At 63.2% G+C, this 89235-nt stretch carries 82 protein-coding genes and 2 tRNA genes (1 of these 84 cut by a window edge); 43 read left to right on the top strand and 41 right to left on the bottom strand.

Translation table 11 applies throughout. The features are described from left to right. From NKG99_RS12160 to NKG99_RS12150, 3 genes are all read right to left on the bottom strand, one after another. Window positions 1–214: transposase family protein (locus tag NKG99_RS12160; protein WP_352867673.1), on the bottom strand; the 214-nt coding region annotated here is incomplete at its 3' end. A gap of 384 nt (window positions 215–598) precedes the next feature. After that, window positions 599–1534: a heme o synthase gene (locus tag NKG99_RS12155; protein ID WP_352867670.1), complete on the bottom strand. Its 936-nt coding sequence runs from the start codon at window positions 1532–1534 to the stop codon at window positions 599–601. 81 nt (window positions 1535–1615) lie between these two features. Then, complete coding sequence (locus tag NKG99_RS12150; protein ID WP_352867668.1) at window positions 1616–1996, bottom strand: c-type cytochrome; 381 nt, start codon at window positions 1994–1996, stop codon at window positions 1616–1618. A 517-nt stretch (window positions 1997–2513) separates the two neighbouring features. Between NKG99_RS12150 and NKG99_RS12145 the strand changes: the two genes are divergently transcribed. Together NKG99_RS12145 and NKG99_RS12140 are read left to right on the top strand one after the other, a co-directional pair. Beyond that, window positions 2514–2777, top strand: a complete 264-nt coding sequence (locus tag NKG99_RS12145; protein WP_352867665.1) for a hypothetical protein — start codon at window positions 2514–2516, stop codon at window positions 2775–2777. Between the two features lie 127 nt (window positions 2778–2904). Further along, window positions 2905–3336 carry a cupin domain-containing protein gene (locus tag NKG99_RS12140; RefSeq protein WP_352867663.1) on the top strand — a complete coding sequence of 144 codons (432 nt, stop codon included), beginning with the start codon at window positions 2905–2907 and terminating at the stop codon, window positions 3334–3336. An 83-nt stretch (window positions 3337–3419) separates the two neighbouring features. On the opposite strand, the gene NKG99_RS12135 is transcribed toward NKG99_RS12140, so the two are convergent. Next, on the bottom strand, window positions 3420–3875 hold the full coding sequence (locus NKG99_RS12135; RefSeq protein WP_352867661.1) for a carboxymuconolactone decarboxylase family protein: 456 nt from the start codon (window positions 3873–3875) through the stop codon (window positions 3420–3422). Between the two features lie 273 nt (window positions 3876–4148). On the opposite strand from NKG99_RS12135, the gene NKG99_RS12130 reads away from it, so the two are divergent. Then, the gene (locus NKG99_RS12130) at window positions 4149–4907 is read left to right on the top strand and encodes a copper homeostasis protein CutC (protein ID WP_352867658.1); all 759 of its coding nucleotides are present in this window, start codon (window positions 4149–4151) and stop codon (window positions 4905–4907) included. Beyond that, complete coding sequence (locus NKG99_RS12125) at window positions 4904–5401, top strand: GNAT family N-acetyltransferase (protein WP_352867655.1); 498 nt, start codon at window positions 4904–4906, stop codon at window positions 5399–5401. The genes NKG99_RS12130 and NKG99_RS12125 overlap by 4 nt, the downstream gene beginning before the upstream one ends. A gap of 42 nt (window positions 5402–5443) precedes the next feature. Here the strand turns inward: NKG99_RS12125 and NKG99_RS12120 are convergent, their stop codons facing one another. From NKG99_RS12120 to NKG99_RS12105, 4 genes are all read right to left on the bottom strand, one after another. Then, complete coding sequence (locus NKG99_RS12120; RefSeq protein WP_352867652.1) at window positions 5444–6466, bottom strand: acyltransferase family protein; 1023 nt, start codon at window positions 6464–6466, stop codon at window positions 5444–5446. A gap of 255 nt (window positions 6467–6721) precedes the next feature. After that, window positions 6722–7519 (bottom strand): FAD binding domain-containing protein, encoded by a 798-nt coding sequence (locus NKG99_RS12115; protein ID WP_352867649.1) that lies wholly within the window; start codon window positions 7517–7519, stop codon window positions 6722–6724. A gap of 116 nt (window positions 7520–7635) precedes the next feature. Continuing rightward, window positions 7636–9984, bottom strand: a complete 2349-nt coding sequence (locus NKG99_RS12110; protein WP_352867647.1) for a xanthine dehydrogenase family protein molybdopterin-binding subunit — start codon at window positions 9982–9984, stop codon at window positions 7636–7638. Between the two features lie 106 nt (window positions 9985–10090). After that, window positions 10091–10591 carry a (2Fe-2S)-binding protein gene (locus NKG99_RS12105; RefSeq protein ID WP_352867644.1) on the bottom strand — a complete coding sequence of 167 codons (501 nt, stop codon included), beginning with the start codon at window positions 10589–10591 and terminating at the stop codon, window positions 10091–10093. A 197-nt stretch (window positions 10592–10788) separates the two neighbouring features. Here NKG99_RS12105 and NKG99_RS12100 point away from each other — a divergent pair, with 197 nt between their 5' ends. Together NKG99_RS12100 and NKG99_RS12095 are read left to right on the top strand one after the other, a co-directional pair. Next, window positions 10789–12039: an FIST N-terminal domain-containing protein gene (locus tag NKG99_RS12100; protein WP_352867641.1), complete on the top strand. Its 1251-nt coding sequence runs from the start codon at window positions 10789–10791 to the stop codon at window positions 12037–12039. A 14-nt stretch (window positions 12040–12053) separates the two neighbouring features. Next, on the top strand, window positions 12054–13394 hold the full coding sequence (locus NKG99_RS12095) for a hybrid sensor histidine kinase/response regulator (protein WP_352867638.1): 1341 nt from the start codon (window positions 12054–12056) through the stop codon (window positions 13392–13394). A gap of 35 nt (window positions 13395–13429) precedes the next feature. On the opposite strand, the gene NKG99_RS12090 is transcribed toward NKG99_RS12095, so the two are convergent. Then, the gene (locus tag NKG99_RS12090) at window positions 13430–14113 is read right to left on the bottom strand and encodes a response regulator (RefSeq protein ID WP_352867636.1); all 684 of its coding nucleotides are present in this window, start codon (window positions 14111–14113) and stop codon (window positions 13430–13432) included. Between the two features lie 175 nt (window positions 14114–14288). Here NKG99_RS12090 and NKG99_RS12085 point away from each other — a divergent pair, with 175 nt between their 5' ends. The 3 genes from NKG99_RS12085 (at window position 14289) to NKG99_RS12075 (ending at window position 16800) form a co-directional block, all read left to right on the top strand. Next, complete coding sequence (locus NKG99_RS12085; RefSeq protein WP_352867634.1) at window positions 14289–14984, top strand: fumarylacetoacetate hydrolase family protein; 696 nt, start codon at window positions 14289–14291, stop codon at window positions 14982–14984. Between the two features lie 4 nt (window positions 14985–14988). Beyond that, window positions 14989–15639, top strand: a complete 651-nt coding sequence (maiA, locus tag NKG99_RS12080) for a maleylacetoacetate isomerase (protein WP_352867631.1) — start codon at window positions 14989–14991, stop codon at window positions 15637–15639. A gap of 120 nt (window positions 15640–15759) precedes the next feature. Then, on the top strand, window positions 15760–16800 hold the full coding sequence (locus NKG99_RS12075; RefSeq protein ID WP_352867629.1) for a zinc-dependent alcohol dehydrogenase family protein: 1041 nt from the start codon (window positions 15760–15762) through the stop codon (window positions 16798–16800). Between the two features lie 30 nt (window positions 16801–16830). Here the strand turns inward: NKG99_RS12075 and NKG99_RS12070 are convergent, their stop codons facing one another. Continuing rightward, window positions 16831–17694, bottom strand: a complete 864-nt coding sequence (locus NKG99_RS12070; RefSeq protein ID WP_352867627.1) for a DMT family transporter — start codon at window positions 17692–17694, stop codon at window positions 16831–16833. Between the two features lie 104 nt (window positions 17695–17798). On the opposite strand from NKG99_RS12070, the gene NKG99_RS12065 reads away from it, so the two are divergent. Beyond that, complete coding sequence (locus NKG99_RS12065; RefSeq protein ID WP_352867624.1) at window positions 17799–19202, top strand: aminotransferase-like domain-containing protein; 1404 nt, start codon at window positions 17799–17801, stop codon at window positions 19200–19202. A 7-nt stretch (window positions 19203–19209) separates the two neighbouring features. Here NKG99_RS12065 and NKG99_RS12060 read toward each other — a convergent pair whose 3' ends face one another. Next, window positions 19210–20100, bottom strand: coding sequence for a LysR family transcriptional regulator (locus tag NKG99_RS12060; RefSeq protein WP_352867622.1), 891 nt, complete (start codon window positions 20098–20100; stop codon window positions 19210–19212). A 129-nt stretch (window positions 20101–20229) separates the two neighbouring features. Here NKG99_RS12060 and NKG99_RS12055 point away from each other — a divergent pair, with 129 nt between their 5' ends. After that, window positions 20230–21684, top strand: a complete 1455-nt coding sequence (locus NKG99_RS12055) for an MFS transporter (protein WP_352867620.1) — start codon at window positions 20230–20232, stop codon at window positions 21682–21684. Window positions 21685–21903: 219 nt separating this feature from the next. Here NKG99_RS12055 and NKG99_RS12050 read toward each other — a convergent pair whose 3' ends face one another. From NKG99_RS12050 to NKG99_RS12040, 3 genes are all read right to left on the bottom strand, one after another. Beyond that, window positions 21904–22401, bottom strand: a complete 498-nt coding sequence (locus NKG99_RS12050; protein WP_352867617.1) for a MaoC family dehydratase — start codon at window positions 22399–22401, stop codon at window positions 21904–21906. Window positions 22402–22591: 190 nt separating this feature from the next. Beyond that, on the bottom strand, window positions 22592–23020 hold the full coding sequence (locus NKG99_RS12045; RefSeq protein WP_352867615.1) for a phasin family protein: 429 nt from the start codon (window positions 23018–23020) through the stop codon (window positions 22592–22594). 110 nt (window positions 23021–23130) lie between these two features. After that, a complete protein-coding gene (locus NKG99_RS12040) occupies window positions 23131–24426 on the bottom strand; it encodes a DUF445 domain-containing protein (RefSeq protein ID WP_352867613.1) in 1296 nt (431 codons plus the stop codon). Between the two features lie 199 nt (window positions 24427–24625). On the opposite strand from NKG99_RS12040, the gene rirA reads away from it, so the two are divergent. Continuing rightward, on the top strand, window positions 24626–25090 hold the full coding sequence (gene rirA / locus NKG99_RS12035) for an iron-responsive transcriptional regulator RirA (protein ID WP_352627958.1): 465 nt from the start codon (window positions 24626–24628) through the stop codon (window positions 25088–25090). Here rirA and NKG99_RS12030 read toward each other — a convergent pair. The 5 genes from NKG99_RS12030 to hemP all read right to left on the bottom strand — a co-directional run bounded on the left by NKG99_RS12030 (window position 25087) and on the right by hemP (window position 29240). After that, the gene (locus NKG99_RS12030; protein WP_352867610.1) at window positions 25087–25878 is read right to left on the bottom strand and encodes a heme ABC transporter ATP-binding protein; all 792 of its coding nucleotides are present in this window, start codon (window positions 25876–25878) and stop codon (window positions 25087–25089) included. The two genes, rirA and NKG99_RS12030, sit on opposite strands and share 4 nt — an antisense overlap. Window positions 25879–25901: 23 nt before the next feature. Continuing rightward, complete coding sequence (locus NKG99_RS12025) at window positions 25902–26999, bottom strand: FecCD family ABC transporter permease (protein ID WP_352867609.1); 1098 nt, start codon at window positions 26997–26999, stop codon at window positions 25902–25904. Between the two features lie 11 nt (window positions 27000–27010). Continuing rightward, on the bottom strand, window positions 27011–27877 hold the full coding sequence (locus NKG99_RS12020) for a heme/hemin ABC transporter substrate-binding protein (protein WP_352867607.1): 867 nt from the start codon (window positions 27875–27877) through the stop codon (window positions 27011–27013). Window positions 27878–27948: 71 nt separating this feature from the next. Further along, window positions 27949–29010 carry a hemin-degrading factor gene (locus NKG99_RS12015; RefSeq protein WP_352867605.1) on the bottom strand — a complete coding sequence of 354 codons (1062 nt, stop codon included), beginning with the start codon at window positions 29008–29010 and terminating at the stop codon, window positions 27949–27951. A gap of 23 nt (window positions 29011–29033) precedes the next feature. Beyond that, window positions 29034–29240 (bottom strand): hemin uptake protein HemP, encoded by a 207-nt coding sequence (gene hemP, locus NKG99_RS12010; protein ID WP_023757683.1) that lies wholly within the window; start codon window positions 29238–29240, stop codon window positions 29034–29036. Window positions 29241–29438: 198 nt separating this feature from the next. On the opposite strand from hemP, the gene NKG99_RS12005 reads away from it, so the two are divergent. The 4 genes from NKG99_RS12005 to hmuQ all read left to right on the top strand — a co-directional run bounded on the left by NKG99_RS12005 (window position 29439) and on the right by hmuQ (window position 33545). Continuing rightward, window positions 29439–31613 carry a TonB-dependent hemoglobin/transferrin/lactoferrin family receptor gene (locus tag NKG99_RS12005; RefSeq protein ID WP_352867601.1) on the top strand — a complete coding sequence of 725 codons (2175 nt, stop codon included), beginning with the start codon at window positions 29439–29441 and terminating at the stop codon, window positions 31611–31613. 5 nt (window positions 31614–31618) lie between these two features. Beyond that, entirely contained in the window at window positions 31619–32062 is a 444-nt protein-coding gene (locus NKG99_RS12000) for a hypothetical protein (protein ID WP_352867598.1), read from the top strand. Between the two features lie 106 nt (window positions 32063–32168). Beyond that, complete coding sequence (locus NKG99_RS11995) at window positions 32169–33176, top strand: energy transducer TonB family protein (protein WP_352867596.1); 1008 nt, start codon at window positions 32169–32171, stop codon at window positions 33174–33176. 54 nt (window positions 33177–33230) lie between these two features. Further along, entirely contained in the window at window positions 33231–33545 is a 315-nt protein-coding gene (hmuQ, locus tag NKG99_RS11990) for a heme-degrading protein HmuQ (RefSeq protein ID WP_352867692.1), read from the top strand. A 114-nt stretch (window positions 33546–33659) separates the two neighbouring features. Here hmuQ and putA read toward each other — a convergent pair whose 3' ends face one another. Further along, a complete protein-coding gene (putA, locus tag NKG99_RS11985) occupies window positions 33660–37271 on the bottom strand; it encodes a bifunctional proline dehydrogenase/L-glutamate gamma-semialdehyde dehydrogenase PutA (protein WP_352867594.1) in 3612 nt (1203 codons plus the stop codon). Between the two features lie 164 nt (window positions 37272–37435). On the opposite strand from putA, the gene NKG99_RS11980 reads away from it, so the two are divergent. Beyond that, on the top strand, window positions 37436–37888 hold the full coding sequence (locus tag NKG99_RS11980; protein ID WP_352867592.1) for an Lrp/AsnC family transcriptional regulator: 453 nt from the start codon (window positions 37436–37438) through the stop codon (window positions 37886–37888). Window positions 37889–37891: 3 nt separating this feature from the next. On the opposite strand, the gene NKG99_RS11975 is transcribed toward NKG99_RS11980, so the two are convergent. The 4 genes from NKG99_RS11975 to NKG99_RS11960 are packed head-to-tail and all read right to left on the bottom strand — an operon-like array spanning window position 37892 to window position 40239. Beyond that, on the bottom strand, window positions 37892–38206 hold the full coding sequence (locus NKG99_RS11975; RefSeq protein ID WP_352867590.1) for a helix-turn-helix domain-containing protein: 315 nt from the start codon (window positions 38204–38206) through the stop codon (window positions 37892–37894). Further along, window positions 38203–38526 carry a type II toxin-antitoxin system RelE/ParE family toxin gene (locus NKG99_RS11970; RefSeq protein ID WP_352867587.1) on the bottom strand — a complete coding sequence of 108 codons (324 nt, stop codon included), beginning with the start codon at window positions 38524–38526 and terminating at the stop codon, window positions 38203–38205. The genes NKG99_RS11975 and NKG99_RS11970 overlap by 4 nt, the downstream gene beginning before the upstream one ends. A 56-nt stretch (window positions 38527–38582) precedes the next feature. Then, entirely contained in the window at window positions 38583–39782 is a 1200-nt protein-coding gene (locus NKG99_RS11965) for a cytochrome-c peroxidase (RefSeq protein WP_352867584.1), read from the bottom strand. 7 nt (window positions 39783–39789) lie between these two features. Beyond that, on the bottom strand, window positions 39790–40239 hold the full coding sequence (locus tag NKG99_RS11960) for a FixH family protein (RefSeq protein ID WP_352867581.1): 450 nt from the start codon (window positions 40237–40239) through the stop codon (window positions 39790–39792). Window positions 40240–40389: 150 nt separating this feature from the next. Here NKG99_RS11960 and NKG99_RS11955 point away from each other — a divergent pair, with 150 nt between their 5' ends. Continuing rightward, window positions 40390–41310 carry a sugar kinase gene (locus tag NKG99_RS11955; RefSeq protein WP_352867690.1) on the top strand — a complete coding sequence of 307 codons (921 nt, stop codon included), beginning with the start codon at window positions 40390–40392 and terminating at the stop codon, window positions 41308–41310. Window positions 41311–41365: 55 nt separating this feature from the next. On the opposite strand, the gene NKG99_RS11950 is transcribed toward NKG99_RS11955, so the two are convergent. The 3 genes from NKG99_RS11950 to NKG99_RS11940 form a co-directional block, all read right to left on the bottom strand. After that, window positions 41366–42388, bottom strand: a complete 1023-nt coding sequence (locus NKG99_RS11950) for an aldose epimerase family protein (protein ID WP_352867578.1) — start codon at window positions 42386–42388, stop codon at window positions 41366–41368. An 84-nt stretch (window positions 42389–42472) separates the two neighbouring features. Then, window positions 42473–43930 (bottom strand): NAD-dependent succinate-semialdehyde dehydrogenase, encoded by a 1458-nt coding sequence (locus NKG99_RS11945; protein WP_352867576.1) that lies wholly within the window; start codon window positions 43928–43930, stop codon window positions 42473–42475. Window positions 43931–44119: 189 nt separating this feature from the next. Continuing rightward, window positions 44120–45067, bottom strand: coding sequence for an AEC family transporter (locus tag NKG99_RS11940; RefSeq protein ID WP_352867574.1), 948 nt, complete (start codon window positions 45065–45067; stop codon window positions 44120–44122). A gap of 145 nt (window positions 45068–45212) precedes the next feature. On the opposite strand from NKG99_RS11940, the gene NKG99_RS11935 reads away from it, so the two are divergent. The 10 genes from NKG99_RS11935 to NKG99_RS11890 all read left to right on the top strand — a co-directional run bounded on the left by NKG99_RS11935 (window position 45213) and on the right by NKG99_RS11890 (window position 55915). Further along, on the top strand, window positions 45213–48233 hold the full coding sequence (locus NKG99_RS11935; RefSeq protein WP_352867572.1) for a caspase family protein: 3021 nt from the start codon (window positions 45213–45215) through the stop codon (window positions 48231–48233). A 96-nt stretch (window positions 48234–48329) separates the two neighbouring features. Next, entirely contained in the window at window positions 48330–48878 is a 549-nt protein-coding gene (locus NKG99_RS11930) for a histidine phosphatase family protein (RefSeq protein WP_352867570.1), read from the top strand. Between the two features lie 227 nt (window positions 48879–49105). After that, window positions 49106–49179 (top strand) — tRNA-OTHER (locus NKG99_RS11925). Window positions 49180–49181: 2 nt separating this feature from the next. Then, window positions 49182–49250, top strand: a tRNA-Leu gene (locus NKG99_RS11920). A 371-nt stretch (window positions 49251–49621) separates the two neighbouring features. Further along, window positions 49622–50764: a slipin family protein gene (locus tag NKG99_RS11915; RefSeq protein ID WP_352867568.1), complete on the top strand. Its 1143-nt coding sequence runs from the start codon at window positions 49622–49624 to the stop codon at window positions 50762–50764. Window positions 50765–50995: 231 nt separating this feature from the next. Then, on the top strand, window positions 50996–51277 hold the full coding sequence (locus NKG99_RS11910; protein WP_006335407.1) for an acyl carrier protein: 282 nt from the start codon (window positions 50996–50998) through the stop codon (window positions 51275–51277). 56 nt (window positions 51278–51333) lie between these two features. After that, entirely contained in the window at window positions 51334–52524 is a 1191-nt protein-coding gene (locus NKG99_RS11905) for a beta-ketoacyl-ACP synthase (protein ID WP_352867567.1), read from the top strand. Between the two features lie 51 nt (window positions 52525–52575). Then, window positions 52576–53853: a beta-ketoacyl-ACP synthase gene (locus NKG99_RS11900; protein ID WP_352867566.1), complete on the top strand. Its 1278-nt coding sequence runs from the start codon at window positions 52576–52578 to the stop codon at window positions 53851–53853. A 36-nt stretch (window positions 53854–53889) separates the two neighbouring features. Next, window positions 53890–54918: a zinc-binding dehydrogenase gene (locus tag NKG99_RS11895; protein ID WP_352867564.1), complete on the top strand. Its 1029-nt coding sequence runs from the start codon at window positions 53890–53892 to the stop codon at window positions 54916–54918. 13 nt (window positions 54919–54931) lie between these two features. Further along, complete coding sequence (locus tag NKG99_RS11890; RefSeq protein WP_352867689.1) at window positions 54932–55915, top strand: lipid A biosynthesis lauroyl acyltransferase; 984 nt, start codon at window positions 54932–54934, stop codon at window positions 55913–55915. 69 nt (window positions 55916–55984) lie between these two features. On the opposite strand, the gene NKG99_RS11885 is transcribed toward NKG99_RS11890, so the two are convergent. Continuing rightward, a complete protein-coding gene (locus tag NKG99_RS11885; protein WP_352867562.1) occupies window positions 55985–56413 on the bottom strand; it encodes a L,D-transpeptidase in 429 nt (142 codons plus the stop codon). Between the two features lie 222 nt (window positions 56414–56635). Between NKG99_RS11885 and NKG99_RS11880 the strand changes: the two genes are divergently transcribed. The 5 genes from NKG99_RS11880 to NKG99_RS11860 all read left to right on the top strand — a co-directional run bounded on the left by NKG99_RS11880 (window position 56636) and on the right by NKG99_RS11860 (window position 63237). After that, the gene (locus NKG99_RS11880; protein ID WP_352867560.1) at window positions 56636–57916 is read left to right on the top strand and encodes an acetylornithine deacetylase/succinyl-diaminopimelate desuccinylase family protein; all 1281 of its coding nucleotides are present in this window, start codon (window positions 56636–56638) and stop codon (window positions 57914–57916) included. Window positions 57917–58078: 162 nt separating this feature from the next. Next, the gene (locus tag NKG99_RS11875) at window positions 58079–59557 is read left to right on the top strand and encodes an ABC transporter substrate-binding protein (protein ID WP_352867557.1); all 1479 of its coding nucleotides are present in this window, start codon (window positions 58079–58081) and stop codon (window positions 59555–59557) included. Window positions 59558–59804: 247 nt separating this feature from the next. Further along, a complete protein-coding gene (locus NKG99_RS11870; protein WP_352867556.1) occupies window positions 59805–60752 on the top strand; it encodes an ABC transporter permease in 948 nt (315 codons plus the stop codon). Next, window positions 60749–61618 carry an ABC transporter permease gene (locus tag NKG99_RS11865; RefSeq protein ID WP_352867554.1) on the top strand — a complete coding sequence of 290 codons (870 nt, stop codon included), beginning with the start codon at window positions 60749–60751 and terminating at the stop codon, window positions 61616–61618. The genes NKG99_RS11870 and NKG99_RS11865 overlap by 4 nt, the downstream gene beginning before the upstream one ends. After that, a complete protein-coding gene (locus NKG99_RS11860; RefSeq protein WP_352867553.1) occupies window positions 61615–63237 on the top strand; it encodes an ABC transporter ATP-binding protein in 1623 nt (540 codons plus the stop codon). Before NKG99_RS11865 ends, NKG99_RS11860 begins: the two co-directional genes overlap by 4 nt. Before the next feature lie 15 nt (window positions 63238–63252). On the opposite strand, the gene NKG99_RS11855 is transcribed toward NKG99_RS11860, so the two are convergent. Next, window positions 63253–63684: a TerB family tellurite resistance protein gene (locus NKG99_RS11855; RefSeq protein ID WP_352867686.1), complete on the bottom strand. Its 432-nt coding sequence runs from the start codon at window positions 63682–63684 to the stop codon at window positions 63253–63255. A gap of 116 nt (window positions 63685–63800) precedes the next feature. Here NKG99_RS11855 and NKG99_RS11850 point away from each other — a divergent pair, with 116 nt between their 5' ends. Beyond that, on the top strand, window positions 63801–64586 hold the full coding sequence (locus tag NKG99_RS11850; RefSeq protein ID WP_352867551.1) for a TSUP family transporter: 786 nt from the start codon (window positions 63801–63803) through the stop codon (window positions 64584–64586). Window positions 64587–64639: 53 nt separating this feature from the next. Continuing rightward, window positions 64640–64810 carry a hypothetical protein gene (locus tag NKG99_RS11845; protein WP_023757712.1) on the top strand — a complete coding sequence of 57 codons (171 nt, stop codon included), beginning with the start codon at window positions 64640–64642 and terminating at the stop codon, window positions 64808–64810. 239 nt (window positions 64811–65049) lie between these two features. On the opposite strand, the gene NKG99_RS11840 is transcribed toward NKG99_RS11845, so the two are convergent. Both NKG99_RS11840 and NKG99_RS11835 read right to left on the bottom strand, forming a co-directional pair. Beyond that, window positions 65050–66525 (bottom strand): cobyric acid synthase, encoded by a 1476-nt coding sequence (locus tag NKG99_RS11840; protein WP_352867549.1) that lies wholly within the window; start codon window positions 66523–66525, stop codon window positions 65050–65052. Next, complete coding sequence (locus tag NKG99_RS11835) at window positions 66525–67139, bottom strand: dimethylsulfonioproprionate lyase family protein (protein ID WP_352867547.1); 615 nt, start codon at window positions 67137–67139, stop codon at window positions 66525–66527. Before NKG99_RS11835 ends, NKG99_RS11840 begins: the two co-directional genes overlap by 1 nt. Window positions 67140–67300: 161 nt before the next feature. On the opposite strand from NKG99_RS11835, the gene NKG99_RS11830 reads away from it, so the two are divergent. The 3 genes from NKG99_RS11830 (at window position 67301) to mmsB (ending at window position 69854) form a co-directional block, all read left to right on the top strand. Beyond that, window positions 67301–68470 (top strand): isobutyryl-CoA dehydrogenase, encoded by a 1170-nt coding sequence (locus NKG99_RS11830; protein WP_352867546.1) that lies wholly within the window; start codon window positions 67301–67303, stop codon window positions 68468–68470. 50 nt (window positions 68471–68520) lie between these two features. Continuing rightward, complete coding sequence (locus NKG99_RS11825; protein ID WP_352867543.1) at window positions 68521–68889, top strand: four helix bundle protein; 369 nt, start codon at window positions 68521–68523, stop codon at window positions 68887–68889. Between the two features lie 80 nt (window positions 68890–68969). Continuing rightward, entirely contained in the window at window positions 68970–69854 is an 885-nt protein-coding gene (mmsB, locus tag NKG99_RS11820) for a 3-hydroxyisobutyrate dehydrogenase (RefSeq protein WP_352867540.1), read from the top strand. Window positions 69855–70157: 303 nt separating this feature from the next. Here mmsB and NKG99_RS11815 read toward each other — a convergent pair whose 3' ends face one another. The 6 genes from NKG99_RS11815 to NKG99_RS11790 all read right to left on the bottom strand — a co-directional run bounded on the left by NKG99_RS11815 (window position 70158) and on the right by NKG99_RS11790 (window position 76771). Further along, entirely contained in the window at window positions 70158–70802 is a 645-nt protein-coding gene (locus tag NKG99_RS11815) for a cytochrome c oxidase assembly factor Coa1 family protein (protein WP_352654976.1), read from the bottom strand. An 82-nt stretch (window positions 70803–70884) separates the two neighbouring features. Beyond that, window positions 70885–71250: a hypothetical protein gene (locus NKG99_RS11810; protein WP_352867538.1), complete on the bottom strand. Its 366-nt coding sequence runs from the start codon at window positions 71248–71250 to the stop codon at window positions 70885–70887. A 142-nt stretch (window positions 71251–71392) separates the two neighbouring features. After that, window positions 71393–72772 (bottom strand): aspartate aminotransferase family protein, encoded by a 1380-nt coding sequence (locus tag NKG99_RS11805; protein WP_352867536.1) that lies wholly within the window; start codon window positions 72770–72772, stop codon window positions 71393–71395. A 248-nt stretch (window positions 72773–73020) separates the two neighbouring features. Then, window positions 73021–75090 carry a prolyl oligopeptidase family serine peptidase gene (locus tag NKG99_RS11800; RefSeq protein ID WP_352867535.1) on the bottom strand — a complete coding sequence of 690 codons (2070 nt, stop codon included), beginning with the start codon at window positions 75088–75090 and terminating at the stop codon, window positions 73021–73023. 70 nt (window positions 75091–75160) lie between these two features. Further along, window positions 75161–76330, bottom strand: a complete 1170-nt coding sequence (locus NKG99_RS11795) for an MFS transporter (protein ID WP_352867534.1) — start codon at window positions 76328–76330, stop codon at window positions 75161–75163. A 96-nt stretch (window positions 76331–76426) separates the two neighbouring features. Further along, window positions 76427–76771 (bottom strand): hypothetical protein, encoded by a 345-nt coding sequence (locus NKG99_RS11790; RefSeq protein WP_352867533.1) that lies wholly within the window; start codon window positions 76769–76771, stop codon window positions 76427–76429. Between the two features lie 212 nt (window positions 76772–76983). Here NKG99_RS11790 and NKG99_RS11785 point away from each other — a divergent pair, with 212 nt between their 5' ends. The 3 genes from NKG99_RS11785 (at window position 76984) to NKG99_RS11775 (ending at window position 82642) form a co-directional block, all read left to right on the top strand. Then, window positions 76984–78561: a trimethylamine methyltransferase family protein gene (locus NKG99_RS11785; RefSeq protein ID WP_352867531.1), complete on the top strand. Its 1578-nt coding sequence runs from the start codon at window positions 76984–76986 to the stop codon at window positions 78559–78561. Between the two features lie 133 nt (window positions 78562–78694). Then, window positions 78695–81277, top strand: coding sequence for a GcvT family protein (locus tag NKG99_RS11780; RefSeq protein WP_352867530.1), 2583 nt, complete (start codon window positions 78695–78697; stop codon window positions 81275–81277). Between the two features lie 9 nt (window positions 81278–81286). Then, entirely contained in the window at window positions 81287–82642 is a 1356-nt protein-coding gene (locus NKG99_RS11775; RefSeq protein WP_352867528.1) for a M24 family metallopeptidase, read from the top strand. Here NKG99_RS11775 and NKG99_RS11770 read toward each other — a convergent pair. Further along, window positions 82607–83434 carry a phosphate/phosphite/phosphonate ABC transporter substrate-binding protein gene (locus NKG99_RS11770; RefSeq protein ID WP_352867527.1) on the bottom strand — a complete coding sequence of 276 codons (828 nt, stop codon included), beginning with the start codon at window positions 83432–83434 and terminating at the stop codon, window positions 82607–82609. The genes NKG99_RS11775 and NKG99_RS11770 overlap by 36 nt on opposite strands. Window positions 83435–83517: 83 nt before the next feature. Further along, entirely contained in the window at window positions 83518–84528 is a 1011-nt protein-coding gene (locus NKG99_RS11765) for a fatty acid desaturase (RefSeq protein ID WP_352867526.1), read from the bottom strand. A 229-nt stretch (window positions 84529–84757) separates the two neighbouring features. Here NKG99_RS11765 and NKG99_RS11760 point away from each other — a divergent pair, with 229 nt between their 5' ends. Beyond that, window positions 84758–85615 (top strand): helix-turn-helix domain-containing protein, encoded by an 858-nt coding sequence (locus NKG99_RS11760; RefSeq protein ID WP_352867524.1) that lies wholly within the window; start codon window positions 84758–84760, stop codon window positions 85613–85615. A gap of 118 nt (window positions 85616–85733) precedes the next feature. Beyond that, the gene (bmt, locus tag NKG99_RS11755; protein ID WP_352867684.1) at window positions 85734–86756 is read left to right on the top strand and encodes a betaine--homocysteine S-methyltransferase; all 1023 of its coding nucleotides are present in this window, start codon (window positions 85734–85736) and stop codon (window positions 86754–86756) included. 14 nt (window positions 86757–86770) lie between these two features. Here the strand turns inward: bmt and NKG99_RS11750 are convergent, their stop codons facing one another. Both NKG99_RS11750 and NKG99_RS11745 read right to left on the bottom strand, forming a co-directional pair. After that, window positions 86771–87040 (bottom strand): hypothetical protein, encoded by a 270-nt coding sequence (locus NKG99_RS11750; protein WP_352867523.1) that lies wholly within the window; start codon window positions 87038–87040, stop codon window positions 86771–86773. A gap of 210 nt (window positions 87041–87250) precedes the next feature. Then, window positions 87251–89235, bottom strand: the 3' portion of a protein-coding gene (locus tag NKG99_RS11745) for a vWA domain-containing protein (RefSeq protein WP_352867521.1). 202 nt of this gene lie beyond the right edge of the window; only the last 1985 of its 2187 coding nucleotides appear in the window; its start codon lies beyond the right edge, outside the window; it ends in the stop codon at window positions 87251–87253.

Genomic DNA, 89235 nt, shown 5'->3' with positions numbered 1-89235 from the left:
ACCGGCGCAAGAGATCAAGCTTCTTGTCACCAAAGCGGGCGATGTCGGTGATGGTTTCCGCCCCGGCGATCACCGCCACAAGACATAGCAGCAGCACCTCATCCAGCGGATATCTTACCTTCGCACTCTGCCGACCATCAGGCAGATCCTTGAAATGACCCAGAAAAACAACCGTTTCCGACAACGCACCGGCATCGCAAGCCACATCGTCCATCCAAAGCATCCTCCAAAGAATCAGATGCTCTCGACAGATTCAGCTCCTAAACCCCTTGTCACGCGTTAACTCACCCGATTGCCCTGTCGGAAGAGCTCCGACGGCTAGCTCTGGTGGTCCTTTTTCGATATTCTCACGCGGCGCCGCGCGTCCTTTTTGGGCGCGCAAAGGACGCTTTGCCCGCGCTGACGGGTCAAAGGTGAAGCCATGGACGGAAGGACGCTTCTCATACTCGGCCTTGGCATAGTCGCCCTGCTGATCCTGGGATTCTGTGCAATACCATCGTGATCGCGGAGCCGCTCCTGGCGTGCAATGTCTTCAATACACAATTATCGACCAGTCCCTCTCGGCTCGTCAGGTAATCCAAGAACAGCGGTCACGCCGTCAACCTCCGACTGGCATGAACGCCCGCATTGCGATGGTGTCGGCAAGCAGCATGGCAAAGATCGCGAAAAGATAGAAAATCGAGAAGGCGAACAGCGCCTTGGCAGTCTTCATCTCCGCGCCTGGAGCGATCAGGACCTTCCAGGCGTGCCAGATGAAACCTGCGCCCAATGCCGCGGAAACAAGTCCATAAAACACGCTCGTGAATCCGAACGCCCACGGCAGCACGCCGATTGGCGCCAAGAGCAGCGAATAGGCGAGTATCTGTTTTCTGGTCGACGCCTGGCCGGCCACGTTCGGCATCATCGGGATGCCGGCAGCCGCGTAGTCGCCGACCTTGAACAGCGCGAGCGCCCAGAAATGCGGCGGCGTCCACAGAAAGATGATCAGGAACAGGATGACGCTTTCGATGCCGATCCCGCCAGTGGCGGCCGCCCAGCCAATGACAGGAGGAAGGGCACCCGCCGCGCCGCCGATGACGATATTCTGCGGCGTCAAGCGCTTCAGCCACATCGTATAGATGACGACGTAGAAGAAGATGGTGAAGGCCAGCAGCGATGCGGCAAGCCAGTCCACCAGCACGCCGAGCGTGATGACCGAAAGCGCCGAAAGCACCAGGCCGAAGCCGAGAGCTTCACCCGGCGTGACGCGGCCCGACGGAACCGGCCGCTTTGATGTGCGCGACATCAGCGCGTCAATGTCCGCGTCGTACCACATGTTGAGGGCCCCGGCCGCTCCTGCTCCGATCGCGATCGCACCGATTGCAATCAAGGCAATGACCGGATTCATCACGCCAGGCGCCGCCATCAGGCCAACGAAAGCAGTAAATACGGCAAGCGCCATGACCCGCGGCTTCAAAAGCGCGAAGAAATCGCCCGCCGTCGCTTCCGAGAGGCGGATGCCGGTCTCCTTGAGGCGGCTTTCCCTAGTCGACATCTCAGACCGATGGAAGCAGGCAACCTAATGCAAGTCGCTCAAAAGTGGCCCGGTTTTTAGACGCATTGCGGAGGAGCCAGGTCACTGGGAGAACGTTTTCAGATAGGCAATGACGTTGGCCACGTCCGCATCGTTCTTGAGGCCGGGAAACGCCATCTTGGTCCCTTTGACCATGGCCTTGGGGTCGTGAAGATAGGTCGTCAGTGTTGGCTCGTCCCATTTGACGCCGGATTTGCCGGCCGCAATCATGGCATCGGAATATTTGAAATCCGGATGCGTACCGGCGGTCCGGCCGATGACGCCGTGCAGCGATGGACCGATCTTGTTCTTATCCTCGTCCGCGATGTGGCAGACCTTGCATTTGGTGAAGACCTTCTCGCCAGCCGCAGCGTCCTGAGCCTGCGAAGGATTGGCGACGAAGGTTGCAACAGACATGACGGCGAAAAACGCGACCAAGCGCATGACTTTTTCCTCCCTTATCGTCAAATGTGCCTGAGATGATCCGCGCATGCCGGTGCCGACAGAAATGCGCCTTTCACGGCAGGACGGATTGTCCGCTTCTCCCATATGGATTGCGACACCTATCTACCACAGAATCTGGCCGGCCGGTAGAAGAGGCCTCGGGCTGATCCAGCGCATCGTCAATGATGTCGCGACGCCGGGCGGCCGCGTTTTCGCCGGAGCAGGCATATGGCCTTGCCTCGGCTTCGGCGATCTCGTTAGGATTTCTTGTCTCCGTTTGGATTGGGTACCGGTGCCTCTCGCACGTCTCGCGGTGGCGGATCGACATGTTCAAGTTCTGACGGTGCTTCTTTGTCGCGACGATAGACAGGTACCTTCTTCGGTTCGTGCCTCGGTGGCGGTTCCTTGATCGTGTTGGACATGATCCAGTTAATCGGATCGCCGGTCTCTTGTTCCGTTAGGGAGCCAAAAAACTGGAAGCCAGAGGAACCGGGGGCGTTGAAGAGCGTTCTGTCGCATGCTGAAGAAAATCGCCCTCGCCGCCGTGCTGGTCCAGGTTGCCATCTTTTCGGCTCTCACAACCCAAACGGTCCTTTTCGCGTCCACGGCCAACCAAGCTGCCGACGCGCGGCCGGGCGACCCTGTCTCGGTCACCGGGGGAGAATGCGCCAAGGCGACGTGGCCAAATATTCCCGATCCCAATATTCCCGATCATTGCCTTGAGCGGATTGAGGCGAGGAAACTCATCACGACAACCTTAGTGATCGCCGGGCAACAATAGCCGGCCGTTGCAGGGTGGATCGATCTTGCAAAGCCCGCGGGACGCGAGCCGCCAGTTCTTCGCCCGAGGCCACGCCTTGCGTACGGCCGACCACCGCGCGATGCTGTCGCCGAGGCTGGAGCGAGTCATGCGAAAAATTCCGGTGCCGATGCTGCTGCTCTCAGCGGCCTTTTCCGTAAACCCGGCTTGGGCGCTGGACAGCAGCGGCACGCCCGTCGTCGTGACGCCCCTGGCGTCCCGCACGACGACCGCGTCCGGCCAGCCGATCACGCTGCCGCGGAAAAACGTGCAGGTGCTGGTGTCGACCTATGACATCGCGCCGGGCGCGAACTTGCCAGTCCACAGACACCCCTTCCCGCGCTACGCCTATGTCCAGGCCGGCACGCTGAAGGTGACCAATGTCGAGACCGGCAACAGCAACACATACAAGACGGGCGATTTCATCATCGAAATGATCGGCCAGTGGCATCAGGCCACCAATATCGGTGATATCGAGGTCAAGCTGCTGGTAGTCGATCAGGTCGAGGAAGGCGCCAAGAATACGGAATTGCGCCGGTAGCGGCTAGGTCCGCGCCCAGCGGCCGGGAGGCGGGGAGCCATGCGCCGCGCATAACCGCACCGTCGTGCGCCCCTCCCCGGCGCCTAACCCCAGGCACCGACCATCTGCCGTGTCGTGGCGTTGAGCCGGTTGAAGGCGTTGATGAGCGCGATCTGGATGACCAGCGCGGCAAGCGCCTTTTCATCATAGTGCCGGGTGGCCTCGTCCCAGACATCGTCCGGCACCGCGTCCGGCCGGTCGGCGAGCCGTGTGCCGGCCTCGGTCAGCGCCAGGGCAGCGCGTTCGGCGTCGGTGAAGTAAGGCGTCTCCCGCCATGCTGCGAGGGCAAAGATGCGCTCGTCCTTTTCGCCGGCCTTCTTCAATTCACGCGCGTGCATGTCGACGCAGACGGCGCAATTGTTGATCTGGCTGGCGCGCAGATGGATGAGCTTGCGCGTCACGTAGGGCAATTCGGCCACCTCCGTCGACTTGTCCAGCGCCAGCAGCGCCTGCACGGAGCCGGGAATGAGCACCACCGGGTTCTTGATCCTTGCTTGCATGGTCTTTCTCCTTTGAAGTGTTTCGTCAGGGCGTCTTTTGCCGGCCCGGATGCCATGCGTCCGGGTTTGCGAGTTTGAAACGATTGTCGGCCGCGCCGCGCTGCTCACGCCAATCAATAACCATTCGGCTATGGATTAACCAATAACTCAATGGTTATGAGACTATCAAGCGGGGAAATGCCGCCTGGCCCAAATGGCGGCGCGCTGTTCGCGCTTTCGCACCAACCGGCCCGATGCTAGGGCTGACAGCGACATCATGGATAGGATCGCCCCTTGACCAGAGAAAATCGCCTGCCGCTGATCGAAATCTGTGTTGAAGGCATTGACGGCCTGCTGGCAGCGCAGGCTGCCGGCGCCGACCGGGTCGAACTGTGCGCCAGCCTCATTGAAGGCGGCATCACGCCGAGCCTTGGCACGGTGCGCGCCGCCCTCGACCAGGCAAGCGTGCCGTTTCACGTCATGGTGCGGCCGCGCGGCGGCGATTTTCTCTACAGCGACACCGAATACGCCTCGATGCTGGCCGATGTCTCGGCACTGCGCGAACTCGGCGTGCCCGGCGTGGTGTTAGGCTGCCTGAACGCCGACGGCACCATTGACGAGGCGCGCATGAGCGAACTGACGCAGGCCGCCGGCTCCTTGAACGTCACCTGCCACCGCGCCTTCGATATGACGCCCGATCCGGCAGAAGCGCTGGAAGCGCTGATCCGCAGCAAGGTCGGCCGCGTGCTGACCAGCGGCCAGCGCGACACGGCAGTCGAAGGCGCTTCACTCCTGGCGGATCTGGTGCAGCAGGCAGGCGATCGCATCGTCATCCTCGGCTGCGGCGGGCTCGATCTCGGTAACATCGCCGACGTGCGCGGCAAAACCGGCCTGTCCGAAATGCATTTCGCCGCCCTCAAGGATGTGCCGAGCGCCATGGCCTATCGCAATCCCCATGTCGGCATGGGCGGCTCCGATCTTGACCGCGAATACCGCAACACGCTGACCGATATACCGCTGGCGGCGGCGACCATCGCGGCAGCCAAGGCATGAGCGCGACCCCCGCCCCGATCAGCCGCGTCTCGGCCGAAGACGAAGCGGCGATCCTGGCGCTCAACAACGAGCACGCCGCCGAATTGTCGTGGCTGGAGCCAGAACGGCTATCCTTCCTTCTCGGCGAAGCATTTTACGCGCGCCGCATTGGGGACCTCGAAGCCTTCATCATGACCTTCGACCAGGCCGCTCGTTACGACAGCCCGAATTTCTTGTGGTTTCGCGAGCGCTACGAGCGCTTCGTCTATGTCGACCGTGTGGTCGTGGCGGCGAAGGCGCGCGGCCGCGGCCATGCCCGCCGGCTCTATCAGGACCTGTTCGGCCATGTTGAGCGCGCCGGCCACGCGCTGGTCACCTGCGAGGTCAACACCGACCCGCCCAATCCCGCCTCGGATGCCTTCCACGCCGCGCTCGGCTTCGTCGAGGCCGGCGACGCCGTCATCCACGGCGGCAAGAAAGCGGTGCGCTATTACGTCAGATCGTTGCACGCATAGAGGGCGAGCGCGCCACAAGACGGCCTGAACGGCCCTATTGCCTCACCAGTTGCGGTTGAGCCATTCGCGCGCCGGGCGCTCGATGACGTAGTAGCTGCAGAGCGCGCAGGCGAAGACGCCGGCCAGCATCGGAATCGGCGCATTGCCTTGTTCATGGACGAATCTGTAGAACGGCTGCTGCCACAGATAGAGCGAGTACGACCACAGCCCCAGCGTTGCCATCGGCCAGGACGACAGCAATCCGGAAAAATATCGGGGGCTGAAATCGAGCACATTGACAGCCAGGGCCAGCAGCGGCACCGCGAAGAGATAATGGATCGGCGTCGGCACCGGATCGAGGAACAGCAGAACGGCGCAGATCGATGCCGCCAGCGCCACATGCTTGCCCCTCAAGACCGCCGGCAGCCTGCCATCGGCCTTGAGCAGGCAGATCGAAGCCGACAGCAGGATCGATGCGATGTGCACATCGGTGCGCCAGTACGTGGTTTCGTAATCCATCCCGAAGACCCAGTACGAAACCGCGCCGTTGGCCATGGCAAGCAAGGCCAGCGCCAGGAGCAGTACGACGACGCGAGAGCGACGCGAGACGATGACGCTGATCAGCGCCAGCATGATATAGGCGTGCTCTTCGATGCAAAGCGACCAGATATGGTCGAGCGCGCCAGCCCGCGTAACCAGAGTGCCGGCATAATTGTACGTGAATGTCAGCGCCGTCAGCGCCGCCTTCCATTTGAAGGCAACGAAGGTGCTGGAGAGCGCAATCATCGCGACGATCACGAAAACCAGAAGCGCCGGATAGATGCGGGAGAACCGGCGTTTGAAGAATTTCTTCAGTGGATAGCGTTCGATGAACAGGATCTCGCCCATCAACCGGCCGCTGAGCACGAAGAAGAATTCGACGCCCAGCACCCCGAGATTGATTCCGGGGACGGGGAAAAAATGGCCGATCAGGACCAGGGCGATCGACAGGCCGCGCCAGCCGTCGAGATAGGCCAGTCTTGTTCTGGCCGGTCTGTCGGCGGCGGACCGGTACGGAACGACATACGTCGCGGAGGTGTCGGTCATACCGATCCTTTCGCATTGGCATGCGAAAGGGCACGGCAGTAGACCCCGAACCCGGCTCGCATTCCCGCCCAGTCCATATTGCAGCGCAAGATAAATTTGTGCAAGTGCGAGATTGCCGCCGGATCAGTTCCGGGCGAAGTATCGGCCGGAATTGCTTCAAGGATTGGCGCGCGCCGGTCTTCCACCCGGCAGATGCGGGTCGCCACACAAAAAAGGGACCGCATTGGCCCCTTTCGTTACGCCTGAGTGCTGGCGTCAGGCGTTGGCGGCAGCCACCGCGCGCTTGGCCATCACCGCGATCAGATGGGCGCGATAGTCGGCCGAGGCGTGAATGTCGGTCATCAGATTCTTCGCCGGCACCTTCACGCCATCGAGCGCCGAGGCCGCGAAATTCTTGGCGAGCGCGGCCTCGATCTCCTTCGAGCGGAAGACGCCGTCGTCGCCGGCGCCGGTGACGGCAACGCTGACGCCATCCTTGCCCTTGGCAACGAACACGCCAACGATGGCGTAGCGCGATGCCGGATTGCGGAATTTTTCATAGGCCGCCTTGGCCGGCGCGGTGAAGGTGACGGCGGTGATGATTTCGCCATCCTTCAACGACGTCTCGAACAGACCCTTGAAGAACTTGTCCGCCGCGATCTGGCGCTTGTTGGTGACGATGGTGGCACCCAACGCCAGCAGCGCCGCCGGATAATCGGCCGCCGGATCGTTGTTGGCGATCGAGCCGCCGATCGTTCCCTTGTGGCGCACCGCCGGATCGCCGATCAGCGAAGCCAGATAGGCAAGCGCCGGACAGGCCTTCTTCAGCTTCTCGTCACCGGCAACGGCGTGATGCGTGGTGGCAGCGCCGATGGTCACTGTCTTGCCCGACACCTTGACACCCTGCAGCTCCTTGATCCGCGACAGGTCGACTAGGTCTGAAGGCGCGGCGAGCCGCGTCTTCATCGCCGGGATCAGCGTCATGCCGCCCGAAAGCAGCTTGGCGTCGCCCGTCTTGATCAGCTTGGCGGCATCGGTGACCGAGGCGGCACGGTGATAGTTGACTGAGTACATTTGTCTTTCTCCCTTGGGTGAAAGAGCGAATAGGGAGTAGCGAATAGCGAATAGGATCTGTCCCGTCGCACCGCCGTCTCTGCCCTATTCGCTACTCCCTATTCGCTATTCGCTTTTCAATGTTTCGTCGCGCGGATCGCTGCCCACACGGTGGACGGCGTTGCCGGCATGGCGAGTTCGTTGCTGCCGATGGCGTCGGTGATGGCATTGATCACCGCCGGCGGCGAGCCGATGGCGCCGGCCTCGCCGCAGCCTTTGATGCCGAGCGGATTGCCCGGGCACGGCGTGTTCGAGGTCGAGACCTTGAATGACGGCAGGTCGCCGGCGCGCGGCATGGTGTAGTCCATGTAACTCGCGGTCAGCAGCTGGCCGCTGTTGTCATAGTGGGCGCCTTCCAGCAGCGCCTGGCCGATGCCTTGCGCCAGTCCGCCATGCACCTGGCCCTCGACGATCATCGGATTGATGATATTGCCGAAATCGTCGGCGGCGACGAACTGGACGATCTCGGTCATGCCGGTTTCCGGGTCGACCTCGACCTCGCAGATGTAGCAGCCGGCCGGGAAGGTGAAATTCGACGGATCGTAAAAAGCCGTCTCCTTCAGCCCAGGCTCCATGCCGCCCGGCAGATTGTGGGCTGTGTAGGCGGCGAGCGCCATCTGGAACCACGGCACGTTCTTGTCGGTGCCGGCGACTTTCAGCGCGCCGTTCTCGATGACGATATCGCCCTCGTCGGCCTCGAGCAGATGCGCCGCGATCTTCTTGGCTTTGGCCTCGACCTTGTCGAGCGCCTTGACGATCGCCGACATGCCGACCGCGCCCGAGCGCGAGCCGTAGGTGCCCATGCCCATCTGCACCTTGTCGGTATCGCCATGCACGATCGAGACAGAATCGAGCGGCACGCCGAAGCGCTCGTTGACCAATTGCGCGAAGGTCGTCTCGTGGCCTTGGCCGTGGCTGTGCGAGCCGGTCAGCACCTCGATCGTGCCGACGGCATTGACGCGCACCTCGGCACTTTCCCAAAGGCCGACACCGGCGCCCAGCGAACCGACCGCCGCCGACGGCGCGATGCCGCAGGCCTCGATGTAGCAGCTCATGCCGATGCCGCGCAGCAGGCCCTTCTTGGCGGCGGCGGCCTTGCGCTTGGCAAAGCCGGCATAGTCCGACGCCTTCATCGCCGCGTCGAGCGAAGCCGCGTAGTCGCCGGCGTCATAGCACATGATGACCGGCGTCTGGTGCGGGAACGAGGTGACGAAGTTCTTGCGCCGCAACTCGGCGGGTGAAACGCCGAACTGGCGCGCGGCGGTCTCCATCATGCGTTCCATGACGAAGGTGGCTTCCGGCCGCCCTGCCCCGCGATAGGCATCGACAGGCGCGGTGTTGGTGTAGATCGCCTTCACATTGGCGTGGATGGCCGGGATGTTGTATTGGCCCGACAGCAGCGTCGCATAGAGATAGGTCGGCGTCGCCGACGAAAACAGCGACATGTAGGCGCCAAGATTGGCTTGGGTTTCAACCTTGAGGCCGAGGATCCTGTGGTCCTTGTCGAAAGCCATTTCGGCATGGGTGTGATGATCGCGGCCATGCGCGTCGGTCAGAAAACTCTCGGTCCGGTCGGCCACCCATTTGACCGGCACGCCGGTCTTCTTCGAGGCCCACAGGCAGACGATCTCTTCGGGATAGATGTAGATTTTCGAACCGAAACCGCCGCCGACATCGGGTGCAATCACGCGCAGCTTGTTTTCCGGCGCGACGTTGTAGAAGGCGCTCATTACCAGCCGCGCCACATGCGGGTTCTGCGAGGTCGTCCAGCAGGTGTAGTGGTCCTCGGCCTTGTCGTAATGGCCAAGGGCCGCGCGCGGCTCCATGGCGTTGGGCACCAGCCGGTTGTTGATGATGTCCATCTTCACCACGTGGGCTGCCTTCTCGAAGGCCGCCGCCGTGTCGTCGGCATTGCCGATGTCCCAGTCGAAGATCAGATTGTTGTCGGCCTCGGGATGGATCTGCGGCGCGCCCTTGTCCATCGCCCTGGAGGCATCGACGACGGCCTTCAGCTCCTTGTAGGTGATCTCGACCGCTTCGGCGGCGTCACGCGCCTGCCCCTTGGTCTCGGCGACGACGATAACGACGGCATCGCCGACATAACGGACCCTGTCGAAAGCCAGTGGCGACCACGCCCCCATCTTCATCGGCGAGCCATCCTTGGAGTGGATCATCCAGCCGCAGATGAGGTTGCCGATGCCGTCGGCCTTGAGTTCCTTGCCGGTCAGCACGCCGATAACGCCGGGCATGCCTTGAGCCTTCTTGACGTCGATCTTCTTGATCTGCGCATGCGCGTGAGGGCTGCGCACGAAGGCGGCGTGCTTCATGCCGGGAACCACCATATCGTCGACATAACGGCCGGCGCCGGTGATGAATCGTTTGTCTTCCTTGCGCGCGACCCGAGCGCCTACACCTTCAATGCCCATCAGAAATTCCTCCCGGTGAATAGTGAATGGTGAATTGGTGAATGGTCGAAATGGAGGAGGAGCCCGCGGCCACTCTACTCACTATTCACCATCCACTATTCACCCCTTAGGCAGCCTGTTTCGCCTTGCCTTTCGACGCCTTGGACATCGTCTTCGATGCGGCGAGGATCGCCTTGACGATGTTGTGGTAGCCTGTGCAGCGGCAGATGTTGCCTTCGAGCTCGGCGCGCACCGTCGCCTCGTCGAGGCCTTCGGGGTGGCGGCTGATCATGTCGGTCGCCGTCATGATCATGCCCGGCGTGCAGAAACCGCACTGCAGCCCGTGATGTTCCTTGAAGGCGGCTTGCACCGGATGCAGGTCGGCGCCATTGGCCAGGCCTTCGATCGTCACCACGGTCGAGCCGGAGGCCTGCACGGCGAGCATCGTACAGGATTTGACCGCCTTGCCGTCGACATGGACGACGCAGGCGCCGCATTGCGAGGTATCGCAACCGACATGCGTGCCGGTAAGGCCGAGATTTTCCCGCAGGAAGTGAACCAGAAGCGTTCGGTCCTCGGCAGCACCGCTGACCCGCTTTCCGTTCACCATCAACGAAATGTCCGACATGGTCCCTCCCTGGGTATCAACCTTGGTCATCACGTTGCCGACGCGGTGTTGGCACGTCGGCCACGCGTTATTCGTACACCGCACAACGCACAAAAAACAGCAGGTCGCAAACGCCGCACATTGTACTTTCGGTCATGGCCGCGCCCAGACGTGCAGTCCCGGCTGCCCCATTGCCAAAATACCGATTGAAGGCAACAATGTTGGTCGACGCCCGCGCGCCAGAAGCATGTAAAACAGCCGCGCACAAAAACGCGTCGGAGGAAACGCGGAGGACATCGCTGGCCAATTCACGGACGCGCTATGCATGCGGCCTGTCGGCGCTCACCACGGACGAGCCCGACATGGAGGCGTTCGCCAGGGCGATCGCGCTGGAAGCAGCCGCTATCGACGCGGGCTTTGCCCTGCTGTTCTTTTCCCAGAGCCTGGTCGAGGCCGGCGCTCTTTCCCAGGCGCTCATGACTCACGCGCCGGCGCTCCACCACGCCGGCTGCTCGACCGCCGGCGAGATCACGCCGCAAGGCCTCGAGGACGGTCATGTGCTCGCCATGCTGCTTCCATCCGCCGTGTTCACCGCCGTCAGCGTGATGGTCGACAATCTGTCGTCGTCTGGCATGGACAGGATCACCAGCGAGGTCGAGACCTTGCGGCGGTCGCTGCGCGCGCGCCTGGGTTGCGACCGCGCTCAAGGCACATTCGCGCTCTGCTTCATCGACGGGCTTTCCTATGCCGAGGAAGCGGTGAGTTCGGCCATCCATTGGGGCCTCGACGACATACCGCTGCTCGGCGGCTCGGCCGGCGATGATTTGAAGTTCGAGACGACGCGCCTGATCTCCAACGGCAAGGTCACCTCCGACAGCGCCATCATCGTGCTGATATCAACCGAAATTCCGTTCCATGTCTTCAAGACCGACAATTTCGTTCCCACCGACGAAAAGCTGGTGGTGACGGCGTCCGATCCAGATCACCGTATCGTGCGCGAGTTCAACGCCACCAATGCGGCGGAGGAATATGCCGCTTCCATCGGCATCGTCGCGAGGTCGCTGACGCCGCTGAGCTTTGCTTCGCATCCGGTGGTGGTGAAGGTCGGCGGCGAATATTACTGCCGGTCGATCCAGAAGATGCATCCTGACGGCTCGTTGTCGTTCTTCTGCGCCATAGACGATGGCGTCGTGCTGTCGATCGCCCAACCCAAGGATATGGTCGAAGCGACGCGCGCCGCACTGCGCGCTGTCGAGGAGAGGCTTGGCGGCATCGACATGATCCTCGGCTTCGACTGCGTGCTGCGCCGGCTGGATGCGCGCAACCGGCAGGTGTTTCGCGACATCTCGGAACTCTACCGGGCCAACAATGTCATCGGCTTCAGCACCTATGGCGAACAGTACCGGTCGATGCACCTGAACCAGACTTTTACCGGCATCGCCTTTGGCGAGCGCCAGGCAGCGGAATAAGGCGGCGAAATAGGATGCCGCTCAGGGACATAAACGATCTTGAAAAGCTGAAGAAGATCAACGCGGCCCTGGTCAGCCGCGTTGAGCGGTCGATGGACCAGCAAGGCAACGCCTTCTCGTTGTTCCAGACCGCGATTTCGCTGGAAAACCGAGTGCGCACGCGCACCGAGGAACTGCACTCAACCTTGCGCCGGTTGGAACAATCCAACATCGACCTCAGCGCCGCCAAGGAAAACGCCGAACTGGCGAACCTGTCCAAGACCCGCTTCCTCGCCGCCGCCAGCCACGACGTCCTGCAGCCGCTGAACGCGGCCCACCTCTCGGTTTCGGCGCTCGCCGAAGTACAGACCAGCGACGAGGGCAAAAAGCTGGTGCGGCAGGTCGAGCGCTCGCTGGAGACGATGGAAGACCTGCTGCGCACCCTGCTCGACATCTCCAAGCTCGACGCCGGCGTGGTTCAGCCCAACATAAGCGACGTCAGTCTGGAGGCGCTGTTTTCGTCACTGCGCTCGGATTTCCAGCCGGTGGCGGAGCTGAAGGGCCTGTCGCTGAAATTCCGGCCGGTCAACGCCGTGGTCCGTTCCGACCGCACGCTGCTGCGCCGCATCCTGCAGAACATCCTTTCCAACGCGCTGGGCTACACCCGCTCGGGCGGCGTGCTGGTCGGCACCAGGCATCGCGGCGACACGATCCGCATCGACGTCGCCGACACCGGCTGCGGCATTCCCGACGACCAGCGCGAGGCGGTGTTCGAGGAATTCCACCGCGGCACCTCGCCGGCCAATGCCGAACTGGACGGCGGCGGTCTCGGGCTCGGACTTGCCATCGTGCGCCGCATGGCCAGCGCGCTCGGTCATCCCGTGACATTCTCATCGAAGGTCGGCCGCGGCACGATCTTCCACATCGATGTTCCCGTCGGCATCGGCGCTCCGGCCGACGCCATCGCCAGCCTTGCCGACATGGAACGGCCGCGCGGCTATGGCCTGTTCGGCACCAAGGTGCTGCTGGTCGAGAACGATGTCGAGGTGCTGCAGGCCATGACCTTCCTGCTCGAACGCTGGCAATGCCTGGTGCGGGCCGCGACCTCGACCGACGATGCACTCGACATGCTCGGCGACACCGACTGGGTGCCAGACATCGTCATTGCCGACCAGCACCTCGACGGCGGCGATCTCGGCACCGCCACCATCGCCGAAGTCCGCCACTATCTCGGCCGCGCCGTGCCGGCGCTGATCGTCACCGCCGACAGTTCCGAGGCCGTCGCCAAGGCCGCCCGCGCCGGCGGCATCGAACTGATGCGCAAGCCGCTGAAACCGGCACAATTAAGGGCGCTGCTGGCGCATTTGCTGGCTTAAGGGCCATACCCTCCTCACAAGGAGGAGAGTAAGCTTCAAAACCCCGCCTGATCCCGAAACAGCTCCGCATTGTCCAGCTTCGACACCTCGATCACCGCCTGCGTGCGGCTATAGACATTGAGCTTGCGCAGGATCTCCGAGACATGCGCTTTCACGGTGGTCTCTCCCACCTGCAGCTCGTAGGCGATCTGCTTGTTGAGCAGGCCCTGGCGCAGCATCTGCAGTACGCGCAGCTGTTGCGGCGTCAGCGTCGACAGGCGCTGCACCATGTCGGCGCGGTCGACGCTTTCGGCGTCGGGCGTGCGGCCTTCATAGCTTTCGGGCACATAGACCGCGCCCTCCATCACCGAGCGGATGGCGGCGGCCAGGTCGCTCTTGCGCGCCGATTTCGGAATGAAACCCGCGGCACCATAGGACAGCGCCTCGGAAATGATCTTCGGCTCCTCATGGCCCGAGACGATCACCACCGGCAGGCGCGGATAGCGCGTCCTGAGCTGCAGCAGCCCGTCGAAGCCGTGCACGTCCGGCATGCTGAGGTCGAGCAGCGCAAGGTCGAACGGCTTGGCGTCGGCCAGAAGATCGAGCGCCTCGGTGATCGAACGCGCCTCCACCGTGTCGACCTCCGGATAGGCCATCTGCACCGCGCTGTGCAGCGCCTCGCGAAACAGCGGGTGGTCGTCGATGATCAAGAACCGGGCGCGATCGTGGGTTGCGGTCATAGGGGTTCGTTTCAGTTCGTGGGTGATTAGAATAACCCCGCCAGCATGGCCAGATTATTGCCAAATAGTATATCGCCATCTCCAGCGGAAAGTGCCGCCGGCACTTTCTCGACCAAATCGCCTTGCCCGGGCGCCCAAATCGGTCGAATGTTCCGGCAACCAGGCAGAGACCCACATGACAGAATTCGTCCTTCCATCGCCCGCGATCGCATCGGTGGCCGTTGCGGGCTCGCCCGGGCGTTTCGCGGTGCGCCGCATCTTCTGCGTCGGCCGCAACTACGCCGCGCATGCCCGCGAACTCGGCAATGACGAGCGCGATCCGCCCTTCTTCTTCACCAAACCGGCCGACGCGGTGGTCGATTCCGGCGCCACAATCCCCTACCCGCCGCTGACGGCCAATCTGCACCACGAGATCGAACTGGTCGCCGCGATCGGCAGACCGGGTTTTCGCATTGGTCGCGAACAGGCGCTGGATCATGTCTGGGGCTACGGTGTCGGCATCGATCTCACCCGCCGCGATCTGCAGGACGAGGCCAAGAAGGCCGCCCGTCCGTGGGACTGGTCGAAGGCCTTCGACCGCTCCGCCCCTTGCGGCCCGCTGGTCCCCGCACAAAAATCCGGTCACCCGCAAAAGGGCCGCATCTGGCTCGCCGTCAACGGCCAGGTCAGGCAGGACGCCGACCTCGCCGAGCTGATCTGGCCGATATCGGATATCGTGTCGATCTGCAGCGAGGCGGTGGAACTGGAGCCCGGCGACCTGATCTTCACCGGCACGCCGGCCGGCGTCGGCGCGGTTCGTGCCGGCGACACGATCACTGGCGGCGTCGACGGCATCGGCACGATCGAAGTAACCATCGGCCAACCGAAGTGAGCGCATGAGCGAACTCATCCTGCACAATTACTATCGCTCCTCCACCTCCTACCGGGTGCGGATCGCGCTGGAGATGAAGGGGCTGAGCTACGACTACGTCCCGCATCATCTGCGCCATGGCGAGCATCTGGAACCGGCCTATCTCGCGGTCAATCCGCAAGGTCTGGTGCCGGCGCTGATCCTCGGCGACGGCAGGCTGCTGACGCAATCGCTGGCGATCATCGAATTCCTCGACGAGACCAGGCCCGAACCACCGCTGCTGCCAAGGGATGCGGCTGGCCGGGCACGCGTGAGGATGCTGGCGCAGATGATCGCCTGCGACATCCACCCGGTGAACAATCTGCGCGTGCTGACCTCGCTGCGCACGCTGTTCGGCGCCGGCGACGAGGACATCACCAACTGGTTCCGCCACTGGGTGAACGAGGGCTTTCAGCCGCTTGAGAAGATCCTGGTGTCGTCACCCGAGACGGGTACATTCTGCCATGGCGATACGCCGGGCCTGGCCGACATCTGCCTGGCCGCGCAGGTCACCAGCAACGCCCGGTTCGGGGTCGATCTGACGAATTACCCGACGATCGCGCGCATCAACGCCGCCTGCATGGCGCTGCCGGCCTTCCAGAAAGCCGCACCGCAGAACCAGATCGATGCCGAGTAGACTTCGTCCGCCCACGCATAGCGTCGGCGCCGGAACAGCAGCTCTGGCGGAATCGATTTCCGCTTGACCGGACAGGGAATCGGCTATCGTTTCCTGCAACGCAGCAGGGTGGAGTGACCGATGAGAGCCGTCGTCTTCGAGAAATTCGGCGAAGCGCCGACCATCCAGACCGTTCCCGATCCGAAGCCGGCAGCCGATGGCGTCGTCATCAAGGTCGAGGCGACAGGCCTGTGCCGCAGTGACTGGCATGGCTGGATGGGTCATGATGACGGCATTACGCTGCCGCACGTGCCGGGCCACGAACTGGCCGGAATCGTGGTCGCCGCCGGCAAGCAGGTTACCCGCTGGAAAGCCGGCGAGCGCGTCACCGTGCCGTTCGCCGTCGGCTGCGGCCGCTGCTTCGAGTGCAATTCGGGCAACCATCAGGTCTGCGAACACCAGACGCAACCTGGCTTCACCGGCTGGGGCTCGTTCGCCGAATATGTCGCCATCGAGCACGCCGACACCAATCTCGTGCGCTTGCCCGACGAGATGGAATTCGCCACCGCCGCCAGCCTCGGCTGCCGGTTCGTCACCTCGTTTCGCGCCATTGTCGATCAGGGCCGGGTGACACCGGGCGAATGGGTGGCGGTGCATGGCTGCGGCGGTGTCGGCCTGTCGGCGATTATGATCGCCAGCGCCATGGGCGCCAATGTCATCGCCATCGATCTCACCGACGAGAAGCTCAATTTCGCCAAAAAGATCGGCGCCGTCGCCACCATCAATGCGTCGAAGACGCCGAATGTGGTCAAGGCGGTCAAGCAGATCACCAATGGCGGCGCGCACATGTCGATGGATGCGCTCGGCCACCCCACCACCTCCTTCAACTCGATCTCCAATCTGCGCCGGCGCGGCCGCCATGTGCAGGTTGGCCTGATGCTGGGCGAGCATGCCCGGCCGCAGGTACCGATGGATAAGGTGATCGCCTTCGAACTCGAGATCCTCGGCAGCCACGGCATGCAGGCCTACCGCTACCAGGCGATGATGGACATGATCCGCAACGGCAAGCTCAAGCCCGAGCTGCTGGTCGGCAAGAAGATGAGCCTCGACGAGGCGCCCGCGGCCTTGATGGCGATGGGCGGCTTCGAGGGCATCGGCATCGGGGTTGTGACGAAGTTTTAGTCGGCAACGGTACGGTCGCCGGAGTCCGCTCTACCTCGCGAATTTCTTCGCGCCGAACACGCATAGCACCACGCCGAACGTGACTACAATCATCAGCGGGCTGACCTGCTCGTGCAGCAGCGTCGCCGCCAGGGCGAGGCCGAAGAAGGGCTGCAGCAGCTGCAGTTGCCCCACGGCGGCGATGCCGCCTTGCGCCAGGCCGCGATACCAGAAGACGAAGCCGATCAGCATGCTGAACAGCGAGACATAGGCAAGACCGATCCAGGCGCTGGAGCCGACGCCGGCAAAGGACGGCGGCTGCGTCGCAAAAGTCAGCACCAGCATGATCGGCAGCGACAGCACGAGCGCCCAGCAGATCACTTGCCAGCCGCCGAGCCTGCGGGACAGCGCGGCACCCTCGGCGTAGCCCAGACCGCAGGCGACGATGGCGGCGAGCATCAGACCGTCGCCGACCGGCGAGGCGGTCACCCCCTGCGTCAGGGCAAAACCCGCGACCAGAGCGCTGCCCACGCATGAAAACAGCCAGAATGCCGGGCGCGGACGGTCGCCACCGCGCAGCACGCCGAAGATCGCGGTCGCCAGCGGCAGCAAGCCGACGAAGATGATGGAATGGGCCGTGGTGACGTGCTTCAGCGCCAGGGCGGTCAGCATGGGAAAACCAACGACGACGCCGAGCGCGACGATCACCAGCGACGGCAGGTCGCCGCGCTCCGGACGTTTCTGCCGGAACAGGAGCAGCAGCGCGAGGCCAAGCAGTCCGGCAATCGCCGCTCGGGCCGACGTCAGGAATGTCGGATCGAAATCCTTCACCGCCACGCGCGTCGCCGGCAGCGAACCGCTGAAGATCAACACGCCGATGAATCCGTTCATCCAGCCGCCCGCGGTCTTGTCCATCCTATGCTCCGTTTGTCGGCTCTGTATCGTGCGGAGCCCGTGGCATTGCCAGAGACAATGCGGTACAGTTATGCAAAACTGTCACGGTCGGACGAGCAGTACGGATGGACAAACAGACCACAGGAAGCGAGAGCAGCGGAACGCTCGTCGAAGGCGTGATGGCGACGATCCGCCAGCGGATCGCGGCGCGCAGCCTGACGCCGGGAGCACGACTGCCCTCGATCCGCGCCTTCGCCAAATCGATGCAGGTGTCCAAATCCACCGTGGTCGAAGCCTATGAGCGGCTCGCCGCCGAAGGCGCGATCCGCTCCCGGCCGGGCTCGGGCTTCTATGCCGCCGGCTCGCTAGCGCCGCTGTCGCTGGCCGAGATTGGGCCTCGCCTCGACCGCGCCGTCGATCCGCTCTGGATTTCGCGCCAGTCGCTGGAAGCAGGCGATCACATGCTGAAGCCCGGCTGCGGCTGGTTGCCGGCCTCGTGGATGCCCCAGGCGGGACTGCGCCGGGCACTGCGCACGGTAGCGCGTGCCGACGATGTCGCGCTGGCCGACTACGGCACGCCGCTCGGCCTGCCGCCGCTGCGGCAATTGCTGGCGCGGCGCATGGCCGGGCACGGCATCGAAGCCTCCCCCGAGCAGATCATGCTGACGGAGTCGGGCACGCAGGCCATCGACCTGCTGTGCCGCTTCCTGATCGAACCCGGCGACACGGTGCTGGTCGACGACCCCTGCTATTTCAACTTCCACGCTCTGCTGCGCGCCCACAGGGCCAAGGTCGTCAGCATCCCCTACACGCCGTCGGGGCCGGATATCGACCTGTTCGCGCAGGCGTTGGCCGAGCATCGGCCGCGCCTCTACATCACCAACTCCGCCATCCACAATCCGACCGGCGCGGTCCTGTCGCCGGTCACCGCGCACCGCCTGCTCAAGCTCGCCGACCAATCGGATCTGACCATCGTCGAGGATGATATCTTCGCCGATTTCGAACATGCCCCTGCCCCCAGGCTGGCGGCGTTCGATGGGCTGAGCCGCGTCGTCCATATCGGCAGCTTCTCCAAGACACTATCGGCCTCGGTTCGCTGCGGCTTCATCGCGGCACCCCGCGACTGGATCGAGCCCCTGACCGACCTCAAGATCGCCACCACCTTCGGCGGCGGCCGGCTGGCGGCCGAACTTGTGCTGACGCTGCTGAAGGACGGCAGCTATCGCAAGCACATGGATTTGCTGCGGGCACGGCTTTCGCGCGCGATGGACGAGACGAGCGCCCGCCTGAAGGCGATCGGCATCACGCCCTGGATCGACCAGCCTGCTGGCCTGTTCCTGTGGTGCCGCCTGCCGGATGGCGTTGATGCGGCCGAAGTGGCCCGCCGCGCTTTGGCCGACAACATCGTGCTGGCGCCGGGCAACGCGTTCAGCCTGTCCGGAACGGCCAGCCGCTTCCTGCGCTTCAACGTTGCCCAATGCGCGGACGAGCGGATTTTCAAGGCGCTCGAGGCGGCGATGGAGCGTTGATTGCCGGTCACCGCGCCGCACAGACCTCCCGCACGCAGTCGCGTAGCCAGCGCTGCGCCGGATCGGTATCGAGGCGCGGATGCCACAGCATGGAGATGGTGACCTCCTCAGTGGCAACCGGCAGGGGAAAACTATGCATGCCGGCGCGTGCGCCCTCGGTATGCCGCTCGGGCACACTGGCGATCAGGTCTGATGTGCGGGCCATGGCAAGGGCTGCCGAGAACCCCGAAACCATGCACACGACTGTGCGCCGCAGCCCGAGCAGGTTCAGGGCCTCGTCGATCGGCCCTTTCTCGCGGCCACGCCGTGAAACGCTGATGTGCCGGCCTGCCGCATAGCGCTCTGGCGTCACCGCGCCCTCACACAAGGGATGGCCCGCTCGCACGGCGCCGATGAAGCGGTCGCGAAGCAATGCCTGGATGCGCACCTCCGGTCCGGTCTCGCCAGCGACGCCTATGTCCAGATCGATCGCCGCGTCGCGCAGCGACGTCACGTCCTTGTCGGACTTCGGTGCAAAGCGCAGCCGCACGCCGGGCGCATCGGCCTGGATACGGGCGACGAGACGAGGCGCGAATTCCTCGACGAAACTCTCATTGGTGCGCAGCGTGAAGATCCTGTCCAGGCTCCAGAGATCAAGCAGGGTGGCAGGACGCAGCAAAGCTTCCGCGTCCTGAACGACACGACCAACCTGCCGTCGCAGTTCTTCCCCACGCGGCGTCGCCACAAGGCCGCGACCGGCGCGAACCAGCAGCGGATCGCTCGTTGCGTCGCGCAGCCGCGCCAGCGTGCGGCTCATCGCCGAGGGGCTGAGCCGCAGACGGCTGGCTGCACGCGCCACGCTGCCTTCCGCCAGCAGGACATCGAGTGCAAAGAGCAGATTGAGATCGGGTGATGTCATCGGCGGATCATGGCATGATATGGCGCCAAACGCACGAATAAGATGCAAACGCTGCGCCTTTCGCCACATCAACCAAGGGGCTAGATCTCCGCTAGCTCCGGTACTGGAGTTGATGGAAAGGAGTTCGCCGTGGCAATCGCTGAGCAAAATCGGGACGGGCGCGCATCGGCGCTGCCACAGATGCAATCCGCCCGCTGGGCGCTGGCAAGCCTGTCGCTCGCAACGCTGCTGTCGTCGCTGGGAACCAGCATTGCCAGCGTCGGCCTACCGTCGCTGATGCAAACGTTCGGCGCGTCATTCCAGTCCGTGCAATGGGTCGTTCTGGCCTATCTGCTCGCCATTACCACCCTGATCGTCAGCGCCGGACGGCTGGCCGACATGTTCGGGCGCCGGCCGTTGCTGCTTGGCGGCATCGCGCTGTTCACATCGGCATCGGTGCTCTGCGGCCTGGCGCCGACGCTCTGGCTGCTGATCGCCGCGCGGGCCGTACAGGGACTTGGCGCGGCGCTGATGATGGCGCTGACGCTGGCCTTTGTCGCCGAAACGGTGAGCAAGGAACGGACCGGCAGCGCCATGGGCCTGCTCGGCGCCATGTCCGCGATCGGGACGACACTCGGCCCTTCGCTAGGCGGCCTTTTGATCGCCGGCTTCGGCTGGCGAGCGATCTTCCTCGTCAATGTCCCGATGGGTGTGCTCACCTTCGCTCTCGCCTGGCGTGCCTTGCCGGCGCGTAGCAAGGCAGCGCGGGTCGACGGAGGCACGTTCGATGTCATTGGCACGGCCCTGCTGGCCCTGACATTGGCCGCCTATGCACTGGCCATGACGCTTGGCAGGGGCAATTTCGGCGCGCTCAACATCAGCCTGCTGGTCACGGCCGGCATCGGCTTTTTTCTTTTCGCCGCCGTGCAGGCGAAAGTGAAAAACCCCTTGATCCAGCTTGCCAGCTTCCGCGACCTCCAACTGAGCGCCAGTCTCGCCATGAGCCTCGTCGTCGCCACGGTGATGATGGCGACCCTGGTGGTGGCCCCGTTCTACCTGTCCAGCGGGCTCGGCCTGGATGCGGCGATGGTCGGTCTCGTGCTGTCGACCGGCCCGCTGGTCTCGGCGCTGTCGGCATTGGTAGCCGGACGCCTCACTGATCGCTTCGGCGCCCACAGGATGATGGTCGCCGGTCTGCTCAGCCTCGCCACGGGAACGCTCCTGCTGTCGCTGGCCATGACGAAACTCGGCATTGCCGGCTATGTCGTCCCGATCACCGTCACCTGTATTGGTTACGCGCTGTTCCAGACATCCAACAATGCAGCCGTCATGACCGGTATCAGTGCCGGCCAGCGCGGCGTCGTTTCCGGCCTGCTCAACCTTTCGCGCAATCTCGGTCTTATCACCGGCGCATCGTTGATGGGCGCCATATTCGCCATCGCATCGGCCGAAGGGCACGTAGGCATTGGTCTTCTGAGTTCCGAGGCCGCCGCCCGGGGAATGCAGGTCACATTTCAGACGGCAACGGTGCTGGCGCTGGTCGCGCTGTTCCTCGCACTGCTCTCGGCCCGCGCCGTAGGCCGAGCGAAACCCAATGTTTCGTAAGGCGCGACCTGTTCGATCGAGGCATGAGGCCCCGGTGGACGCCGCTTAGAGCCCTGTTTCGAAATTCGCTCTGGCGAGTCATATGGTGGTGGTTTCGAGAACCGTAGCGCAGCGGACATTTGGTCCGTGGGCTCAGTTCTACCGCGTCGACGCAGCAGAACTGGGAAGCGCAGAAAACGCCATCAGATGGCCGCCGGAGTAGAATTTCCAAATAGTCTCTCAGGCCCCTGCCCGCTTGCGGCGCTCATAGAGCATGACCAGGGTTTCAGCCATCAGAGCGGGCTTTTCCTCGCCTTCGATCTCGACCGTGTTGGCAGCCTTCATCAGATACTGGCCGGGACCCCTGTCCTCCATCGACAGCAGCGTGGTGCGCAGCCTGATGCGCGCGCCGACCTTGACCGGTGCTAGGAAGCGCACCTTGTCGAAGCCATAATTGAAGGCGGCCTGCGTATTCTCGGGCACGATGCCCATGCCGAGCGCCAGCGCGCCGATGATCGAAAGCGTCAGATAGCCATGTGCGATCGTCGTGCGGAACGGGCTTTGCCGCCGTGCCCGCTCAGGATCGACATGAATCCATTGATGGTCGCCCGTGCATTCGGCGAACTGGTTGATGCGGTTCTGATCGACCGTCGTCCATTCCGACACACCGAGCTCTTGCCCGGCCATCGTCCTCAACTGGTCGAAGGTCGGCGGCGTTTTAGGCCGTATTTCAGTCATTCCTGCTTTCCCGATCGCTTCCAAAGCCTCCGACCACGAACAGGCGGCCTCTGTCAATTCGCCCTGCGTGAATCCGTTCCGCCGAATCCGGCAGCAATCGTGCCATCCTCCCAGCGCAACGGCAGGTCAAATCGGGATTTCTCGGTTTTCAGGGCATCCGGCAGTAACGAGCCGGCCCCGGCCACATCTGCTACTTCTTCTCGTAGCCGGCGCGGATCTCCACCATCGCCTCCTTGATCCGCGTGCGCAGGATGTCGACCGATTCGGTGCCGGATTTCCTGACCAGTTCAGCTACTTCGCCGGCACTCTTCAACGCGGATTCAAAGGACTTTCTGGCAAACTCCGTCTGTTTGGCCATCAATTCCTGCGGATTGCCTGGCGTCCTGTAGCTTTGCGCCATCTCAGTGACCTCACGCAGCGTGTCCTGCAACATCTCGCGTTGCCTGGACAACAGCGAGGACGCGCCGGCGGCACCGGCTCGTGCCGATTTCTCCAGCGCGTCGAGGTTCTTGCGATGATGGTCGAGGATCGCCTCGACATCGACATTGGACACCTTCAGGTCGCGGCCGAACCTGCCGAACATGTCCATGAAGGAATCGGATTCCGGTTGTTTTGCCATGCTCTTTGCTCGCCCTTGCCGCGGATGCGGGCGCCCTCAAGGAGAGAATAGCACTCGCGTGCCGCGAGTCCATTCGGGCGCTGTGGAATGAGCGCCAGCCTCACCGCGCATCAATTCACCAGGAACAGCCGCTCGGCCACGTAGAGCACGACACCCGCGAGCCCACCGATGATCATGCCGTTGAAGCGGATGTATTGCAGATCCCTGCCGATGTTCATCTCGATCAGCCGCGTCAGCTGCGCAAGGTCCCAGCGCTTGACCTGGTCGGCGATGAATGTCGACACGCCGCTCTTCTGGCTCTCCACGAACGATGCGAGCGCCACCACGAATCCTTGGTTCATGTCGGCCCGGATCTGCGCATCGCTGGCCAGATGCCGCCCGACCTCGACGAACATGTTGGCAAGATGCGCGCGGATAACCGAATTCGGCGCCTTGGCGTCCTGCTCGATGAACCGGCTGAGGCTTGCCCACATGTCGCCGGCCAATCCCTTGACCTCCGGCCGTGCCAGGAAATCGCGCTTCAGCTTCTCGGCGCGTTTGGCGTATTGCTTCGATGTCCTCAGCTTTTCGATGAAGCCTTGAGCGAAACGGTCGAATTCGGCGCGCATCGGGTGGTCGGGATCGGCCCTCACCTCGTCGAGCAGCGAACCGGCCGAAGCGACGATCTTCTTCAGGAGGTAGGCGTCGGCGCGAAACAGGTTGAACAGCGACGGCAATTCCTCGCGGATTTTCTCGCGCATCGTCGCCAGCGCCTGTTCGTCGTTGAGAAAACGGCCGATCACCTTGGTGAATTCATCGAACAGTTTCTGGTGGCGGCGATCGTCGGTGAGCGCCGACAACAGCTCGGCCGCCAGCGGCGCCAGTGGCACCTTCTCGATCTGCTCCAGCATGCGGCTGGTGACGAAGCCGCGCAGGCCGGATTGCTCGACGGCGGCCAGTGTCTGCGGCACCAGCCGCACGACGAAGCGCGACAGGTCGGCGGCGCGCTCGGTATCGGCCAGCCAATCGGCGACGAGCGCCGAAAAATCGACCTCCGCAAGCTTTTCGCGCACCGGCTCGGGCGCCAGGAAGTTGACCTCGATGAAGCGGCCGAGATTGTCGGCGATGCGATTCTGGTTCTCGGGGATGATGGCGGTGTGCGGGATCGGCAGCCCCAACGGTCGCCTGAACAGCGCCACCACGGCATACCAGTCGGCCAGGCCGCCTATGGTCGCGGCCTCGGCAAAGGCGGCGACGAACCCGAGCCACGGATAGCCATGCTCGAACGACTTGGCTATGGCGAAGACGAGAACGCACAGCGCCAGTGCGGCTGTTGCCGCGAATTTGGTGCGCCGCAGGGCCGAAAGCTTGGCATTCGCGTCGCTACCGGTTCGCGAAGGGGTCATGGCCTGGGCCGATTGTGCCATGGTCGAGCTGCTCCTCGTCGGTTGCGGGCTAATCTAGTATCTCGTTTGCCCGAATGCCCGCCCTGTCCCGCGCGGTCACGGTTTTCTCCGGTCTTGCACATAAGTTGACGAGAATATTCACCTATTATGGCGCGCTAGTCTGGAATTATTCCAAGGTATGGGCCATATTCGATTCAACCTATTGCTTTGCGAGGACAAAATGCGGTTAACGCGCCAGACCAATTATGCCATGCGCATCCTGATGTATTGCGCGGCAAACGATGACCGGTTGAGCCGCATCCCCGAGATCGCCGCCGCTTATTCGGTGTCGGAACTGTTCCTGTTCAAGATCCTGCAGCCACTTGTCGAGCACGGTCTTGTCCAGACCGTGCGCGGCAGGAATGGAGGCGTCAAGCTTGGCCGGGCGGCCGAAGCCATCAGCCTGTTCGATGTCGTGCGCGTGACGGAAGAGAGCTTCGCCATGGCCGAATGCTTCGAGAACGACGCCGCAGAGTGCCCGCTGGTCGACAGCTGTGCGCTGAATTCGGCGTTGCGCGAGGCACTGAACGCGTTCTTCGCGGTGCTGGAGCGCTACACGATCGCCGATCTCGTGGCGGCGCGGCCGAATGTGCGCAACCTGCTCGGCATCGACATGCTGATGGAGCGCCGAGCCCCGGCTGCCTAACCGACTGACGATTGCGGCAGCACGAACGGCATGTTCCCGGCCGGCAGCACGCCGACCCGGAGCCGGCAGTCGAACACTTTTTCGATCAGGTCATCGCTCAGCACATCTTTAGGCGATCCGGTGGCGGCCAGCCGGCCGCGATGCATGACGAAGATCCGGTCTGCATACATGGCCGTCAGATTGAGGTCGTGCAGGATGGCGACCACGCCGCCGCCCCTTCTGGCGAAGTCGCGGGCAATGTTCATGATGATCAGCTGGTGCTTGATGTCGAGACTGGAAACCGGCTCGTCGAGGAACAGATAGCGCGGTTTGCCGTCGAGCACCGGCGCCCAGACCTGGCACAGCACGCGCGCAAGCTGGACGCGCTGCTGCTCGCCGCCGGAAAGCTCCTGGTAGAAACGTCCGGCAAAGCCGTCGAGATCGACGCGTGTAAGCGCCCGCTCCGGCAGCCGCGCATCCTCGCCCGGCAGGACGCCCGAGCGGCCGCTGACAAGGCCAAGCTTGACCACTTCTCGCACCGTGAACGGGAACGACAGCGTCGTCGCCTGCGGCAGCACCGCGCGCTGGACGGCGGTCTCGATCGGCTTCATCGCGCGGAGATCACGGCCATTGAGGGCGACGCGCCCGGTGTAGGCGAGTTCGCCGGAAAGCGCCTTGAGGAAGGTCGTCTTTCCCGAACCATTGGGGCCGACGATGGCGGCGATCTCACCGGCGCGCGCGTGGAAATCGACACCGCTGACGATGGGCTTGCCGGCGATATCAACCGAAACGTCCCTTGCCTCGATCATCCCAACTCTCGCAACTAAACGACTCACAGGTCGACTACGCCGCGCTTGCGCAGCAGGATCCAAAGGAAGAACGGCGCCCCGGCGATCGCGGTGACGATGCCGATCGGCAGTTCGGCCGGCGCCACGATGGTACGCGCGACCGCGTCTGCCAGAAGCAGCAATGAGGCGCCGAGCAGCGCCGACGCCGGCAGCAGATAGCGATTGTCCGGACCGATCAGCAGGCGCAGCAGATGCGGCACGACGATGCCGACGAAACCGATGCCTCCGCTGACGGCGACGGACGCGCCGACCGCCGCCGAGACACCGATGATGGCCGTGTATTTCAGCCGCTGCACCGGAATGCCGAGATGGCCGGCGGTCGCCTCGCCCAGCGCCAGCGCGTTGAGGCCGCGTGCCAGGAACGGCATCGCCGCCAGCGCCAGCACGATGATCGGCCCGACGGAGGCAATCTTCGCCCAGGTCGCACCGCCGAGCGATCCGAGTGACCAAAAGGTCAGGTCGCGCAACTGGCGATCGTCGGCCATGAAGATGAGGATGCCGGTCAGCGCCATGGCGAGCGCCGCCAGTGCGATGCCGGCGAGCAGCATGGTGGCGACCGAGGTTCGCCCCCGTCGAGTCGCGACCTGATAAAGCACCAGCGTCGTGGCGAGCCCGCCACAGAAGGCCGCCAGCGGCAGTGCAAGCGTGCCGAGCAAGGCTGTCACCGGAGCCAATATCGTGGCGCCGAGCACGATGACGACAACCGCGCCGAGGCTGGAGCCAGCCGAAACGCCAATGAGGCCGGGGTCGGCCAGCGGATTGCGGAACAACCCCTGCATGACCGCGCCGGAAACCGCGAGCGCCGCGCCGACCAGCATGCCGAGAATGATGCGCGGCAGGCGGATGTCGTAGACGATCAGGCTGTCGCGGGCACTCAAGGCGGCGTTATCAGGCACTGTGCCGAACAGCCAGCCGCCGATGACGCTGACGGCCGATGCGTCCGACGCCCCCGATGTCAGCGACAGAAAAACGGCAGCCGCGAGCCCCAGGCACAACAGAAGAATGACGATGCGGGCGCGGCCCGACCGGTCGCCTTCGGATTCGCTCGCCATCACCGGACCGGCGATCGATTGATCGACCATGATCTGCCTGCTCAATCCGTGACCTGCCCGCCATAAAGCGAGACAGCGAGGTCGTGGATGGCATCGGCCGTGCGTGGCCCGAAGCCGAGCAGATAGCCGCCATCGATGCGGATCAGCTTGCGCGCGGTTCCGGCCGGCGTCGAGGCGATCGACGGATTGCCGAACAATTCGTCGTCCGATACCGGAGGCCCGGCATTGCTCATCATCAGGATCACGTCCGGCCTGGCGGTGACAACAGCCTCGTCGGACATTTGCTTGTAGCCGGAAAAGCCCTCGACCGCGTTGACGCCGCCAGCCAGTTTGACCATGCCGTCGGCGGCGGTCTCGCTGCCGGCCGCCAGGATCTTGCCGCCCTGTATCGACAGCACGAAAAGGATGCGCTTGCGCTCCTTGATCGACGCCGTCTGCTGTTCGGCTGCCGTGAGCTTGGCGTCAAGCTCCTTGGCCAGCACCTCGGCCTTGGCGTCGACGCCGAGTGCCTCGCCGACGATGCGGACCTTCTCGAGGATGCCTTCGTGGCTATAGTGCTCGGGCACTTCGATGAACGGGATGCTCGTCTTCTTCAAGACATCGACGGCTTCCTTGGGACCGCTGCCGTGCAGCGCCAGGATGCCGGTCGGGTTTACCGACAGGACGCCTTCCGGCGAAAGGGCGCGCATATAGCCGACATCAGGCAGCGCGAGCGCCGCCTTCGGATACCGGCTGGTGGAATCGCGCGCCACCAGATGCTTCTCCTCGCCGAGCGCATAGACGATCTCGGTGATCGAGCCGCCAATGGCCGCTATCCTCGAAGGATCGGCAAACACGGCCGTGCCTTCGGCGGCGCTGACAGGTTGCAGCGCGACGAAAGCAAGGGACAGACCGATCGCCGGTGCCATTGCCGATCTTAAAACGGGCGCCAAGCCAAGGACAGGCGCCAGTCTGGAAAAGGAAACCATGGCTGTAGTCCTCAGGCTGCGGTCGGGCTTGGGATGCGCGGCAGGTTTTCCGCCAGGAATCGCCAGTCGTCACGCTCGCTTTCGCCTTCATGACGCTTGCCGAAGAACTGGATAATCATCTTGCCGTCGGCGTCATAGACCTCGAGCGAGGTGACATGACCGTCCTTGGTCGGCTTGCGCACGGCCCAGACCTCGTGGATGTGGTCGGTTCGCAGGTGCAGGTGGAAGGTTTCGTCCAGCACGTTGATCCACGGTCCCATCGGCTCGATCGATTTGACCGGGCCGGAATGGATCTGGATGCAGCCGCGGTTTCCCACAAAGCACATGATCGGCATCTCGCCCTCCGCGGCATGGTGGAACATGGCCCGGACAGCGTCATTGTCGAGCAGCCAGGCATAGTCCTGGCCGACCATTCGCACCGCCTGCCGGCGGCTGAGCTTCAGCGTCTTCAGCATGCCGAAGAATTGGTGCACGTCGGTCAGCCGGCTCCAGCGGTCGCGCAGGTCGTCGAGATTGGCGGTCGTTTCATCGCCATGGTTCTCGTCATCGGAGAATGGCCCTGAAATATCGACCGTCGGCTCCTGGTTGGACGATTCGAGCGCGGCGACCAGCGTCTGATAGGCGTAGAGGCTGGAGGCCGGCCGCAGATGCACCTTGTGCACGGCTTCGCCTGCCGCGTCGAAGAACTGCAGGCTGCGGCGGATCTCGTCGCCATCGCGCTTTTCCACGGCAAAGCCGTGTGCCCACACCTTCGGGAAGATGCGCAGATCGATGTTTTCGCCAAGCACCATGGCATTGTGGTTGCCGGTGACGACCTTGTCATAGACGCCGATCTTTTCGTGCACCGCGCTTTCATTGCGGGTCAGCGCCATGACCTCGCCGACGGCCTCGAGGCCGGTCAAAAGATCGTTGACGCGCGGCTCGATACGGATGACGCCATCGCCGCAATGCGCGGCGACCAGCTCGGCCTCCGAAATGCCGAGCTGGGCAGCCAGATCACGCTCGCGCGTCTTCGGATTGTCTGTCCGTGCCCGCCGGATTTCATGCGGGGCGGGTTTTACGCGCTGGTCCATGTCTCGGTCCCTATTGCCTTGCCTTACTTGTTGAGAATGAGCTTGCCCTGCCGGGTGATCTTCAGCCGGTAGAGCGCGCCATGATGCTCGATGCCGATCTCGTGCTCGCCTTGGAACAGGGTGTTGCTGGACAGGGTTCGTACCGCCAGCGGAACCCGGTCGAAACGGGCGGAGGCATCGTCGGAACGGCGGACGCGATAGCGAAAATCGTTGGGATTGTGGGTGTTCATCTGGATCGATCCCTTTCCTGTGCCGGGCGTCTGGCTAGGCGTTGCGTAATCCGATTCATATCTTGACTTGAATAGTCATGTTTACTAGTCAGTGCAATACCGGATTAAACGAGTCAAGATTTAAGACGCCGGACACGATCAAAAATGCCAGCCAGCCCCGGGCCAGCCAGCATGAAACCTGGATTTTGGAGTTGGGGCATGGGGTTGGTGAATTGGGAATGGCGCGGCCGGTCGGCGGCGAACGGCGCGGCGGCTTTGCTGGCAAGCGTGGCGGCGATTGCCTTGTCGGCGCAACTGGCCAACGCTCAGCAGGCGGCGGACCAGCAGACAGATCAAATGAAGAAGGCTGACGAGGCCGCACCAGCGGGCGCAACGCTGCTCGACAAGATCCTCGTCATCAGCCGCACCGGCGAGACGGCGATCGAATCGCTCGCCTCTGCCAGCCATGTCGATCAGGAACAGCTCGACCGCCGCATGGCGACGACGCCGAACGAGATGCTGCTCGGGGTGCCCGGTGTCGCGGCGCAGGCCGACGCAAGGCGCGTCGGCACCAGCATCAACATCCGCGGCCTGCAGGATTTCGGCCGCGTCGCGGTCATCGTCGACGGCGCCCGTCAGAACTTCCAGCGTTCCGACCACGGCACGCAGTCGACTTTCTACATCGACCCCGAGCTCGTCAAATCCGTCGACCTGATCCGCGGTCCGGTCGCCAACACCTATGGCTCGGGCGCCATTGGCGGCGTCGTCTTCTTCGACACCAAGGATGCCCAGGATTTCCTCAAGCCTGACGAGACATGGGCTGGTTCCGTCACGGGACGCTATGAGAGCAACGGCAAGGGCTGGACATCAAGTGCATCCGGCGCCTACCGCTTCAACGAGAACTGGGACGCGCTCGGCAACATCGTCTACCGCAACTATGACGACTACAAGGATGGCGGTGGCGACACCGTCAAGGGCACCGGCTTCGACGTGCTCAGCGGCCTGCTCAAGACCACCATCCGGCCGACAGACAACAGCGAGCTGAAGCTCGGCTGGGTCGGCTCAAGCGACGGCTGGAACGAGATCAGCGGCGGCGCGCCGGTGAATGACATCGACCTGAAGTCGAATACCTTCACGGCGCGCTACAACATCACGGACGAGGACAAGAGCTGGCTCGATCTCCACATCAACACCTCCTACAACAAGACCAACCTCGATCTGACCAGCCTTGTCCCGCAAAACCGGTTTGATCCGGTCACCGGTCTACCCGTTGTCTTGCCGGCAGGATCGAAGTCGACATTCGACGTCGGCACGACCGGTATCGACATCTGGAACACATCCCGCTTCGAAACGGGCGGCATCGCGCATGAGCTGACATATGGCGGCGACTGGGTCGGCGACAACGTCAAGACGGGCGGTGCGGCCGGCGGCGACAGCTTCTACACGCCGTCGGGCAAGCGCAACGTCTCCGGCGCCTATGTCCAGGACAAGCTCACCTGGGAGTGGCTCGAAGTCATCGCCGGGCTGCGCTACGACAGTTACAGCCTGAAGGACGATTCACACGAGACATCCGGTGACAGGGTGTCGCCTCGTATCACCGTCGGTGTTTCGCCGTTCGATTCGGCAGGCCTCGCGGGCCTTCAGTTCTATGGCACCTATGCGGAAGGCTATCGCTCGCCGTCGATCACCGAGACGCTGATCAGCGGCAATCACCCGGCAGGCGTCAGCTTCCCGTTCCTGCCCAATCCCAATCTGCGGCCCGAGACCGGCAAGACGACCGAATTCGGCATCAACTACAAGCAGAACGACATCATCGACGCTGGCGACGCGTTTCGTCTCAAGGCCGCGTATTTCAACAACGATGTCGATGACTATATCGATGGCGTGACGCTGTCGCCGTTCGATCCGACCAGCGGCTGCCCGTTTGGCCCAGGCATCCCGATCTGCTTCCAGTATCAGAATTTCGCCAAGGCCAAGATCAACGGCTTCGAGATGGAAGGCGTTTACGACGCGGCATGGGGCTATGCCGGACTTTCGGCCTCCATCATCAACGGTCACACGATCTCATATGAGGGCGACCGGGCAGATCTCGCCACCATCCCCTCCTCCCAGGTCACGGCACAGCTCGGCTTGCGCTTCCTGGAGGACAAACTGACCGTCGGTGGCGAAGTGCAGTACAATGGCAAGCCGAAGGGCAATGCGATGGCCAAGGACTACACGCTGGTCAATGCCTTCGCGAGCTATCAGGCGACCGACAATCTCAAGGTCGATTTCCGCGCCGACAATCTGTTCGATGTCAAATACGCCAACCCGCTCAACGGCGGCACGACGGTTGCGGTCTATGAGCCCGGCATCACGTTGAAGCTGGCGGCAACGATGCGGTTTGGAGGCTGACGACAATGACAAGCTTGACGACATCCCTTCGTCTGCTGACCTCGACGCTGGCGATGTCGCTTGCGATGGTTCCGGCGTGGGCACAAGAGTCCGCGCCGGTCCCCGCGCTGACCCTCGAACTCAACGGTGCGCAACCTTCCGACAAGGGTTGCCGCCTGACTTTCGTGGTCAACAACAATCTCGGCGCCGACCTGTCCAAGGCGGCGTTCGAGATCGACTTGTTCAACGAGGCCGGCGTCGTCGACCGGCTGACCGTGCTCGATTTCAAGGAAGTGCCGGCGGGCAAGACCAAGGTGACGCGTTTCGATCTGGCCGGCACCGAGTGCTCGAAAGTCAGCCGCGTGCTGATCAACAGCGCGACCGAATGCACCGGTACCGGCGTCGAACCGAATGCCTGCATGCGCAAGCTGAAGACGGGCACCAAGACCGGTATCGCTTTCGGCGTGTGAGGTGGGACTGCATCCCCCATTCACGCGAAACACAGTGGCGTGGCCTCTGGCCGGCTTCCGTGCGCTGTCCTTTGGACCAAGCGATCTTGATTTGACAATTTCGCTCTTGTCGCTGCAGGTCTCGCGGCGAGACATGCAGGATATCAGTCCCCTCCCCGAAGCCAGCGCCGAGCTGGCGGTAACGCTAACCGAGCCGCTTGCGCCACCGCGCCTGTCGGTTTGGAACCGCAAATGGACGGCGGCGGTTGTCATCTCCTGCGCTCTCCACGCCGCGGTGGCAGCGGCTTTTCTGATCTCGCCCTCAGGGACATCCAGTTTCCAGGACGCAATGCATGCGGAAGGCAGCGATCAGTCCGGCACCAATGTGGTCGGCAGCGCGCTGGATAAGGACCCCTTGGCAATAAATGTCGCGCTGGTGCCGAACCCGCAACCGACCAAACCAGAGCCGGCAAAGCCGGCCAAGCCGGCGCCGCCAACAGAACCTGCGCAGCCCGCCCGGGAAGCGGCGAAGCCGCCGCTCAAGCCTTTGCCGGAACCTGTCAAACAGCAGACGATCACCCCGGACATATTGGTGGCCGGCGCCCCACGCCCCGATGACCAGAGCGTGGCTCCCAAGACCGAAACGCCGGCACAGCCGACCGTTCAGCCCGAGAGCACCGAGGCGCCTGTGGCCGTTCCGGAGCAGCCGCCGATCCCCGGCGCCAGAGCAGCTCGGGCAGCTGCCCCAGCAGCTGCAAGCGAACCATACGAGAAGCGCGGCACAGCGGACGGCCGCGAAATAGAAGCGGCAATTGCCAGCAAAGGCAGAAAACAAACCGATGCCGGCAACGCGGCAACGTCTCGCTATAGTGGCGAGGTGGCCAACAAATTGGCTCGCGCCAATCGCCGCGTTTCGAAAGCCGCGCAATCGACAGCCCGCAACAACGCTATGGTGGCATTTGTGGTGCTGGCCAATGGAAACATCAGCGACTTGCAACTTGCCAAAAGCTCAGGCTCTCCGGAACTCGATCAATTCGCGTTGGAGCTGGTGCGAAAGCAGGCACCCTTCCCTCCCATTCCGCCGGAGACCGGAATGTTAAGCTGGCGGTTCAAAGCACCAATCGGCCCATTCTGAGTCTCCGTCGACCGTTATGCCATCCATTGATCGTCAAGCATGAAAGGAATCACGATGTACATCGCCATGAATCGCTTCAAGGTGCAGGCCGGCTCGGAGAGCGATTTCGAGGCCGTGTGGAAGAACCGCGACTCCAGCCTCGCGGAGATGAAGGGGTTTAGGGAATTCCATCTGCTGCGTGGCCCGGTCAACGAGACCGAAGGTTACACGCTGTTTGCGTCGCACACGGTGTGGGCGAGCCATGATGATTTTATCGCCTGGACCAAATCGGAGAATTTTCGGGCCGCCCACCGAAATGTCGGCACGACAAAGGTCCATTATCTCGGCCACCCTCAGTTCGAGGGGTTTTCGGTCGTCGAAGGCGCGTAATGCATGTCGCCCAAAAGTGGTCCCGGTTTTGGGACAACGACATGCATAAAAACAAAAGAGTTAGAGCCATTCATCGTTTCCACGAAACGGTGAATGGCTCTAACTCTGGCCGGGTCAGGCTCCGGCCAGCAGGCTCGCATTGCCCCCGGCAGCCGTCGTATCGACGCAGACGGCCCGCTCATGCGCATAGGCCGCAGGGTTCAGCACCTCGCTGACCAGCGGTACGATCGGGCCGGAGCGATCGGCGATGACCTTGCGAACGGTGCGCGCGGCCTCGGGCGTGCCGGAAAAGGCGACAACATCGACGCGCAGCGAACGCGCTTCGACCGGATCAGGGCGGCCGTCGATAGCTGCCAACGGCAGGCCCTTGCCGGTCAGCGGGGAGAGCGCCGCCGGGGCGCCGGGCGCCACGGCCAGCACCGCATTGCCGGCGGCGAGTGCCTGGATCGTCTGCGCGAGCAGCGTATCGCCATCGGGACCAAGGCATAGCACTCGTCCGCGTGGCGACAGCGAGAGCGTGTTGGCTTCGCCGGTCGGTCCCGGCAGGTCGACCTGGCCGAAGTCGATCCCGGAGGCAGCGCCAATGGCCGCGGCACCCTTGCCGCGCAGATGCTTCCTCAGAATGGCGATCCGGTCTGAGCGCGTCGACCAGCCGCCAAGTGTGGGATCAGGCAGATTATCGGCAAGTTCGGTCGCCGTCACCTTATGGCCATCCTGCACACGGGTTCCGGCCTCCGGCCCCTTGCGGAAGCGCCTGAGATAGTGCGGACCGCCGGCCTTGGGTCCGGTGCCGGACAGCCCCTCGCCGCCAAACGGCTGCGAACCGACCACGGCGCCGATCTGGTTGCGGTTGACATAGATGTTGCCGGCGTGGATGCCGTCGACGAAATGCTGCACGCGGCCCTCGATGCGAGTGTGCAGGCCGAAGGTCAGGCCATAGCCCTTGCGGTTGATGGCAGCGATGACCGCATCTATCTCGTCGGCGTCGAACGTGGCGACATGCAGTACCGGCCCGAACACCTCGCGCTCCATGTCCTCGATGCCCTTGACCCGGAAGACATGCGGCGCGACGAAGCGGCCGTCCTTGGGCGCTTCAAGCTTGGCGATCAGCCGGCCCTGCAGGCCCATCTTCGTGCAGTACTCGCGAATCGAGCTTTGCGCCTCGTCGTCGATGACAGGCCCGACATCGGTCGAAATCCGCCAGGGATCGCCGATATTGAGCGCTTCCATGGCGCCCTTCAGCATCTCCAGCATCTTCTTTTCGACGTCCTTCTGCACGTAGAGCACGCGCAGCGCCGAGCAGCGCTGGCCGGCACTCTGGAAGGCCGAGGCCAGGATGTCGCGCACCGCCTGTTCGGGCAGCGCGGTGGAATCGACGATCATGGCGTTGAGACCGCCGGTCTCGGCGATCAGCATGGCGTCGGGCGCGGCGGTCTCGGCCAGTTGTTTCTCGATCAGCTTCGCGACCTCGGTCGAGCCGGTGAAGCAGACGCCGGCAATGCGCGGATCGGCGGTGAGTGGCCCGCCGACCGACGGGCCGTCGCCGGGCAGAAGCTGAATGACGTCTTGCGGCACGCCGGCCTCGCGCAGCAGCTCGACGGCGCGGAAGGCGATCAGCGGCGTCTGCTCGGCCGGCTTGGCGATCACCGAATTGCCGGTGACAAGTGCTGCGGCGATCTGGCCGGTGAAGATGGCGAGCGGGAAGTTCCACGGTGAAATGCAGACTATGGCGCCCCGCGCTTGCGTGCCCGCCTCCGCATTGGCCGCCTCAGTGGCGTAGTAGCGCAGGAAGTCGACGGCCTCGCGCACCTCGGCGACGCCGTCGGCCAGCGATTTGCCGGCCTCGCGGGTGGCGAGTGCAAAGAACTCGACGGCATTCGTCTCGTAGAGATCGGCGGCGCGGTTGAGGATCGCGGCGCGCTCGGTCACGGGACGTTTCGCCCAGGCCGGCTGCGCTTCCACCGCAAAGCGTACGGCGGTCGCCACCTGCTTGGCGGCGGCTTCGCTGACGGTGCCGACCACTTCGGAAGGCTTTGCCGGGTTGACGATCGGGCGCTGCTTGCCATAGCCGGCAGCCCGCGTGATCGGCTTGGCATGCCAGCGGTCGGGACCAGCGAATGCAGCCCTGGCCTTGTCGATCGCCGCCAGCGTCACCGTGTCGGTGATGTCAAAGCCCTTCGAGTTGCGGCGGCCGGCGCCAAAAATCTGGGACGGCCGGGGAATCGCGGGGTTGGCGGCGGGGCCTTGGCTTTCGACGGTTTCGAGCGGATCGCGGGCAATGTCCTCCGGCTCGACGTCCTCGTCGGTGAGTTGGTGCACGAAGGAGGAGTTGGCACCGTTCTCCAGCAGTCGGCGGACCAGGTAGGCGAGCAGATCGGAATGCGCACCGACCGGTGCATAGATGCGGCAGCGCGTGCCTTCGGCCCGGCGCACCGTCTCGTGCAGAGCCTCGCCCATGCCGTGCAGGCGCTGGAACTCGAAGGTATCGCGATTGTCCGCCATCGACAGAATGGCGGCGACGGTGTGGGCATTATGGGTGGCGAATTGCGGATAGATGCGGTCGGTCATGCCAAGCAGTTTTTTCGCGCAAGCGATATAGGAGACATCGGTGTTGGCCTTGCGCGTGAAAACGGGGTAGCCGGTCAGCCCCAGCGCTTGTGCCCGCTTGATCTCGGTGTCCCAATAGGCGCCCTTGACCAGCCGCACCATGATGTTGCGGTCGTATTTCCTGGCCAATGCGTAGAGCCAGTCGATGGCGTAGGCCGCGCGTGGCCCATACGCTTGCACCACCACACCAAAACCGTTCCAGCCGGCGAGTTCCGGCTCGGCCAGCACCCGCTCGATGACGTCGAGCGACAGATCGAGGCGATCCGCCTCCTCGGCATCGATGTTGAGACCCATGCGCGAATGCCGCGCGGCAAGCGCCAGCGACAGCAGACGCTCGGCCATCACAGGCAGCATCTCGTCCTTCTGCGCCACCTCATAGCGCGGATGCAGCGCCGACAGCTTGACTGAGATGCCGTGGTTCTGGCGGATATCAGGGCCATTGGAACCGGCGTCGAGCGAGGAAATCGCGTCGGCATAGGCCTTGTGATAACGCAAGGCGTCGGCCTCGGTGCGAGCCGCCTCGCCCAGCATGTCGAAGGAATAGAGATAGCCCTTCTGCGTCATCGGCCGGCCGCGCTTGACGGCTTCAGCGATGGTGCGGCCGAGCACGAACTGCTCGCCCATCTCGCGCATGGCGGCGGCCACCGCCTTGCGGATGACCGGCTCGCCCAACCGCCGCACCATGGAGCGCAGCGTGCCTTCGATGCCGCCCTCGCCTTCGTCAAGCACACGGCCGGTCAGCATCAGCGCCCAGGTCGAGGCGTTGACGAAAATGGAGCTCGAGCCGCCCGAATGCGCCGACCAGTCGTGCGGCGCTATCTTGTCGGCGATGAGGTCGTCCATCGTCTCGGTGTCGGGCACGCGCAACAACGCCTCGGCCAGGCACATCAGCGCCACGCCTTCCTTGGTGGAAAGTCCATAGGCAGAGAGGAAGACTTCCATCAGCCTTGGATCCGACGATCCGCGCACCGCCCGCACCAGATCGGCGGCGCGGGCCGAGATCGCCTTGCGGTCTTTCGCGGAAAGCCCTGTCGCTTCGGCCAGCCGCTTCACGGCCTCGTCTTCGTCGGGCAGGTAGTTGGCGCGGATCTGCTGGCGGATGGCATCGAGCGATGGCATGGCGGTTCCGTGGATCGAACAAAGGGGATCGGGCCGGCGGTCACCGGACCGAATGGCGCAAGCTAGCACAAGTTCGAAATTTCAGCCGGTCCAAAGAAATCGACACTGCAGCTCATTTGCCCTATCTTGAGCGCCTGGAAATTGACATATGGACTGCATCCTCGGTGACAGAAGACCAATTGGACCGCATCGACAGGAATATCCTGGCGGCGCTGGCAAGCGATGGCCGGCTTTCCATGTCAGAACTGGCCGCAAAGGTCGGCCTGTCGAAGACGCCCGTCCAGGCACGGGTGAAGCGGCTGGAAAAGGAAGGCTACATCAGGGGCTACCAGGCGATCATCGACCGCGAGCGTATGGGCGAAGGCCATGTCGCCTTCGTCCAGGTGAAATTGTCCGACACCCGATCCGCCGCGCTCGACGCCTTCAACCGATCCGTGCAGGCCGTGCCGGAGATCGAACAATGCCACATGATGGCGTCGAGCTTCGATTATCTGCTGAAAGTCCGCACCCGGGATATCGCCGCCTACCGCCGCGTCTTGGGCGAGCGCATTTCTGCCCTGCCCCACGTCGCCCAGACCTCGACCTTCGTGGCAATGGAGACGGTCAAGGATCGGTAGAGTTCAATGACCGGTGCGCGACTTCGGCTTCCCAGGTTCGAAGCTGATGCGGAGTTTCGAGCCGGTCGCCTTGGCGAAACGTTGCAACGTTCGGGTCGAAGGCATGTTTCGACCACTCTCCAAACGAGCGATTACGGCCTGTGTCGTCCCCATCGCGGCGGCGACCTCTTCCTGCGTCATGTCAGCTTCACCCCGGGCCTTAATCAAAGCTGCGGCGATTGCGAACTCCTCCTCCAAGGCTTCGTATTCGGCAACGAATTCCGGGTCCTTGAACCATTCCTTGGCAACGTCCTCAACGGAGATTGTTTTCCGGCTCATAGAACCTCCTTCGCTCGCTTAAGAGCCAACTCGATCTCGTTTCGTGGAGTCTTCTGCGTCTTCTTGGCGAACACTCGCACCACCACCACACGGCGTTCTGCCGCGGTCACATAGACTGCACGAGCAATGCCATCCCGGCCCTTCATGCGCATTTCCCAAAGCCTGCCTTCCAAATGCTTGACATATGGCTCGTGGACTTTCTGCAACCCGTGCGCCTCGATTAAACGCGATATCCGCAGAAAGCTGGCCAAGATATCTTTCGGTTGAGCCTCAAGCTCCCGTCTTACCTCGGTATTGAGAAATACGACCGACCAGCTCATTGATCGAAATATATCTTTTTTGCAATATCTTTCAATTGCCGATATCGTTGGCAGCTTTAATCCGAAAGCGTCTTCAAAAACGCCACTAGCGCCGCGCGTTCGCGGTCCGACAGCTCCAGCGGATGAACTTCGGACGTTCCCTCCACGCTAGGGGCTGCCTTGGCGTAGTGCGCCACCACTTCATCGAGCGACGAAAACTGCCCGGCATGCATATAGGGCGGCCGCGTTGCTGCTCCGCGCAGCGACGGCGTCTTGTAGGCGCGGATGAGTTGCGGCGCATCCTTGACCATGAAGCGCAACTCACCGCAGGCGCCGGCGTCGCCATCGCGATAGGCGCCGAAGCAGTTGAACGGGTCGGCTTCGACTTGGCGCACGGCATCGATGCGGCCGCGGTCCGGCGGCAGGCCCGCAACGGGCGGCACGCCGGTGTTGTGAAAACTGTTGTCGGTGAAGCGCGGGCCGTTGTGGCAGGTCACGCAGTTGGCCTTGCCGATGAACAGTTTCAGCCCAAGGATTTCCTCCTTCGAGAAGACGGCATCGCCCTTCGGCCCGGCGCCGGTGACGAGGTCCAGCGCAAACCGATCGAAGCGCATCGGCGCCGGCTCGATCGACCGTTCGAAAGCGGCGATCGCCTTGCCGATATTGGCAAAGACGCCGTTGATGGCGTCACGCTGCGCACCGCTCATCGCGTCCCAGGCAGCCTTCTCAGCATCGTTTCCAAGCGGGCTGGCATTCGCCGGCATGCCGGAAAAATCGGGGAGCGGCCCGAAGATGCGCTCATAGCGTTCGCCGAAGCGCGCCTTGATGTAATGGGCGTAGGCGGTGCGGTTTCCTGCCTGCTCCAGCGGGTTTTCGAGCGGCGTCAACGCTTGCGCCCACAGGCTGTCGCGGCGGCCATCCCAGAAGAACCAGGGATCGCGCGCCACTCCGGCCAGCGGCATGGTGCGCCGGTTGGTGTGGCCGACGCCGACGGCTTGTGGCAGGTCGTCCTGGAATTGCCGGTCGATCTTGTGGCAGGTCGAACAGGATACCGTGCCGTCACGGCTCATGCCCTGATCGAAGAACAGCGTCGAACCGAGTGCTGCGGCGGCCGGCACGTCGGCAAAGCGATTGGTGGTGTCGGGTTTCAGCGGCGGCAGTGCCGACAGTGCCAGCGAGACGATGGTCTTCTTCTCGGCGTCGGAAAAGTCAGGCTTGCCGCAACCGGCAAGGATAACGGCAACCATCAGCGCCAGAAAACGTGAAAGCCGCCTCATTTCTTGCTCACAGCACCACGTTGAAGAGCACGGTGTCGGAACCGGCGGTGGCCGAAATGGCGAAATGCAGCTGCCACCAGCCGCTCATGGTGAATTTTATCCCTTCGATCCGATAACGGCCGTCGCCGAGATAGTCGGTCGCCTGCGGGCTGGTCGGCAGGCCGTGACTGTGCAGCGGCATGCCGCCGGAGATCGTGATAGCGGCCCCCTCGACCGGAGCTCCAGCCTTTGTCTTCAGCGTTAGTAGCCAGGATTGCAGTTGGCCTTGCCGCACAACGCCCCGCTCCGGCAAAAAACTCGCCACGAACAGACCGTTGTCGGTGTTCTTCGTCCGCGAAATATCGGGGCCGGCAGAATGCGACGACCGCGGCGCCGTCAGATAGACGACCGCGAGAATGCCGACCAGCAAGGCAGCCAGACCAAGACCTGCCAAGAGATAGCGCCATATCGATGCCAAACCGTTTCCTCTTCTGCGGACAACGCTCTGTCGGACGGATCGCATCCCGCCAGCTGTGGGAAAACGCCATGGCGGAAAAAACCCTGCTTGCCAAGCATGGCGCTGCCGATGGCAAAAAGCTACAGCACCGAGATCACTGGAGGATTGCAGATGGCGGGAAACGGCGTCGCCTCGATCGGCGAATGCATGCTCGAATTGTCGGGCCAGACGGGACCGAACTGGCGCATGGGCTTTGCCGGCGACACGTTCAACACGCTGTGGGCGCTGCACGCGTTGAGCACTGAGCGGCCGGCAACCTATGTCTCGGCCTTCGGCGACGATCCGTTCTCGCAAGGCCAGATCGTTTTCTTCGCCGAAAACGGCATCGGCATCGGTTCTAGCCCGGTCATAGCGGGCGCGCGGCCTGGCCTCTATGCCATCACGCTCACCGGGGCCGAGCGTTCCTTCACTTATTGGCGTGGCGATGCCGCCGCGCGGCAGCTCGCCTCGGACCCGGTTGCACTGTCGAAAAACCTGGAAAATCAGGCGCTTGTCTATTTCAGCGGAATCACTTTGGCAATTCTGGACGATACCGCCCGCGCCACGTTGCTGGCGGCCGTCGCCAAGGCGCGCTCAGCCGGCTCGACAATCGCCTTCGACCCCAACTATCGGCCGCGGCTCTGGCGCAATCGCGAGGAGGCGCAGGCAGCGATCCTCGAAGCTCTTGCCGTCACCGACATTGCACTGCCGACCTTCCCCGACGAGCAGATGCTGTTCGGCGATGCAACACCGCAAGCGACCGCGGGGCGGCTCGGGCAACTGGTCGGCGAGGTCGTCGTCAAGAATGGCGAAGCGCCGGCTCTGATTGCTCAGGGAGAAACGCTGCGCGAGGTCCCGGCGATCCATGTCGCCGACCCCGTCGATACGACCGGCGCCGGTGATTCTTTCAACGGCGGCTACCTTGCGGCTCGACTTGCCGGCCACGACCCGCTGGAAGCCGCGCGCCGTGCCCATCGCGTCGCCGCCGCCGTGGTGCAGGTGCGCGGCGCGCTAGCGCCGTTCGACATGCTGCGAGCGGCTTTCGAAGGCTAAGCTAAGGTCTGTCGCGATTCAGGTCAGGCCGGCCTCACCTGAATATCGGCGGACCTTAAGGCAGCCGGAAACGATATTCAGTCACATGATGGTAGATCGCGCCCGGCCACAGCGTTGCCTGCGGGAAATAGGGCCGGTTCGGCGCATCCGGCCATATCTGCGGCTCCAGGCAGAAACCGCAAAAGGCCTTGTAGCTGCGCCCTTCCAGTCCGGTGCGCGGCGTCACATACTGACCCGTATAAAGCTGAACGCCGGGCTCGGTGGTCCAGACCTCCATCTCGACACCGGAACTGGCGCCTTGAACCCATGCCGCCTGCTTGAGGGGTCCACGTGACGAGGCGAGGCAAAAATTCTGGTCATAGGGCAGTTGCTCGCCCTCGGTCTCCATGCGTAGCAGCCGCGCCTGGCGGAAATCGAACGGCGTGCCGTCAACCGGCTTGACTACCCCTGTCGGGATCATGTCGCCATCGACCGGCAGATAGGCACCGGCATTCAGCATCATCCTGTGGTCGAGAATGTCGGAAGCGCCACCATCATCCAGGTTGAAATAGGAATGCTGGGTGAGGTTGCACAGCGTCGGCTCCTCGCAGGTGGCGGTCAGCTCGACGCTGAGCGTGCCCGGAATCTTCAGCCGATAGGTGCAGGTGACGTCGAGCGCGCCGGGAAAGCCCATCGTGCCATCGGGGTCATGCAGCGTCAGCGTGACGAAATCCCTGCCATGCAGCGAAACCGCCCACGGCCTGTGAGAATAGCCCTGCGAGCCACCATGCAACGTATGCTTACCGAGGAAATTTTGCTCGGTCTGATAGCGACTGCCGGCGATGGTGAAACGGCCGTCGCGGATGCGGTTGGCATAGCGGCCGACGACCGCGCCGAAGAAGGCCGTATCGGTCTCATAGTATCCCAGATTGTCATAGCCGAGCACCAGCGGCGCATCGTGCCCAGTCAGGCGCAGATCCTGGATGATCGCCCCCAGGCCGATGATGTTGGCGGTGATACCGCCGCCCCTGATCGTGAAGCGACGCACCGCCTCGCCTGCCTGCGTCGTACCGAAAACCTCGCCGTCCTTCATCGCCATGCCCGCAAATGCCAGTTGATCCAGTCGGCTGGTTTTTCCACGCAAGATGGGCAGGCCATTGGCCTCCCCATCTCAGGTAGCTAATCAGAGGCCGAGGCCGCCGATGCAGACATATTTGGTGTCGAGGTAATCCTCGATGCCCTGATGCCCGCCTTCCTTGCCGAGACCCGATTCCTTGACGCCGCCGAACGGTGCCTCCGGCGTGGTGATAAGGCCTTCATTGACACCGACCATGCCGTATCTGAGCCCTTCCATGACGCGGAAGGCGCGGCCGAGATCGCCGGTGTAAAAATAGCAGGCGAGGCCGAATTCGGTGTCGTTGGCGAGCGAGATGGCTTCCTCTTCGGTCTCGAACTTGAACACCGGTGCTACGGGGCCAAAGATCTCTTCCTTCATGAAGCGCATCTTGGGTGTCGCGTTGGCGATGACCGTCGGCTGGAAGAACGAACCGCCAAGCGCATGGCGCTTGCCACCGGCGACGACCTTGCCGCCCTTGGAAGTCGCGTCGGCGATCAGTTCCTCGACCTTCTCGACCGCCTTCTCGTCGATCAGCGGTCCCTGCTGCACGCCGTCCTCGAGCCCGGAACCGACCTTAAGCCCGTCGCTGGCGGCGGCGAGCTTCTCGACGAACTTGTCATAGACACCAGCCTGGACCAGGAAGCGGTTGGTGCAAACGCAGGTCTGGCCGGAATTGCGATACTTGGCGGTGATCGCACCGGCGACCGCACGCTCGAGGTCGGCGTCGTCGAAGACGATGAACGGCGCGTTGCCGCCGAGCTCCATCGACACCTTCTTGACGGTGACGGACGACTTCTGAATGAGCAGCTTGCCGACCTCGGTCGAGCCGGTGAAGGTGATCTTCGACACCAGCGGATTTGCGCAGATCTCGTCGCCGATCTCGCTGGCCGAGCCGGTCAGGATGTTGATGACACCCTTGGGGAAGCCGACTTCCTCGGCGAGCGCGCCCCAGGCAAGGCCCGAGTAAGGCGTCTGCGAGGCGGGCTTTACGACTGCGGTGCAGCCGGCGGCGAGCGCCGGGCCGAGCTTGCGGGCCAGCATCGAGGACGGGAAATTCCACGGGGTGATGGCGGCGATGACGCCGACCGGTTCCTTGGTGACGAGGATGCGGCGATCCGCCCATGGCGACGGTACGACGTCGCCATAGGTGCGGCGGCCTTCCTCGGCGAACCAAAGGATGTAGGACGCGGCCGAGCCGATCTCGCCCTTCGATTCGAACAGCGACTTACCCTGCTCGATGGTCAGCAACTCGGCCAGCACATGCTGATTGTCCATCATCGCGTCGTGCAGCTTGCGCAGCAGCTTCGAGCGCTCGAGCGCGGTCGTCTTGCGCCACGACTTGAAGGCGGCATCGGCGGCTTCGATGGCGCGGCGGGTCTCGGCCTTACCCGACTTCGGTACGGTACCGATCTTGAGGCCGGTGGCCGGATTGTTGACGTCGACCGTCTGGCCACTGTCGGCCTGCACCCATTCGCCATTGATGAGATTGGCCTGCCGCATGAAATGGCTGGTTTTCTGAAGCATGGTCTATCCTCCGTTCGGCGCGCTGACGGCCGGTCTGTGAAGTCCTCGGTGAGCGTGCGCCATGGACTGGGGCCGGCACGCCGGAGCCACTGCTCTTTACCTAGGGCAAGGCCCGCAAGCAATCGCTACATGGCATATAGGGGTTGGACCAGCCCGAGGCGAGAGCAGGCCGGTGTGCATCCTGACCTATCAGAAAACGTGGAGCACCACCGTCAGCCAAAAAGCGGTGGTGACGGCGGCGCAGGCGGTGGCGATGGTCATCTGGTTCGACGCCAGCGCCTGGCCGGTGTTGAACTGCACCGCGATCAGATAGGAATTGACGCCGGATGGCATCGCGGCCACCATCACCGCCACCTTGGCGGTCAAGGGCGGCAGGCCGAGCAACCAGACGAAGGCGAGGACCAGCGCCGGCATCAGGAACAGCTTCAGCGCCGAAAGCACCAGCGCCGGCCTGACATTGCCCGAAATGCCGAAGCGGCGCAGGCTGAGCCCCATGGCGAACAACGCCACCGGCCCCGCCGTACCGGCCAGCGCATCGACCAGGCGCATGGCGACATCAGGCAGCGGGGCACCGGTGATGCGCCATGCAAGCCCTGCCAGAATGCCAATGATCAACGGATTCATGAAAAGCCGCTTGAGGAAGCTATGGATAACGCGCAAGGGATGCACCGGATCGCCGCTGGCGCGGCCGAAGGCTTCGAACAACACGATCGAGGCCATCAGCATGATCGGCAGATGCACCGAAACCAGCAAGGACAGCACTTCAAAACCATCCGCTCCGAATATGCCGAGGATAAAGGGAGCGCCGAGCAGCACGATATTGGAAAAGGCCGATGAAACTCCGCCGACGACGCCGGCGCGTGCATCTCGCCCAAATATCCGCGTGGTGACGAGATGGCCGGCGGCCCAGGTGATTGCCACGGCCGCGAAATAGGCGCCCCACAGCGACCAAGGTGCCACTCCGTGGAAATCCGCGTTCACCATGGTCTGGAACAACAGCAGCGGCATCGCTACGCTTACAGCGAAATCGGCTATGCCCTCGCCGCTCGCCGGCTTCAGATAGCCGGTGAACCCGGCGAGGTAGCCGAGCGCGACAAGGCTGAAGACGAAAAGGACGGTTTCGGTGAGCGGAGACATTTTTCCCGTGATAGGCGAGCCACGCTCGCGGCGCAATCGCGCCCGAATTTGATCATGCCCGAATTTGATCATGCCCGAATTTGATCATGGTAGACTGGCAGCATTGTAGAGGGTTTGGATCATCAGGGCGGACACCTAACGACAAATGGCCTTTGTCGAAACCTTGAAGCGCAATCTTTTGCGGCAGGCGTGGCTGACGGCTTTCGTCGCCGCACTGATTTGCCTTGCCGTGACGGCGCTTGCTATAGCCGAAACCAAAAGCCTCAAGGGCGTGGCGCTGATCATCGGCCAGTCGAAATACGAGCACATAGCCGCGCTGCCCAACCCGGCCAATGACGCCCGCGACATGGCCAAGATGCTGACCGATCTCGGCTTCGATGCCCGCAGCGTCACCGATCGCGACGCCGCGAAGCTGAAGCGCGACCTGGAGCGCTTCTCGGAAGATGCCGAAGGCGCCGATGTCGCCTTCATCTATTATTCCGGCCACGGCATCGAGGCCGGCGGCGAGAACTATCTGGTTCCAGTCGATGCCGACGTATCGTCCCTCGGAGATGCCAACCAGGCGCTTGTGCCGATTTCCGCCGTCATGGACGCGCTGAAAGCGACCGTGCCTGTGACGATCGTGCTGCTCGATGCCTGCCGCACCAATCCGTTCCCCGCGGATGCCGTGGTGCGGCGCGCGCCGACCGCCTCCGCCTCGCCGATTGGTGCCGGCGGTCTGGAGCCGGTACGCGGCGCCAAGGCGCTCGGCAATACGCCGGCGGCCGATGCGAGCCTGGGCACCGTGGTCGGCTTCGCCGCCGAGCCGGGCCGTCCAGCGCTCGATGGCACCGCCGGCGAAAACAGCCCTTACGCGTCCGCCCTGCTGCGCCACCTCGCGGCGATGAAGGGCACCGAGTTCGGCTCGGTCATGCGCATGGTGACCGAGGAGGTCTATCTCGACACCAAGGCAAAGCAGCGCCCCTGGGTCAATGAAAGCCTGCGCCGACTGCTCTATTTCGGCGTCGCGCCAGCGGAGCCGACCGGCGACGACGGGCTGATCACGGGCGAGCGCCGCCAGCTGCTCTTGACCATTTCCGAGCTGCCCGACCCGAAACGGGCGCAAGTGGAACTGGCCTCGCTGCAGGAAGGCGTGTCGCTCGATGCACTCTATGGCGTGCTGAAGGCGCTCGGCACGGAAAAGATCCCCGAAGATCCAACTGATCTGCAAAAGGTGCTTGACACCCAGGCCGAGCGCCTGAAGAAGATGATGTCCGAGCGCGCCGCGCTGCGCACCGACGATCCGGAGATCAAGCGCCTGGTCGCCTCCGCCGACAAAGCGATCGGCCAGGGCGCCATCGTGACGGCACGCACATTCCTCGACGACGCGGTCGGCCGGGTCGAGCAGACGATCGATGCGGTCGATGAAGCCGAGGATCTCGTCAAGCAGAAGCGTCTTGCCGATGCCGCGATCTACGCCAGACGCGCCGATGCCTCGGGGCTGGTCTTCGACTACAGATCCGCCGCCGCCGATTATGCCAAGGCTTTCTCGCTGGCCGAAAAATGGGACGACAAACTGCGCTGGAACTACAAAAACCAGGAGGCCGAGGCGCTGAACGCTTACGGCTACGCCACCGGTGACCTGGATGCGCTGCAAAATTCCATCGAGGCCTATCGCACCATCCTGAACTTCATCCCCAATGGCGAACAGAATCGCGACTGGGCGATCACCCGCAACAACATGGCGGTTGTGCTGCAGACCATCGGCGAGCGCGAGACGGAGACCGCGCGCCTTGAAGAGGCAGCGCGGATCTTTCGCGATTCCCTTGTCGTGTTCGAGCGTGAGAAGGACGATCTCAACTGGGCCGCCGCGCAGAACAACCTGGCCAATGTGCTGTTGAAAATCGGCGAACGCGAGAGCGATCCTAAGCGCCTGAATGAAGCAGTGGTGGCGATGCGAGCCACCCTTGAGAAGCGCCCGCGCGACAAGGTGCCGCTCGACTGGGCGGCTTCGCAAAACAACCTCGGCCTGGCGCTCTATGCACTGTCCGAGCGTGAGGCCGCCGGCGAGCATCTGACGCAAGCCGAAGCCGCCTACCGGCTGGCGCTTGAGGAATACACGCGCGAAAAAGCACCGGTGGAATGGGCGATGGTCGAGAACAATCTCGGCAACACGCTTGTGTCGCTTGGCATCCAGCTCAACGACAACGCAACCATCAACGAGGCGGCCGACGCCTTCCGGGCCGCGCTAGAGGTGCGAACCCGTGAAACCTTCCCGGTCTCGTGGGCAACCAGCCGGCTCAACCTCGGCAACGCGCTAAGCGGTGTCGCCCGCTTCGATATGGGAACCGGCGCGCTCGAAGAGGCGGCGGCGGCCTACGACGATGCACTGACGGTGTTTACCCGGCAGCGTTTCCCGATGGACTGGGCGTCGGCGCAGAACAATCTCGGTTCGATCTACCAGACGCTTGGCCAGCGCACCCAAGACACGGCCAGGCTCGAGCAATCGGTGAGCGCCTTCCAGGCCGCGCGGCGGGTCTATGTCAGGCGAAAATTCCCGCTCGACTGGGCAATGAGCCACTACAATCTGGGCAACACGCTGCAGCTTCTCGGCGGTGTGACCGACAAGCCGGAACATTACGGCGAGGCCATCGCCGCCTACCGCGATGCGTTGCGCGAGTACAAGCGCGAGACGAACCCGCGGCAATGGGCGCTGAGTGAGGCCGGTCTCGGTTCGGCGCTGCACTGGCTGAGCATGAGCGATGCCAATCCCAAAACCCTGCAGGATTCAATCGCGGCCCGGCGGGCAGCGCTTGAGGTGCTGACTATCGAAGCAGCCCCCATAGATTGGGCCAACGCTCAGAACGGCATAGGCATGAGTCTTCTCAACCTCGGCAATCTCGAACGCACCGATAAATACCTCAATGACGCAGAGGCAGCCTTCACGGCGACGCTGAAGGTATTCACCCGCGAGAGTCAGCCCTTGCAGTGGGCCTTCGAACAGAACAACCTCGGCGACGTCCATTGGAACCACGCCAGTTACGGCGCGGGTAAGCCGGAATATCTGAAAGCCATCGAATTCTTCGAGAACGCCAAGCGGGGGTTTACCGAAGCCGGCTACACGATGCCCATTCCGTTGACCGACCAGAAAATCGATCTGGCGAAGAAGCAGATGGCCAAGAAGTAGGGCTCCGCCCGACCGCGCCTTGTCTTTCGGATGGCTTTACGTCCCTATATGTCCGGTCACCGGAACCCATTGCCGGGAACCGGAGAAGGATAGCCTATGATTCGATTTGTGCTGGCTTTGCTTCTGCTGGCCATCCCGGCCGCAGCCCACGCCACCGACGCCGGCTGGGCGCTATTACGCGACGGCGGCCACGTCGTGCTGCTGCGTCATGCCATGGTCACCGGCACCACCGATCCGGTCAATTTCGACATCGACAGCTGTACCACCCAGGTCAACCTGTCGGCGCGCGGCAAGCAGCAGGCGAGCAAGATTGGCGCCTTGTTCGCTGCTCGTGCGGCACCCATCGAGCGCGTGCTGTCCAGCCGCTACTGCCGCTGCCTCGACACTGCCCGCATCGCTTTCGAGGCCGAACCGAAGCTGTTTGCGCCGCTTGACCTCCTGAAGGGCGACGAGACGCAAAAAGCCGCTCAGATCGCAGCGATCCTGAAGGAGATCCGCGACTATTCCGGCTCCGACAATCTGGTCATGGTCACCCATCTGGAAAATATCCAGGCCCTGACCGGCGTTTCGCCCCGCGAAGGCGAGGCCGTGGTCGTAGAGCCGCAGGGCGACGGCCTGCGCGTACTCGGCCGCGTCACCTTCTGAAGTTTCGACGATCCCTTCAGCATTGGATCGGTGTTGCCGAAATGCCACCATTGAAAAAAGCCGCAAATCCGCCGCGACAATGCCGCTTGCGACAACCCGTCGCAGGGGCTATAGGCGCGCTCCCGGTCACGAGAACCGAAGCGAGCACAACGGTTGGGAGCTTTCGTCTCCGCCCGTGCAGGCGGCTTTGCCGCGCTGTATACGGCGCCGCTTTGGGGATTGGGATCGCGGATGTAGCTCAGCGGGAGAGCGCCGGATTTGGGTCCGGAGGTCGGGGGTTCAATTCCCTTCATCTGCACCACGGATAGCTCAGTTGGGTAGAGCATCAGATCGAGAATCTGACTGTCGAAGGTTCGATCCCTTCTCCATTGGCCTGATAAGCCAGCACCTTGCCAGGTGTTATCTGAAAAACGGTCCGGGGGCTGGAATGCGAAAGACTGGACGGATGGCCCAAGCCCTCGGGCACGGATCATCCCGAAAGTCTGACGCCATCGGCTCGCGGCCAGGCCCGCGGTGACGATCAAGGCGCAGTTTAGCCGGCAAAGGAAGCTTCGGCTTCCGGCGCCCGCCTCGCTGCCCCGCGATCCACTCCCGAAGGTCCGCCACGGATTGATGCCACCCAGTCCCCGGATCATTCGTGCCCGGACGATGAGGCAAGACGACGATGTGAAACGAGAAACGAAGGGAAGATCGACGCATGACTTGACGCCTCGCATGGGGCCATGCCCGACCGGAGTAAGACAATGACTGTTCTCGACAAGGTTCTTGGACGCGAGCGCGTCCTCGTAAGGGAAAACGAACGTGCCCTCACCCTCCACAAGGGTGAGATCAAGGCTGTCCTGATACCCGGCGAACATTGGCTCGCCAACCGGCGCGGCAGCCTTGAAGTGTCCCGGCACGATCTGAAGAACCCGGAATTCGTTTCGGCATACGAGAAGGCGTTGTTCGAGAAGCTCCCGGATGTGGCCGCGCGTCATTTCACCGTGGTTCGCACCGGGCGAACGGACGTTGCGGTCATCGAGCGTGACGGCAATTTGCACGCCGTTCTGGCGCCGGATCGCAAGCTCGTGCTGTGGACGGATGCCGGCCCGTGGAAGGTGACGCTGATCGACACATCGGTCGATCTCGCGATCGACGCGGCGGTCATGCGCCGGCTCGGCCAGGCGCGGAAAGCGGAATTGATGTCCGTCCATCCGGTCGTCGACGGTCAGGCCGGACTGCTCTTCATCGATGGTGTCCTGGTCAGGACGCTGACGGCGGGCGTGCATGGCTTCTGGAACGTCGGACGCATGGTGCAGATCAAGGTCGTCGACCTCAAGCGCCAGTCGCTCGACGTTGCCGGGCAGGAAGTGCTGACCAAGGATCGCGTCACGATCCGCGTCAACATCGCCGCCGAATACCGGGTCGTCGACCCGGTCAAGGCGGTGAGCATGGTGAAGGACTTCTCCGAAGCCCTCTACCGCGCCCTGCAGTATGCCTTCCGCAAGACGCTTGGCGCGCTGACGCTCGACCAGATCCTTGAAAGGAAGGTGACGATCGACGAGGAGGCGGCGGCCAAGGTTCGCGCCGATATGGCCGAGATCGGAGTGGAAGTCAGCGATATCGCCCTCAAGGATGTCATCCTGCCGGGCGAGATGCGCGAGATCCTCAACCAGGTGGTGTCGGCCGAAAAGCAGGCCGAGGCCAACATCATCCGTCGCCGCGAGGAGACGAACGCCACGCGTTCGCTGCTCAACACGGCCAGGGTGATGGCGGAAAACCCGGTGATGCTGCGGCTGAAGGAGCTCGAGGCTCTGGAAACCATCGCCGGAAAGGTCGAGCGGCTGACCGTCCACAACGGAACGGGCGGGCTGCTCAACGATCTGGTCAAGCTCCGCGACAGCTGATGCATGTCGCCCAGAGTGGTTCCGGCTTGGGAAAACGACATGCATCGAAACAAAGGATGACGTTACGTCAAGGGAAGGGCCACCGTATCAACCGGTGGCCCTTCTTGCCTTTGCAGAGCAGGGTTCCCATCTGCACCCGGCGTATGAGGCCTTTTCCTGCCGGAAAAAACCGATTAGACAGCGCCCAAACAAGATGCGGACAGATTCCGCCCGCAACCGAAGGAAAAGCCCTTGTCCACCACGTTCGACAAAGTCGCCAAGATCATTGCCGACACCAGCGAAATCGATATCGACACCATCACCCCCGAGAGCCACACGATCGACGATCTCGGCATAGATAGCCTCGATTTCCTCGACATCGTCTTCGCCATCGACAAGGAATTCGGCATCAAGGTGCCGCTGGAAAAGTGGACCCAGGAGGTCAATGACGGCAAGGCTTCGACCGACGATTACTTCGTCATGAAGAACCTGTGCGCCAAGATCGACGCGCTGGTCGCAGCCAAGAACGCCTGACGTCAGTTGAGCGCGCGATCTTGACGCGCTCTGCCGCCTGACCCACAAAGCCGCACATGAGCAACCCCCGCGACGTCGTCATCACCGGTATCGGCCTTGTCTCCTCGCTGGGGGAAGGTCCGGACGCCCATTGGCAGAAGCTCGCGCAGCCGGGTCTCGAACCGGTGCTCGAGGCGGCACGCTTCGCGCCTTATACCGTCCATCCATTGCCTGAGATCGACTGGAACCTGCAGATCGCCAAACGCGGCGATCAGCGTCAGATGGAAACCTGGCAGAGGCTCGGCACCTACGCCGCCGGGCTTGCACTGGACGACGCCGGCATCAAGGGCAATGACGAACTCTGCACGACCATGGACATGGTCGTGGCCGCCGGCGGTGGCGAGCGCGACGAGGCGGTCGATGCCGCCATTCTCGCCGCTTCGGAAAGCCGCAACGATCGCGATGTGCTGCTCAACGAGAAATTGACCACCGAATTGCGGCCGACCTTGTTCCTGGCCCAGCTTTCCAACCTGCTCGCCGGCAACATCTCCATCGTCCACAAGGTGACGGGATCGTCCAGAACTTTCATGGGTGAGGAAGGTGCCGGCGTCGCCGCCGTCGAGACGGCCGCCGCGCGCATCCGTTCGGGCCAGTCGACGCATATCCTGGTCGGCGGCGCCTTCCAGACCGAACATTCCGACATGCTGCTCGGCTATGAGCTTGCCGGCTATTTGCATCGCGGCCCGTGGAAGCCGGTCTGGCAACGGCAAGGCGCTGAGGGCGGCGGCGTTGTGACCGGCTCCGGCGGCGCCTTCCTGGTGCTGGAGCAACGCGAACACGCGACAAGCCGGGGCCGGAAAATCTATGCCGAGCTTGGGCCGATCGTCTCGGGCCGCGCCAGGCGGCCACGGGGAGAACTCGATGCCGAGATCGCCGCGCTGCTCAAGCAGGCTGCATTGCCGAACCGCAAATTGCTGGCCCTGTCGGGCGCATCGGGCGCCCATGCGGCGACCACCGCGGAAAAAGCGGCGCTCGACGCCAATCCGGCGATCGCCGCGCGCGGTTTCTCGACACTGACCGGGCACATGAAGGAAGCACAGTTTCCCTTCGCCGTCGCGCTGGCGGCCCTCGCTGTCGACCGCAAGGCCGCCTACCCTGTTTTTGATGCCGCAACCGAGACGCCGTTCGAAGGCGTTCCCGCAACCGTCCTTGCAACGGCGATCGGCTACCACCAATTCGAGGGCATGGCGCTGGTCAATGCCGCCTGAGGCGGCGCTCCGAGATCCATGCTGTAACGATAAAAGGTCGAGGGCTCCCGGATGGCCAATCTGAACGATCATATGGGCAGGCCGATTGTCGCCGTCACCGGCATCGGCGTGGTGACCTCGCTTGGCGTCGGCAAGACGGACAATTGGGCGGCGTTGACCTCGGGAAGATCAGGCATCCACCCGATCACCCGCTTTCCCATCGATCAACTGAACACCCGCATTTCCGGCATGGTCGATTTCCTGCCGTCGAGTTCGAAAGGCTCCAGCCCCCTCACCTACGAGTTGGCCGAGCTCGCGGGCCTTGAAGCGGTGGCCGAAGCCGGTCTTGATTCCAGCGATTTCGGCGGACCGCTCTTCCTCGCATCACCGCCGGTCGAACTCGACTGGGCCGAGCGCTTCTCGCTCTACAATTCCGGCAAGGACAAGGATGACACCGCCGCCGAAAGTCTGCTTCGGGTCGCGCGTAGCTTGAAAGAGCTGGATATTTTCGAGACCACCCAGTTCGGTTCGATCGCCGGCCGCCTTGCCGACCGCCTTGGCACACGTGGTCTGCCGATCACGCTGTCGACGGCTTGCGCTTCAGGTGCCACCGCGATCCAGCTCGGTGTCGAGGCGATCCGACGCAGCGAATGCGACCGTGCGCTATCGATCGGCGCGGACGGTTCCGCGACCGCCGAGGCATTGATCCGTTTCTCATTGCTTTCGGCGCTCTCCACGCACAACGACATTCCCGAAAAGGCGTCGAAGCCCTTCTCCAGGGACCGCGACGGCTTCGTGCTGGCCGAGGGATCCGGGGCGCTGGTGTTGGAATCGCTTGAGACGGCATTGGCTCGCGGCGCCACTATCCTCGGCATCCTGGGCGGTTGCGGCGAGAAGGCCGATGATTTCCACCGCACCCGTTCGAAACCGGACGCTTCGCCCGCCATCGCCGCGGTTCGCGCTGCCCTCGCCGATGCCGGCCTGAGTGAAGACGAGATCGACTATGTCAACGCCCATGGCACGTCGACTCCGGAGAACGACAAGATGGAACATCTGGCGCTGTCGACGGTATTCGGCGAGCGGATCGGCTCGATGCCGGTCTCGTCGAACAAGTCGATGATCGGCCACACGCTGTCGGCGGCCGGCGCCGTCGAGGCGGCGTTCTCACTGATGACGATGCGCGAGAGCGTCATTCCGCCGACCATCAACTATGACAATCCCGACCCAGCGATCGTGCTCGACGTGGTGCCGAACAAGAAGCGCAACGCCGAGGTTCGCACCGTTCTGTCGAACTCCTTCGGCTTCGGCGGCCAGAATACTTGCCTTGTCATGGCGCGGGAACCGGTCTAAGCGACCTTTTTCAGCCAGACTGAACCGACAGGCCCCATGCGCGCATTGCAACTTATCGAGGACCGCCGTCTTGAAACGGTGGACCTGCCGCCTCCCCCACCGCCGCCACTCGGCGAAGTCACGCTACGCATCAAGGCGGTGGCGCTGAACCATATCGACGTCTGGGGCTGGCGCGGCATGGCCTTCGCCAAGCGCAAGCTGCCGCTGGTCGTCGGCGCGGAAGCCTCGGGCGAGGTCGAAGCGGTCGGCCCCGGTGTTTCCAGCCTGCTGCCCGGACAATTGGTGTCGATCTATGGCGCCCGCACCTGCGGACTTTGCCGAGCCTGCCGCGAAGGCCGAGACAATCTCTGCGAGCATGTTTCGGGCGTTCACGGCTTCCATCTCGACGGCTTCGCGCAGGAAAAGATCAACCTGCCGGCTCGCCTGCTGGTTCCTGCCCCGCCCGGCGTGACCGACATCGGTGCAGCGGTGGCGCCCGTCACCTTCGGCACTGTCGAGCATATGCTGTTCGACAATGCCAGGCTGCAGCCCGGCGAGACCATTCTCATCCATGCCGGCGGATCCGGCATCGGCTCGGCGGCCATCCAGCTGGCAAAGCGGATGGGCTGCACGATCATCACCACGGTCGGCTCCAACGATAAGATCGACAAGGCCAAGGCGCTCGGCGCCGACCATGTCATCAACTACCGTGACGACCGTTTCGAGGGCGTCGTGCGCAAGTTGACCAAGAAAAAGGGCGTCGATGTCGTGTTCGAACATGTCGGCGCCGACACTTTTGCCGCTTCCATGCTGTGCCTGAAGCGTGGCGGCCGCCTGGTGACCTGCGGTTCGACCTCGGGCGTGTCGACGCAGATCAACCTCATGCAGCTGTTCCAGCAGCAATTGAAACTGCTCGGTTCCTTCGGCTGCCGCATGGAGAACATGGCCAACGCCATGCAGAAGATGGCGGCGGGACAAGTCGCACCGGTCATCGATACCGAAGTCGACTTCGACGGTATCGATGCCGCGCTGAAGCGCATGGAAGGCCGCGACGTGTTCGGTAAGATCATTCTGCGCGTCGGCTAGAGCCTTGACCTCTGTGTTCAAGAAGTTTCGCCGGGATCTCAAATTTCGCTACGGCAGGCAGCTGCGCCAGCTCAACTACTGGCTGGTTGCGCGCGCGGCGATGTTGATCATCTCGATCCTGCGTCTGCTGCCGGCCGACAGCGCGCTGAATTTCGCCGACCGCGTCGCACGCCGCGTCGGCCCCTGGGTGGGACGCCATCAGGTCGCCGTCGACAATCTGCGCAAGGCCTATCCGGAAAAGGGCGAAGCCGAAATCCAGGCGATCGCCTCCGACATGTGGGGCAACATGGCTCGCCTTGCCGCCGAATACATCTTCCTCGACGCCCTGTTCGACTACGATCCCGCGGCCAGCAAGCCCGGCCGCGTCGAGGTCAAGGGAACAGAGCATTTCGTCGAAATCGCGGGCGAACAGAAGCCGCATATCGTCTTCACCGGCCATCTCGGCAATTTCGAGTTGCTGCCGGTGGCGGCGGCGACCTTCGGCATGAACATCACGGCGCTGTTTCGCCCGCCCAACAATCCCTATCTCGCCGACTACATCCTCTCGACGCGCCGCTCGACCATGGGCTCTTTGCTGCCATCGATGGCCGGCGCCTCATTCGCGCTGGCGGGGGTCCTGGAGAATGGCGGCAACATCGGCATCCTTGTCGACCAGAAATTCTCCAACGGCCTGGATACGACCTTCTTCGGCCGTCCCTGCCAGAGCAACCGGGTGCTGGCCACCCTTGCCCGTCACTACGACTGCGACGTCTATCCGGCGCGCTGCATCAGGCTGCCAGGCAATCGCTTCCGGCTCGAGATCGAGGACAAGCTGACGTTGCCGCGCACCGCTGACGGCAGTGTCGATGTCCACGCCACCACCCAGCGTCTCAACGACGTGGTCGAACGCTGGGTACGCGAAGATCCCGGCCAGTGGATGTGGTTCCACAAAAGGTGGGAGATCGGCGGCGGGCGACCAAAGCGCCGGCCGAAGCCCGCTCCGGCCGCAAACGCTTAGCCTCGCCGCTGGCGGGGAGATTGGTCCTACCCCAGCCGATGATGCCGACTTCAGCGAATCTGGATCACCTCAGTTCGTCACTACAATCCGCGTGTTGCCGAAACCCACTTCCCGCACCATCGAATAGAACGTTGCGGCATTGGCCGTATGCAGCCGCACGCAGCCATGCGACGCCGGGCGGCCGAGTTGCCTGACGGCACCGGTCCCGTGGATGGCATAGCCGCCATGGAAGAAGACGGAGTATGGCATCGGCGACATATGGTATTTGCGCGAATACCACATCCGCGCCGTACGCTGCGGCCGATAGCTGCCGCGCGGCGTGAAATAGCCAGCGCGGGCGGTGGAGACACTCCACCGGTAAACCGACAGGCCATACCTGACCGTCATCGTCTGCGACGACACGTCTATGTTTGCAACGAGGCTGGCCGCCCAGCCCTGCCCCGAAGCACCGAACAGCATCGCGACAAAAATGGCCGCCATGAGAACTGTCTTTTTCATGCGATCAAACCCCTTTGATTGCCCCTTACTCGCCTGCCATCACGTTGTTTTTCATCTTTTTAATGGCAGGTGAACGGGGTAGCACACACTCCTTGACCAATTCGCCAATCCAAAGCAGCCAATTTGAACGATTTCCCGCGATAGTTGCCGCAACGACACGCCGCACGGGCTTGATCACCAGCGGGCTTGCAAAATCGGGACGATCGCTCTCAACTCCGCCGCATGAACGAGCGACTCCTCCAGGCAATCGATAACAGGCGCGACGATATCGTCGCGCTGACCGCCGAGCTGATCCGTTTTCCGACCATCAACCCGCCCGGTGAGGCCTACCGGCCGTGCGCCGAATATCTCGGCGCGCGGCTGAAGAAGAGCGGTTTCGAGACCGAATTCATTCGAGCCGAAGGCACCCCCGGCGACACCGACCGCTACCCGCGCGTCAATGTCGTTGCCCGTTTCGACGGCAGGTCTCCCGGCGCCTGCGTCCACTTCAACTCGCATATCGACGTGGTCGAAGCCGGCGACGGCTGGACCGTCGATCCCTTTGCCGGTGTCGTCAGGGACGGCAAGGTTTATGGCCGCGGCGCCTGCGACATGAAGGGCGGTCTTGCCGCCTCGATCATCGCCGCCGAAGCCTTCCTGGAAGTGTTTCCCGACTTTCCCGGCGCCATCGAAATATCCGGCACCGTCGACGAGGAGTCCGGCGGCTTCGGCGGCGTCGCCCATCTGGCCAGGCTCGGCTATTTCTCGAAACCCAGGGTCGACCACGTCATCATTCCCGAGCCGCTGAACAAGGACCGCATCTGCCTCGGTCATCGCGGCGTCTGGTGGGCGGAGATCGAGACCAAGGGCGAGATCGCGCACGGCTCGATGCCGTTTCTCGGCGACAATGCTGTACGCCATATGGGTGCCGTGCTCAGGGCATTCGAGGACGAACTGTTCCCTGCGCTCGACCGCAAGATGACGCGCATGCCGGTCGTGCCCGAAGGAGCAAAACGCTCGACCATGAACATCAATTCGATCCATGGCGGCCAGACGGAGGATTTCCGGCCCGGCCTGCCCTCGCCCAACGTGCCCGATTCCTGCCGGCTGACCATCGATCGTCGCTTCCTGCTCGAGGAAGATCTCGATACCGTCAAAGGTGAAGTAACCGGCATTCTCGACCGCCTGAAGCGCGAGCGGAACAAATTCGACTATGAAATCCGCGACCTGATGGAAGTGCTGCCGCTGATGACGGAGCGCGACGCGCCGGTGGTCAAGGCGGTGGCGCAAGGCATCATGGCGGTCTTCGACCGCGAACCCGACTACGTCATTTCGCCAGGCACCTACGACCAGAAGCACATTGCCCGCATCGGCCATATCTACGATTGCATCGCCTATGGCCCAGGCATTCTCGACCTAGCCCACCGGCCGGACGAATGGGTCGGGATATCGGACATGGTGGAATCGGCCAAGGTGATGGCGATCGGGCTCAACGTGCTGTTGCGCGGCACAGCCACGGGATAGCCCCACATCGCGACAAGCTTCGACCTGCCGATAGGGCTGTCAGGACAAAAACATTCCCAGCTACGGCAACGGGCAGAACGAAACGCAATTTACTCCGCGGCAAAATCACGCTTCTATCGCCCGGGTTTGAGCACGTGTCTGAAACGCATGGGGAGTTGCACGATGAAATTGTGGAAAACCATTCTGGCCGCGACGATCCTTGCACTAGCCGCTGACTGTCAGGCGTTTGCCGCGCGAACCGACCTCGTCATCGGCATCCCGCTCGAACCCCCGCATCTCGATCCGACCGCGGGTGCCGCCGCGGCGATCGACGAGGTTCTTTACGCCAACGTGTTCGAGGGCCTGACCCGCATCGGGCCGAATGGCGAGGTGCTGCCGGATCTGGCCGAAAGCTGGACCATTTCCGATGATGGCAAGGTCTACACCTTCAAGCTGCACACCGGCGTGAAATTCCACGACGGTACCGACTTCGATGCCAGTGACGTGAAATTCTCGCTCGACCGCGCCCGCGCCGACAATTCGGTCAATGCGCAAAAGGGCCTGTTCGCGGCTATCGACACGGTCGAAATCGTCGACCCGGCAACGGTCAAGGTCACGCTGAAGAACCCGCAGGGCTCCTTCCTCTACAATATGGGCTGGGGCGACGCGGTGATCGTGGCGCCTGAGACAGCCGACACCAACAAGGAGAAGCCGATCGGCACCGGCCCGTTCAAATTCCAGGGCTGGGCCAAGGGATCCTCGATCACCCTGGTCAAATCGGACAATTACTGGGGCACGCCGGCGTCCCTCGACAAGGCCGAATTCCGCATCGTGCCGGATGCCGCGGCCTATGTGCCGGCACTGCTCTCGGGCGACATCCAGGCTTTCCCGTTCTTCGACGCCGACAGCGTCGCGCAGGTCAAGGACGACCCGCGCTTCAAGGTGGTGATCGGCGCGACCGAGGGCGAAACCATCCTGTCGATCAACAACAAGAAGCCACCCTTCGACAAATTGCAGGTGAGACAGGCGATCTCCTATGCGCTCGACCGCAAGGCGATCATCGACGGCGCCTCCGCCAGCCTCGGCGTGCCGATCGGCTCGCACATGTCGCCCGCCAACAAGGACTATGTCGATCTCACCGGCCGCTATCCGCATGATGTCGCCAAGGCAAAGGAACTGCTGAAGGAAGCGGGGCTGGAGAACGGCTTCAAGGCAACGCTGAAATTGCCGCCGCCCTCTTACGCGCGGCTTGGCGGCGAGATCATCGCCTCCGAGCTTCGCGACATCGGCATCGACCTCGAAATCATTCCTGTCGAATGGGCGCAGTGGCTGGATCAGGTATTCACCAAGAAGGACTACGACCTGACCATCGTCTCCCACACCGAACCCAACGACATCGATATCTATTCGCGCAAGGATTATTACTTCAACTACGACAACCCGGCCTTCGACAAGGTGATCGCCGATCTGAACCTCACCTCCGGCGAGGCCAAGCGCAAGGAATTGCTGGGACAGGCACAGAAGATCCTGGCCGACGACGCCGTGGTCGGTTTCCTCTACGAATTGCCGAAGGTCGGAGTATGGGACGCCAAGCTGCAAGGGCTGTGGGAAAACGCGCCCATCCAGGCGAACGACCTGACCAAGGTGAAGTGGTCGGATTGAAGACTCAGGCTGCCTGGCGGAATTTGCGCTCCGTCACACCCCCCTCTGCCCTGCCGGGCATCTCCCCCGCAAGGGGGGAGATCGGCAGTTTCTGCGTCGCCGACAACCATGCCATTTCGGCGATTGGCGAGAGCGTAAATGAGAGCTCAATCTCCCCCCTTGCGGGGGAGATGTCCGGCAGGACAGAGGGGGGTGGGCGGGAACGGAACCTTCGCCCGGTGGGCAAAACAACAGTGCCTCACCTTCCATGACCGCCTACCTCCTCAAGCGCCTCGCCATTGCGCTCGCCACGCTGTTGCTGGCTTCCATGGTGGTGTTCGCCGTGCTGGAGATCCTGCCCGGCGATCCGGCACGGCTGATGCTGGGCATGAACGCCAGTGCCGATCAGGTCGAATTGCTGCGCAACCAGATGGGCCTCAACGCGCCGCTGGCCTGGCGCTATCTCCACTGGGTCGGCGGCCTGCTCAGTCTCGATTTCGGACGCTCCTACACCTATTCGGTGCCGGTCATCGATCTGGTGCGCGAGCGGCTTGCCGTCTCGCTGCCGCTGGCGCTGATTGCGCTTGCGCTCTCCACCATGATCGCCATTCCCGTCGGCCTGTTTTCCGCCAGCCGGCGTGGACGCGCCGGTGATACGATTTCCATGGGCGCCGCCCAGCTTGGCGTCGCCGTGCCGAATTTTTGGTTCGCGCTGATGCTGATCTATGTCTTCGCCGTCTGGCTGCGGCTGGTTCCGGCCGGCGGCTTTCCCGGCTGGAGTGCCGGCATCTGGCTGGCGCTGAAATCGCTACTACTGCCGGCAGTGGCTCTCGCCTTGCCGCAAGCCGCGATCCTGGCGCGCGTCACCCGCTCGGCGCTGATCGAGGTGCTGAACGAGGATTATGTCCGCACCGCCCGCGCCAAGGGTCTGCCCTATCGCGCCGTGCTGTGGCGGCACGCGCTGCGCAACGCCATGATCCCCGTGCTGACCATCCTGGGCCTGCAATTCGCCTTCCTGCTTGCTGGCACCATCATCATCGAGAATGTCTTTTACCTGCCCGGCCTCGGCCGGCTGGTGTTCCAGGCGATCACCCAGCGCGACCTGATCGTCGTCGAATGCGTCGTCATGCTGCTGGTCGCCGCCGTCATTACCGTCAACCTCCTCGTCGACCTTTCCTATGCGGTCGTCGATCCGCGCCTGAGAAGCCGGCAATGACGCTCCATATCGACATCCCCGAGGAGACGCTCGGCAGCATCCTGGCCAAGGCATTCAGGAATACCGCCTTCGTTGCCGGTTTCGTCATCACCTTGCTGATCCTGGCAATGGCCATCGTCTCCTATGGCTGGACGCCCTACGACGTCACGAAGCTGGTGATATCGGACAAGACACAGGCACCCTCGCTGGCGCACTGGTTCGGCACCGACCATTTCGGTCGCGACATCCTGTCGATGGTCATGGTCGGCGCCCGCAATTCGATTGCCGTGGCGTTGGTCGCTGTCGGCATCGGCATGGGGGTCGGCGTACCGCTCGGCGCCTTTGCCGCGGCACGCGGCGGCCTCGTCGACGAGGCGCTGATGCGGCTGAACGATCTCGTCTTCGCCTTCCCGGCGCTGCTGTCGGCGATCATGATAACCGCCATCTTCGGGCCGGGCGCCGTCAACGCCATCATCGCCATCGGCATCTTCAACATCCCGGTCTTTGCCCGTGTCGCCCGTGCCGGCGCACTGGCGATATGGCCGCGCGAGTTCATTCTTGCCGCGCGCGCCGCCGGCAAGAGCAGCACGCAGATATCAATCGAACATGTGCTGCCCAACATCGCCACGCTGCTCCTGGTGCAAGGCACCATCCAGTTCGCGCTGGGCATCCTGGCGGAGGCCGGGCTTTCCTACCTGGGCCTCGGCGCCCAGCCGCCAATGCCGAGTTGGGGCCGCATGTTGTTCGACGCACAGACCCGCATGGTGGTGGCGCCATGGATGGCAATCTTTCCCGGCATGGCGATCGTTGTCACCGTGCTGGGGCTGAACCTCCTGGGCGACGGCATCGCCGACATCCTCGATCCGAAATCGCGGCGGCAGCGATGAGCCTGCTCGACATCGAGAACCTGTCGCTGACCATCGGCGACACACCGATCCTCAAGGGCATGGAACTTTCCGTCGCGCCCGGCGAGGTGACGGGGCTGGTCGGCGAATCCGGTTCGGGCAAGTCGATGACCGCGCTGACGGTGATGCAGCTTCTGCCCCATGCCGCGCGCGCCACCGGACGCGTCTCGTTCGACGGCATCGACCTCCTCGCGGCAACCGAGGACCAGATGTGCGCGCTGCGCGGCGACGACATCGGCATGGTGTTCCAGGAGCCGATGACGGCACTCAATCCGGTCAAGACCATCGGCGAACAGGTCGCGGAAGGCATTCGCTGGCACACCAAGGCAAGCCGCGCCGAGGCCGAAGACCGGGCGCGAAAAATGCTCGACCGGGTCGGCTTGCCGCAAGCGAAATTCCCAATGTCGCGCTATCCGCACGAACTGTCGGGCGGCCAGCGCCAGCGCGTTGTCATCGCCATCGCCTGCGCGCTGAAGCCGAAGCTGCTGATCGCCGACGAGCCGACCACGGCGCTCGACGTGGTGCTGCAGGCGCAGATACTCGACCTCCTGCGCGACCTCGTCGCTGAAAGCCGCATGGGGCTGCTGCTGATCTCGCACGACCTTGCCGTGGTGACTGAGATGGCCGACCGCATCACCATCCTGCGCCGCGGCGAGGTCATGGAAACCGGCGACACGGCCCGCACGCTGTCCGAACAGCTTCACCCCTACACACGGCAGCTGGCGCAGGCCTCGATGCATGTTCCGGCGCGCGCGAGGCCGCATGGTATCGAGACGGGCCGACCTTTGCTCCAGGTCGAGGGCGTGACCCGCGACTATGCCGGCCGGCGCACCTCGTTGTTCAGGCGCGCGCCTGATATCCGCGCCGTCGACGATGTGTCCTTGTCGATGGCGCCGGGTCAATCGGTGGCGTTGGTCGGCCGCTCCGGCTGCGGCAAGTCAACGCTTGCCCGGATGATCCTGGCACTGGACCAGCCAAGCTCGGGCACGATCCGGTTTCGCGGCGAGACCATCACCGGTAAAAGCGAGACAGAGCTGAAGCCGGCCCGGCGTAACATGCAGGTTGTCTTCCAGGATCCCTATGGCTCCTTCGACCCGCGTCAGAAGGTCGAAAAGCTGGTCGCGGAACCATTGCATGTACAGGACAAGAAGCCGACGCGCGCCGAGCGCCGCGAAATGGTGGCGCATGCGCTGCACGAAGTCGGGCTCGACCAGCGCGACATGGACAAATACCCGCATGAGTTTTCCGGCGGCCAGCGTCAGCGCCTATCGATCGCCCGCGCCATAATCACCCGCCCGAAACTGGTCGTCGCCGACGAGCCGGTCTCGGCGCTCGATGTCTCGATCCGCGCCCAGATCCTCGACCTGTTCGCCGAGCTCAACCAGAAGCTCGGCATCGCCTATCTCTTCATCACCCACGACCTGACCGTCGCCCGCGCCATCACGGACGAGGTGCTGGTCATGCATGACGGCAAGATCGTCGAGCGCGGCAAGACGAACGAGGTGCTCGATCACCCGCAGTCCGAGGCGGCCAAGGCGCTTGTCAGTGCCGCTCCTGATCTGCACCGGGCTATCGCTCGGCGAATGCAGGAACAGGGGTGAGCGGCCGGCTCGCCCCTACTCTTCCGGCTTCACCGCATCGACCGGGCTGATATCGAGCAGGTCGAGCGTGCGGCGCAGCAGGCGCACCTCGCTCTCGGCCAGCTGCGAATCCGCCTTGGCGATCTCAGCCATATGGCGGGCCAATTGCTTGCGCCGCTCGATGTCGAGATCTCGAAACAGTGCAATCGCCTGCGAGCCATTGGTCTCGTAGCCGAACTCGTTGAGATATTCGATGACGGCGTCGATGCTGGTTTCGGCAATGCCGAAGGCGTCCTTGCAGATGCGCCGGAAAGCAACCATCTCGCTCTCGCTGACCGACCCGTCGGCTAGGATCATGCGAAACAGCATCAGCAGTTCCGCCGACAGGACTGGATCGTCCGCCACCTTGCGCACGCCCGGGTCGCCATCGAAGATCTGACGTATCTGGTCCAGCAATGCGAACGCCATCATGGTCCCTTTCCGATTCCTCTTCATAGAGGTAGCGCGGAATCGGTCTTGCGCAAACAGGGCGGTCGTGGTCGAACGCCTGATATTTCAGCCGGCCGGACACCTCCATACATCACATGATCGAGCTTAGCATCCAGACCGTCGCCATGCTCGCCTTCGCCGCCTTTGCCGCGGGCTTTGTCGATTCGATCGCCGGCGGCGGCGGGCTGATCACCGTGCCGGCGCTGCTGCTTGCCGGCTTCACACCGGTCCAGGCGCTCGCCACCAACAAATTGCAAGGCATGTTCGGCTCGGGCTCGGCGACCATCCACTACGCGTCGAAGGGTCATGTCGACCTGCGCCGGCAATTGCCGTCGGCCCTGCTCGCGCTTGTCGGAAGCGCCATCGGTGCCTTGCTGGCAACGATCGTGCCCGGTGACATTCTGCGGGCTGCCCTGCCCATCGTGCTAATCGCCATCGCGCTCTACTTCGCGTTCAAGCCCAACATGAACGATGTCGATCGTGCCGAGCGCCTGTCACCGTTCCTGTTCGGACTGACCCTGGTGCCCGCCATTGGCTTCTACGACGGGCTGTTCGGACCAGGCGCCGGCTCCTTCTACATGCTGGCCTTCGTGGCACTTGCCGGCTACGGCGTGCTCAAGGCGACGGCGCACACCAAACTGCTCAACTTCGCCTCCAACATCGGCGGCTTCATCGTCTTCGCCGCGGTCGGCGTCGTCTATTGGAAGATCGGCCTGATGATGGGCATTGCCCAGTTCCTCGGCGCCCGCGTCGGCGCCAGCCTGGCCATGCGCATCGGCGCAAGACTGATCAAGCCGCTGCTGGTGATCGTGTGCCTCGCACTGGCGGTGAAGCTGCTGGCCGACCCGGCGAACCCGCTGCGTGCCATGATTGGTGTGTGATCACGTGCACTGATAGACTGTCGCTGTTCGAATCATGTTGCGAGGAGCCAGACATGAATCTTAGCGCACCTACCCAGATCGTTTTTATCATTTCAGTTGTAATCGCCATCATCGGCGTTCTCGCCGCGCTTGGCATTCTTGCGTTTATTCCACTCGCATCGGTGTGGATTGTGCTTATCGCTTTCATCGTGCTTGCCGGCGGCTGCTTGATGCGCGGCGCCTGACATATTCCCTTGAAGTGGGGACGAGAGCGCCCGGCCAAAGCCGGGCGCTTTTGATTCCAGTAGAGATGCAACCCCCAGCAAGAGCAGGACCGATCCGTCCCCGGGCGGTTCCCGCGCAGTGCAGCGGAGCAGAATTCTGTAGCGCAGCAACGCTTTGAAGTCGCGGCATGGAACATCGGGTCTGCGCCGCGTCGCTACCCTCCTTGCTCCGCCCGTGAATGACGAAGTGATGGGCGGATCTAACGCGCCAGCGCAAAGATCGCGTCGCAGTCGAGATGGGTCTCCAACTCGGCCGCGACCTCGTCCAAGGCCCGCTCGACCTCGGCGCGATAGTCGATGCCGCCGCCCTTTATGCCGAGGCTTTCGAGGAATTTCCCGCGAAAGGCATCCGCGCCAAACAGCCCGTGCATATACGTGCCCATCACCTTGCCGTCGGCGGAAACAGCCCCGTCCTCGATGCCATTGATGACTGCGGACGGCCGTAGCGTATCCGAACCGGTGGTGCGGCCGAGATGGATTTCGTAGCCTTCGAGCGGCAGGTCGAATTGTACCGAGCGGGCACTGACATTGCGCACCGTCTTCTCCGGTTCCATCACCGTTTCGATGTCGAGCAAGCTGAGCCCTTCGGCCTCGGTGACGCTGCCTTCGATGCCGTCGGGATCCCGCACGGTACGGCCGAGCATCTGGAAGCCGCCGCAAATGCCGACGACATGGCCGCCGCGCTTGCGATGGGCAAGAAGGTCGCGATCCCAACCGTTCTCGCGGAACTTCAGGAGATCGCCGATCGTCGACTTGGAGCCTGGAATGACCACCAGCCCGGCATCGGCGGGCAGCGGTCTTCCCGGCGGCACGAACACCACCTCGACCCGCGGTTCGGCCTTGAGCGGGTCGAGATCGTCGAAATTGGCGATGCGGCCAAGCATCGGCACGGCCACCTTCAGCGCGCGGGTCTCGCCGGACGCCAGACGTTCCAGCACGACCGAATCCTCCGAAGGCAGCCGTGCCGCTGCCTTGAGCCACGGCACGACACCAAAACAGCGCCATCCCGTGAATTTCTCGATCGACCTGATACCGTCGTCGAACAGCGAAACGTCACCGCGAAACTTGTTGATGAGATAGCCGACGATCATGCGCCGGTCCTCTTCCGGAAGGATCAGATGCGTGCCGGCAACCGACGCGATGACGCCGCCGCGATCGATGTCGCCGACCAGCACTACCGGCACATCGGCGCGCGTGGCAAAGCCCATATTGGCGATGTCGCGGGTGCGAAGGTTGATCTCGGCCGGCGAGCCGGCGCCCTCGACGATGACGAGATCGGCGCCCTCGCCGACCTTGCCCCAGGAGTCCAGCACCGCGTCCATCAGCCGGCCCTTCAGCGCCTGGTAGTCGCGCGCCCGCGCTTCGCCGAACACCTTACCCTGCACGATGACCTGCGCGCCGACATCGGTCTGCGGCTTGAGCAGCACCGGGTTCATATGGACCGATGGCGCGACGCCGCAAGCGATCGCCTGCAGCCATTGCGCGCGGCCGATCTCGCCGCCGCGGGCATTGTTGTCATCCGGAATGTCGGCGACGGCGGCATTGTTCGACATGTTCTGCGGCTTGAACGGCCGCACCTTCAACCCACGCTTTTTTGCCGCGCGGCACAGGCCGGCGACCAGCACCGTCTTGCCGACATCCGAGCCCGTGCCTTGCAGCATGATCGCCCTGGCCATCAGCCCCTGCCCTGCGCCACGGTTCCGGTGATGTTCGATTTCTGCGCCAGCGGCCCGCCGCGCCAGATGTAGAGCGCCAGCAACGGCTCCCTGCCGGTGCGCATGGCGTGGTTGACGTTGGAAGCGTGGTGGACCACCTCGCCGGCCGTACGCATGCAAAACCCGCTCTCGCCCATCCGCCATTCGGCGCCGCCGGTCAGCGGAATGTAGATTTCCTCGGCGACGTGATGGTGGTCGGGATAGACGATATCGGGCCCCAGGATCAGCAGGCCGGCGGCGACCTCGTCATTGGCGAAGTGGCCACGCGTGCCGAACACTTCCAGCCAGCCGTAATTGTCGATGAACTCCGCTCCGAAATCCGCCTCGCTGTAGGTCTGCCCCCAGCGGAAATCAAATCGACGCTCGGCAAGCAATTGCACCAGCGGCTTGGCATCCGGCGGCGCCAGTTCGGCGGCACGATCGAGATGGCGCAGGCAGGCAAGCGGATGCGGCTCCAGCGTGCGGGCGGGCATCTCCCAGGCGATGCGCGCCACGGTATCGCGCACCAGAGCGCTATCCACGGAAGCGAGATAGGCGCGGAAGCGTCCCAGCAGTTCATCGAATTTTGTCGTCACATCTTGCTCCGGACATGCATTGGTGCACAGCCGCTCCCCAAATGGGCGGGTTGATGGGGTCGGGTTGCGCGGCGGCATCATTGGTCTAGATTGGTGCGCGCGCAAAGCCAAAAACGACAGGCCAGCGAGGTAGCAGCTGGCCAGCACATAGGGAGCACGCCATGGACGCCGCGGTCGATGCGAGCACCAGCCAATTCGAACTCAATGAAGAGCAGCGTGCCATTCAGGAGATGGCGCAGGCCTTCGCCGCCGACCGCGTCGCACCGAATGCGCTCGACTGGGACCGCAACAAGCATTTCCCGGCCGACGTGATCCGCGAGACCGGACCTCTCGGGCTCGGCGGCATCTATATCAGGGACGATGTCGGGGGTTCGGCACTTGGCCGGCTCGATGCCGTGCTGATTTTTGAGGCGCTGTCGCATGCCGATCCGGCTTTTTCGTCCTTCATCTCGATCCACAACATGGTGGCGTCGATGATCGACCGTTTCGGCAATGACGAACAGCGCCAGCGCTTCCTGCCGAAGCTCACCTCGATGGAATGGCTGGCGAGCTACTGCCTGACCGAGCCCGGCTCCGGCTCCGATGCCGCGGCGCTCAAGACGCGCGCGGTGAAGAGCGGCGGCGACTATGTCCTCAACGGCACCAAGCAGTTCATCTCGGGCGCCGGCGACAGCGATGTCTACGCCGTCATGGTGCGCACCGGCACGGAGGGGCCGAAAGGCATTTCCACCATCGTCGTGCCGAAAGATGCACCAGGCCTCTCCTTCGGCGCCAACGAGCACAAGATGGGCTGGCATATGCAGTCGACCCGCCAGGTCATCTTCGAGGATTGCAAGGTGCCGGCGGAAAATCTGCTGTCCGGCGAAGGCGCCGGCTTCGGCATCGCCATGGCCGGGCTCGATGGCGGCCGGTTGAACATTGCCGCCTGTTCGCTTGGCGGCGCGCAGTCGGCGCTCGACAAGGCGCTCGCCTACACCGCCGAGCGCAAGGCTTTCGGCTCGAAGATCAACCAGTTCCAGGCTTTGCAGTTCAAGTTGGCCGACATGGAGACCGAGCTGCAGGCGGCACGTATTTTCCTTTATGCCGCCGCCTCGAAACTGGACCGCAAGGCGCCGGATGCCGGCAAATGGTCGGCGATGGCCAAGCGTTTCGTCACCGACACCGGTTTCAATGTCGCCAACGACGCGTTGCAACTGCTCGGCGGTTACGGCTACCTGCACGACTACGGCATCGAGAAGCTGGTGCGGGACCTGCGGGTGCACCAGATCCTCGAAGGCACCAACGAGATCATGCGCGTCATCATCGCGCGGGCATTAATTGGAAGGCAGTAGGCAGTAGGCAGTAGGCAGTAGGCAGTAGGCAGTAGGCAGTAGGCAGTGAGATGACCGGCAAGATCAATTCGTACAAGGATCTTATCGTATGGCAGCAGGCGATGGATCTGGCTGTCGCCACCTATTCCTTGAGCAAGACATGGCCAAAAGAGGAGTTGTATGGGCTGACCAGCCAAATCCGCCGTTCAGCGACCTCTATCCCTGCAAACATCGCCGAAGGTTATGGTCGAGACAATAGAGGCTCTTATCAGCAGTTTCTCCGGATAGCCCAAGGCTCGCTGAAGGAGTTCGAGACACATCTCCAGCTCGCCGAACGCATTGGGCTTGCCACGCATGATCAAGCTAATCATTTGCTGACATCCACCGAGGGCATTGGCAAAATGCTTCGCCAACTCATTGTCAGACTTACGCCGGAATAGACAGCCCTACTGCCTACTGCCTACTGCCTACTGCCTACTGCCTACTGCCTACTGCCTACTGCCTATCTCGGAGCACCACTATGACCACCATCGCCTTTATCGGCCTCGGCAACATGGGCAATCCAATGGCCGCCAATCTGGTCAAGGCTGGACATCAAGTGCATGGCTTCGACCTGATGCCGGAGAATTTGACCGTCGCGCGCGAGCATGGCGTCGTCGTCATGGCCAATGCACCGGCCGCGGTGAAGCATGCCGACGTGGTGATCACCATGCTACCGGCCGGCAAGCACGTGCTGTCGGTCTATGAGGACATAGTGCCCAAGGCGAAAAAGGGCGCGTTGTTTATCGATTCCTCGACCATCGACGTCGAATCGGCGCGCAAGGCGCACGCCCTTGCCGCCAAACACGGCCTGCTGTCCATCGATGCGCCCGTCTCGGGCGGCACCGGGGGTGCCGCGGCCGGCACGCTGACCTTCATGGCCGGAGGCTCCGGCGATGCCTTCGCCGCCGCCGAGCCGGTTCTCAAGCCGATGGCCGGCCGCATCGTCCATTGCGGCGGCGACGGCGCCGGCCAGGCGGCAAAGATCTGCAACAACATGATCCTCGGCATCTCGATGATCGGTGTCGCCGAAGCCTTCGTTCTGGCGGAAAAGCTCGGCCTCTCGCACCAAGCACTGTTCGACGTCGCCTCGACCTCGTCGGGGCAATGCTGGTCCCTGACCACCTATTGCCCGGTGCCCGGCCCGGTGCCGACTTCGCCCGCCAACAGGGACTACAACCCAGGATTTGCAGCCGCACTGATGCTGAAAGACCTGAAATTGTCCCAGGAAGCCGCGCAAAGCGCCGGCGCGGTGACGCCGCTTGGCGCCGAGGCAGCCCAACTCTATGCCTTGTTCAACGCCCAGGGACATGGCGGCGCCGATTTCTCCGGCATAATTAATTTTCTGCGCGGTAACTCAGCGTAACCAACGGATTTGGCACGCTTTTTCCGACTTCTTTCTGCAGAAAGAATGTAAATTTAGATTTGCTTAAGCTCTCGATAACTCTGCGGTAACGATGTCCCTATAAAACGGATTTCGAGGCGGACATATCGCATCCGCCCGGCGCTCCGGATCAGGTCTCGCGTACCGGAGCCCGTAAGTTTCGACAAGTGCCTGTAGGTTTCGCAAAGTGTTTGAGTAGCGAAGCGCCATGCGTATCTGGCAAAGCCGCGTTCCCGATGGAGCGCGGTTTTTGCGTTTCCGCCGGTTTATCCGCGCAGTCTGGTTTTATATTCCGATTGCCGCATTCGGGATCGGGACATGATCTTCGTTGATCAGCACGATCGGTGCATCGGCTCCCTCGAGCCTGACGACCAGCAGGCGCAGGCCCCACATGCCGGCGGTGCGGACAGCGGTTGAGTAGGCGGTGCCCTTGCCCTTGGCGCCGTGGACCGGAATGCTGAACTGGGCGTCACCAGCCCCATTCGCATTCACATTAAGATGGCCGCCGACCCAGAAACTGTCGGTCACATCATCACCGAGGGCGGCCTTGACGCGGTCGTCGGCGCGGAGCCTGTCCATCGTCATGTGATAGGCATCGCTGCCTTTCAGGACGTAGGGGATGCTGCCGACCATCGTCGCACAGCCGCCGATCCCGACCACCCACACGACAAGGCCGGCGATTGCCCAGTTGCGTTGCGTCTTGCGAAACTGTTCCGCGTCGCGCCAGGCGCGGTTCCGCCATGCCCAGCGACTGCCGCGCGCGCCCAGCACGATGATCATGATGATGTTGACCAATGGGATCAGCGCCAGCAGCGCGATGAACGTGCTGTTGCCGATACCCCAGATCCAGTTGAGGAAGAAGGCGCCCCAGTTCCAGCGGTCGAGTTCGGCTGGAATTTCAGCCGGCTGGTTGAGCGGTTGTCCGGCCATCGTGTCCCCCTTCGGTAACTGTACCGACTGGTTCTAGCGCATGCGCTGCTTGATGCGCAAAATCAAAGTTCTGCAACGTCAGTCAGGTCTTGTCGGACAGCCGGCGAAAGTTCGCCTTCACGGCACGGCTCGCCGGCTTCAGCGCGGCGCTGATCGAGCGTTCCGCCGCAACGCCGTTGAACAGAGACGGGGTGCGACCGGAATATATCTCCGGCCAGAACCGCGATGCCGACTGCAGGAAAGACATTTGCGCCGCGAACGCGCCTTCGGCCATCGCGACGGTCTTCTCGTTCACCGCACGCGCCGTCTCCGTATTCCATGGCTGGCTGCTCCCGCCATCCATCGCCATCAACGGCAGCCGCATCATCGCCACCAGAGGCGCCAGCATCAGGTCACCGCCGATGCTGGCCGCGTCTTGCGTCCGTCGGCTGTTGCCGGTCTTTCTCATGAAAACAAACCCCTTGTCGCGGCCGAATCAGCCGCTGCCCCACACATTACGCGCTGGGGATGGAAATTCGTTCCCTTATCGCTTGATCAAGTTGTCGAGGCCGGGCGCTCCCGCCGAGGAACGCCCGGTCGGGGCTCGAGCCCTACCGCTTGCGCAGATCGGCTTGCGCCAGATCCAGCGCCTTCGAGATACGGTCGCAAGCCATATCGATCGTATCGCGGGTCCAGATCAGCGGCGGCGACAGGATCATCGTGTCGCCGGTGGCTCGCAGCATCATGCCGTTCGCGATCGCATGGTCGCGCACGGTCACCGCCGCACTTCCCGCCGGCCGGAAGCGCTCCTTGGTCGCCTTGTCCTTGACGATCTCGATCGCCCCCATCAGCCCGATCGAACGCACCTCGCCGACGAGATCATGCCCGGCAACGCGCTCCTGCAACGCCTTTGCGAAATAGGGGCCGGTATCGTTCCGGACGCGGTCGACCAGCCCTTCCCGCTCGATGATCTCGAGGTTCTTCAGCGCCACGGCGCAGGCCACCGGGTGACCGGAATAGGTGTAGCCGTGATTGAACTCGCCGCCCTTCTCGACCAGCGTCGAGGCGATACGGTCGCCGACCAGCAATGCCGACAGCGGCTGATAGCCCGAGGTCAGCGCCTTGGCCGTGGTGATCGTGTCCGGCTCGATGCCGAGCGTCTGCGCGGCGAACCACTCGCCGGTGCGGCCATAGCCGGTGATGACCTCGTCCAGCATCAGAAGGACATCGTATTTGCGGCAGATGCGCTGCACCTCCGGCCAGTAGCTGGCCGGCGGTATCTTCACGCCGCCCGCTCCCATGACCGGTTCGCCGATGAAGGCAGCAACCTTGTCGGCGCCGGCTTCGAGGATCGCATCCTCGACGGCCTTTGCCGCGCGCAGGCCGAAATCATGATCGCTCTCGCCAGGCAACGCCAGCTCATAGGCATAGGGCATCATGACATGGACGATGTTGGGCACGGCGCCGCCGAGCTGCTTGTGCATGGGATCCATGCCGCCGAGCGAGGTGCCGGCAACGGTCGAGCCGTGATAGGCCATCTTGCGCGAAATGATGCGGTTCTTCTCCGGCCTGCCTTCCAGCACCCAATAGTGGCGGACAAGGCGCAGCGCCGTGTCGTTGGCTTCCGAGCCGGAGGAGCCGTAGAACACCTGGCTGACGTTCTTCGGTGCGATTTCCGCCAGCTTCTTGGACAGCAGCACGGGCGTCGGCGTCGAGCATTTGAAGAAGGAGTTGTAGTAAGGCAATTCCTTCATCTGGACATAGGCGGCCTCGGCCAGCTCGTCACGCCCATAGCCGACGTTGACGCACCACAGCCCGGCCATGCCGTCAAGGATTTCAGCCCCTTCGGAATCGTAGATGAATGGTCCGTTGGCGTGGGTGATGATGCGCGAGCCGGCCTCGCGCAGTTCCTTGTGATCGGTGAACGGATGGAGATGATGCGCGGCATCGATCTGCTGAAGCTGCTTCAGCGAATAATTCTGATAGGTCATGGATGTGATCTTTCCTCTGGATTCTATCCGGCCCAAGCCGGGGCGAATGCATCAGAGGCAAGCAGGCGGCGAATAACCGATGCGGGCGCACAGCCGCAAAAGCTCGGCGCGCAGCGTGCGCGATGACGGTGTCACCGCGATCCGGAATGCACGAGCTGATAGCCTAGCGAGAGCCATGGCAGACACCTTAGAGCAAAGGGCGGTCGAGGTGAACCACTCCTTTGCTCAGGCGGCGCCATGGAAAGAGGTCAGGCTTCGCCGCTCAACGCCCTTTGTAGAAACACATATTTCATCGCGGTCTGCGCCGCCTGCGGCCGGCGGTCGCCGCGACCGCCATGGCCGCCTTCTGTCTCCTCGAAGAACATCGTCTTGGCATGACCGGCTTCCTGCAGACGCGCGGCCATCTTGCGCGCATGGCCGGGATGGACCCGGTCATCGGCGGTCGAGGTGGTCAGCAGAACCGGCGGATAGGCGGCACCGGCATCGACATGCTGGTAGGGCGAATAGGCGGAAAGCCACTTCGCGTCTTCCGGTTTCGACGGATCGCCATACTCGGCCATCCAGGAGGCACCGGGCGGCAATTCGGTGTAGCGCAGCATGTCGAGGAGTGGCACCTCGATGATGACGGCACCGAAAAGTTCGGGGCGCTGCGTCAAGGAAACGCCGGTCAGCAAGCCGCCATTCGAGCCGCCCTGGATGCCGAGCGAGGCTGCTGTCGCAATCCCGCGTCGAACGACATCCTGCGCAACCGCGGCGAAATCGTCGAAGCCATTCTGGCGATTGCCCTTGAGCGCCGCCTGATGCCAGGCCGGGCCGAACTCGCCGCCGCCGCGGATGCAGGCCTGCACATAGGCGTTGCCCTTCTCCAGCCACAGCCTGCCGCGCACGCCGGCATAGCCAGGCAGCAACGGCACTTCGAAGCCCCCATAGCCATAGAGCAGCGTCGGCACCGGACCTTTCTGGTCGCGCCGCCTGACGACGAAATAGGGGATCATCGTGCCGTCCTTCGAGCGCGCCTCGAACTGTTCCGAGATCAGCGGCGAGGCATCGAAACGCGCCGGCTGCGATTTCACGGTGGCCAGCGTCTCGCCATTGTCGTCCGACCAGATGATCGAGCTCGGCGTCAGGAAATCGGTGAAGGAGAAGGAAACGCTCGAGCCGAACTGTTCGGCATGGCTGATGCCGACATTGCCGTTTTCGGGCAACGCGACCGGTTTCAGCGACCAGCCTCGATCGGTCCGCTCGCAGACGACGACCTTGCCGCGCACATTGTCCATCAGGTTGATGAACAGCCGGTCCTGCGTGCGGGCAATGCCGGCGATGGAAACGCGATACGCCGGCTCGAACAAAGTCTCCACCGGGCCGAGCGCGTCGGTCTTGACCCAGTGCGCCAGATCCAGCGAATAGAGGCCGTCAGGCTTGCACAACGTGCCGTCGGGCGCCGTCCACGGGCTGCGCAAGCCGAAGACGAGCTGATCCCTGAAGATCGCGGTGTCGGTCATGTCGTCCGGCAAAGGCAGACGTCTGTTTTCACCGGAAGGCAGCCGGAGGAAGATGTGCGAAGCGAAGAAATTCAGCGTCCGGGCCAGGATCAAATAGCGCTTGTCGCCGTCGAACTCGACAGCTGCGCCAACGGCCAGATCCTCTTTCTGCGCCTCGAAGATCGGTGTCGCGTCTTCGAGCTTCGTGCCGCGCTTCCAGAGCTTGACCACGCGCGGATAACCGGACTCAGTCTTGTCGGCTTCCTCGAAGGCCGCCGAAACGATGACCATGTCCTTGTCCAGCCAGCTGAAACCCGACTTGGATGCGGGCGCGCGAAACCCATCTTCTACAAAGGATTTGGTTTCGATGTCGAACTCGCGCATCTCGCTGGCGTCCCCGCCATCGGGCGACATCGAGACAAGGCAGCGACTGAAGTCCGGATAGAGCCGGCTGGCGCCGCTGAACACCCATTTGATCCCCTCCTTCGCCGCAAGCTGGTCGAAGTCGATGATCGTTTCCCAGTCGGGCTTCTCGGTCTTGTAGGACGCGACCGTCGTGCGACGCCAGAGGCCGAGCAAATTGGTCTTGTCCTGCCAAAAATTGTAGACATGGCCTTTGAGTGCGGCGCCGACCGCGATGTTGTCCTCGGCCGTCATCAGGTCGAGCGCGGTCTGGAACGACGCCTGATAGGATGGATCACCCTGCAGCTCGCCAACCGTGACCTCGTTCTGGCGATGCACCCAGTCGAGCGACTGCGTGGCTGTCCTGTCCTCCAGCCAGAGGAAGGGATCGTTGGTCTCGGTGGCGGATCTTGGTTTTTGGCTGGGCTTGGTCATGAGGTCTCCGATAAACGCGTCGCTTTTGGCATTGCCAACATCGATATGCCATGTCCGATATTCAATATGTTCAACGCACGATTGAGGCTTTCCGCCGGCCAGCCAGGCTCGCGATCGCCAGCGCCAGGCACATCAGGCCGAGCGTGATCGGCAGCCCGCCGGCGCCCAGAATATCCATGGCGCCGCCCGCCAGCGGCGGCACGGCGATGCCGCCGACGCCCCACATCAAGGAGAACGCTGCGTTGCCGGCGACCAGTGTCGAGCCTGTGAAGCGCTCGCCGAGCTCGATGATCGACATCGTGTAGATGCCGTAGGAAACAGCACCCCAGATGAAGATCATCGGCCAGACCAGCGGCGTCTCGATGAGCGGCGGCAAAAGCGCGCAGCCGAGCACCGTCAAGGCAACACAGACAAGCCGCACCAGGCGCGCGGAAAGCCTTTCCGCCAGCAAGCCAAGCGGCACCTGCATGGCGATGTTGCCGGCAATCATCACCGACAGCAGCGCCGACATGCGGGTTTCAGTGATGCCGTGATGGGTGCCATAGACCGGCAGCAAGGCCAGCGCCCCCTGTTCAAAGCCGGCGGCCACGATGACGGCAAACAAAAGCAGCCAGGCCAGCGGCACGAAGCCAAGCACCGAAACCTGGTTCCCCGCCTCGTCGACCTTTGGCAGGCGCTGCAGCACCGAGGCCAGGCAGATGCCGCACAGCACGAAGGCGAAAATGCCGACGAGGAAGGGCGGCCAGCCTTCCGTGCCGACGGCAAGCAAGCACAGCGGCCCGGCCGCGAAACCGGCCGAGATGATCGTCGAATAAACACCCATGACGCGGCCGCGCCGCGTCGGCGGCGCCAGCGCGATCACCCAGATCTCGCTCAGCACATAGAGCGGATTGGTCACCACGCCGATCAGGAAGCGCAGCGGAAACCAGAGATAGACGTTCTGCGTCCAGCCGATCAGCGCCAGCACGATTGCCGACAGAGCAGCACAAATGAGCGCCGTGCGCCCTGCCCCGAACCGCCGCGCCAGCGCCGGGATCAGCGGCGACGACACGATGAAGCCGATCGGCGTCATCGCCGCAGACAGGCCGATCATCGCCGGCGAAACGCCCTGACGCTGCAGGATGAAGCTCAGCAGCGGATAGGACAGCCCCTGCGCGATGGCGAACACCGAGACGGTCGCGATCACCCCCGTGATCGCCGCCCACTGCATCGTCTCGTCGTTCGATTCCGCCAGGTTCATTGTGCGCACCGCTATCGGGGTTGCAGGATTAGCGACTGCGTCATCTGGTGGTAAGTCCCCTGGCGGGAGAAAACTGCTTGCTCCAGACAATGCCTGTCAGGAGGCTCGGCCTGTCAGGAGGCTCGGCGCCCGGACGAGCGATACAGCGCGAACATCACCGGCACCGCGTCGAGGCCGGCGGTAACGACCGGCAGTCCGAGCGGAAAGGCCGAGCGGGATCTGCAGCGGGATGTTGCCCAGCGAAAGCGCCATCATCAGCGAGGCCAGTACGGCTTGCGCCAGGCCGTAACTGGCGCCGAAGACCGGGATCAGCGCATAGGTGCTCTGCTGGACCGCGGCCGAGATCAGCACGGCAAGCAGCAGCGCCGGCGCCAGCTTGGCAAACCCGATAAGGCCGCTGGCCGTCATCCTCGAAACGGGTGAGCTTTGATGAGACGGCATGCAGGATCACCGCACAGAGCGTAAAGCCGGCGACAGCGACAAGAAAGGCCGGCCAGCGAAATCCGCTTGCGCCAACGGGGCAATGCAATCGGGGCCGCGCAACTGCCGTTCCGGTATGTCGCTTCCCTCGCCCTAGTGGTCGCCGCCTCCGCAATGGCTGGACAGCCGCCGGTCCATTATGCCGCCCGCTATCGCATCGTACGAGGACCACCATGACCGCCGCCCTACAACCAGCAGAACCGGCATTGGCCACCGATCGCGCCCGTCGCGGTGGCCGCGCCGGAAAGCGCGCCGGCGGCTCGGCCGCGTTCGAGCAGCCGGCTTTCCGCCAGCTGAAAAACCCGCTGACGCCGACCAGGCTGGTCTCCGACGACGAGCTGGAATCGATCCACCTCGCTTCGTTGCGCGTGCTGCGGGAAATCGGCGTCGACGTGCTGCATGACGAAGCCCGCCGCATCATGAAAGCGCATGGCGCCGACGTGCGCGATGGCAGCGAGCGGGTGCGCTTCGACAGCGACATGATCCTGGAACTGGTGTCGCATTGCCCGTCGGAGTTCACCATCCATGCCCGCAACCCCGCGCACAATGTGCGCTTTGGCGGCAATAATGTGATCATCTCGATGATGGCGTCGGCGCCCAATTGCTCCGACATCGATCGTGGCCGCCGGCCTGGCAATCAGCAGGACTACCGCAATTTCCTCAAGCTCGCGCAGATGCACAATATCCTGAACTGCACGGGCGGCTATCCGGTCGAGCCGACCGATATCCATCCATCCGTCCGCCATCTCGAATGCATCCGCGATCTCAGCGTGCTCACCGACAAGGTGTTCCACATCTATTCGCTCGGCAAGGAGCGCAATGTCGACGGCATCGAGATCGCCAGGATCGCGCGCGGCATCAGCCACGAGCAGCTGCTCGAAGAGCCGTCCGTTTTCACCATCATCAACACCAATTCGCCGCTCAAGCTCGATGTGCCGATGATGGAAGGCATCATCCAGATGTCGAGCAAGGGCCAGGTCGTGGTCGTGACGCCGTTTACCCTATCGGGTGCCATGGCGCCGGTCACCATCGCCGGCGCGCTGGTGCAGCAAAACGCCGAAGCACTTGCCGGCATCGCCTTCGCGCAGATGGTGCGCAAGGGCGCGCCCGTCGGCTATGGAGGCTTCACCTCCAATGTCGACATGAAGTCCGGTTCACCGGCCTTCGGCACGCCGGAATACATGAAGGCGCAGCTCGTTGGTGGCCAGCTTGCCCGCCGCTACAACATACCCTACCGCACCTCCAACACCTGCGCCGCCAACACGGTCGACGCGCAGTCGGCCTACGAAAGCGTGTTCTCGCTGTGGGGCGCCATCCAGGGCGGCGGCAATCTGATGATGCACGCCGCCGGCTGGCTCGAAGGGGGCCTGCGCTGCTCCTACGAGAAGACCATTCTGGACATCGACCTGCTGCAGATGGTGGCCGAATTCCTGACCCCGCTCGACCTTTCCGAGGAGGCGCTCGGCTTCGACGCCATCCAGTCCGTCGGCCCTGGCGGCCATTTCTTCGGCACCCAGCACACGCAGGACCGCTACAAGACCGCCTTCTACTCGCCGATCCTGTCCGACTGGCGCAATTACGAGACCTGGGCGGAAGCCGGCTCGCCGACAGCGCTCGAAAAGGCCAACAAAGTCTGGAAGGAACGGCTTGCGTCCTACGAAGAGCCCTACATGGATCCGGCCATCCGCGAGGAACTCAACGCCTTCGTCGCCAAGCGGCGGTCCGAAGGCGGCGCGCCAACCGATTTTTGATCATTGCCTTGATGAATAGCCGACCCCCACTCCGTCGAGCTTCGCTCGACACCTCTTCCCCGATCGACGGGGTTGAGGAAGGGTGCACACCGCGCCCACTCGATTCAATTCCTTCAAAAACGGACCTATCTTGATGAAATCTCATGTAAAAGCGGTTGTCATCGGCGGCGGCGTCGTTGGCTGCTCGGTTCTCTATCACCTGGCCAAGGCTGGCTGGACCGACATCATGCTGATCGAGCGCTCGGAGCTAACCTCCGGCTCGTCCTGGCACGCGGCGGGCGGCTTCCACACGCTGAACGGCGACCCCAATGTCGCCAAGCTGCAGGCCTATACGGTGCAGCTCTACAAGGAGATCGAGGAAATATCAGGCCAATCCTGCTCGCTTCACCTGACCGGCGGCGTGATGATGGCCGATACGCCGGAACGAATGGACTTCCTGCGCCTTGCCCACGCCAAGGGCCGCTATCTTGGCATGGACACCGAGCTGATCACCCCGTCCGAAGCCAAGGCGATGTTCCCGCTGATGGACGAGACCAATTTCGTCGGTGCCATGTGGGATCCGGTCGAAGGCCATCTCGACCCGTCCGGCACGACCATTGCCTACTCCAAGGCGGCGAAGAAGCTCGGCGCCGAGATCGTGCTGCGCAACCGCGTTGTCGAACTGACGCAGGAGGTCGACGGCACCTGGAATGTCGTCACCGAACAGGGCACGGTGAAGGCCGAGCATGTCGTCAACTGCGGCGGCCTGTGGGCGCGCGAGATCGGCCGCATGGTCGGCGTCGAACTGCCGGTGCTGGCCATGGAGCATATGTATCTCCTGACCGAGCCGATGCCGGAGGTCGAGGAATTCAACAAATCGACCGGGCGCGAAATGATCGGCGTGCTCGACTTCAAGGGCGAGATCTACACCCGCCAGGAGCGCAACGGCATCCTGCTCGGCACCTATGAAAAGGCCTGCAAGCCGTGGTCGCCGATCAACACGCCGTGGGATTTCGGCCACGAACTGCTGCCGCCGGACCTCGACCGCATCGCGCCGTCGCTGGAAATCGGTTTCAAGCATTTCCCCGGCATCGAGAAGGCCGGCATCAAGCAGATCATCAACGGCCCCTTCACCTTCGCGCTCGACGGCAACCCGCTGGTCGGCCCGGTGCAGGGCCTGACCAATTTCTGGTGCGCCTGCGCGGTCATGGCCGGCTTCAGCCAGGGCGGCGGCGTCGGCCTCGCTTTGTCGAACTGGATGGTGCATGGCGATCCCGGCTTCGACGTCTGGGGCATGGATGTCACCCGCTTCGGCGAATGGGCCGGCCTGCGCTACACCAACGCCAAGGTGCGTGAAAACTATTCGCGGCGCTTCTCCATCCGCTTCCCCAATGAGGAACTGCCGGCGGCGCGCCCCGCACAGACGACGCCGCTCTACGACACCATGCTAGCCAACAACGCCGTCATGGGCGACTCCTGGGGCCTCGAGACACCGCTGTGGTTCGCACCGAAAGGCAAGGAGCCCAGGGATATCGTCTCCTTCCATCGCTCCAACTATTTTGGGCCGGTCGGCGAGGAAGTGCGCGCCACGCGGGAGCGCGTCGGCGTCACCGAGATCGCCAACTTCGCCAAATACGAAGTGTCTGGGCTAGCGGCTGAGGATTTCCTCAACCGGTTGATGACCAACCGCATGCCGAAGACCGGCCGCATCGTGCTGACGCCGATGCTCAACGAATTCGGCAAGCTGATCGGCGACTTCACCATCGCCAAGGCCGCCCCCAGGGGTGGAGAAGACCGCTTCATGATCTGGGGTTCGTCGGCCGCGCAGAAATACCACATGCGCTGGTTCGAAAAACATCTGCCGAAGGATGGATCGGTGCGCATCCACCGCTTCGACCAGACATTGGTCGGCCTTTCGATCGCCGGACCGAAATCGCGTGACCTGCTGCAAAAGCTGGTCGACGTCGACATCTCGACAAAAGCCTTCCGCTTCATGGATTTCCGCGAAATGGCGGTCGGCGGCGCACCTTGTCTCGTCAACCGCATCACCTACACGGGCGACCTCGGCTACGAGATCTGGATGGCGCCTGCCTATCAGCGCCTGGTCTACCAGGCGATCAAGGACGCCGGCAAGGAATTCGGTCTCGTCGATTTCGGTATGCGCGCTCTGCTCTCCATGCGCCTGGAAAAGAACTTCCCGACCTGGTTCCGCGAGCTGCGGCCGATCTACGGGCCGTTCGAAGGCGCGATGGACCGCTTCATCAAGCTCGAGAAGAACGATTTCATCGGCCGAGAGGCTGCCGCCAAGGAGCACGCCGAGGGACCGAAACTGCGCCGCGTCTCCTTCATCGTCGATGCAGCCGATGCCGACGTCATGGGCGACGAGCCGATCTGGGCCAAGGTCAGCAAGGACTATGGCACGGTTGAAAAGCCGCATGGCTATGGCGCGCCGCGCTTCGACACGGGCGGCAAGGAGATACGCGGCTCCAAGGCCGCCGAAGGCGCTTCGGCTGTACGTGGCATCGTAGACGGCGACTGGCGCGTGGTCGGCTGGGTTACGTCGGGCGGCTATGCCCACTATGTGCAGAAGTCGATGGCGCAAGGCTATGTACCAGCAGCACTTGCCGAGGACGAAAGTGCCGGACTGTTCGAGATCGAGATCCTCGGACACCGGCGTCCGGCCCGCATCAATGTCGAAGCACCATTCGATCCGAGCGGCGAGAAGATGCGGACCTGAGGTTCGACCATGGACAGCGCGGGGCCAAAGGGCAGCTTTGGCCGGCATCGCAAGATCATGCCGTTCGAGCCGGGCTCGATCGAGGCGCTGCGCGACGCCTCCCGCCAGAAGGCGGCTTCGCTCAACCAGCATGTTCTGGGCTATGGCGCGCAGGCGGAAGCCGAATGGGCCGCGGCGGGCATTGCCGCTCCCGACCTGCCGGCGATGCGAAAATACCGGCTGGAGCGCATCCGCGCCGAGCTGAAGCGCCGCGGCTATGCCGGTGCCCTGCTCTACGACCCCGTCAACATCCGCTACGCCACCGACAGCACCAACATGCAGCTGTGGGTGGCGCACAATCCGACACGGCATTGCTTCGTCGCCACCGACGGACCGGTGATACTGTTCGACTATTTCTCCTGCGAACACCTGTCCGATCATTCCGGCGTCGTCGACGAGGTGCGGCCGGCGGTGTCGTGGATGTATCTCTATAGCGGCGAGCTTACGGAGCAAAAGGTCCGCCGCTGGGCCGCCGGCATCGCCGATCTGGTCAGGGAACATGGCGGCGGAAACAGCCGCATCGCCGTCGATCACATCAACCCTGAAGGCGTCGAGGAACTGGCACGCCTTGGTGTTTCGATCGGCAATGGCGAAGCGGTGATGGAGAATGCGCGGCTGATCAAGTCGCCGGACGAAATCCTCGCCATGCGCCGCGCCATCGTCGCGTGCGAAGCAGCGATGGGCGAGATGGAACAGGCCCTGAAGCCTGGCATTTCCGAAAATGAGCTATGGGCCGAACTGCATCGCGGCAACATCGCGCGCGGCGGCGAATGGATCGAGACCCGGCTGCTGACGTCAGGGCCGCGCACCAATCCATGGTTCCAGGAATGCTCGTCTCGAAAGATCGAGGCCGGTGACCTCGTCGCCTTCGACACCGACCTGATCGGCCCCTACGGCTTCTGCGCCGACCTGTCGCGCACCTGGCTGTGCGGCGACGCAAAACCGTCTGACGAGCAGCGAGAGCTGTTCCGCATCGCCGCCGACCAGATCGCGCACAACACGGCATTGATGCAACCGGGCATCTCGTTCCGCGACCTCGTCGAACGCTCGGCGGTGCCGCCGGGTGACTGCTTCCCGACGCGCTATGGCGTGCTCTATCATGGCGTCGGCCTGGCCGATGAATACCCGACCTTGCCGCATGCCTGCGACTGGACATCAGATACGCCGGACGGCGTGCTGGAACCGGGAATGGTGTTGTGTGTGGAAAGTTACATCGGCAGGCTTGGCGGGCGCGAAGGCGTCAAGATCGAGGAACAGATCCTGATCACCGCGGCCGGCAACGAGCAGCTTTCAACCTATCCGCTTGACGAGCGGCTGCTCGGCTAGGCCGGCAAGGACCTCGCGCAGCGCGGTTACCGTCTTTTCCGGCGTCGTTGCGGCGGTGATGTAGGGCAGGCCCTTGCGCCGTCCCGTCCAGCCAACGACCCTTACTTTCCGAGCTGCCGGCTCGAAGCGCTGCGCCAGCACCCAGCTCTCGCAGTCGATGGCCGCGACATCGGCCTTGCCCTCGGCAATCGCGACGATCGAGGAACGGTGCCCGCCGCTTTCGCTGCGCGAGGCAAAGAGGTCAAGGCTCTCGCCCATTGCCTCCAGGTCGCGCGTCAGTCCGATCAGGCCGGACATGGAATCGAGATTGTTGAAGGTGAAGCGCCTGCCACGGATGCGATCGAGCGGGATCAGCGGGCTGCCGTCATCTGGCGAGGCAACCGACGGCGCGCCATCCGCCAGCATAACGATGGCGCTGGAGTAGAGCTCACCCTGCCCGCCTTCATAGGCGTCGTAGCTCGGCTGGCCGACCACTTGCACATGCCTGGACAGACCTAGTTCCATCGGCCCCCAGCAGGTCTGCGAGAAAAGCAGCGCCGGATGCAGCCACAATTTGAGAAAGTCGAGTTCGTCCGGCGACAATGTCGCCCGATCGGATGCAATCAGTTTTCCCTGGGCATCGTGAATGCCGCCCGGCACCGGCGGCAGGTCACCATTGCGGCGCGCGATGGTTTGCGGCGCGTCGATACCCTTTTGCCGGAAGGCATCGCGCAGCAGCGCCCATTGCGCGTCGACGTCATCGCGCACTTCAGGCCAGTCATACATCGGCAACGCCGCAACCAATTCGCTCATGTCGGAATTCGACCGCTATGCCCGGGATTGAAGGGAACCGACCGCAGCCAGTCTAGCACGCAGCACCTGCCTGCCACAAAAACTCATTCCTTGGGCGGCTCCGCGGGAACCGGCGCACTGCCAAGCCCGCTGATGCTGCGCGCCCTGACGCGTGGCTTGAACGCCCTGCCGGGCTCCGCTTGGCGCCGCAGCACCGGGTGCACGACCGGCTCCTTCGCCTTGAACGCATAGGCTTTGATCAGCGCGAAATAGTTCGGATAGGCATAGCCATTGTTCATCCGCAGCCATTCCTCACGGCGGTCACGAAACAGGTTGGGCAGCTTGTACCAGGCTACTGTCGGGCTCTTGTGGTGGACGAAGTGCAGATTGTTGTTGAGGAACAGGAACGACAGCGGCGAGCGCTCGACGATCACCGTGCGGCCTTCCGGATGTTCCGACCATTGATGCTCGGCGAAAGTACGGATCGAGATCAGCGACTGGCCGAGCCAGACCGGCACCAGAATGTAAAGCCACAGCGGGATGCCGAAGCCGGACTGGACGATCGGCACCACGATGGCAAGGCCGATCGCATGCAACAGCCAGGCCTTGCGGATCGCCTTGTCGCCGGCGATCATCTGCTTGGCGTCGTCGATGAAGAAGCCGATGCAGGACAGCCAGGGGCCGAGCACGAACCGGCCGGCCATGGTGTTGTTGATCTTGAGCACGAATTTCATCGTCGGCGGCAGCTCGTGATGCTGCCACAGCGCCTGGTAATAGCTTTCCGGATCGTCCAGCGGATCGGTCAACCGCTCGTCGGCGTGGTGGCGCAGATGGATGGTCTTGAAGCGGCGGAACGGCCAGACCAGGCCGATCGGCAGGAAGACGAAGGCTTCGTTGACCCGCGCGTTGCGCGTCGGATGTCCGTGCAGCGCTTCGTGCATGATCGAGGATTGCAGCGCGGCGGTGAAGGCGAGGACGGCGAGCGCCAGGATGGGGTAGGATGGCCAGAGCAGGAAACCGGTGGCGAGCCAAGTTGCGTAACAGAAGAAGGCGAGTACCACGGTCGGCCACTCGATGGCCGGTACTCTGTGTCGCCTGATGCTCTTGCTCGTCATGCTATCGACCACTGCCCCTCAGTCGCCGGAGCCCCAATTGGTTCCTGACAGCATTGTGTCAGGAGAATTGATTCCTCTCAACGAGACAAAGTGCACAAACTGTTGCGATTGCGCATTTTTGACCGCACATGTTATACATTGTAAACAGACTTAGGGATTTATTTACGCCTGAGAAGCACGTGAAGACGCTTCAGCGCAAATTTTTCCTCAATCGGACCGGAGCACCGATATGGACAAGCGCGACCTGTCGACCATCTTCCGCGAGCGCCTGAAAATGCTCTTGACACGCTCCGACCTCAACCAGTCGGCCTTCGCGACGGCGGTCGGCATCGACCGCTCGGCGCTGTCGCAGCTGCTGTCGGGCGCCTCGACCCGCCTGCCCCGCGCCGAAACGCTGCTCAATATCGCCGCCGAGTTCAAGGTGTCGCTCGACTGGCTTCTCGGCCTCAGCCAGGATGAGGGCCTCACCGGCGAAATCCGCGAGAGCCTTGAGATCGAGGAGGCACCGGACGGGTTCGACCGCACGCTGCTGGCCAAATGGCACGCCGAGGCCGCCGGCACCAAGATCCGCTACGTGCCCGCCGGCATTCCCGATCTTCTGCGCACCGAGGCGCTGATCGAGTATGAGGCGGGCATCGCCAACAAGAGCCGCCTGGCGCAGGCCGGCGAAACACAATACCGCATCGACTACAACAGGCGGCCGGAAACCGACATGGAAGTCTGCATGCCACGCCACACGCTGGAGATCTTTGCACGCGGGCTGGGCGTCTGGGATCGTTTCCCGGAAGCCGACCGCCGCGCCCAACTCCTGCACATGGCGACGCTGCTCGACGACCTCTATCCAACCTTCCGGCTGTTTCTCTATGACGGGCGGATGCGCTATTCGATCCCCTACACCATCTTCGGACCCTATCGCGCCGCCATCTATGTCGGCGACATGTATCTGGTGCTCAACGCCACCCAGCCGATCCAGACGCTGATCCAGCATTTCGACAATCTGATCCGCGCCGCCGACATCAACGCGCACGAGGCGGCAGGCTTCGCGCACAGACTGGCCGGCATGTCGTTCCCAACAGGCACTGTCTGAGCTTGGGCGATCACGATCCTTTGGGCGGGCGGGGTGCCGCCGCCACTGCTATTTCATTGACTACACATAAAGACTTCTTTATATCCTTATTCGAATTCGAAACATGAAAGCCAATCCGATGACGACCACCAACCCAATCGACGCGCTGCTGGCTGAAAAGGGCGTGCTGCTGGCCGATGGCGCCACCGGCACCAATCTGTTCGCCATGGGTCTGGAGGCCGGTGAGGCACCCGAGCTGCTGAATGAGACGGCGCCCGACACCATCACCAGCCTGCACCAGAATTTCGTCGATGCCGGCGCCGACATCATCCTCACCAACTCGTTCGGCGGCACCCGTCACCGCTTGAAGCTGCACCATGCGCAGGACCGCGCGCATGCGCTGAACAAGCGCGCCGCCGAGCTCGCCCGTGCCGTCGCCGACAAGGCCGGCCGCAAGGTGATCGTCGCCGGCTCGGTCGGCCCGACCGGCGAATTGCTGGTGCCGCTTGGCGCCATGACCTATGACGAGGCGGTCGACGCCTTCGCCGAGCAGATCGAGGGCCTCAAGGCCGGTGGCGCCGAAGTTGCCTGGATCGAGACGATGTCGGCTCCCGACGAGATCCGCGCCGCGGCCGAGGCTGCCATACGCGTCGGCCTCCCCTACACCTACACCGGTTCCTTCGACACCGCCGGCCGCACCATGATGGGCCTGCTGCCGAAGGATATCCACGGCGTCACCGACGGACTTTCGCAGGCACCGCTCGGTGTCGGCGCCAATTGCGGTGTCGGCGCCTCCGATATCCTGGCCTCACTGCTCGATATGACCGAAGCGAAGCCGGAGGCGACGGTTATCGTCAAGGGCAATTGCGGCATTCCCGAATTCCGCGGCACCGAAATCCACTATTCCGGCACGCCCGAACTGATGGCCGACTATGTGCGCCTCGCCGTCGATGGCGGCGCCAAGATTATCGGCGGCTGCTGCGGCACCTCGTTCCAGCACCTTGCCGCGATGCGCAAGGCGCTCGACGCCCACACCAAGGCGGATCGTCCGACTGTTGCCGCGATCGTCGAGCGCATCGGTCCGATGCGCAACAAGGTGGCGACGGAAAACACCGCCGAGACCAGCGAAGCCCGCCGCGAGCGCCGCCGCGGCCGGGCCTGACCCATGGTTTTCGACTATTCGCTGTTGTCGGCGTAGCTCGACTGCGCCGACTTGAAGTCGACCACATTGTCGCCGCGCATCGTCATCAGCGCGCCGGATGAAACCGGATCGGTTATCTGCTCCAGCATGATGCGGAAGCGGTCGTTGGTCAGCGCCGACATGGCGGTGTCGCGCGCCTGCGCGACATCGTCGCTGATGCGCCTTGATTCGGATGATGGGGCTGATGAAACCGCGGAGGCGTCGCGTGCTGGCGGTATCGAGTTGACGATAGTCCTGATCTGCAATTCCGGCTCCTCAAGCCCCGTAGACATGTCCCGTGTAGCAAGGAGGGGGTTGCGATCCAGTACCGGAAATGCGGCGCAATTTAACGACCCGGGAAATTGCAAAAAAGGCCGGCAAGGGAATGAATCCCTCGCCGGCCTGCCTCACCCGCCCGTAGGTCGGCTTCCCCTATCAGAACGATCCCATCTGAAAGAAACCGGCCGTTATCACCACTACCGGTTACCGCCCAGCGCCGAGGCAAGGCGCACAAGCGAGAGGAACTCGGACCTGTACCCAAACGGGTCGGCTCCTCGAGCGGCAGTGGCGATCTCCATGATCTTGTCATAACCGAACTTCGCGGTCGCATCCTCGTCGCGCAGCTTCTGGCCGAAGGCCGCGACCGCGACGGAGAAACGCTGGTCGGTGCTGGCCTGGTCGAACGACGAAATCTCATTGGCCGAGGTCACCGGTGTGGTGATCAGCTTCGAGACGTCCTCGTTGGGCAGCTTGTAGCGGATCTTGACGAAGGCATATTCGTCCGCATTGGCGACACCGCCATTGTTGACCGACGCCTGGCCATAGCGCAGCGGATCGATCTGTTCCCCGCCGCCGCCCTTGGGTGTGATCTCGTAGATCGCGGTGACCGAGTGGCCCGAGCCGATATCGCCGGCATCGACGCGGTCATTGTTGAAATCCTCGCGGTTCAAGGCGCGGGTCTCGTAGCCGATCAAGCGGTATTCGGAGACCTTGTTCGGGTTGAACTCGACCTGGATCTTCACGTCCTTGGCGATGGTGAACAGCGTCGAAGAGGCATCCTCGACCAGCACTTTCTCGGCCTCGGCCAGCGTGTCGATATAGGCGGCGGTGCCGTTGCCGTTCTGGGCAATGGTCTGCATCATCTGGTCGTTCAAATTGCCTCGGCCGAAACCGAACACCGACAGGAAGACACCGGTCTTGCGCTCGCTCTCGATCAGCCGCTTCAGATCATCGTCATCGCTTTGGCCGACATTGAAGTCGCCGTCGGTGGCGAGCATCACCCGGTTGACGCCGTCCTTGACGAAGGATTTCTGCGCCAACCTGTAGGCTTCATTGATACCCGCCTCGCCGGCCGTGCTGCCGCCTGGCCTCAAATTGTCGATGGCACTGAGAATCTTGTCCTTTTCGGACGCCTTAGTCGGCTCCAGGACCGTACCGGCATCACCGGCATAGGTGACGATCGAGATGGTGTCGTCCGCCTTCAGCTTGCTGACCAGCAGCCGGAATGCCGACTTGAGCAGCGGCAGCTTGTCCGGCTCGTCCATCGAGCCCGAGACGTCGATCAGGAAGACCAGATTGGCCTTCGGCTGCTCGGCCGGCTTGACGTCAAATCCCTTGATGGCGACGTGCATCAGCCTGGTGTGCGTGTTCCACGGCGTCGGCATGACGCTGACGGTCGAGTTGAACGGCGTCGAGGCCGAATCCGGCCCCTTCCAGTCATAGGGGAAGTAGTTGATCATCTCCTCGACGCGCACCGTATCGGCCTGAGGCAGGGTGCCCTGTTTCAGCGAACCGCGCACAAAGGAATAGGAAGCCGTGTCGACATCGATCGAGAAGGTCGAGACCGGATCCTCGAGCGCGGCATGCACCGGATTGGTCTTGAAGTCCTCGACGCGGTCGCGGTTTTCCTGTTGCGGCTGCATCTGGTCGGCCGGCAAGGTCGACGGCTGCGGCACCATCAGCTTGGACTCGGCCCCTTGGACGCGACTGGCCCGCGCGGCATGGGGCGCGCTCGGCATTAGGCCAGCACTCTCCCGCGAAACCTCGCCGCTGGGCGCAGGCGCCGGCCTGGGAGCTGGCAAAGTTCCATACTCTGTCTCTTTGCCACTATAGGTCTTTAGGTCAAACCTCGACGACACGGTGGGAGTCGCCGACGCGTTCGGTTGTGCCGCACCGCCGGTAACGGTCGATTCGGATTTCGGCGGCGATGCCGGCGCCACGAGCGCATCGGTGGCATCGCGGCTTTCCACATCGGCGTCGGCCTTCTTGTCCTTCGCCAATTCGGTGGGAGCCGGCTTCGGCTCGGCGGTGGTCGGCTTCAGGGTCGCCGGCTTGTCGGCCAGCGTCTCGCTGATCTTCTCGTCGCCGCCGAATTTAGGCGGCTGCTCCCTCAGCATATGGAAGGTGGCGTATCCGGCGATCGGCAGGGCGACGAGCCCGGCAAGGGCCGGCGTGGCAATGA

It is taken from the genome of Mesorhizobium sp. M1409, from assembly GCF_040317535.1.
In the GTDB taxonomy this organism is placed as follows: domain Bacteria; phylum Pseudomonadota; class Alphaproteobacteria; order Rhizobiales; family Rhizobiaceae; genus Mesorhizobium.
The sequence above is the reverse complement of the archived record's forward strand: the minus strand, read 5'-3'. Positions and strand labels throughout refer to the sequence as shown.

Coding starts and splice junctions, on each gene's coding strand:
- hmuQ (WP_352867692.1), top strand. CDS start 33,231: ATGTACATCGCCATGAATCGCTTCAAGGTGCAGGCCGGCTCGGAGAGC.
- NKG99_RS11950 (WP_352867578.1), bottom strand. CDS start 42,388: ATGGCGATGAAGGACGGCGAGGTTTTCGGTACGACGCAGGCAGGCGAG.
- NKG99_RS12150 (WP_352867668.1), bottom strand. CDS start 1,996: ATGCGCTTGGTCGCGTTTTTCGCCGTCATGTCTGTTGCAACCTTCGTC.
- mmsB (WP_352867540.1), top strand. CDS start 68,970: ATGACCACCATCGCCTTTATCGGCCTCGGCAACATGGGCAATCCAATG.
- NKG99_RS11760 (WP_352867524.1), top strand. CDS start 84,758: ATGGACAAGCGCGACCTGTCGACCATCTTCCGCGAGCGCCTGAAAATG.
- NKG99_RS12030 (WP_352867610.1), bottom strand. CDS start 25,878: ATGATCGAGGCAAGGGACGTTTCGGTTGATATCGCCGGCAAGCCCATC.
- rirA (WP_352627958.1), top strand. CDS start 24,626: ATGCGGTTAACGCGCCAGACCAATTATGCCATGCGCATCCTGATGTAT.
- NKG99_RS12120 (WP_352867652.1), bottom strand. CDS start 6,466: ATGACCGACACCTCCGCGACGTATGTCGTTCCGTACCGGTCCGCCGCC.
- NKG99_RS11935 (WP_352867572.1), top strand. CDS start 45,213: ATGGCCTTTGTCGAAACCTTGAAGCGCAATCTTTTGCGGCAGGCGTGG.
- NKG99_RS11970 (WP_352867587.1), bottom strand. CDS start 38,526: ATGAGCTGGTCGGTCGTATTTCTCAATACCGAGGTAAGACGGGAGCTT.
- NKG99_RS12090 (WP_352867636.1), bottom strand. CDS start 14,113: ATGACCGCAACCCACGATCGCGCCCGGTTCTTGATCATCGACGACCAC.
- NKG99_RS11900 (WP_352867566.1), top strand. CDS start 52,576: ATGGCCAATCTGAACGATCATATGGGCAGGCCGATTGTCGCCGTCACC.
- NKG99_RS12045 (WP_352867615.1), bottom strand. CDS start 23,020: ATGGCAAAACAACCGGAATCCGATTCCTTCATGGACATGTTCGGCAGG.
- NKG99_RS12110 (WP_352867647.1), bottom strand. CDS start 9,984: ATGGGCATTGAAGGTGTAGGCGCTCGGGTCGCGCGCAAGGAAGACAAA.
- NKG99_RS12145 (WP_352867665.1), top strand. CDS start 2,514: ATGCTGAAGAAAATCGCCCTCGCCGCCGTGCTGGTCCAGGTTGCCATC.
- NKG99_RS11915 (WP_352867568.1), top strand. CDS start 49,622: ATGACTGTTCTCGACAAGGTTCTTGGACGCGAGCGCGTCCTCGTAAGG.
- NKG99_RS11885 (WP_352867562.1), bottom strand. CDS start 56,413: ATGAAAAAGACAGTTCTCATGGCGGCCATTTTTGTCGCGATGCTGTTC.
- NKG99_RS11975 (WP_352867590.1), bottom strand. CDS start 38,206: ATGAGCCGGAAAACAATCTCCGTTGAGGACGTTGCCAAGGAATGGTTC.
- bmt (WP_352867684.1), top strand. CDS start 85,734: ATGACGACCACCAACCCAATCGACGCGCTGCTGGCTGAAAAGGGCGTG.
- NKG99_RS11845 (WP_023757712.1), top strand. CDS start 64,640: ATGAATCTTAGCGCACCTACCCAGATCGTTTTTATCATTTCAGTTGTA.
- maiA (WP_352867631.1), top strand. CDS start 14,989: ATGAGCGAACTCATCCTGCACAATTACTATCGCTCCTCCACCTCCTAC.
- NKG99_RS12105 (WP_352867644.1), bottom strand. CDS start 10,591: ATGTCGGACATTTCGTTGATGGTGAACGGAAAGCGGGTCAGCGGTGCT.
- NKG99_RS11825 (WP_352867543.1), top strand. CDS start 68,521: ATGACCGGCAAGATCAATTCGTACAAGGATCTTATCGTATGGCAGCAG.
- NKG99_RS12025 (WP_352867609.1), bottom strand. CDS start 26,999: ATGGTCGATCAATCGATCGCCGGTCCGGTGATGGCGAGCGAATCCGAA.
- NKG99_RS12075 (WP_352867629.1), top strand. CDS start 15,760: ATGAGAGCCGTCGTCTTCGAGAAATTCGGCGAAGCGCCGACCATCCAG.
- NKG99_RS11930 (WP_352867570.1), top strand. CDS start 48,330: ATGATTCGATTTGTGCTGGCTTTGCTTCTGCTGGCCATCCCGGCCGCA.
- NKG99_RS12070 (WP_352867627.1), bottom strand. CDS start 17,694: ATGGACAAGACCGCGGGCGGCTGGATGAACGGATTCATCGGCGTGTTG.
- NKG99_RS11955 (WP_352867690.1), top strand. CDS start 40,390: ATGGCGGGAAACGGCGTCGCCTCGATCGGCGAATGCATGCTCGAATTG.
- NKG99_RS12085 (WP_352867634.1), top strand. CDS start 14,289: ATGACAGAATTCGTCCTTCCATCGCCCGCGATCGCATCGGTGGCCGTT.
- NKG99_RS11840 (WP_352867549.1), bottom strand. CDS start 66,525: ATGGCCAGGGCGATCATGCTGCAAGGCACGGGCTCGGATGTCGGCAAG.
- NKG99_RS11945 (WP_352867576.1), bottom strand. CDS start 43,930: ATGCTTCAGAAAACCAGCCATTTCATGCGGCAGGCCAATCTCATCAAT.
- NKG99_RS11765 (WP_352867526.1), bottom strand. CDS start 84,528: ATGACGAGCAAGAGCATCAGGCGACACAGAGTACCGGCCATCGAGTGG.
- NKG99_RS12060 (WP_352867622.1), bottom strand. CDS start 20,100: ATGACATCACCCGATCTCAATCTGCTCTTTGCACTCGATGTCCTGCTG.
- NKG99_RS12015 (WP_352867605.1), bottom strand. CDS start 29,010: ATGGACCAGCGCGTAAAACCCGCCCCGCATGAAATCCGGCGGGCACGG.
- NKG99_RS12040 (WP_352867613.1), bottom strand. CDS start 24,426: ATGGCACAATCGGCCCAGGCCATGACCCCTTCGCGAACCGGTAGCGAC.
- NKG99_RS11905 (WP_352867567.1), top strand. CDS start 51,334: ATGAGCAACCCCCGCGACGTCGTCATCACCGGTATCGGCCTTGTCTCC.
- hemP (WP_023757683.1), bottom strand. CDS start 29,240: ATGAACACCCACAATCCCAACGATTTTCGCTATCGCGTCCGCCGTTCC.
- NKG99_RS11780 (WP_352867530.1), top strand. CDS start 78,695: ATGAAATCTCATGTAAAAGCGGTTGTCATCGGCGGCGGCGTCGTTGGC.
- NKG99_RS12000 (WP_352867598.1), top strand. CDS start 31,619: ATGACAAGCTTGACGACATCCCTTCGTCTGCTGACCTCGACGCTGGCG.
- NKG99_RS11830 (WP_352867546.1), top strand. CDS start 67,301: ATGGACGCCGCGGTCGATGCGAGCACCAGCCAATTCGAACTCAATGAA.
- NKG99_RS11855 (WP_352867686.1), bottom strand. CDS start 63,684: ATGGCGTTCGCATTGCTGGACCAGATACGTCAGATCTTCGATGGCGAC.
- NKG99_RS11770 (WP_352867527.1), bottom strand. CDS start 83,434: ATGAGCGAATTGGTTGCGGCGTTGCCGATGTATGACTGGCCTGAAGTG.
- NKG99_RS11870 (WP_352867556.1), top strand. CDS start 59,805: ATGACCGCCTACCTCCTCAAGCGCCTCGCCATTGCGCTCGCCACGCTG.
- NKG99_RS12125 (WP_352867655.1), top strand. CDS start 4,904: ATGAGCGCGACCCCCGCCCCGATCAGCCGCGTCTCGGCCGAAGACGAA.
- NKG99_RS11785 (WP_352867531.1), top strand. CDS start 76,984: ATGACCGCCGCCCTACAACCAGCAGAACCGGCATTGGCCACCGATCGC.
- NKG99_RS11775 (WP_352867528.1), top strand. CDS start 81,287: ATGGACAGCGCGGGGCCAAAGGGCAGCTTTGGCCGGCATCGCAAGATC.
- NKG99_RS11815 (WP_352654976.1), bottom strand. CDS start 70,802: ATGGCCGGACAACCGCTCAACCAGCCGGCTGAAATTCCAGCCGAACTC.
- NKG99_RS11850 (WP_352867551.1), top strand. CDS start 63,801: ATGATCGAGCTTAGCATCCAGACCGTCGCCATGCTCGCCTTCGCCGCC.
- NKG99_RS11965 (WP_352867584.1), bottom strand. CDS start 39,782: ATGAGGCGGCTTTCACGTTTTCTGGCGCTGATGGTTGCCGTTATCCTT.
- NKG99_RS11880 (WP_352867560.1), top strand. CDS start 56,636: ATGAACGAGCGACTCCTCCAGGCAATCGATAACAGGCGCGACGATATC.
- NKG99_RS11805 (WP_352867536.1), bottom strand. CDS start 72,772: ATGACCTATCAGAATTATTCGCTGAAGCAGCTTCAGCAGATCGATGCC.
- NKG99_RS11860 (WP_352867553.1), top strand. CDS start 61,615: ATGAGCCTGCTCGACATCGAGAACCTGTCGCTGACCATCGGCGACACA.
- NKG99_RS11865 (WP_352867554.1), top strand. CDS start 60,749: ATGACGCTCCATATCGACATCCCCGAGGAGACGCTCGGCAGCATCCTG.
- NKG99_RS12005 (WP_352867601.1), top strand. CDS start 29,439: ATGGGGTTGGTGAATTGGGAATGGCGCGGCCGGTCGGCGGCGAACGGC.
- NKG99_RS12095 (WP_352867638.1), top strand. CDS start 12,054: ATGCCGCTCAGGGACATAAACGATCTTGAAAAGCTGAAGAAGATCAAC.
- NKG99_RS12155 (WP_352867670.1), bottom strand. CDS start 1,534: ATGTCGACTAGGGAAAGCCGCCTCAAGGAGACCGGCATCCGCCTCTCG.
- NKG99_RS12065 (WP_352867624.1), top strand. CDS start 17,799: ATGGACAAACAGACCACAGGAAGCGAGAGCAGCGGAACGCTCGTCGAA.
- NKG99_RS11800 (WP_352867535.1), bottom strand. CDS start 75,090: ATGACCAAGCCCAGCCAAAAACCAAGATCCGCCACCGAGACCAACGAT.
- NKG99_RS11810 (WP_352867538.1), bottom strand. CDS start 71,250: ATGAGAAAGACCGGCAACAGCCGACGGACGCAAGACGCGGCCAGCATC.
- putA (WP_352867594.1), bottom strand. CDS start 37,271: ATGCCATCGCTCGATGCCATCCGCCAGCAGATCCGCGCCAACTACCTG.
- NKG99_RS11795 (WP_352867534.1), bottom strand. CDS start 76,330: ATGAACCTGGCGGAATCGAACGACGAGACGATGCAGTGGGCGGCGATC.
- NKG99_RS12100 (WP_352867641.1), top strand. CDS start 10,789: ATGTTGGTCGACGCCCGCGCGCCAGAAGCATGTAAAACAGCCGCGCAC.
- NKG99_RS11895 (WP_352867564.1), top strand. CDS start 53,890: ATGCGCGCATTGCAACTTATCGAGGACCGCCGTCTTGAAACGGTGGAC.
- NKG99_RS11875 (WP_352867557.1), top strand. CDS start 58,079: ATGAAATTGTGGAAAACCATTCTGGCCGCGACGATCCTTGCACTAGCC.
- NKG99_RS12020 (WP_352867607.1), bottom strand. CDS start 27,877: ATGGCACCGGCGATCGGTCTGTCCCTTGCTTTCGTCGCGCTGCAACCT.
- NKG99_RS12115 (WP_352867649.1), bottom strand. CDS start 7,519: ATGTACTCAGTCAACTATCACCGTGCCGCCTCGGTCACCGATGCCGCC.
- NKG99_RS12135 (WP_352867661.1), bottom strand. CDS start 3,875: ATGCAAGCAAGGATCAAGAACCCGGTGGTGCTCATTCCCGGCTCCGTG.
- NKG99_RS12050 (WP_352867617.1), bottom strand. CDS start 22,401: ATGACTGAAATACGGCCTAAAACGCCGCCGACCTTCGACCAGTTGAGG.
- NKG99_RS11790 (WP_352867533.1), bottom strand. CDS start 76,771: ATGCCGTCTCATCAAAGCTCACCCGTTTCGAGGATGACGGCCAGCGGC.
- NKG99_RS11940 (WP_352867574.1), bottom strand. CDS start 45,067: ATGTCTCCGCTCACCGAAACCGTCCTTTTCGTCTTCAGCCTTGTCGCG.
- NKG99_RS12140 (WP_352867663.1), top strand. CDS start 2,905: ATGCGAAAAATTCCGGTGCCGATGCTGCTGCTCTCAGCGGCCTTTTCC.